The sequence below is a fragment of the Streptomyces venezuelae genome (assembly GCF_008642315.1).
GTDB lineage: Bacteria > Actinomycetota > Actinomycetes > Streptomycetales > Streptomycetaceae > Streptomyces > Streptomyces venezuelae_D.
The window spans coordinates 7,158,907-7,273,544 of sequence record NZ_CP029192.1 but is presented as its reverse complement, the minus strand read 5'-3'; the positions used below and the strand labels follow the sequence as shown (position 1 = coordinate 7,273,544).

Here is a 114,638-nt window from a genome sequence, read left to right as displayed (position 1 = left end):
GACGGTGCGCGCGGTGAAGCGGTCGCAGCCGATCGGGTCGGCGATCTTGACGGGGTAGCCGAAGGAGTTCGGCGCGGGCACGTCCAGGAGCGCCGGGTCGCGCAGCGGCAGGCCGTACGCGATGGCGGTCTCGCGGGCGACGCCGCGCATCGAGAGCGCGTAGCCCCGGTCGGGCGTGACGGCGATGTCCAGGACCTCGTCGACGAGCTCCAGGAGCTCGATGGCGTCGGTGCCCGCCTCGTGCTCGGGCGGCAGGACGATGATGCCGCCGCTGCCGTCGTCACCCATGCCCAGCTCGTCGCCGGAGCAGATCATGCCGTGGGACGTCTTGCCGTACGTCTTGCGGGCGGCGATGGCGAAGTCGCCGGGCAGGACGGCGCCGGGCAGGACCACGACGACCTTGTCGCCGACGGCGAAGTTCCGGGCGCCGCAGACGATCTCCTGCGGCTCGCCGGTGCCGTTGGCGGTGCCGACGTCGACGGTGCAGAAGCGGATGGGCTTCTTGAAGCCCTCCAGCTCCTCGATGGTGAGGACCTTGCCGACGACGAGCGGGCCCTTGAGGCCCGCGCCGAGCTGCTCGACGGTCTCGACCTCGAGGCCGACCTCGATCAGCTTGGCCTGCACGTCACGGCCGGTCTCGGTGGCGGGGAGGTCGACGTACTCCCGCAGCCAGGAAAGCGGGACCCGCATCAGATCTCCATCCCGAACGGCCGGGTGAACCGGATGTCACCCTCGACCATGTCTCGCATGTCTTCGACGTTGTGGCGGAACATCAGCATCCGCTCGATGCCGAACCCGAAGGCGAATCCGCTGTACTTCTTGGGGTCGACACCACAGGCGGTGAGCACCTTGGGGTTGACCATGCCGCAGCCGCCGAGCTCGATCCAGCCCTCGCTGCCGCAGGTGCGGCAGGCGCGGTCCGGGTTGCCGACGGACTCGCCGCGGCACACGTAGCAGACCATGTCCATCTCGGCGGACGGCTCGGTGAACGGGAAGTAGTTCGGCCGCAGCCGGGTCTTCATGTCCGGTCCGAAGAGCGCCTGGACCATGTGGTCGAGGGTGCCCTTGAGGTCGGCCATGGTGAGGCCCTCGTCGACGGCGAGCAGCTCGATCTGGTGGAAGACCGGGGTGTGCGTGGCGTCGAGCTCGTCCGTGCGGTACACACGGCCGGGGCAGACGATGTAGACCGGCGGCTCGCGGCGCTCGAGGAGCGCGCGGGCCTGCACGGGCGAGGTGTGCGTACGCAGCACGACACCGCTCTCGTCGCCCTCGGCGCCCTCGGGCCCCTGGACGAAGAAGGTGTCCTGCATCTGCCGGGCCGGGTGGTCGGGCGTGAAGTTCAGGGCGTCGAAGTTGAACCACTCCGCCTCGACCTCGGGGCCCTCCGCGACCTCGTAGCCCATCGATACGAAGACGTCGGCGACGCGCTCCATCATCGTGGTCAGCGGGTGCCGGGCGCCGGCGGCCGTCCGGTCGTACGGCAGCGTGACGTCCACTGCCTCCTCGACCAGGACGCGGGCGTCGCGCTCGGCCTCGAGCTCGGTCTGGCGGGCGGCCAGGGCCTTGCTCACGGCGCCGCGCGCCATGCCGACGCGCTTGCCCGCCTCGGCCTTGGCCTGCGGGGGCAGCGCGCCGATCTCGCGGTTGGCGAGCGCCAGCGGCGACGTGCCGCCGGTGTGCGCGACCTTGGCCTCCTGGAGCGCTTCGAGGGAGTCCGCGGCGGCGAAGGCGGCGAGCGCCTCGTCCCGCATCCGCTCGATCTCTTCAGGTTTCAGTGCCTCGACCTCAACAGGGTCGTACGACTTGTTCGGTGCCGACATCTCTTCCCGTGCTTCCGGTTGGCTGGCGGATGGGTCCCCGTCAACGACTCGGAGACAAGCTGTCCCAGGTGTGGGGACACAAAGTGCCAACGACCGAGTCTAACGGGGGTGCGGTGAACGAATGAGCCCGCGGGCGACTCAGGGCGTCCTCGACAGGGTCACTGGAGATACGCCGGGGCCCCCACGGGCAACGTAAATCGGAACCGGGCGCCGCCGCCGGGTGCGCGGCCGACGGTGATCGTCCCGCCGTGCACTTCCACGATGCCCTTCACGATGTACAACCCCAGTCCCGTCCCGCCGCGCTTGCTGCCCCGCCAGAAGCGGGTGAAGACGCGGCCCATCGACTCCTCCGGAATGCCGGGACCCTCGTCGCTCACGGTCACGGCCGTCTCGGCGCCGCCCCGCTCGCGCGGAGACGAGGAGGGCGCCACCTCGATGGTGACGGTTCCCTCGCCGTGCCGCACGGCATTTTCCAGCAGGTTGCTGAGCACCTGGTCGACCTTGTCGGGGTCCGCCCAGCAGTCGGGCAGCGGCCGCTGGACGCGGACGAGGAAGCGGTCCGCGTCCTGTCCGGCGGCGACATGCGCCTGGATGTGCCGTCCGACGGCCGCGCCTATGTCGACGGGCTGGCGGCGCAGCTCCAGGCGTCCGGAGTCGATGCGGGAGATGTCGAGGAGCTCGGCGATCAGCCGGGTGACGCGGTTCGCGTCGGCGTCGACGGTCTCCAGCATCAGTTTCTTCTGGTCGTCGGTGAACCGCTCCCACTTGGCGAGCAGCGTCGCGGTGAAGCCCTTGACGGAGGTGAGCGGCGAGCGGAGCTCGTGGGCGACCGTGGCGATCAGCTCGGCGTGGCTGCGCTCGGTGCGGCGGCGGGCCTCGGTGTCGCGCAGCGAGACGACGACGCGGCGGACGGGGCCTGTGCGGGTGGTGCGTACGTAACGGGCGGAGACGAGGACCTCGCGGCCGCCGGGCAGGAGCAGGTTGCACTCGGGCTGGCCTACGCGAATGGCGAGACCGCCGTACGGATCGGTCAGCTGCCACCAGCGGCGGCCTTCGAGGTCTTCTAAGGGGAGCGCGTGCTCCAGGGGCGCGCCGAGTGCGTCGGCGGCCGGTACGGCGGTGATCCGCGCCGCCGCCGCGTTGAAGCAGATGACGTGGCCCGTCTCGTCCGCGACGACGAGCCCGTCGGGCAGCTCGTCGGGGTCGAGTCCCAGGCCGCCGAGGTCACCGGGACCGCCGTGGTCCGCGCGAGCACGGACGAGGTCCTGTACCCCCGGTGCTCTGCTCGTGCCCACACTCATTCCCCGTACCCCACCTCTCGGACCTGTCGGGGCCCCCGAGCCCGTCACACTACTAGCTCGATGTGACGGAGCGGACCCCCTCAGCGAGTACTGGAGGCACGCTGTGCACGGGCGGACGCATAGAGGCACACGGCGGCGGCCGTAGCAAGGTTGAGGCTTTCGGCTCTGCCGTGGATCGGAACACGCACCACCGCGTCGGCGAGTGCGCGGGTCTCCTCCGGCAGCCCCCACGCCTCGTTGCCGAAGATCCAGGCGGTCGGGGTGCCCATGGTGCCCTTGTCGAGTTCCGCGTCGAGGTCGTCCTCGCCGGCCCCGTCGGCGGCGAGGATCCGTACGCCCACACCCTTCAGTCCCCGCACGGCCTGCTCCACGGGTACGCCCACCGCGACCGGCAGATGGAAGTGCGAACCGACCGAGGCACGCACCGACTTGGGGTTGTACAGGTCCACGGACGCGTCCGTGAGGATCACGGCGTCGGCGCCCGCGGCGTCGGCGCAGCGCAGCACGGTCCCGGCGTTCCCGGGGTCACGGACGTTCGACAGGACGGCGACGAGCCGGGGCCGGGCGGCGAGGACGTCCTCGAAGGGCACGTCGAGGAACCGGCAGACGCCGACGAGGCCCTGCGGGGTGACGGTCGTCGAGATGTCGGCGATGACGTCCTCGTCGGCGAGGTGCACACGGGCGCCCGCGGCACGGGCCTCCCCCACGATGTCCGCGTACCGCTCGGCGGCGTCGACGGTGGCGAACAACTCGACGAGCGTCTGCCCGTGCCCGGCGGCCTCCCGCACGGCCTGCGGCCCCTCGGCGAGGAACAGCCGCTCCTTCCCCCGGAAGTTCCGCTTGGCCAGCCGCCGCGCGGCACTGACGCGGGGCGACTTGGGGGAGATCAATTCGGGGGCGGCGGGCATGGACTCACCTTCGACAGGGGAACGGCGGGGGGCGCCCCGCCAGGGGCGCCTTCAGGGGCGCGGGGCTGTATCGATTTGCGGCTCCGCCGCGTGGGCGCGATCAGCCACAGCGGACCCGCGGACGGCAGACAACAGAGCGGGGCAGACGAGAGCCCGAACAGAATCGGACCCGCAAGCCAAGCGGCTCACGGGTCCGAGATCACGCAAAGGCGAGACGCAGGCGTCAGGCTGCCTTGGGCGCGTTGACGTCCGACGGCAGCGCCTTCTGCGCAACCTCGACGAGCGCGGCGAACGCGTTCTCGTCGTTGACGGCCAGCTCCGCGAGGATCTTGCGGTCCACCTCGATGTTGGCGGCCTTCAGACCCTGGATGAAGCGGTTGTAGGTGATGCCGTTGGCGCGGGCAGCGGCGTTGATGCGCTGGATCCACAGCTGACGGAAGTCGCCCTTGCGCTTCTTGCGGTCGTTGTAGTTGTAGACCAGGGAGTGGGTGACCTGCTCCTTGGCCTTGCGGTACAGGCGCGAACGCTGGCCGCGGTAGCCGCTGGCCTGCTCGAGGATCGCCCGACGCTTCTTGTGGGCGTTGACTGCCCGCTTGACGCGTGCCACTTGTTAACTCCTTGTAGCGGGGCCGTGGTTGGACTCACACGACCCGGTATCGATTGGGTCCCGGTCAGAGGTCAGGTGCCGTGTCCGGCACCCGAGCTCACTTGCCGAGAAGCTTCTTGATCTTCTTGGCGTCGCCCGGGGCCATCTCGGCGTTGCCGGTGAGGCGACGCGTCAGACGGGACGACTTGTGCTCGAGCAGGTGGCGCTTGCCGGCGCGCTCACGGAGCACCTTGCCGGAGCCGGTGACCTTGAAGCGCTTGCTGGCACCGCTGTGCGACTTGTTCTTCGGCATAGCGCCGTTCTCTCCTCGTCAGTGGCACTCCGATGCCCGGTCGTGAAACCGGGCATCCGGGAGCCATATGTGTCAGTTGCAATCCCCTGGGCCTGCGCCCCGGGGATCAGGCCTCGGCGGGAGCTTCGGCCGGGGCCTCGGCGGGAGCCTCGGTGAGCTCCTCCCCCTCGGCGGAGTTCTGCGAGCGGCCCGGGTTGGCCTTCGCGTCCGCCTTGCGGGCCGCCTGGGCCTCACGGGCCTCGGCCATCGCCTCGGTCTTCTTCTTGTGCGGACCGAGAACCATGATCATGTTTCGGCCGTCCTGCTTCGGGTTCGACTCGATGAACCCAAGGTCCTCGACGTCCGAAGCGAGACGCTGCAGCAGTCGGAAGCCCAGCTCGGGGCGGGACTGCTCGCGACCACGGAACATGATCGTGATCTTGACCTTGTCGCCCTGCTTGAGGAACCGGACGACGTGACCCTTCTTGGTGTCATAGTCGTGCGGGTCGATCTTCGGCCGGAGCTTCATCTCCTTGATGACCGTGTGCGCCTGGTTCTTGCGCGCTTCACGGGCCTTCATGGCCGACTCGTACTTGAACTTCCCGTAGTCCATGAGCTTGCACACGGGCGGACGGGCGTTCGCCGCGACCTCGACCAGGTCAAGGTCGTACTCCTGCGCAAGCTCCAGGGCCTTGGCAAGCGGAACAATCCCGACCTGCTCGCCGCTGGGACCGACAAGTCGCACCTCGGGAACGCGAATCCGGTCGTTGATGCGGGGCTCGGCGCTGATGGATCCTCCTCGGTAGCACCACGCGACCGTCTGGCGGACAGCCGCGTTACGTCTGTTAACTGGACCAACCGCGCGGAGCCATAAAAAATGCCCCGACCGATCACTGAGGGGCTCCATGTACTACCGGAGCACCTCCGCAGTGATCGCGGGGCGCACATCGGGCGACCCGAAGCCTCGGGGACTTCGGCCGCCTGACCGGTGACCCGCCGCTCCGGGGAGCGGTCAGGTGGGAGATCGGAGCCTCCACTTGTGGGCCGGATTCTTGCGTTGACACGCGGGTATCCAGCCGGTCGTTACACAAGGTTAGCAGCTCCCCGGGGGTGGGGCGAACCACTGTGCGCAACCGCTCCCGCGGCTCGGCCGGTCCGTGGCTCCGCATATCGTGTGGGGCATGAGCGACGCGACCCCCACCCCCGAGTCCGCGGCCCCCGGGCCCGACTCCCCGAACTTCGACACCCTGACCCGTGACATCGCGGACGTCCCCGCGGTCGAGGTGATCACCACGGTGGCGGTCCACCTGATGAGCGCCGCCGCGGTGAACCTCGGTCTCGCCGAGGGCGGCGAGGGCCACAAGGACCTGGACGAGGCCCGCAAGCTGATCCACTCGCTGGCCGGCCTGCTCGACGCGAGCGCGACCGAGGTCAGCTCGTTCCACGCGGCTCCGCTGCGCGACGGCCTGAAGTCGCTGCAGCTGGCGTTCCGCGAGGCGTCGGTGGTGCCGGACGAGCCCGGCCAGGGCCCGGGCGAGAAGTACACGGGCCCGGTCTTCGGCTGAGTCGAGGTTCAGACGGTCCGTACGTAGAGGGGCTCGCCCGGTGGCGTCGCCTCGGCCGGCAGAAGTGCCAGGTCGAGGCCGCGCACCAGGCGGGCCCTCAGTGTTTCGTCGGCGGCGATCCGCCGGGCCACGCGCTGGGCGGCCTCCGCCCGGTCGGCGGCGGGGTCGAGGACGAGGGCGAGGGTGCCGTCCGCGCTGCCGGGGCCGAGGTGGGCGCGGAGCACGGCGGACTCGGCGGCGACGGCGGCACGGACCGCGTCGGTGACGGCGGGGTCGGCGAGCGGGTCGGCGCTGGCCCGGCCCTCGGCGAGGGCGAGCAGCGCGGAGCGTCCCAGCTCGTAGGGGACGGGGCCCGCGAGGTCGAGGACGATGGTGTCGGCCCGCTCGTGGGCCGCGGCCTGCAGCGCCTGGTGGAGCGGTACGGCGACGGGGCGGGCCGCCGGGTCCCACAGCGCCAGGGCCTCGATGGAGGTGAAGGCGGGCAGTGCCTTGCGGTCGCCGGCCTTGAGGGTGGGCACGGCCATGTCGCTGGTCTTCTCGCGGCGCAGCCCGTTCTCGTCCTCCTCGACCTCGCCGAGCACGGCGACGACGGGTACGAGGAGGCGGGCTCCGGCGAGGGCTGCCAGGACGGGCCCGTGGGCCGTACGGTCCTCGGCCCAGCCGGCGAGCGCGGCGGCCAGCCGGGGGTCGGCGGTCCCGTCGTCGTCGGAGAAGCCGGGGTCGGGAATGTTCTTGTTCGCCGTGTTCGCCATGTTCACCACGGTGTCGACCCTACAGAGTGGTCTCAGTCGCGCCGCGACGCCCCGGACCTGGTGCGCCAGAGGTGGACCGCGAGGGCCAGGAGGGCGACGCCGAGGGCGCCGGCCGCGGGCCCCAGCCAGGCCGCCGGGCCGTCGTCGGACGCTGTCGCGTCCGGGCCCCTGCCGAAGTACTTCGTGCCGTACGTCGCCGTGCGCTGCCCCTGCGGCTTGATCCGCCCGGCGCGGTCCAGCGCGGCCGCCGGGTCGATCATGCCGAAGCCCCGGGAGTCGTCGCGGCCGCCGGACGGGGCGTCGCGGGTCGTGTCCTCCAGGATCTCCTTGATCTGTGCGGGCTTCAGGGCGGGGTGCGCGGCGCGGATCAGGGCGACGGCGCCCGACACGAAGGCGGAGGCGGCGCTGGTGCCCCAGCCCTCGTAGTACTTGCGGTCGGGGTCGGCGATGACGATGTCGTCGCCGGGCGCGGCGACGGTGGCGTACCAGCGGCGGGTGGAGAACGAGGCGCGGGCGCCGTTCTCGTCGACGGCCGTCGCGGCGATCACGCCGGGGTAGGCGGCCGGGTACGAGATGTGGTCGCCGCGCTCGCCGCCGTTGCCCGCCGAGGCGACGACGGCGACGCCTTTCTTCAGGGCGTACTGGACGGCGGCGTCCTCCTCGGGCTCGGGGTGGGCGGACTTGGAGTCGTCGCCGAGGGAGAGGTTGATGACGTCCGCGCCGTGGTCCGCGGCCCACCGGATGCCTTCGGCGAGGGCGTTGCCGCGGGTGTTGCGGGCCTTCTTGCGGGCGGGGTCGCCGTCCTCCAGGATCACGCGGACGGGCAGGATCTTCGCCTCGGGCGCGATGCCGAGGACGCCGTCCGCGCGGCCCTCCCCGTGTCCGTGGCCCGCGATGATGCCGGCCATGGCGGTGCCGTGCCTGGCCCAGGGGCGGTCGCCGCGGCCCGCGCCGAAGCCGACCATGTCCTCACCTTCGAGGACGTTGCCCGCGAGGTCGGGGTGCTCGGCGTCTATGCCGGTGTCCAGGACGGCGACGGTGATGCCCCGGCCCTTCGTGGTCTGCCAGGCCTGGCCGGTGTGCATGGCGTCGAGGGCCCACTGCTGGGCGCGGATGCCGTCGTCGGCGTGGGCGGTCGTGGCGGTGAAGGGTACGAGGGCCAGGGCGGCGGCCAGGCCGGTCGCGACCGCGGAGCGGCGCGTGCTCCGGCTGCCTCCCCCGCCTCCCTCGGGGCCCCTCACGACGACTTCTCCGCGGCCGCGATGGTCTTGCGCAGGCCCCGCTCGACGCGGTCCCCGATGCCCTTCGCCTCGTGGCCGAGGCCGGACTGGGCGGGCGCCGACGTGGTGTTGCTGCCCATGGCCTCGGTGGCGGGCTCGGGGTCGGTGACGGCGCGGCCGTCGGCGAATCCTGAGACGGCGTACGCGACGACCGGGGCGTCCGGCAGCACGGACATGGTCCAGGACGCCCGTTGTGCGTCGCCGAAGCCCTCGGCGGCGGTGCCCTTGGCCGCGTACGCGCGGGGCATGAGGTCGGGGCGCCGGTCGAGCCCCTCCTCCGTGAAACGGTTCCGCAGGGTCTGCATGGCGTCGGCGTCCGCCTTGGTGAACAGCAGGCCGACGGTGGTGACGTGGCTGCGGGTCGCGTCCGCGTAGGTGGCGCGGAGCAGGCGCAGGCAGCCGACCGGTGCGAGCACCTTGCTCAGCAGCGGGTCGAAGGCGTCCGCGCAGCCGCTGTCCGGGGCGACGCCGATACGGGTCCAGGAGCGGTCGGCGCCGCCGGGGCCCGCGCCCTCGCCCTCGAGCTCGGGCGGGAAGAGCCGGTCGACGGGGACACTGTGCCAGAGGGCGCCGGTGACGGTGTACGCGCTGCGTGTGGTGCCGCCCGCCACGGACTCGCCGGTCAGCCAACTCCCGGTCGCCGCCCCGCCGATGAGGCCGAGCCCGAGCACGACGCAGGCCACGGCGGCGACGGCACGGGGGCGCGCCCAGGTGGCGATGGGGCGCAGCCGGGTGGTGCTGTCGTCGTACATCGCGGGCCGCGCGAACGACACGAAGGGCCGCCCTGCGCCGGGCCCCGGCGACAGGTCGACGGCCCCGACGGCACGCCGCGCGGCGGTGCCCCGAGCGGTCGCCTCACCCGGAACGGGGCGGAGTCGGGTGGGGGCCTCCGTCTCCCCGATCGGCCCATCGGCCCCGGCACGCGCCCGGACGGCCGGAACGGTGTCGGGCCGCCCGGGAAGAACGGGCCCCGGGCTCGCAGCCGAGGCCAACACGTCGGACGAGCGGCCGTGTTCCCCCTCCGCCCCGGCCGACGCCCCGACCGGCGGAGCATCCCCTCCCCGCGCACGCGACGCCCCCGCCTCCACGTCCGTGGAACGAGCACCGCTCACGCCACCACCCCGCCGGGACACGGGCACACGGGCCGAGGACGGCGCGGGTGAGGTGGACGGCTGCGGTGGCACGCCGTCGATCGAGCGCGTGCCGGGCGGGACCGACGGCGGGGTGTCCGGTAGGCGGGCCGAGGAGGGTGGGGGTGGGAGGGATGGCTTGTCGGGGGTTTTGCGTTCTGCGCGGGCCTTTTCGAAAGGGGCCAGCAGGTCGTGGATGCGTGCCGCCCGGCCGGCTTCCGACTCGGGGCGGGAGGGTGCGAGCACCCAGTCCTCGTCCACGGGTGGCCGGACGTCGGGGAAGCGGGCCGATGCCGCGGGGGGCGGCTCAGCCGGTTCCTCGGAGGGGTCCGTGGGCGGAGTCGCGGGGCGGGGCGGGGCCGACGGGCGGGGCGGCGCGGCGGGACGCGGCGGTACGGGGCTGCCAGGCGCCTCCGTGCTCATGCTCCCCCCGTTTCCTCGCGCTCGGCCGGCCGGAGCGCTCGGTGGGCGAGGCTCCGTGCGCACCGCTCGGCCAGGCTCCGTGCGCGTCACTCTACGGGCAGACACGGGGCGTACGGGAACTCGGTCCGCACCCCCGGGCGATCTGCCCGGATCATCCCCCTACCCTCGGGTAATCGCGTCTGGCAGGCTTCGCCCATGACTGCCCGTGCCGCAGACCGTGCCGCCCACCGCGCCGCAGACCGGGCCCGTTACGACCGGGCCACCGCACACCTCGACGCCCCCGTCGCCGTCGTCGATCTGGACGCCTTCGACGCCAATGCCGATGATCTGGTGCGGCGGGCCGGGGGCAAGCCGATCCGGGTCGCGAGCAAGTCCGTGCGCTGCCGCGCCCTGCTCGAACGGGTCCTGGCCCGCGACGGTTTCGCCGGAATCATGTCGTTCACGCTCGGGGAGTCCCTGTGGCTGGCCCGTTCCGGCTTCGACGACGTGCTGCTCGCCTACCCCTCGGCGGACCGCGCCGGGTTCGCCGAGCTGACCGCCGATCCGAAGCTCGCGGCCTCGGTGACCGTGATGGTCGACGACCCGGCCCAGCTGCAGCTGATCGACGAGGCCAGGGACGGCGGGGCCGAGGAGGTGCGGGTCTGTCTGGAGCTCGACACCTCCTTCCAGGCACTGGGCGGCCGCGTCCGCATCGGCGCGCTCCGCTCACCGTTGCACTCGCCCGTGCAGGTCGCCGCCCTGGCCCGGGCCATCGAACGGCGCCCCGGATTCCGGCTGGTGGGCGTCATGGCGTACGAAGGACATGTCGCGGGCGTGGGCGACGCGGTCGAAGGGCATCCGGCGCGCTCGCGGGCGGTCCGTCTCATGCAGACCGCGGCCCGCAAGGAGCTCGCCGCGCGCCGCGCGGAGACGATCGCCGCGGTGCGGGCGGTCGCGCCGGGGCTGGAGTTCGTGAACGGCGGCGGCACCGGCAGCGTGCAGCACACCGCCGCGGAGCGCGCGGTGACGGAGATCGCGGCGGGTTCGGGGCTGTTCGTGCCACGGCTCTTCGACAACTACACGTCGTTCAGCGGGCGTCCGGCCGCACTGTTCGCGCAGCCCGTGGTGCGGCGGCCCGGCCCGGGAACCGTGACGGTGCTCGGTGGCGGCTATCCGGCGTCGGGTGTCGCGGGCACGGACCGCTCACCGGAGCCGTACCTCCCCCAAGGGCTGCGGTACGACGCGCAGGAGGGCGCAGGAGAGGTGCAGACGCCACTGCACGGGCCCCCGGCGGACGACCTGCGGATCGGCGACAAGGTGTGGTTCCGGCACGCCAAGGCCGGGGAGCTGTGCGAGCGGTTCGAGACCCTGCACCTGGTCGAGGGCGACCGGGTGACGGGGAGCGTCCCGACGTACCGGGGCGAGGGGCACACGTTCCTCTGACCCGCCCCCGGCCGCGTACCCACATACCCGCGTGCCCCTACGGCGTCGGCTCCACGTCGTTGCCCACGCCGCCGCCCGTCGCGCTGTCGTCGACCGAGCGGATCCCGTCGGTGATCTCGTCGAGGACGGAGACCGGCGGCGCGCCGTCGCCCGCGCCGACGTTGAAGCGGACCATGATCATCGACTCGGAGCCGACGCTCGACGCGAAGGACAGCGACTGGACGTAGCCGCCGTCGCCCTTCGCCGTGTGGACGCGCCAGCGCACGAAGTAGCCGGTGCGGCCCGCGACGGCCACCTGGCCTTCCTTGACCTTTTCGTGGCTGGTGATGCCGCCGTAGGGCTGGTTGTCCAGCTTGTCCTTGTCGAAGGCGGCGTCCGCCGCGTCCTTGATGTCACCGAGGGCGAGGGCCTTGGGGTCCGTCTCGTCGGTGCCCGTCACGGTGGTCGACGTGACCGTGCCCTCGCGGCAGAGCCCGGAGCCGCCCGGGCAGTCGACGATGTCCGGGGTCTGGATCGTCGCGCCGCTGCCGAAGGAGTCGTCGTCCTTCTCCCAGCCCTCGGGCACGGGGAGCGTGATGCCGTTGAGGTCGTCGACGAGGGTGTCCGGGTCGGGGTCGGTGCTCGGCGACGCCGACTTCTCCTTCTCCGAGGCGACCGGTTCCGGGCCGTCCTTCGCGGACGCGCTCGGCGCCGGTGTGCCGCCCTGCGGGTCGTCGTCGCCCCCGGTGAGGGTGACGGCGCCCGCGACGATGGCTCCGACGAGGACGACCCCCGCGACGCCCAGCGCGACGACCTTCGCCCGGCCCCCGCCGCCACCCGACGCGACCGGCATGACCGACGTCGTGGCCTGCGGCGGCCCGAACCCCTGCTGTGCGGGGGCGGCTTGGGCGTACTCGGGGGTCCGCCGGTGCTCGGTCCACGCGGAACCGTCCCACCAACGCTCGACGGACGGCTGGTGCGGGTCCGGGTACCAGCCGGGCGGGGTCGACATGCTCATCCCGGAACTCTAAGACGTGCCGCGAAGATCGGTACACCGAGTCCGGTGAGTACAAGGAGTCCGATCAGTGGACCCGGTCCTCCTGGTCCGGCACCACCGACCCGTCCTCCCGCAGCACCGGACCCTTGCTCCCGTCGTGCTCGTTGTACGCGCCGGTCGAGCACGGGTAGGTGCCCTCCTTCTGCGGCAGCGGCTCGATGAACATGGGGTTCACGACCCAGCGGCCGTCCGCGTTGTCGTACGCACGGCACATGAACTCGCTCTTGTTGCGGTTCAGGACGAGGTGCGCGCCCGTGGCGTCGCCGACGAACGTCACGTCCGTGTCGGCGTCGCCGCCGCCGAGGGCGATGCGGTGCCCGAAGTCCTGCTTGTCCCAGGCCTTCTTGCCCTTGATCTTGAAGATCTCCTGGTTGATCCAGCAGCGCTTGCCGTCGATGTACGGGATGGCCTCGCCCTTGTTGACGGGGACGCCGCCGCAGCCCTGGTTCCAGGTGGTGATCCGGCCCTTGCGGTCGAGGACGGAACGGATGGCGACCGTGTGCTTGCGGTCGATGCCCACGCCCCCCTTGCCGGAAGCCCAGACCTCGGTGACCGGCTCCGAGCCCGCCGAGACGATGTAGACGTCGAAGCCGGCCTTCTTGAGGGTGCGGATCAGGTCGCGCTGCTGGTCGTAGTAGCGGACGTAACCGGGGATCTCGTGCGTGCCGACGGTCTGCGTCGCGCCGACGGGTGCGGCGAGCGCCTCCTTGCGGGCCTTCGCGGCGTACGACTCCAGTTCGGGGACGGTGTGCCCGGCGAAGAGCTGCGGCACCCAGGCGTACTGCGGGACGGTGTGCCGGTGGTCCCACTTCCCCGCGAACGCGGCGGCGCCGCTCATCGTCTTCCCGTCCTCGCGGACCTCGAAGATCTCGTCGGCGCAGGCGGTGTTCCTGGAGGTGGGCAGCGGCTTGCCGACGGGCACCTTCGTGCCGCACGCCTCGGTGAGCGCGCGGTGCGCGTCGTCGGTCATCCACTTGCTGGTGGACTTCCAGCTCTTGGGGCGCAGGATCTTGTCGTGCCGCAGCGACCAGGCGATGGTCGCGTCGGTGACGTCGTTCTTCGTGATGGTGTTGTCCCAGTCGAACGCGGCGACCGGGCGCTTGTTCCTGCCGTGGCCCAGGCCCGGGTTCGCGCAGGTGCCGCGCTCGTCGATGGTCCGCTGGAGCTTGGCGCGGTTGTTCCCGTACCACTCCAGCTTCTTGGAGAGCTGCGGGCAGTCGCCGCCCGCAGCACGGGAGGCGGTACGGGAGTTCATGGGCTGCGCGGCCGTGGCGGCGGCCGCGGGGAGTGCTGCGGGCACGGCCGCCAGGGTGGCGGCCGCGGCCAGAGTCAGCGCCAAAATGTTTCTGTTACGCATGCGAGTGGACCGTACATCAGTCCTACGAGCCTGACGACGGTGCCGGCGCCCCGTACACCGTGTCCCTCTGATCGGGGATCACGGAGCCGTCCGTACGGCGCACCGGGCCCTGGCCGCCGCTCCGTTCGGTGTATCCGGTGGAGGCGCAGGGGTAGGGGTCGGCCTTGCGGCCCTTCGGTTCGATGAACATGGGGTTCACCAGCCAGCGCCCGTCGCCGTTCTCGTAGGCGCGGCACATCAGTTCGTTCTTGTTGCGGTTCAGGACGAGCCGGAGACCGGTGGCGTCGCGCAGGAAGGAGACGTCCGTGTCGGAGTCGCCCGCCGCGAACACCTGGCGTCTCGCCGCCGGTTGGACCTTCTCGGCCGCCGCGCCGCGCACGCCGAAGATCTCCTTGTTGATCCAGCAGCGCTTGCCGTCGATGTACGTGATCATCGAGTCGTCGCCGTCCCTGACGGTGCCGCAGCCCTTGAGGTGCGCGGTCAGCTTCCCGTGGGCGGTGACGTTGCGGATGCCGAGGGTGTGGCGGGCGTCGATGCCCAGGGCCCTCCCCCACACCTCGGCGACCGGCTCGGGCGAGGCGGAGACGATGTGGACGGCGAAGCCGGCCTTCTTGAGGGTGCGGATCAGGTCGCGCTGCTGGTCGTAGTAGCGCACCCAGCCGGTGACCCGGTGCGTGCCGACCTTCTGCTCCGTGCCGATGGGCGCCGCGAGGTTCTCCTCGCGGGCGGCGGCCGCGAACTGCTTCACCTGACGCGTGGACCAGCCGCGGGTGAGCTGTGCGAGCCAGGCGTACTGCGGTTCCATGCGGCGGTGGTCGAAGCCGGCGAAGGCGGCCCTGCCCGCGGTCGTGGTGCCCTCGCTGTAGACGGAGAGGATCTCGTCGGCGCAGGCCGTGTCGTGGCGGGTGGGCAGGGTGGTGCGGGTGGTGGGGCAGGCCTTGGCGAGGGCCTTGGCCGCGGTGTCGGTGAGGTAGCGGCTGGTGGTGTGCCAGTCGCCGCGCTGCGGGGTGCGTATCCTGCCGTTGCGCAGCAGCCAGAACATGGTGGCGTCGCCGATGTCGTTCTTGATGACGGTGTTGTCCCAGTCGAAGGTGGCGACGGGCTTGGCGCCGCCCCTGCCGTCACCGCATCTGCCGTACTGGTCCACCATGCGCTGGAGGCGCGCCTTGTTCTTGCCGTACCAGCCTTCGGAGACGGTCAGCGTGGGGCACTTCTCGGCCTTCGGCCGGGCGTGCTGCGTTGCTTCTGCGGTGGCCTGGACGCCGAGGAGGCCGGTCCCGGCGACGGCCAGCACGGCGGCTGCGGCGGTGCAGCGGCGCTTGAGGTTCATGTACACGCTCCCGTGTCTACGCAGGTCAGCCGGGCGTCGTGCGACGCCCGGCTGACGGGTGGGTGGCCCCTTGGTGAACTGCGGGGTGAGGCCTACAGCGGTGTGACGTACGCCCCCGTGAGCCCGCCGTCGACGAGGAAGTCCGTCGCGTTCACGAACGAGGAGTCGTCGCTGGCGAGGAACGCCACCGCGGAGGCCATCTCCTCGGCCTCGGCGAAGCGGCCCACGGGAATGTGCACGAGGCGGCGGGCGGCCCGCTCGGGGTCCTTGGCGAACAGTTCCTGGAGGAGCGGGGTGTTGACCGGGCCCGGGCAGAGCGCGTTGACGCGGATGCCCTCGCGGGCGAACTGCACGCCGAGTTCGCGGGACATGGCGAGGACGCCGCCCTTGGACGCGGTGTAGGAGATCTGCGACGTCGCCGCGCCCATGCGGGCCACGAACGAGGCGGTGTTGATGATGGAGCCCTTGCCCTGGCGCCGCATGTAGGGGATGGCGGCCTTGCAGCACAGGTACACGGAGGTGAGGTTGACGTCCTGGACGCGCTTCCAGGCCTCCAGGCCGGTGTCGAGGATGGAGTCGTCGTCGGGCGGCGAGATGCCCGCGTTGTTGAACGCGATGTCGACGGAGCCGTACGTGTCGAAGGCCGTCTTGAAGAGCGCCTCGACCTGCTCGGCGTCGGTGACGTCGACCTTCACGAAGGTCCCGCCGACCTCCTCGGCGACGGCCTTGCCCGCGGTCTCGTCGATGTCGCCGCAGACGACGTTGGCGCCCTCGGAGGCGAGGCGGCGCGCGGTGGCGAGGCCGATGCCGCTGCCGGCGCCGGTGATGACGGCGGTACGGCCCACGAGGCGGCGGCAGATGTTTTCTGTCATGGGTTCAGGCCTCCGTGCTGATGAAGACGTTCTTGGTCTCGGTGAATGCGGTGAGCGCGTCGGGGCCGAGTTCGCGGCCGAGTCCGGACTGCTTGTAGCCCCCGAACGGCGTCCAATAGCGCACGCTGGAGTGCGAGTTGACGGACAGGTTGCCTGCCCTGACCGCCCCGGACACGCGCAGGGCGCGGCCGACGTCACGCGTCCAGACGGAGCCGGACAGGCCGTGGTCGGTGGCGTTGGCGAGGCGGACGGCGTCGGCCTCGTCGTCGAAGGGGATGACGACGGCGACGGGACCGAAGACCTCTTCCGTGGCCACCGGCGAGTCCGGGTCGACGTCGGTGAGCAGCGTCGGCGGGAACCAGAAGCCGGGGCCCTCGGGCGCCGTCCCGTGGATGCCGTCTCCGGGGGTGACGTAGGAGTGGACGCGGTCCAGCTGGACCTTGGAGATCAGCGGGCCCATCTGCGTCTTCTCGTCGGACGGGTCGCCCACGACGATCGACTCCACCGCGGGCGCGACGACCTCCAGGAACCGGTCGTACACCGAGCGCTGGACGAGGACGCGGGTGCGGGCGCAGCAGTCCTGGCCCGAGTTGTCCAGGTACGACATGGGGGTGGCCAGTGCCGCGGCTTCCACGTCGGCGTCGGCGAAGACGATGTTGGGGCTCTTGCCGCCGAGTTCGAGGGTCAGGCGCTTCACGCGGTCGGCGCACCGGGCCATGATCCGCTTGCCGACGCGGGTGGAGCCGGTGAACACGATCTTGGCGACGCCGGGGTGCTCGACAAGCGCGTTGCCCGCTTCCGTGCCGGTGCCGGGCAGGACCTGGAAGAGGTCTTCGGGCAGGCCTGCTTCGAGGGCGAGTTCGGCGAGGCGGAGCGCGGTGAGCGGGGTGGTCTCGGCGGGTTTGAGGATGACCGCGTTGCCCGCCGCGAGGGCGGGGGCGGTGCCCCACGCGGCGATCGGCATCGGGAAGTTCCAGGGGGCGATGACGCCGACGACGCCGAGGGGTTCGAGGACGGTGACGTTCAGGCCGCCCGCGACGGGGATCTGGCGGCCGTTGAGGCGCTCCGCTCCCCCGGCGGCGTAGTCGAGCAGGTCGCGGACGTTGCCGGCTTCCCAGCGGGCGTTGCCGATGAGGTGGCCCGCTTCGCGGACCTCCAACCGGGCGAGTTCCTCGATGTGTGCGTCGACGGTGGTGGCGAAGCGGCGCAGGAGGCGCGCGCGGTCGGCGGGGGCGGTGGCCGCCCACTTCTCCTGGGCCCTGGTGGCGCGTGCGACGGCGGCGTCGACGTCGGACGCGGTGGCGGCCGGGACGGACGCGACGACCTCTTCGGTCGCCGGGTTGAGTACCTGCAGCAAGTCGTTCCTCACATGCGTTCGAAGGAGCGGCGGAGCTCCCAGTCGGTCACCGCGGAGTCGAAGGCCTGCAGCTCGACCCGCGCCATGTTGCGGTAGTGCGCGACGACCTCGTCGCCGAAGGCGGCCTTGGCGACGGGGCTGTTCTCCCAGAGCTCGGCGGCCTCGCGCAGGGTGGTGGGGACGTGCTCGTACTCGCCGGTGTAGGCGTTGCCCGTGCACTCCTCGGGCAGTTCGAGCTTGTGCTCCATCCCGTACAGGCCCGCGGCGACGAGGGCCGCGACGGCGAGGTGCGGGTTGACGTCTCCGCCGGGCAGCCGGTTCTCGAACCGCATGGAGCGGCCGTGGCCGACGACGCGGAGCGCGCAGGTGCGGTTGTCGTACCCCCAGGCGGCGGCGGTCGGCGCGAACGTGCCGGGCTGGAACCGCTTGTAGGAGTTGATGTTGGGCGCGTAGAGGAGGGAGAAGTCGCGGAGTGCGGCGAGCTGGCCCGCGAGGAAGTGCCGCATGACGGGCGACATGCTGCCGGGGTCGTCCGCGGAGCCCGCCATGACGTTGGTGCCGTCGGCGTCCTGGAGCGAGAGGTGGATGTGGCAGGAGTTGCCCTCGCGCTCGTTGAACTTGGCCATGAAGGTGAGGGAGACACCTTCCTGGGCCGCGATCTCCTTGGCGCCGGTCTTGTAGATGGCGTGCTGGTCGCAGGTGACGAGGGCCTCGTCGTACTTGAACACGATCTCGTGCTGGCCGGGGTTGCACTCGCCCTTGGCCGACTCGACGGTGAGCCCGGCGGCCGCCATGTCGTTGCGGATGCGGCGCAGGAGGGGTTCGATGCGGCCGGTGCCGAGGACGGAGTAGTCGATGTTGTACTGGTTGGCGGGCGTGAGGTCCTTGTAACCGGCGTCCCAGGCCTGTTCGTAGGTGTCCTTGAAGACGATGAATTCGAGCTCCGTGCCGACGTGCGCGGTGTAGCCGAGCTCCGCGAGGCGCTCCAGCTGGCGGCGCAGGATCTGGCGGGGCGCGGCGACCACGGGCGAGGAGTCGTTCCAGGCGAGGTCCGCGATCAGCATCGCGGTGCCCTCGTTCCAGGGGACCCGGCGCAGGGTGGAGAGGTCGGCGTGCATGGCGAAGTCGCCGTAGCCGCGGTCCCAGGAGGACATCGCGTAGCCCCCGACGGTGTTCATGTCGGCGTCGACGGCGAGGAGGTAGTTGCAGCCCTCCGTGCCGTGTTCGAGGACCTCTTCGAGGAAGAAGCGGGCGGCGAACCGCTTGCCCTGGAGCCGCCCCTGCATATCGGGGAAGGCCAGGACGACAGTGTCGATCTCGCCGCTCGCGACGAGGGCCTTGAGCTCCTCGACGGCCAGCGGGGGTGTGCGGTCTGCCACGGGAAAAGCCTCCTTGGGTCAGCCGGGAGCCATAAGGTATTGCCGAGAACCATTGCTTGGGAAGGGGGTACGGAGATGTCGCACCCGGAAGAGGGCACGGCGGCGTCCGCGCCGGACGACGAGCGCCTGACGGCGGTGCTGCGCCCGGTGCGGGCGGGCAACGGCTTCGAGGAGGCCCTGGAGCAGATCCTCCAGGTCGTCCGGCTCGGCCTGGTGCCCGGCGGGGAACGCCTGCCGTCGGAGCGGGAACTCGCCGACCGCCTCGGCATCAGCAGGGTCACGCTGCGCGAGGTCCTGAAGGTGCTGCAGGACCAGGGCCTGGTCGAGTCGCGTCGCGGGCGGTACGGCGGCACGTTCGTGCGGCCGCGTCCCGAGGCGCCCGGCGAGGACGAGCTGCGGCGCCGCATCAAGGACGTCGACGTCGAGGACGCGCTGCGCTTCCGCGAGGTCATGGAGGTCGGCGCGGCCGGGCTGTGCGCGGCACACGGCCTGACCGACGAGCAGGCGGACCGGCTGCGCACGGCGCTGACCCGGACGCACGACGCGCCCCTCGCGGAGTACCGGCGCCAGGACACCCTGCTGCACCTCACGCTCGCCGAGCTGTGCGGGTCGCCGACGCTCACCGCGCAGTACGCGGCGGTCCGCGCGACCGTCAACGACCTCCTGGACTGCATCCCGCTGCTCGTGCGGAACCTGGAGCACTCGCAGCGGCAGCACACGGCGCTCGTGGAGGCGGTGCTGGACGGGGACGCGGACGGCGCGCGGGAAATGATGCGGGAGCACTGCTCGGGGACGGCGGCGCTGCTGCGGGGGTTCTTGACGTGAGACGCGATTAACCACCGCGTAACGCAAGGGTCTTGCATTCCCCCACCCGGCACGGCAAAGGTATGCACCCTGCAAAGGTATGCAGCCGTTCCATTGAGTCGCCCCGCCAGCCGAGGAGCCGCGTCATGACGATGGACCCCACCCCACCGAACCCGGCCCCGGCCGAGCCCGCGGACGACTATCTGGAACGCAGGACGCTGCGCAGGGGCAGCGCGGGCTGGCTGCTGCTCACCGGCCTCGGCGTCGCCTACGTCGTCTCCGGCGACTACTCGGGATGGAACTTCGGCCTCGCGGAGGGCGGCTTCGGCGGACTCGGCATCGCCATGGCGCTCATGGGCGTGATGTACGCGTGCATGGTCTTCTCGCTCGCCGAGCTCTCGTCCGTCCTGCCGACGGCGGGCGGCGGCTACGGCTTCGCGCGGCGGGCGCTCGGCCCGTGGGGCGGCTTCCTGACCGGTACGGCGATCCTCATCGAGTACATCCTGGCGCCGGCCGCGATCTCCATCTTCATCGGCGACTACGTCGAGTCGCTCGGCCTCTTCGGCCTCACGTCCGGCTGGCCCGTCTACCTCGCCTGCTTCGTGATCTTCATCGGCATCCATCTGTGGGGCGTCGGCGAGGCGCTGCGGTTCAGCTTCGTCGTCACCGGCATCGCGGTGGCCGCGCTGCTGATCTTCGCGGTCGGCGCGTTCATGGACTTCGACGCCTCCAAGCTGAACGACATCCCCGTGGAGGCGGACGCCTTCGGCGCCAACTCATGGCTGCCGATGGGCCTGTTGGGCATCTGGGCGGCGTTCCCGTTCGGCATGTGGTTCTTCCTGGGCGTGGAGGGCGTACCGCTGGCCGCCGAGGAGACCAAGGACCCGGCGCACACCCTGCCCCGCGCGATCCGCTGGTCGATGGCCATCCTCGTCGTCCTCGCGCTCCTCACCTTCTTCGCCTCGTCCGGCGCGCGGGGCGCGAACGCGATCCAGGACGCGGGCAATCCCCTGGTGGAGGCGTTGCAGCCGGACGGCGATGCGACCGCGCTCAGCCGCATCGTCAACTACGCGGGCCTCGCAGGTTTGGTCGCCTCCTTCTTCTCCCTCATCTACGCGGGCTCGCGCCAGCTCTTCGCGCTCTCCCGCGCCGGCTACCTGCCCCGCTTCCTCTCGCTCACGAGCAGCCGCAAGGCTCCCTACCTGGGCTTGCTCGTCCCGGGCGCCATCGGCTTCGGCCTGGCCGCGGCGACGGGCGACGGCGCCCGGATGCTGAACGTCGCGGTGTTCGGCGCGACCATCTCGTACGCCCTGATGTCCCTGTCGCACATCGTGCTGCGCCGCCGCGAGCCGACCCTCGAACGCCCCTACCGCACCCCCGGCGGCATCCTCACCTCGTCCGTGGCACTGGTCCTCGCCTGCGCGGCGCTGGTCGCGACGTTCCTGGTGGACGTGACGGCGGCGCTCATCGCGCTCGGGGTGTACGTGGTCGCCCTCGCCTACTTCGGCGTCTACAGCCGCAAGCACCTGGTGGCGCGCGCACCGGAGGAGGAGTTCGCGGCGCTTGCGGCGGCCGAGGCAGAGTTGGAACGCAACTGATCAGCACGCTGTGAGGAGAACGGTGAGCAAGAACGCAGTGACCGGCGGACCGCTGATCGGGGTCAGCACCTACCTGGAGTCCTCGGTGAGCTGGGGTGTCTGGCAGCTGCCCGCGGCCGTGCTGCCGTCCGGGTATCCGCGTCTCGTACGAGCGGCGGGCGGCCTCACCGCGATGCTGCCGCCGGACGACCCCGCGCACGCCGCCGCGATCGTCGCCCGGCTGGACGGCGTGGTCGTCGCGGGCGGCCCCGACGTGGCCCCCGAACGGTACGGCGCGGCCCGCGAGGAACGCACGGGACCGCCCGCACCGGAGCGGGACGCGTGGGAACTCGCCCTGATCGAGGCGGCCTTGTCCTCCGATACCCCCCTGCTCGGCATCTGCCGGGGCATGCAGCTCATGAACGTGGCACTGGGCGGGACGCTGATCCAGCACATGGACGGACACGTCGAGGGCATCGGCGTGTTCGGCACGCACACGGTGAAGCCGGTTCCCGGCACGCTCTACGAGTCGATCGCGCCGGACGCGGCCACGGACGTCCCGACCTACCACCACCAGGCGGTGGACCGCCTGGGCAGGGACCTGGTGGTGTCGGCGTACGCGGAGGACGGCACGGTCGAAGCCGTCGAACTCCCCCACCCGGCCTGGGCGCTCGGCGTGCAGTGGCACCCGGAGATGGGCGAGGACACCCGCGTCATGGCAGCGCTGGTCCGAGCCGCTTCCTGAGCCAGGCGACGGCGGCCGCGCCCTGTGCGGCCTGGAAGGCCCGCAGGGTCGGCAGTCCCGGCGGGTCGGGCTTCAGAGACCCCCGTACGAGATAGCTCGCGAAGGCGGCGAGCGTGGCGGTCACCCCTCCCGGATCCGCGTCGCGCCCCAAGGGGTGGGCGGTGAACACGTCCTCCGGGTCGGGTCCGCCCTGCGCCCGCACGCACGGCAGCATGAAGAGCAGGTCGCCCCAGGGGGCGGCGCGCACGGCGTGCGGCCAGTCGACGAAGACGACGCGCCCCTCGGGGGTGAGCAGCATGTTGTCGGCGCGCAGGTCGGCGTGGGCGAGGGTGTCCCCGGCGGCGGCCTCGGTCCAGGGGGCGGCGAGGTCGGCGAGCGCGCGGAGGTTCCGGCGCACCCACGGATCGAGCCGCTCATCGGCCCCGCCCCCGACTTCGCCTTCTGCCTCTGCCTCGATCAGCCGCTCCCACCCGCGGAAGCTCTCCCGCTCCGTGTCCACGACCGACCGTGCCTCGATGGGTGAGGGCGTCAGCGCGTACGACAGTTCCGTCACCGCGTCGAGCACGAGGCCGAGCTCGTCGGCACGCCAGGGGACGTGGGGCTGGCGGCCCTCGATCTCCTCGAACGCGAGGGCGACCCAGACCCCGTCGTCGTAGGACGCGAGGAGACGGGGCGCGGGCACGTGGTCCGGCAGGACGGCGGAGTGCCGGGCCTCCGCGCGGTGCAGCTTCGGGCTGCCGGGGTTGGCTTCGGCGCTGACCGCCTTCACGAAGGCGCGCCGCCCGTCGCCGAGCCGCACGCGTGCCGCGACGCCGGGCGAGAAACCGCCGCGCTGGGTGACCGCCCCGACCACGGGAGCGCCGAGCGCCGCTTCCAGCTCTCCCCGTACGTGCGCGGGCAGTCGCTCCCACGGGGCGCGGACGCCGGTGGCCGGCGGTGCGGTGGGGAGCACGCCCTACTCTCCCTCCGCCGCCGTGCGCGACACCAGGCGCTCGTACCGCTGGCGGGCCGCCTGGGGGGTGCCGAGGCCGAGGCCGAAGGCGATCTCAGGCCAGGTCATGCCGCGGCCGCGGGCCATCTGCAGGAGGCCGGTCTCCAGTTCGTCCATCTCGCCGCGGGCCATCGGGAGGAGGGTGAGGGCCGCGGTGATGTCGGCGTGGTCCACGTCCGGTTCGCCGTCCACCGGCTTCGCGGCGCCGCTGAGCAGGAACGACACGATCCGGACCGCTTCGTGCGGGCCGAGGACGGCGGGGTGGACCTGCCGCTTGCGCTGGTCGTCGTCGGCCGCGTGGCGCTCGGCGATGCGCATGAGCGAGGCGTACGCACGCCGCGCGCGGGCCTCGTCCGGGTGCGGGGGCGTGAAGGGGTCGGCGGCTTCGGGGCGCGCGGGGTTCGTCATGCGTCCAGCATGCGGCGCGACACGATCCGTGGTCAACATTTTATTGTGAACGGTTTGTTTGCTTCGTGCGGGTCAGGGACAGCAGGTCGCGTCCCGGGCCCGCAGGCCGGTGGCCCGTCGGCCACACCGCCCGGAGTTCCCTGCGCAGCCGCACCTCCGCCACGGGGATCTCCACCAGGCGCCGGGCCGCCAGCTCCTCCCCCACCGCGAGCTCGCTCAGGACCGAGGGCCCCGCGCCGCTCACCGCGGACGCCTTCACCGCGGTCGTCGACGACAGCTCGATCAGCGGGCGGGCGAGCCCGCCGAGCGCAGCGTCCAGGACCTGGCGCGTGCCCGAGCCCTCCTCGCGCAGGATCAGCGGCGTCGCCGCCAGCTCGTCCGCGGCCAACGGCTTCCTGCGCCGGGCCCACGGGTGCCCCGGCGCCGTCACGACGACCAGGCGGTCGTGGGCGATGACCACGTCGTCGAGGCCGCCCGGCACGGTGAGCCCCTCGACGAAGCCGAGGTCCGCCTCGCCGGCGAGCAGCCGGGACGCGACGGCCGCGGAGTTCCCCGCGAGCAGCGACACCGCCGTGTCCGGACGCTGCGTGCGCAGGGCGATCAGCCAGCCCGGCAGCAGATACTCGGCGATCGTCATGCTGGCCGCCACCCGCAGCCGCGAGTCCCGCCGCACGCGCAGCGCCTGCGCCCCCGCGTCGAACGCCTCCGCCGCCTCCACGATCCGCCCCGCCCAGTCCGTGACCAGCGCGCCCGCGTCCGTGAGCCGGGACCCGCGCGGCGACCGGTCGACGAGGGCGACGCCGAGCTGCCGCTCCATGGCACGCACCCGGCTGCTGGCGGCGGGCTGGGTGATGCCGAGCTCCCGCGCCGCACGCCCCAGACTGCCGAGCCTGGCGACGGCCAGCAGCAACTGGAGCGCCCCGAGGTCGGGCACGCGGTGCGCGAGTGATGCCTCTGGGGCGGTGGACGGCTCGGGGGACGCAGGGGACGTACTCATAAAGACAGCTTATGCCCCCATAGAAGGGTGCTCCCTGGTGGCGGCCCCCCGCCCTGCACGACCGTGGACCCATGGTCACCACCGCACATCCCGCCGCATCCTCGGGCGCCTCCCCCACGGCCACCACGGCCACCCGCGCCCTCGCGTTCCGCCACCTCGGACCGAACTGGTACGCCTCCGTCATGGGCACCGCCATCATCGCCAACGCGGGCGCGACGCTGCCGTACCGGTTCCCGGGGCTCCGCACGGGCTGCACGATCGTGTGGGCGCTGTCCTTCCTGATGCTCGCCGTCCTGCTCACCGCCCGCGCCGCGCACTGGATCCACCATCGCGACCAGGCCCGCACCCACCTCCTGGACCCGACCGTCGCCCCGTTCTACGGCTGCCTGTCGATGGCGCTGCTCGCGGTCGGCGGCGGCACCCTGATCGTCGGCAGGGACTGGATCGGCACGACCGCGGCCGTCGCCGTCGACACCGTCCTGTTCACCGTCGGCACGCTCATCGGCCTCGCCGCCGCCGTCGCCATCCCCTACCTGATGGTGGTCCGCCACCGCATAGCCGCCGACCAGGCCTCGCCCGTATGGCTGCTGCCCGTGGTGGCCCCCATGGTGTCGGCGGCCGTCGGCCCGCTGCTCATCCCGCACCTGCCCGCGGGCCAGGCACAGCAGACGATGCTGTACGCCTGTTTCGCGATGTTCGGCCTGAGCCTGCTCGCCACCCTGGTGATGCTGCCGGTGATCTTCGCCCGCCTGGTGACCGCGGGCCCGCTGCCCCTGGCCCTCACCCCCACCCTGTTCCTGGTGCTCGGCCCACTGGGCCAGTCGACGACCGCCGCCAACAAGTTCGCCGACTTCGCCCCGCACGTCGTGACCGCCCCCCTCGACCGCGGTTTCCTCGTCTTCGCCGTGCTCTACGGCGTCCCCGTCATGGGCTTCGCCCTGATGTGGCTGGCGCTGGCCGGGGCGATGGTGGTGCGCGCACGGCGCCGCGGCATGGGTTTCGCGATGACCTGGTGGGCGTTCACGTTCCCCGTCGGCACGTGCGTGACCGGCGCGGAGGGCCTGGGCAAGCACACGGGCCTGGTCGCCTTCGACTGGCTCGCGACCGCCCTGTTCGTGTTCCTCGTGACCGCCGTGGCGGTGGCCCTGACCCACACGCTGAGGGGTGTCATCAGCGGACGACTGCTCGCAGCGCCTCGCTGAGCGCCACCGGGGCCTCCACCAAGGACGGCCCGTACCAGGTGAGATGGCGGCCCCCGACGAGCGCGACCGGTGTGTCCGGGAACGCCTCGGGGCCGTCCTCGCGCGTGAAGCGGTACGGCTCGTCCGGGAGCACCACCAGGTCGAGGTCCGCCGACGTCAGCTCGTCGATCGGCACGCGCGGGTACCGCTCCGCGTGGCCCGCGTACGCGTTGTCGACGCCGAGGCGCGCGAGGACGTCCCCCGCGAAAGTGTCGCGGCCCAGGACCATCCACGGACGGCGCCAGATGGGGACGGCCGCACGCAGCCGGGCGGCCGGGCGCGGGGTCTGTCGCCACGCCGCCTCGGCCTCGTCCAGCCAGCGGGGGCGTGCCGCCCCGCACGCCGCGAGGACCCGCGTCAGCTCCGGGAAGGCCTGGTCCAGCGTGCGGACCTCGGTCACGAGGACCTCGATGCCCGCCGCGCGGAGCGCCGCCAGGTCGGGGGCGCGGTTCTCCTCCTCGTTGGCGACGACGAGGTCGGGCGCGAGGGCGACGATGCGCGGCACGTCCGGGTTCTTCGTGCCGCCCACCCGGGTGACGTCGAGACCGGCCGGGTGGCTGCACCAGTCGGTCGCCCCGACCAGCGCGCCCGGCACGGTGACGGCGACCGCCTCGGTCAGCGAGGGCACCAGCGAGACGACCCGGAGCGGGCCACGCGCGCGTGCCACGTCAGCGCCCCTTGTCGTCCACGGCCTCGATGTGGTCCCCCACGGCGACCACCAGGACCCGGGTGTCCGGCACGGTGGCCCGCCAGCGGTGCCGCACCCCGCCCGTGAGGAACAGCGTGTCGCCACGCCCGAGGCGGTAGGCCCGGCCCTCGGCCTCCATCTCCACGGCGCCCTCGACGACGTACATCAGCTCGTCGTTGCGGTGCTGGTACTCGCGGCCCTCGTCGTGGTCCCCGATGAATTCCAGGGCGTGCAGCTGGTGGTGGCCGCGGGTCAGCTCGCGTACGCGCGCGTCGGGCGTGGAGCCGTCCAGGTCCGTGTCGTCGGCGGCACGCACCACCTCGACGGTGCGGGCCGGGTCGGCGGCGGCGAGCAGTTCCACGTCGGTGGTGCACAGGGCGTCGGCGACGCGCTGGAGCGAGCGCATGCTGGGACGGGCCCGCTCGTTCTCGATCTGGCTGAGGAAGGGCACGGAGAGGCCGCTGCGCTCGGCGACGACCGCGAGGGTGAGCTCCAGCTGCCGGCGGCGCCGCCGCACGGCCGAGCCCACCCGGAGCGTCTCCTTGTGCTCGTCCATCGCCTCGACTCCCTTCAGCGCGTCGGCCCGCTCTCAACCCTGAGGGGTTTTCTGCACCCTACGCATGTTCGCCAAACGGTTTTGCCCCGTTGCCGAGACCGCCTTCTACAGCTCGTGCCAGTAGAGCAGTTGTCCGGACTCGCCGGGGGCGGAACCCTCGGTCGGCACGAACACGCTGAGCAGCAGGGCGGGTTGGCCCTTCGGGTCGGTGAGCAGGGTCGCCGAGGGGTTGGCGAAGGCGCGGCTGCCGCCGTGCGTCCTGATGTCGAGGCGGTCCGCGCGGCCACTTGAGGGGTCGTACGCGTACGTGCCCCAGCTGCCGAAGTCGCCCCGCCGCCCCTGACCCTCGACGAGGACCACGCGCTGCCCGCCGAGCCGCACGGGCGCCCGGTCGCCGATGTTGCCGCCGTTGCCCCAGGCCTGCACCGCGCGGTCGAGGCGATGGTCGGGCTCGGCGTGCCAGTGGCGGAAGCCGGTGAGGGTGGCGCGCAGCTGGCGGTCGGTGTCGCAGCCCGCGCGGTAGTGCCCGGTGAGGTGGATGGTGGCGCCGCGGACGGCGGTGATGCTGGGGGTGCCCTCGGCGCAGCGGGAGAGGGTCAGCGGTGCGTCGTAGGCGCGGCGGGCGCGTCCGTCGAGGAGCGCGGTCAGGTTCGCGTACGCGCGTACGGCGATGTGGTTGCGCGGGTCCTTCTCGTACGCGAGGACGTAACCCCCGCGGCCGTCGGAGGCGAGCGAGGCCTGGTGGGTGCCGGGGCCGAAGTCGTGGCGGCGGTGCCAGTGGCGCAGGTCGGTGGAGGTGGCGACGGCCGCGTGGAAGCGTCCGTCGGGCCGGAGCGTGTGATAGACGGCGAGGTAGGAGCCGTCCTGGGCCTGGGCGATCTGCGCGGCGTCCATGGTGCGGCCGGTGTGGTCGCGTGCGTCGTAGCGGTGGCCGTCGGCGGCGGTGACGTCCCCGGCGAGGGCGGCGAGGCGTGCGGTGCCCGCGGAGGCGGGGGCGGCGTCGGCCCGGGCGAGCTGGGCGACGAGCAGGGCGACGGCCAGGGCCAGTGCGGCGGCCGCGACGAAGAGCGCGGTCCTGGGCGGCCTTGCTGTCACGGGCGGATTCTCACGGTGGAAAGTTCGATCACGTTCAGATGTTCGAGACGGGGACGCAGTCGAGCGTAGGGACTCGACGGCCCCGCAGGAACGCCGGAGGGGGTGGGCTTCGCCACAGGGCGAGGCCCACCCCCCAGGAGTGAGTACGGCGGCGTGCGACTACTGCACGGCCGTCATCTTCTCCTCGAAGCCCGGGTTCTTCTTCAGCCAGGCGTCGACGGCCTTGGGCTCGTTGTTCTTGCCCGCCTTGTTGATCTCGTTCTCCAGGCCGGCCAGTTCCTTCTCGCTCATCTTGAAGTTCTTGAGCCACTTCGTGAGCTGCGGGTACTGGTTCGGGAAGTCCTTGCTGGAGAGCGACCGGATCGTGTTGCCCTTGCCGAAGCCACCCTTGGGGTCCTTCAGCTTGGTCAGGTCGTACTCGCTGTACGCCCAGTGCGGCGACCAGAGCAGAACCGCGATCGGCTCCTTCTTCGAGTACGCGGTCTTCAGCTCGGAGAGCATCGCGGGGGTCGAGCCCGCGGCGATCTCGTACTCGTCCTCGAGGCCGTAGCCCGGCAGGACCTTGTCCTTGAGGGCCTGCATCACGCCGGTGCCCGGCTCGATGCCGATGATCTTGCCCTTGAACTTGTCGCCCTTGCCCTTGAGGTCCTCGAGCGACTTCACGTCCTTGACGTAGGACGGGACGGCGACTTCGAGGGAGGTCGGGCTGTACCAGGAACCGAGGTCCTTCAGGTTGGCCTTGTTCTTGTCCCAGTACGTCTTCTGCGCGGTCGGCAGCCAGGCGTCCAGGTTCAGGTCGAGGTCACCCTGCGCGAGACCGGTGTAGGCCGGGCCCACGTCGGCCGGCGTCAGCTCCATCTTGTAGCCGCGCTTCTCCAGGACGCGCTTCCACAGGTTGGTGACGGCGATGTTCTCGTCCCAGGCGAAGTACGCGGCCTTCAGCGGACGCTTCTTCTCCTCGCCGCCGGAGTTCTTCGGCAGCGGGGCGATCTTGTCGACGACCTTCGGGTTCTTCTTCAGCCAGGCGCGCACGGCGTCCTGCTGCTTGCCCTTGCCCGCCTTGTTGATCTCCGCTTCAAGGCTGGTGAGCTGCTTCTCGTCCATCTTGAAGTTCTTGAGCCACTTGGCGACCTGCGGGTTCTCCTTCGAGAAGCCCTGACGCGCCAGCGAGTGCACGCCGTCGCCCTTGCCCCAGGCGCCCTTCGGGTCCTTGAGCTTCTTCAGGTCGAAGTCGTTGTACGCCCAGTGCGGCGACCAGAGCGGAACGACGATCGGCTCCTTCTTCGCGTACGCCGCCTTCAGCTCGGACAGCATCGCGGTAGTGGAGCCGTCGACGACCTTGTACTCCTTGTCGAGGCCGTACTCCTTGAGGACCTTGCTCTTCAGGAGCTGCATCTCACCGGCGCTCGGCTCGATGCCGGTGATCTTCCCGTCGAACTGGTCGCCCTTGCCCTTGAGGTCGTCGAGCGAGTTCACGTCCTTCATGTACGACGGGACGGTCAGCTCCAGGGACGTCTGGTCGTACCAGGCGCCGAGGTCCTCCAGCTTGTCGCCGTACTTCTTCATGTACGTGGCGTGCGTCGTCGGCAGCCACGAGTCGGTCTGGAAGTCGACGTCGCCCTGCGCGAGCGAGGTGTAGAGCGGGCCCGCGTCGAGGAGGCTGGCGTTGACCTTGAAGCCGCGCTGCTCCAGGACTTCCTTCCAGAGGAAGGTCGAGGCGATGCCCTCGTCCCAGTTGATGTAGCCGATGTTGATTTCCTTGCCCTGACCGACGTTCTCGGAGTCGGCCACGGGCTCGGACTTGGTGCCGCCGAAGATGCTCATGCCGCCCGCGACGAGCGCGAGGACGACGACGCCGACCACCGCGACGACGGGCCGGGGGCGGTAGTTCCAGATGTTCAGGCCCTGCGCGGCCCGCAGCTTGGCGAGCGCACGCCGACCGAGCGGCGAGACCTGGCCGCCCAGACCGCTGGTGACGCGGTCCAGGTAGATGGCGAGGATGACGATGGAGACGCCCGCCTCCGCGCCGAGACCGACGTCGAGCTGGCCGATGGCCGCGTTGACGTCCGCGCCGAGGCCCGGGGTGCCGACCATGCCGGTCAGCGCCGCCATGGAGAGGCCGAGCATGATGACCTGGTTGACACCGGCCATGATCGTCGGGAGCGCCAGCGGCAGCTGGACGCGGAACAGGGTGTTGCGGGGCGTGGTGCCGAACGCGTCGGCGGCCTCGACCAGCTCCTTGTCGACCTGGCGGATGCCGAGCTCGGTCATGCGCACGCCGGGGGCGAGCGCGAAGACGATCGTGGCGACGATGCCCGCGGGGGCGCCCATGCGGAAGAACAGCAGCGCCGGGATGAGGTAGATCATCGCGGGCAGCGTCTGCATGAAGTCCAGGACGGGCCGGACGATGCCGCTGACCGTCTTGGAGCGGGCCGCCCAGATGCCCACGGGCACGGCGACGACCAGCGCCACGAAGGTCGAGACGAGCACCAGGGACAGCGTCATCATCGCGTTGTCCCACAGCTCAAGGGACACGATGAAGGCGAAACCGGCGAAGGCGAGGACGCCGCCGAGCAGGCCGCGCAGCCAGAACGCGATGACGGCGAGGATGCCCGCCATCAGCAGCGGCTCGGGTCCCGAGAGAACGTCGAAGACGCCGTCCCACATGTTCTGGAAGATCGTCTTGATGAACGAGAACAGCCAGTCCATGTGGGTTCTGAGCCACTCGACCGAGTCATTGACCCAGTCGCCGAAAGGAATCCTAGGCACCGCTGCTCACCTTGCCCGCGTTCTTGCCGCCCGTGTCCTGGGCGTCACCCTTCTCCTGGGCAGGTATGGAAGCCGGCACCGCGTCCTCCGGCTCCTTCATCGGCTCACCGAGCACGGCGAGCAGCCTGGCCCGCGGCACGACGCCGACGAGCTCGCCGTCGGCGTCGGTCACGGCGACCGGCACCTCGCTGGTGGAGCACGGCGTGAACAGCTCGATGATCGGAGTGCCCTCGGTGACCGTCGCGGGCGCGTCGGCCCGCACGTAGTCCTTGTCGGGGTCGGCCATGATCGCGCCCGCCGTCAGCACGCGGGAGCGGTCGACGTCCTGGGTGAACGCGGCGACGTAGTCGTTGGCCGGGGTGACGAGGATGTCCTCGGCGTTGCCGATCTGGACGATGCGGCCGTCGCGCATGACGGCGATCTGGTCGCCCAGGCGCATGGCCTCGTTCAGGTCGTGGGTGATGAAGACGATGGTCTTCTTCAGCCGCTTCTGGAGCACGAGGAGCTGGTCCTGCATGTCACGGCGGATCAGCGGGTCGAGCGCGCTGAACGACTCGTCCATGAGGAGCAGGTCGGCGTCGGTGGCGAGCGCGCGGGCGAGGCCCACGCGCTGCTGCATGCCGCCGGACAGCTCGTCGGGCCAGGACTTCTCCCAGCCCTTGAGGCCCGCGAGCTCCAGCGCCTCGGTGGCGCGCTTCTCGCGCTCGGCGCGGGGCACGCCCTGCACCTCGAGGCCGTAGCCGGCGTTCTCCAGGACGCTGCGGTGCGGGAAGAGCGCGAAGTGCTGGAAGACCATGCTGATCTTCTTGGAGCGCACCTCCCGCATCTCGCGGGCGCTCAGCTCGGTCAGATCCTGACCGTCGAAGCGGACATGACCGGCCGTCGGCTCCGACAGCCCGTTGAGCATGCGCAACAACGTGGACTTGCCGGATCCGGAGAGACCCATGACGACGAAGATCTGGCCCGGTTCGACCTCGAAGGACGCGTCGATGACGGCAGCGGTGGTGCCGTTGGCGCGCAGCTCCTCTCGGTCGCCTCCGTGGCGGAGTTGCTCCACCGCGTCATCGGGTCGTCTGCCGAACACTTTGTACAAGTGCTCGGCCTGCAGCCTGGACACATACACCTCTCGGGTTGAACCAAGACGGCCCGCCTCCCCCGCCGGCGGGCCGTGGAGCGTGGTGGCTTCGGGCCACTTACCCGGTCGAATAGTTGAAAGTGCGACCGGCCTCGCTCCGGCTGCGCACCTGCCCCCGCTTGTTCAGGCCAAACACAAGAGTGACCCAGCTCACACGAGTTGCGCTCTCGGCACCCGTGGCCGCGATGCGCAACGCGGCCCCGCCCCGGCCCCGACGGCGTCCGGGCGGCTGTCGGTGGTGTGCGGCATGATGCGCAACGTGACTCAGCGAACCCGACGGCTCATGCTTCTCGACACGGCTTCCCTCTACTTCAGGGCGTACTTCGGAGTCCCGGAGTCCGTGAAGGCCCCGGACGGCACCCCGGTCAACGCCGTGCGCGGGCTGCTCGACTTCATCACGCGCCTCGTGCAGGACCACCGGCCGGACGACCTGGTCGCCTGCATGGACGCCGACTGGCGCCCACACTGGCGGGTCGAGCTCATCCCCTCCTACAAGGCACACCGCGTCGCCGAGGAGGTCGAGACGGGCGCGGACGCCGAGGAGATCCCGGACACGCTCTCCCCACAGGTCCCCGTCATCGAGGAGGTCCTCGACGCGCTCGGCATCGCCCGCGTGGGCGTGGCGGCGTACGAGGCGGACGACGTGATCGGCACGTTCACGGCGCGTGCCACCGGCCCCGTCGACATCGTCACCGGCGACCGCGACCTCTATCAGCTGGTCGACGACGAGCGCGGCGTCCGCGTCCTCTATCCCCTCAAGGGCGTCGGCACCCTCCAGACGACGGACGAGGCGTGGCTCCGCGAGAAGTACGGCGTGGACGGGCCGGGCTACGTCGACCTGGCGCTATTGCGCGGCGACCCGAGCGACGGCCTGCCGGGCGTCCCGGGAATCGGCGAGAAGACGGCCGCGAAACTCCTGGACGCCTACGGCGACCTGGCCGGGATCATGGCCGCGGTCGACGACCCGAAGTCGAAGCTCACCCCGTCGCAGCGCAGGCGTCTGGACGAATCGCGGGCGTACGTGGCGGTCGCGCCGAAGGTCGTACGGGTAGCAGCCGACGTCCCCCTGCCGGAAGTGGACGTCACCCTCCCCCACACCCCCCGCGACCCCGCCGCCCTGGACGAGCTGGCGGCCCGCTGGAACCTGGGAGGCTCGCTGCAACGCCTGCTCTCGGTCCTGCACCCCTGAGGTGTTAGCTTAGGTAAGCCTAAGTATTTGTGGATCAGGGGAGGCCGTCGCCATGGCAGAACGTCCGGCACGCAAAGCACCGAAGACCCATGTCGCGCAGGTCGTCCGCACGGAGCGGCTGACCCCGCACATGCAGCGGGTGGTCCTCGGCGGCGAGGGCCTCGCCGAGTTCACGGCCGGTGAGTGCACCGACCACTACGTGAAGCTCCTCTTCGACGTGGCGGGCGTCACCTACCCCGAGCCCTTCGACATGCAGCGGATCCGCGAGGAGTTCCCGCGCGACCAGTGGCCGGTCACCCGCACCTACACGGTCCGCTCCTGGGACCCCGCGACCCGTGAGCTCGCCCTCGACTTCGTGATCCACGGCGACGAGGGCCTCGCGGGCCCGTGGGCCCGCGACGTCCAGCCGGGCACCACGGTGCGCTTCCTCGGCCCCGGCGGCGCGTACGCACCGGGCACGGACGCCGACTGGCACCTGCTCGCCGGTGACGAGAGCGCACTGCCCGCCATCGCCGCGGCGGCGGAGGCACTGCCCGAAGGCGCGGTCGCCCACATCTTCATCGAGGTCGAGAACCCCGACGAGGAGCAGAAGATCGCCACGACCGCGGAGATCACCTGGCTCCACCGCGGCGCCCGCCCGGTCGGCGAACTCCTCACCGAGGCCGTCCGCGCCCTGGAGTTCCCGCCCGGCACCCTCCAGGCCTTCGTCCACGGCGAAGCAGGCTTCGTGAAGGAACTCCGCCGCTACCTCCGCATGGAACGCGAGATCCCCCGCGACCAGCTCTCCATCTCCGGCTACTGGCGCCTCGGCCACAACGAGGACGGCTGGCAGGCATCGAAGCGGGAGTGGAACGCGCAGGTGGAGGCGGAGCAGGAGAAGGCGGCCTGACGGCCCGACACACGGGAGCGGTGACGCACTCGCCCACGTCACCGCTATCGGGAGAACCTCACGTCGAAGCCGCAGGGGGCGACCGTCCCGGTCGTGGGAGCCGCGTCCCACGGTGTTCACTCGCGCACCTCGCGCACGCTGAGCAGGGCAGCCTCACACCCGCGCCCCGGACCCCTCACCCCTGATCCGCGCATGCAAATGCATGTCATGCCACCCGTCCTCGTGCAGCAGCGCACTCCGCTTCGTGCCCTCCGTCGCGAAACCCGTCTTCACGGCGACGCGGCACGACGCCTCGTTCTCCGTCGAGTGGGTCAGTTCCAGGCGGTGCAGGCCCACCTCGTCGAACGCCCAGGCGCAGAGCGCCTCGACGGCACGGGGAGCCACGCCGCGGCCGCGGGCCGACGGCATCGTCCAGTACGCGATCTCCGCCTGGCCGTCGGCGAGCACGATGCAGCGCAGCGCCACCCGGCCGACAACCGCGTCGGTCCCCGCGTCGGCGATCGCCCAGTACGCGTCGCGCTCGTCCGCCCACGCTCTGCGCCAGCCCTCTATCCAGCCCCGCACCTCGCTCTCGGAATCGGCCACGCGCGCGTGCCAGCGCTGTATCACGGGGTCCTGGAACGCCTCGTACACCGCGGGCACGTCGGCCATCGACCAGGGGCGCACGATCAGGCCGCCGGGGACGGGGAGCGTCGGCTGCGCGCGGCGGGCGAGCGTGCCGGCCGCGACGATGTCGGAGATCTTGAAGGGCATGGGCGCATCGTGTCAGCGGGGACGCACGCGACGGCAGTGGTTTTCCGGGGCGCACATGAGCCTGCGGGGCCCGAACCCGCACGCCCCGCACACCGGTCCGCCCCTGAAGATCGGCGAACACCCCGGATGCCCCCGCTCGCACCCACCGTGACCTGCGGCGCCCCGTACGCTGACCCCCTGATGAGACGCAAGCGCCGCCTTCCGCCCGCCCCGCTCCCCCAGCGCGACGGCATCGACCCCGTCCGGGTCGTCCTGCCGGCCGACGGGGCGTGGCCGACCGTGCTCGCCCACCTGGTGGAGCGGCTACCGGTGGGACCCGACGTCGTCGACGCGATGGTGCGGGAGGGGCGGGTCGTCGGCGCGGACGGCGAACCCGTGGGCCCGGACACGCCCTACCTGCCGGGCGCCTCCGTCTGGTTCCACCGGGACCTCCCCGCCGAGGTCCCCGTCCCCTTCGCCCTCGACGTCGTCCACCGTGACGAACACATCGTCGTCGTGGACAAACCACACTTCATCGCGACGATGCCCCGCGGCAGTCATGTGACGCAGACGGCTCTCGCCCGGCTCCGCACGGAACTCGGCATCCCGACGCTCGGCGCCGCCCACCGCCTGGACCGGCTGACCGCCGGACTGCTCCTGTTCACCGTGCGACCCGAGGAACGCGGCGCGTACCAGACGCTGTTCCGCGACCGCCTCGTGCGCAAGGAGTACGAGGCGGTCGCCGCGTACGACCCGGACGTGCCGCTCCCCCGCACCGTGCGCAGCCACATCGTGAAGGAGCGCGGGATCATCGCCGCGTACGAGGTGCCCGGCGCCGAGCCCAACAGCGAGAGCCACGTCGAACTCGTCGAGCACCGCTCCGGACTCGGCCGCTACCGGCTGACCCCGCACACCGGCCGCACCCACCAACTCCGCGTTCACATGAACGCGTTGGGCCTGCCGATCCTCGGCGACCCCGTCTATCCGGTGGTGGCCGGGCCCGTGCCGCCGGGTGACTTCCGGCGGCCCCTGCAACTCCTCGCGCGCGTCCTGGAGTTCACGGACCCGGTCACGGGCACCGCCCACCGTCTCACCAGCAGGCGGACGCTGGCGGCCTGGGAGGCGTACGACGGGTGGGTGCGGTAGCCGGTATCAGTAGCCGCGCCACCAGGTCAGGAAGCGCTGCCACGCGCCCTTGGGGCGAACGGCCTCGGGAGCCGGGGCCGGGGCCGGAGCGGGCACCGACGCCGGTGGGACGGCCGGGGCGTGCGGTGCCGGGGACGACACCTGCCAGTCCCTGCGCGGGGGCGGCAGCTGCGCCGAGGGCCGGGCCATGACGTCCTGCGGCGGGCGCGGCGCGAACTTCACCGGCAGCTCAACGAGGTGCCGCGACATGATCGACGACGTCCACCGCAGATCACGCTCGTCGATGGCGAGTTCGACGTCCGGCAGGCGCATCAGAAGCGCGTCTACGCCGGTGTCGGCGATGGCGCGGCCGATGTCCTGGCCCGGGCACTCGTGCGGGCCGCCGCTGAACGCGAGGTGCGAGCGGTTGCCCTGCATGTTGGCCGCGAGGTCGGGCCGGACGACCGGGTCGACGTTGCCCGGCGCGATGCCCATGATCAGCCCGTCGCCCGCACGGATCTGCTGCCCGCCGAGCTGAGTGTCCTGCTTCGCGAAGTAGCCGACCATCGCGCTGAACGGTGGCTCGTCCCACAGGGACTGCTCGACCGCCTCGGGAACCGTCATCTGCCCGCCGCTGAGCTGCGCCCTGAAGCGCGGGTCGGTGAGGACCATCCGCACGACGTTCGCGATGAGGTTGGCGGTGGCCTCGTACGCGGCGATGAGCACGAGCCGCAGGTGCGCGCCGACCTCGTCGTCGGTGAGCTGCGCGGGGTGGGCGATGAGGCTGCTGGTGAAGTCCTCCTCGGGGTTGGCGCGGCGCCGCGCCACCAGCCCCATCAGGACCTCCATCACGTACGCGTTGCTCGCGATGGCGGTCTCGGTGCCCTTGATCATGTCGCGGGCGGACTGCACCATCCGCTCGTTGTACTCCTCGGGCATGCCGAGGACGTGGCACATCACCATCATCGGCAGGTGCTCGGCGAACCGGCTGACGAGGTCGGCGTGGCCGTCCTGGCAGAAGTCGTTGAGCAGGTGGTTCGTGTAGCGGTTGATGTAGCGGCGGATGCCCCGGTGGTCGATGCCGGACATGGCGCCGGTGACCGCGCCGCGCAGCCGCTGGTGTTCGTCGCCCTCGACGAAGCTGCACATCGGCTGCCAGGTGAAGACGGGTGCGAGCGGGTGGTCGAGGCCCGCGCTGCCGTCCTGCACGGCCCGCCAGGTGCGCGAGTCGCGGGTGTACTGCGAGGGGGTGCGGACCATGTGGAGGTTCTCGCTGTGGCCGAGCACCACCCACATCGGCACGTCGTTGTGGATCAGCACGGGCGCGACCGGGCCGTGCTCGGCGCGCAGCTTCTCGTACAGGCCCGCGAGGTCGGCGTCCGCCTCGGGGCCATGGATGCGGTGCAGGCCGCCGGGGCCGAGGCCGTGGGCGGGGCAGCCGGGCGGTGCGGCACCGAGGTCGTCGGTGCCGGCCCAGCGGGAAGGGGGAGGGGTCGTCACGGTCGTCGCTCCGGGTTTCGCTGAGGGGGGTGCGGGTGGCTGGGTACGGATGGGGGCACGGTCAGACGCGGGCCACGGTCAGGGAGTGGAGGTAGCGCATCAGCGTCATCAGGACGTCCCTGCTGGACTCCTTGCGGCGGGCGTCGCACGCCATGATCGGCACGATCGCCTCCAGGTCGAGCGCCCTGCGCAGGGTCTCGACCGGATGGTGGGGCGCGTCGGGGAAGTCGTTGACGGCGACGACGAACGGCACGCCGCGCTCCTCCAGGCGGCCGATGACGTCGAAGCTGACCTCCAGGCGGCGCGTGTCGATGAGCACGACCGCGCCGAGCGCCCCCTCGAAGAGGCCGTTCCACAGGAACCAGAAGCGCTCCTGGCCGGGGGTCCCGAAGAGGTAGAGGACGAGCTCCTCGGAGATGCTGATGCGGCCGAAGTCCATCGCCACGGTGGTGGCCGTCTTGGACTCGGACCCGTAGTTGTCGTCGACGCCGATGCCCGCCTGGGTCATCGTCTCCTCGGTGGTCAGCGGGCGGATCTCGCTCACCGAACCGACCATCGTCGTCTTGCCGACCCCGAACCCGCCCACGATCACGACCTTCACGGCGGCCGCGGCCGTGTGCGGCAGGACGTCCTCACTGCGGGGGCCGGTGATCGTGTCCGTGTTCCTAGAGTTTCTGAAGTCCATGCATCACCGCTTCGAGGAGGGATCGGTCGGGGAGCGCGGAGCGGACGACGGGGGCGCGCGCCTGCACGAGGTCGGTCGCGAGTAACTCCGTCAGGACGACGGTCACGACGGAGAACGGCAGCGACATGTAGGCCGACAACTCGGCGACGGACAGCGGCCTCGTGCACAGCCGCAGGACCGCCGAGTGTTCCGGCTGCGCCGTCGGGGACGCCTCGCCCTGCGCGACGATCAGGGTGACGAGGTCGAGCGGCGCACGCTCGGAGTCCTCGCCCGTGAGGATGTACAGCCGCTCCGGGTTGTCGGGGCTGCGGCGCTCCCGCTGGGGAGGCGCGTCGCCCTGCGGCGGGACATCGCCCTGTTGCGGGCCGCGTGGGGAGTCTTGCGGAGGAGTCATACGGCCTGCCCGTCACGCCGGGGCGGGCTGGTCAGGTGCGCCCCGATGCGTACGACGAGGTCGCGCATGCGGGTGCCGATGAGGCCCGCGTCGACGGTCTCGTCGGCGAGTACGGCGAGGTAGGCGCCCGCGCCCGCGGCCATCAGGTAGAAGTAGCCGCCGTTGATCTCGATGATGACCATCTTCATGCCGCCGTCGCTGTGCGGGATCTCGGTGGCGACGGCGGCGGCGAGGCTCTGCAGACCCGCGCAGGCCGCGGCGATGCGGTCGGCCGCGTCCGGGTCGCCGCCGTAGCGCGCGATGCGCAGACCGTCCGCGGAGAGCACCACGATCTGCCGGGTCTGCGGCACTCCGTCGGCGAGCTCCTTCAGCATCCAGTCGAAGTTGGCGCGTTGCTGGATCACTGCCAGTCCCTCTCGTCGGCGCTGCCGTGGTTGTTCCGGTTGGTTCCTCGCGGAGGGTGGGAGCCGTCCGCGGCGGTTCCCTCCGGGGTGGCTGCGTGCGGCGGCAGCGGGTCGGTGTCGGCGGGGTCGCCCTTGACGCCCTTCATGAACGCCTCGATCCACAGGCCCGGTTCGGGTTCCTCCCGCTTGGGCGGCGCGGGCGGCGGTGCGGTGGCCGCGGCGTGGGCCTCGGCGATCCGCTGGGCCTCGGCCTCCTGCGCGTACCGCTCGGCGAGGGAGATCTTGACGCGGCTGCGGCGCTGCGGCAGGCCGCCGGACGTCCATTCGGTGACCTCGGGGACGTCGTCCTCCACGGTCGCGGTCGCGGTGAGCGGGGAGCGCAGCGGCGGGCCCGCGGTGACGACGCGGGGCTTCTTGCGGCGGATGTTGCGGGCCGGCTCCTCGATGGTGCGGCCGCTGTTGTCGACGCGGGGCACGGCGGAGGCGCCGATGCCGTGGGCGAGGCCGGGCGCGGGCCCGGTGGTCATCATCTCGCGCGGCACGATGAGCACCGCGCGGACCCCGCCGTACGCGGACTGGCGCAGGGAGACCTGGAGGTTGTACATCTGCGAGAGGCGGCCCACGACGGCCATGCCGAGGCGGGGCGTCTCACCGAGGTCGTTGAGGTCGATGCCGGCCTGTGCCTGCGCCAGCATGCGTTCGGCGCGGGCCCGTGCCTCCTCGCTGAGGCTGACGCCGCCGTCCTCGATCTCGACGGCGATGCCGGTCTGCACCTCGACGGCGGTGACGTGCACCTTGGTCTGCGGGGGCGAGTACCGGGTGGCGTTGTCGAGGAGTTCGGCGCAGGCGTGGATGAGCGGTTCGACGGACGTCCCGAGGATCGCGACGTCGGCGATCGAGTGCAGCTCCACGCGCGGGTAGTCGAGGATGCGGGACATCGCGCCGCGCAGCACGCTGAACAGCGGTACGGGCTTGGGCCACTGGCGGCCCGGGCGTGCGCCGCCGAGCACCGCGATGGAGTCGGCGAGCCGGCCGATCAGCGCGGTGCCGTGGTCGATGCGCAGCAGGTCGTCGAAGACCTCGGGGTTGCGTCCGTGGAACTCCTCCATCTCGCGGAGTTCCGCGGCCTGCTGGTGGACGATCGACTGGACGCGCCGGGCGATGTTCACGAAGGCGCGCTGCGCGGATTCGCGCATCGCTTCCTCGCGGTCCAGGGTCTCGAGGACGGAACGGAGCAAGTCGCGCTGCGAGTCGGGGAGTTCGCTGTATGCCTCGTTGCGGTCGACGACGTTGCGGACGACTTCCGCGGGCGACTCGCCCTGCCGGAGCCGCCACAGCGCGTCGGGCAGGAGCTCCCTGCCCAGGCGCACGGTCTCCTCGTCGTGGGATGCGATGCGCCGTTCGAGGAAGGCGAGCCGCTGTGCGTACTGCGTGCGCTGCCCCCGGATGGTCCGGCCGCGGCGCACCGCTTCGGCGCCGACCGCGATGACCATGAGGGTCGCGACGGCGCCGCACCAGGTGACGGCGGGCCGGGACGGCGGCGCCACCGAGGCGACGGCGGCTCCGGTCGCCGCGGCCATCAATATGGCGGGCAGCAACAACACGCGCGCGTAAGGGACTTCTCGGCCACCGGGAGGCGATTGAACACTCACCATGTATGCCCTCTGAACACTCGTCTTGGGGGATGTGACGTCTCGTGTGACGTCTTGGGGAAACGACAGAACATTGGGGGGATGACGAAACGTACGATCGAAAGTTTTGGGAACAAGCGCGCGAATCAGTCGCAACTCGTTCAACTCGGCGCGCTCCGGGCGAGCTTAGTCCGCCGGAATCATCGTCGAGTCATATTCGGCAACCCTCTGCACCGGGCACACCGGGAGGCATACACTCTGCTCTTTTGCACAGCTGGCGATCGTTCGAACACATGGAGTGACACCTCGAAAACGTCGTGAAACGCCGAACGGGCGCGCCCCACGACCGAGTTGGTCGAGGAACGCGCCCGTGGCGCGACAGGGTCCGGCTCAGCCCACCGAGCTGTACGCCACCACACCCCGCAGGAGCTGGTCGACGGCCTTGCGGGCGTTCTTCGCCACCGTGCTGCCCTCACGGGGAGCCGCGGCGGAAATCTGCCCGAGGACATCGATGACCTGCTTGCACCAGCGCACGAAGTCACCGGCCGGCATCTCCGCCTCGCGCAGCACCTCGTCCAGACCCTTGTCGTTGGCCCACATGAACGCCGCCCAGGCGAAGCCGAGGTCCGGCTCCCGCTGGCCGACACCCTCCGTCTGACTGATCTTGAACTCTTCCTCCAGACCGTCAAGACGGCCCCAGATGCGCACCATCTCGCCGAGCGCCGCCTTCGCCGCGCCCGACGGCAGCTTGGGCGCGAGCGCGTCGTCGCCGACCCGCGCCTCGTACACCAACGCGGAGACACACGCGGCCAGTTCGGCCGGGCTCAGCCCCTCCCACACGCCGGCCCGCAGACACTCGCTGGCCAGCAGATCCAGCTCCCCGTACAACCGGGCGAGCCGCTTGCCGTGCTCGGTGACCTCGTCGCCCCGCAGATAGTCGAGCTCGGTCAGGAGCGCGACGATCCGGTCGAAGGTGCGGGCGATCGTGTTCGTACGCCCCTCGATGCGGCGCTCCAGCTGCGCGGTGTCACGCTTGAGGCGGTGATACCGCTCGGCCCAGCGCGCGTGGTCCTCGCGCTCGTCGCAGCCGTGGCAGGGGTGCGCGCGCAGCTCCGCGCGCAGACGTGCGATCTCTTGGTCGTCGGCGGCCGTCGCGCGCCCCTTGCGGTGCCGGTCCGGGACGATGTGCCCGGCCTTGGTGCGCAACGCGGACGCCAGGTCCCTGCGGGACTGCGGGGAGCGCGCGTTGAACGACTTCGGGATGCGCATCCGCTCCAGCGCCTCGACCGGCACCGGGAAGTCCATGGCCGCGAGGCGCTTGACCTGCCGCTCGGCCGTGAGCACCAGCGGCCGCGGCCCGTCGACGTGGTCGAAACCGCGGTGACCGTTGGCCCGCCCCGCGGGCAGTCCCGGGTCGAGGACGAGCGCCAGGCCCGCGTACTTCCCCGTCGGCACGTGGATGACATCGCCCGGCTTCAGCTTCTCCAGGGCGGTGGCAGCCGCGGCCCTGCGCTGGGCCGCGCCCTGCTTGGCGAGCTCGTTCTCCCTGTCCTTCAACTCGCGGCGCAGCCGCGCGTACTCGTCGAAGTCACCCAGGTGGCAGGTCATGGAGGCCTTGTAGCCCTCCAGGCCCGTCTCGTTCTTCTGCACCTGGCGGGAGATGCCGACGACCGACTTGTCGGCCTGGAACTGCGCGAACGACGTCTCCAGGAGCTCGCGCGAGCGGTGCCGCCCGAACTGCTCGACCAGGTTCACCGCCATGTTGTACGACGGCTTGAAGCTGGACCGCAGCGGGTACGTGCGCGTGCCGGCGAGGCCCGCCAGGTGCTCGGGGCTCATGGCACGCTGCCACAGCACCACCGCGTGCCCCTCCACGTCGATCCCGCGACGCCCGGCACGGCCCGTCAACTGCGTGTACTCACCCGGGGTGATGTCGGCGTGCTGCTCGCCGTTCCACTTGACGAGCTTCTCCAACACCACACTGCGGGCGGGCATGTTGATGCCCAGCGCGAGGGTCTCGGTGGCGAAGACGGCCTTGACCAGGCCGCGCACGAACAGCTCCTCGACGACCTCCTTGAAGGTCGGCAGCATGCCCGCGTGGTGCGCCGCGATGCCGCGCTCCAGGCCCTCCAGCCATTCGTAGTACCCAAGGACATGGAGGTCCTCGTTCGGGATCGAGGACGTGCGCTCCTCGACGATCCCACGGACCGTCATGCGCGCCTCGTCGTCGTTCAGCCTGAGCCCCGCGTACAGACACTGCTGGACCGCGGCCTCGCAGGCCGCCCGGCTGAAGATGAACGTGATGGCGGGCAGCAGGCCCTCGGCGTCGAGCCGCTCGATGACCTCGGGGCGGCCGGGCGTCCAGATCCGTGACCGCTGGCGGCGCTCCCGCTCGCGGTCGGCCTCGCGGATCATCTTGCCCTTGCGGCGGTCGCGCGGGTTGTACGAGCGGCTGGCCTCCATCCGCGCCATGCGCGTGAGGTCGGGGTTGACCGTCTTCTTCCGGCCCTCGCCCTCCTCGAAGAGGTCGTACATCCGGCGCCCGGCGAGCACGTGCTGGAACAGCGGCACGGGCCGGTGCTCGGAGACGATCACCTGGGTGTCGCCGCGCACCGTGTCGAGCCAGTCGCCGAACTCCTCCGCGTTCGACACCGTGGCCGACAGGGAGACCAGCGTGACCGACTCCTGGAGGTGGATGATCACTTCCTCCCAGACGGCGCCGCGGAAGCGGTCGGAGAGGTAGTGCACCTCGTCCATGACCACATAGCCGAGGTTCAGCAGCGCCTGCGAGCCCGAATACAGCATGTTCCGCAGGACTTCGGTGGTCATGACGACCACCGGGGCGTCGCTGTTGACGCTGTTGTCGCCGGTGAGCAGGCCCACCTTGTCCGCGCCGTACCGCTTGGCGAGGTCGGAGTACTTCTGGTTGGAGAGCGCCTTGATCGGCGTGGTGTAGAAACACTTCTTGCCCTGGAGCAGGGCCAGGTGCACGGCGAACTCGCCGACGATCGTCTTGCCCGAGCCCGTGGGGGCGGCCACGAGCACGCCCTTGCCCGCCTCCAACGCCTGGCACGCCTCGATCTGGAAGGGGTCGAGGCCGAATTCGTACATCTCGCGGAAGGACGCGAGTGCGGTGGCCTGCTCGGCAGCGCGCTTGCGCGCCGCCGCGTACCGCTCGGCCGGTGAGAGGTCCTCTGTCATCGTGCTTTCGAGACTACCGGCCACCACCGACAACGGACGATCATTATCCGAACGGTGCTGGAACGTGCCAGCTCACACGGCGTGCGCCGCGGCGCTCACGGCCCGAGGACGCGCACGGCTCCCGGCACGCACTCCGCGGTCAGCGGCAGCGCGCCGAGCGGCTCCCCGTCCGCGTAGCCGGTGATGCCGGGTGCCGCGAGCTCGACCCGCGCCGCGCGGTGCACGGTCACCTTCGGATGGTCCAGGTGCGTTCCCTTGTAGACCCGCGGGAAGACCTTGAGGAGCGTCGTGCGGCTGCAGTCGCCGACCACGGTGACATCGAACAGGCCGTCGCTCATGTCGGCCCCGGCACAGATCCGCATGCCGCCGCCGTACGAGGTGCCGTTGCCGACCGCGACGAGCGTGGCCTCGACCTCGTGGACGTCGCCGCCGTCCAGCGTGATGCGGTACGGGATCGGCTTGAACGCCGCCAGCTCCGCGACCATCGCCAGGTCGTACTTGAAGCGCCCGGTGGGCCACCGCATCCGGTTGCCGCGGTCGTTGACCCGCGAATCGAAGCCGGAGGCGAGGACCGTCCCGAACCACGTCCCGTCCACCCTCCCCAGGTCGACGTCGCGCGTGCGCGCCCCCTTGAGTGCCTCGGCCACGATCTCCCCGGCAGCGGCGGGCTCCCGCACGGGCAGGCCGAGGGCCCGCGCGAAGTCGTTGCCGGTCCCCACGGCGATCACCCCCAGCGGGGTGCGCGTCCCGGCGACGGCCTGCAGCGCGAGGCTCGCCATGCCGTCGCCGCCGACGGCTATGAGGGCCCCCGTGCCGCCCTCGACGGCCGCACGGGCCCGTCGTAGCGCGTCGGGGGCGTCCTCGCCGATGACCGTTCGCACGGAGAAGCCGCGGGCCCGCAAAGCGGAAGCGGCCGGTTGCGCTGCGTGAGCGCCCCGGCCGCGGCCCGCGGTGGGATTGACGAAGAGGGTGATCTCGCTGGTCACGGCCGGACCCTACAAGGTCAGGTCACGTCGTCGAAACCGTTCACGCGCTGATCGCTGCGTCCGGTGCCCGCCTGCTCGGGCAGCGCACGGGGCGGCCGCACCGATTCGACCTCGTCGACGTCCTGCGGCGTCAGGTCGAGGTCGGACGCCTCGTCGTCGTCGAGCTCGGCGTCGGGGTCGTTGCGGCGGCGGCGCCTGTCGTTGAGGAGGGAGATGCCGACCGCGATGAAGTACAGGACGACGATCGGTCCCGCGAGCGCGATCATGCCGACCGGGTCGGTCGTCGGGGTCGCCACCGCGCCGAAGATGAAGACGCCCATCACGACGCCGCGCCACCACGTGGCCATGCGGCGACCGGTCACCATGCCCGTCATGTTGAGCATCACCAGCAGCAGCGGCAGCTCGAACGAGGCTCCGAAGACGAGGACCATCCTGACGGTGAAGTCGAGGATCTTGTCCATCGGCAGCAGGTTCGCCGCGCCGTCGGGCGTGATGCCGAGCAGGACGCGCATGCTGACGGGGAGGATCGTGTAGGCCAGCCAGGCGCCCGCGAAGAAGAGCGGCACCGCGGCGGACACGAACCAGTACGTGTACTTGCGCTCGTTCTTGTGCAGACCCGGCGCGACGAACGCCCACAGCTGATACAGCCAGATCGGGCTGGAGACGATTATGCCGACCATGAGACTGACCTTCACCGTGGTGGTGAAGGGCGAGAGCAGGTCGTTGAAGGTCACGGTCGCGCAGTGGCCACCCGTCTCCTTCATGCCCGGCTCGCAGCGCGGCACGGGATCAGCCAGGAACTCCATCAGCTCCTGGCTGTAGAACGCCGCCACGATCGACACGACCGTGATGGCGAGGAGCCCCTTGGCGAGCCGGTTGCGGAGCTCGCGAAGGTGCTCCGCGAGGGACATCCGCCCCTCGGGGTCCTTCTCCTTCTTGCGGGCAGACTTGAGCAACCCACGTCCTCATCTCGTGCGGCAGGCCGGCCGTCGGCGCCGGCCTTGGATCAGCGCTGCGTCGTACGGTCGGTCGGCTCGGTGACCGGGCGGGAGCTGGTCACGTCGCCGGGGGCAGCCTGGATCGTGCGCTTCTGGACGGCCGGGTCGCTCGGCGGGTCGGCCGGAGCGGCGGTGTCGTCCTTGCTCTCGGACTTCATGGCCTTGGCCTCGCTCTTGAGGATGCGGGCCGACTTGCCGAGGGAGCGCGCCATGTCCGGCAGCTTCTTGGCACCGAAGAGCAGGACGATGACGACGAGGATGAGAATGATCTCGGTGGGGCCGAGCCTACCCATAGCTGTTTACCTTCTTCACCGAGGCGACAGGAGTCTGGTTGCTCGGCAGACCGGACATATATCCGATCTCCCGCGCTGGCAGCGATCGTAACCCCCCGGGGTAAACGCTCGGCAATCCCCGCGCATACTCCGAGTACGGCCCCCGCCTCGATCCCGGGCCGTATTCGCAGCGTACCCGCCCACCTCCGGGAGTTGACAGGCCGCGGACGCTAAAGAGCCCCGCGGCCCGCACGGGCCACACCGGCCGCTGCCCTCTCCAGGTCCTCCGCCGCCCGGTTGATCTGCCGTGTGGTCTCGGTCACTTGACGAGCGAGACGCTGCGCCTCCACAAACACCTTGATCGCCAATACGCCGAGGACGGCGAGACCCAAGAAGCCCGCCGCGATCGCGAGCATCGCCCAGAACATGCGCCGAGCCTAGACGGTCGAGTGCAGGCGCAGCGTCCGCACCCCGCCACCGGTGAGGAGTTCGACGATCCGCTCCCCCGCGGGCTTGCGCACCGCCGCCTCGCACTCCGGGCACGTGAACGAGTAGAAGGTGGTGCGGGCGCTCGCGCCGATCGCGAGGCGCAGCGCCCCCGCGGACAGCTCGAAGCGGGCACGGCAGTCGGGGCAGGCCGCCGTGAAGAGGACGGGCGCGGCGGCGGACCGCTGCGAGGGCACCCCCGGAAGTCCGGACATCGTCGGTGTGCTCAACGCCCCGCCTCCTGACCGTCGTGTTCCTCGTACGCCGCCGGTTCCCGCTCGTACGCGTCGAGGGCCTCGCGGGCCGCCTCGCGCGCGCTGTCGGCGAGCTGGGCCGGGGACACGATCCGCCCGTCCCTGCCGAGCCGCAGCGCGAGGCGCCGCAGCGAGGCGGGGTCCGGGGTGCGCAGCGTGATCCGCAGGCCGCCGTCGGGCAGCTCATCGGCGCTGTCGTGCGGGTAGTACTCGGCGACCCAGCGGCCACCGGGGCCCACCTCGACGACCACCTCGGGGTCCTCGGCGGCGGGCTGCACGAGCCCTTCGGAGAGGTCGCGCAGCTCCACCTCGGGCGGCGCGGACGGCTCGTCCAGGATCTTGATCTCGGCGACCCGGTCCAGGCGGAAGGTGCGCCGCGCCTCGGAGCGACGGCACCACGCCTCCACGTAGGTGTGGCCGACGCTCACCAGGCGGATGGGGTCGATCTCCCGCTCGGTGAGCTCGTCGCGCGCCGGCGAGTAGTAGCGGATCCAGAGCCTGCGCCGCTCGGAGATGGCCCGGTCGACGTCGGCGAAGACGCCGCCCTCGGACTCGAACGTCACGGAGAGCCGGGAGCTGGCACCCGCCGCCTCACCGGCCGCGGTCTCCAGCTTCGCGGTGGCGCGCAGCAGCGCGAGGCGGTCGCTCTCGCGCAGGCCGGGCAGGGTGGACACGGCACGGGCGGCGACCAGCAGGGCGGTCGCCTCGTCGGCGGCCAGGCGCAGCGGCGCCGCCACGTCGTCGGGGTTGTGCCACCAGATGCGGTCGCCGTCGGTGTCGATGTCCAGGAGGTCGCCGCCGCGGAAACTGGTCCCGCACAGCGGCAGCACGTCGAGATCGGAGATCAGCTCGTCGGTGCTGATCCCGAAGGCGCGGGCGACGTCGCCGACGTGCGCCCCGGGACGCTCCCGCAGATAGGTCACCAGCGACAGCATCCGCCGCGTCTGGTCGATGGCGTTCGAGGCCATTGCTCTGTCCGCTCCCCCTCAGCCCTTGGCCACGGCACGCAGCCGGTCCACGACGTCGGCCCGCAGCTCGGCGGGCTCGAGGACCACCACATCGGGCCCGAACTCCACCAGCCACGCGTCGAGGCCGTGGCCGTACGGAATCTCCAACTCGTCCCACCCGTCGTCGCCCGCCTGCACCGCGACGGCCTTGGCGCGCAGCGGATAGCCGGCGTCCGTGCGCAGCCGGATCAGGGCGGTGCGGTCGGCGGTCTCCCCCGCCCAGCCCGCGACGGTCTCGCGGACCGTGACGACATCCGGGACGTCGGCGGTGTACTTGCCCGCGCGGGCCCGCACCTTCCCGGTGATGCGCGAGAGGCGGAACACGCGCTCGGCGCCCCGGTCCCTGTCCCAGCCCGCCAGGTACCAGTGGCCGCGCCAGCACTCCAGCGCCCACGGCTCGACGTGGCGCTGCTCGGGGCGGGCGGCGGTGGCCTTGCGGTAGTCGAAGACGACGGGGCGGCGGTCCCGGCAGGCGAGCATCAACGGCTCGAAGGACGCCTCGTGCGCGGGGATCCGCGGCTCCAGGGCGCTGTGCGACCCGTACGGGTCGACGTCCTCGGGCAGCCCCGCGGCGCGCAGCTTCTGCAGGGCGCCGCTGGCGGCACCGGCGAGGCGGGCCTGCTGCCAGACCTTCGCGGCCAGACCGAGCGCCGCGGCCTCCTCGGCGTCCAGGGTGATGGCGGGCAGTCGGTTACTGTCGCGGCGGGCGAGGTAGCCGACCTCCCCTTCCAGGTTCTCCACGGTCTCGATGACCAGGCCCAGCTCGCGCAGATCGTCCTTGTCGCGCTCGAACATCCGGTTGAAGCTGTCGTCCGACCCCGCCTCCAGATAGGCCTCGATCGACTCGCGCAGCTCCCGCTTGCTGAGCGGCCGCCGGGTCCCGAGCAGGCACAGCGCAAGATTCATCAGCCGCTCGGCCTTGGCAATGGCCATCGACGCCCTTTCTCGGCTGTTCAGATTGTGCTTCCGACCGATGACCGTACCGCCCCGGGGTGTCCGGGCAAAAGCCGAGGGCCCATGCCGGACAGGCATGGACCCTCGGCGAAAGGATCAGGTCACAGACGTCCTCAGACGGAGACCAGATCGCAGACGAAGATCAGCGTCTCGCCGGGGGCGATACGGCCGCCGCCGGCACCGCGGTCGCCGTACGCGAGGTGGGCCGGGATGGTCAGCTCGCGCCGGCCACCCACCTTCATGCCCTGCACGCCCTGGTCCCAGCCGGAGATGACCTGACCGGCACCGAGCTGGAACTCCAGCGGGTTGCCGCGGTTCCAGCTCGCGTCGAACTCCTCGCCCGTGCTGAAGGCGACGCCCACGTAGTGGACCTTGACGAAGTCGCCCGCCTTGGCGACCGCGCCGTCACCCTCCCAGATGTCCTTGATCTGAAGGTCGGCCGGCGGCTCGCCGACGGGGAAGTCGACCTCGGGCTTGTCAATGCTCACGAAAATGCTCCTGCTTTGATACGAAAGGTCAGCGCGGACAGTCTTGCATCCCTGAGGACGTCACATCTTCGCGAGGATGTCCACGGTGAAGATCAGGGTGGAGTCCTTCTTGATGGAGCTGCCCTGCGGGGGCTGGTCCCCGTACCCCAGCTCCGGGGGGATGACGATGAGGACGCGGCTGCCGACCTTCTTGCCGGTCAGACCCTGCGCCCAGCCCTTGACGACCTGAGCGAGCTGGAACGACGCGAGCTGCTTGCGCTTGTACGAGGAGTCGAACTCCTTGCCGTCGGCCCACAGCACGCCCTTGTACTGGCACAGGAGGCTGTCGGTCTCCTTGACCTCGTCACCGTCGCCCTCCAGCACGTACGAAGCGACGAGCTTCTTCGGCGGCTTGGTCTTCGGGACGTCGACGGAGGGGGCCTTGCCGTCCGTGTTCGTGCCGACCTTGGGCAGGTCCTTGTTGGACTGCGCCACCTCCTTGCCCTTCGCGGAGCTGGTGGCGGAGAAGGTGCCCACGAGGTCGACGACGAACACGAGGGTGTCCGTGCCCTTGATGCCCGCCTGCTTGTTGCCCTCCTCGCCGTAACCCATCTTCGGCGGGATGGCGAGCTCCACACGGCTGTCGAGCTTCTTGCCGACCAGCGCCTGGTCCCAGCCGGGGATGACCTGGCCGGTGCCGATCGGGAAGACCGTGGGGTTGCCCCGGTCGTACGAGTTGTCGAAGACCTTGGCCGTCGCCCAGATCTGGCCGAGGTAGTTGGCCTGCAGATAGTCGCCCTTCACGACCTCCTTGCCCTTGCCCTCGATGAGGGTCTTCACGGCGAGGTCGGAGGACGGCTTGCCCGAGCCCTTGGCGACGGTCGGCTTCTGACCGAACTTCGTGCCCTTCGTGATCTCGGGCAGCGGTCCGTCCACGATCTTCGCGGTCGGCGGCTTCGAGGAGTCGTTGGTCGGGCTGTCACTGGGCTTGGTCTTGTCGGCCTTGTCGGTCTTGTCGTCACCACAGCCTGCCAGCGTGAGCAGGCCGGCCGGGACGGCAAGGAGAAGTGAGCGTCGGCGCACGGTGGGGGCCTCGTATCGGTCGATCTTGTGGGTTGGCGTGCGCGCAACTCTACGGCGTGAGAAGGGCGCCGTACGAGGAACGTACGGCGCCCGTGTTGCGTTCCCACAACGCCACACGGGACGTTGGGGCCACATGGGTCACATACCGGCGATCAGCTTCTCCACCCGGTCGTCCACCGACCGGAAGGGGTCCTTGCACAACACCGTGCGCTGTGCCTGGTCGTTGAGCTTGAGGTGGACCCAGTCGACCGTGAAGTCACGGCGCTGCTCCTGCGCCCGCCGGATGAAGTCGCCGCGCAGCCGCGCGCGGGTCGTCTGCGGCGGCACCGACTTGCCCTCGAAGATCTTCAAGTCGTTGCAGATCCGGGCGGCTTGCCCCTTCTTCTCCAGGAGGTAGTACAGCCCCCGCCGACGGTGGATGTCGTGGTACGCGAGGTCTATCTGCGCGACCCGCGGATGCGACATGGTCATGTTGTTCTTCGCCCGGTACCGCTCGATGAGCTTGTACTTCATGACCCAGTCGATCTCGGTGCCGATGCGGTCGAGGTCCTCCGACTCGATCGCGTCCAGCGTGCGGCCCCACAGCTCCAGGACCTGCTCGACCGTCCCGGTGCGGATGCCGCGGCGGTCGACGAAGTCCACCGCCTTCTCGTAGTACTCGCGCTGCACTTCGAGGGCCGAGGCCTCGCGGCCGCTGGCCAGGCGCACCTTGCGGCGGCCCGTGATGTCGTGGGAGACCTCGCGGATGGCCCTGATCGGGTTCTCCAGAGTGAGGTCCCGCATGACGGTGCCCGCCTCGATCATGCGCAGCACCAGATCGGTGGCGCCGACCTTGAGGAGCATGGTCGTCTCGGACATGTTCGAGTCACCCACGATGACGTGGAGCCTGCGGTACCGCTCGGCGTCCGCGTGCGGTTCGTCGCGGGTGTTGATGATCGGCCGGGAACGGGTGGTCGCGGAGGACACCCCTTCCCAGATGTGCTCGGCACGCTGGCTCACGCAGTACACGGCGCCGCGCGGAGTCTGCAGCACCTTGCCCGCGCCGCACAGCAGCTGCCGGGTGACGAGGAACGGGATGAGGATGTCCGCGAGCCGGGAGAACTCCCCGTGACGGGCCACCAGGTAGTTCTCGTGGCACCCGTAGGAGTTTCCCGCCGAATCGGTGTTGTTCTTGAAAAGATAGACGTCGCCCGCGATTCCCTCCTCGTGCAGGCGGCGTTCGGCGTCGACGAGCAGGCCTTCCAGAATGCGCTCGCCCGCTTTGTCGTGGGTGACCAGCTCGGTCACGTTGTCACATTCCGGTGTCGCGTATTCCGGATGTGATCCCACGTCAAGATAGAGGCGGGCGCCGTTCCGCAGAAAGACGTTGCTGCTGCGGCCCCATGACACAACACGGCGGAAGAGGTAGCGCGCCACCTCGTCAGGCGACAGACGGCGCTGTCCCCTGAACGTGCATGTGACGCCGTACTCGTTCTCCAGCCCGAAAATGCGGCGGTCCATGACTGAACATTACGCCTGATGCGGGGCACTGAAACCGGGTTCGGCAGCACCGTTTCGATCATTTTCCGATGAACCCGCAACAACCCCGGATTCTCCGGCCACCACGAGTACCCGCGCCGTCGCCAGCAGAACCACCGACGCGGCCGCTCCGGCAAGGCCCGGCACCGCGAACCCCCACGCCGTCCCGCCCCACTCCACCACCGGCCCCGCGGCCGCCGTCCCCAAGGACGCGCCCACCGTGAACGTCGTCACCAGCCACGAGAACGCCTCCGTCACCGTGCCGCGCGGAGCATGCCGGTCCACGATGATGAACGCACACGCGAGCGCCGGCGCGAGAAACACACCGGCGAGCGCCGCCAGCGCCGTCATGGCCACCGCCCCCGGAGTCAACGTCAACGGCCAGTAGCAGACGGCCAGCAACGCCACCAGGACGCTCAGCCGCTTCTCCGGCACACCACTCCACTGCCGCGCCCCGTAGACGGCCCCGCCGACCAGCGCACCGAGCCCGAGCGCCGCCATCATCCATCCGTAGACCGCGTCACCACCGTTCCCGTCCGCGTACGACACGCCCGCGACCGTGATGGAACCCAGCGCCATCCCGATGAACAGGAACGCACCGAGGAGCGCGAGCAGCCCGCGCGAGCGCAGCGCCCCGAGCCAGTGCGCCTCCCTCGGCTCCGAACGCCACGCGCGCGAGGGCCGGGACACCACCACGGAGAGGGCACCCAGCACACCCACCGCGTTGACGACGAGCAGCGCCGCCCGCTCCGACCACAGCGCCACACATCCGGTCACCAGCAACGGTCCGACGGTGAACATCACTTCCTGGGCTATGGCGTCCATCGCGTACGCGGTGTGGACGTGCTCCTCCTTGCCGAGGACACTCGGCCACAGCGCCCGCAGACCGCCCTCCAGAGGCGGCGTGAACAGCCCCGCGGCCGCCACCGCCACATAGGCGAGCGCCAACTGGTCCGGTCCCGTGAAGGCGAACAGCGCCATGCCGAGCGCGGAGAGCAGCGCGGCGGGCAGCTGGACGCGCGGCTGGCCGTGCAGGTCCACCAGACGCCCGAGCAGCGGCTGGCCGACCGCGTTGGCCACGCCGTACACCGCGGCCAGCGCGCCGGCCAGGCTGTACGTGCCGCCCTCCGCCCGGATGAACAGCACGATCGCGATCGCCGCCGTCGCGTTCGGCAGCCGGCCCACCAGCGTCCCCGCCAGCAGCCGCGTCGCATGACGCGTCCGGAGGATCTCCACATATCCCGCAGCCATGCTCTCCCGCTCTCTCCCCGCGCCGCCGAGCCGAGGTGTTACGTATAACGTCCGGCGTCATACGTACCATGAGCCCAGCCCGCCGGTCCACATCCGCGGGTCCGCACCAGAACGGGAGGTGACAGTGGCCGGGCCACTACAGGAAGCCGGAGCCCCACGCCCCACCAGCCGCGACGTCGCACGCGCCGCCGGCGTCTCCCAGGCCACCGTCTCCCTCGTCCTCGGCGACAAATGGCGCGGCCGCGTCGCCGAACCCACCGCCGAACGCGTCCGCACCGCCGCACGCGAACTCGGCTACCGCCCCAACCTCGCCGCCCGCAACCTCCGCCTCGGCCGCACCCGCACAGCACTCCTCGTCGTCCCCGAACTCACCAACGAGTTCTTCGCCCACGTCTACACCGGAGTCGCCCGCATCGCCGCCCGCCACGGCTTCGGCGTCGTCCTCTACCCCTCCCCCGACGGCATCGGCCCCGCCCGCGACCCCTTCGCCTCCGCCCGCGCCTCCCTCGACGGCGTCCTCGCCTCCTCCATGGCCTCCGAGGCCCTCGCCACCATCCGCGGCGACGACCTCCCCCTCGTCATGCTCGACAGCGACCCCGCGGACAGCCTCGGCGCCGCCACCGTCAACCTCGACCTCTCCGACGGCATGCGCCAGGTGACGGAGCATCTGCTGGGCCTCGGCCACCGCGACTTCCTCCACCTCGCCGCCGACGTCGACTCCTGGACCTTCGACGTACGCGCCGAAGCCCTCGCCCGCACCCTCCGCGGCACCGACACCGCCGTACGCCGCGTCGCCGCCCCACTGAACGTCGAAGGCGCCCGCGCCGTCGCCGAAGCCGCCCTGTCCGGGCCCGGCCCCCGCCCCACCGCCATCGTCTGCGACGACGACTTCCTCTCCGCCGGCGCCTGCAAGGCGGCACGACGGCTCGGCCTGCGCGTCCCCGAGGACGTCTCGGTGACCGGCTTCGACGACCTCACCCTCGCGACCGCCGTCGAACCCGAACTCACCACGGTCCGACTCCCCGCCGAACGCTTCGGCGAGCGCGCCATGGAGTCCCTCGTCGCCGTCCTGGAAGGCCGCGAGCCCGACGCCACACCGCTCCCCGTCGAACTCGTCGTACGCGGCTCCACGGGCCCCACACACTGACCGCACACGGAAAAGCGCCCCGCGCCCCGGCCCTGAGGCCGGAACACGGGGCGCACACCCGCGCGGACTACTCGACGTCGCCACCCGACTGCTGCGTCGGCCCGGCGTCCGCGTCCGCGTCGGTCGGCGCGTCCGTCGCGCCGCCCTCGTCCAGGAGCCGCGACAACTGACGGCCCACGATCCGCTTGAACTTGCGCTGCTGAGGCCGCGTCCGGTCGAGCACCGCCACCTCGAGCCGCTCCGCGGGGATCTCCCGCTCACTGCCGTTGGTGTCCCGGGACAGCGCCTGCACGGCGAGCTTCAGCGCCTCCGCCAGCGTCATCCCGTCCCGGTGACGCTGATCGAGATAGCTGCTGATCTGCTCGGCATTGCCACCGACCGCGACCGAACCGTGCTCATCCACGATCGAACCGTCATGCGGCAGGCGATAGATCTGATCGCCGTCAGCCGTGGTGCCGACCTCGGCCACCACCAGCTCCACCTCGTACGGCTTCTCCGCGTTGCTGGAGAAAATCGTGCCGAGCGTCTGCGCGTACACGTTCGCCAGACCACGGGCCGTCACATCATCACGGTCGTACGTGTAACCACGGAGGTCGGCATACCGCACACCGCCGATCCGCAGATTCTCGTACTCGTTGTACTTGCCGGCGGCCGCGAAGCCGATCCGGTCGTAGATCTCGCTGAACTTGTGCAGCGCACGGGACGGGTTCTCGCCGACGAACACGATGCCGTCGGCAAACTGCATCACGACAAGGCTGCGGCCACGGGCGATGCCCTTCCGGGCGTATTCCGCCCGGTCGGCCATGGCCTGCTGGGGTGAGACATAGAACGGCGTCGACACCGGATCCGTCCCTTTCTGTCAAAAACTTCAGTCAGTGGCGAATACGGAACGCTCAGAGCAGCGCGGCCCGCGGGCCGTCCGGCTGCTCCAGACGCTTCTCCAGGATCGAACGCGCAATGGCGGACGACTCGTCATTCGTCAGCCTGCGGAACCCCTCGTCGGAAATCACGGTGACGATGGGGAAGATCCGCCGCGCCATGTCCGGGCCGCCCGTCGCCGAGTCGTCGTCCGCGGCGTCGTACAACGCCTGGACGACCAGCGTCGTCGCCTGCTCCTCGGTCAGACCGTCGTGGTAGAGCTTCTTCATCGCACCGCGCGCGAAGACCGAACCCGAACCGGTCGCCGCGAAACCGTGCTCCTCCGAACGCCCGCCCGTGACGTCGTACGAGAAGATGCGGCCCTTCTCGCGATCCACGTCGAACCCCGCGAAGAGCGGGACCACGGCGAGGCCCTGCATGGCCATGCCGAGGTTGCTGCGGATCATCGTGGAGAGCCGGTTCGCCTTGCCCTCCAGTGAGAGCGTGGCCCCCTCCACCTTCTCGAAGTGCTCCAGCTCCAGCTGGAAGAGCTTCACCATCTCCACGGCCAGACCCGCCGTACCGGCGATGCCCACCGCCGAGTACTCATCGGCCGGGAACACCTTCTCGATGTCGCGCTGCGCGATGACGTTGCCCATCGTCGCCCGCCGGTCGCCGGCGAGGACGACACCGCCGGGGAACGTCACGGCCACGATGGTCGTGCCGTGCGGCGCCTCGATGACGCCCTGCGTGGGCGGCAGTTGGCGGTTGCCCGGGAGGATCTCGGGCTGATGCTCGGACAGGAAGTCCATGAAGGACGACGAACCAGGCGTCAGGAAGGCAGCTGGTAGACGCCCGGTGCTACGAGTGTTGGCTTCCACGCGTTTCCTTCCACGTATGCGGCCGCTCGCCTTATGGAGTCCGGCCGATCCTTGAATTGCCCCAGCGCCGCGTTGCAGCTGAAGCACAGTACGCCTCGGACCCTACCCGTGTCGTGGCAGTGATCCACATGTACCGCCGGGGCGGCCAAGCAGATACAGCAGACGCCGACTTGTGCAGCGACCAACTCATCGAGATCCGCCTCGGTCATGCCGTACTGGCGCTTCAGATGGCCCGCCCGCCCCTTCACCGCTTTGCAGGGCTTGCAGAGTGTGGCAAGACCGTCCGAGGCGCTTCGGTTGCGGTCCCACTCGCTGTGCGGCTTGATCTCCCCGCACGTGCGGCAGAACTTGCGCCCGGCAGGCGCCGCAACTTTCGGCCGCACGTTCTTGCCACGAGCCAGCTGCCGTTCCTGGTGATAGGCCGCCGCACACCCTCGGCAGTAGGCCTGGAGACCATCCCGCATAGAACGGTTGCTGGCGAACTCCGCACCCGGCTTACTCTCCTGGCACCGCGAGCACCGCTTCGTCACGGTCAACTCGCGAATTCCAGCCGAACTGAAGAGCGCCTTCGATTCAAAGGTGAAATCACTCTCCACCCTTCTGAACGAAGGATCGAACGAAATCCTCTGCGTTCTCCTCTAGGACATCGTCAATTTCGTCAAGAACGGAGTCGACGTCGTCGCTCAGCTTCTCCTGGCGTTCCTTGAGGTCCTCCGAAGCCTGCGCGTCCTGCGTCTGCTCCTCGGTCTCCTCGGTGGGACGCGTCGCCTTCTGCTGTCCGCCGCCGGTGTCCTTGGTCGCCATCTACCTCACCCCGCTCGCTCGGTTAGACGTTCTTGATCAGACCCTACGCTTCGGGTCCGACATCGGCCCCGCAGTTGCCTCAACGTGCGGGACCCACCTTGGTGATTCCCCCGCCGATGACCTTTCAGCCGCCGGAGAGGACCCGAACCAGGTCCTCTGCCGTGCGGCAGCGGTCCAGGAGTTCCTTGACGTGGTTCCTCGTGCCGCGCAGGGGCTCCAGCGTGGGGACCCGTTGCAGAGAGTCACGGCCCGGGAGGTCGAAGATGACCGAGTCCCAGGACGCCGCGGCCACGTCGTCCGCGTACTGCTCGAGGCAGCGGCCGCGGAAGTACGCGCGCGTGTCCTCGGGCGGCTTCGTGGTGGCCCTCTCGACGTCCGCCTCGTCGAGGAGCCGCTTCATCTTGCCCCGGGCCACCAGGCGGTTGTACAGGCCCTTCTCGGCCCGTACGTCGGCGTACTGGAGGTCGACGAGGTGGAGGCGCGCGGCGTCCCAGTCGAGGTCGTCGCGTCGGCGGTAGCCCTCCATGAGTTCTCGTTTGGCGACCCAGTCGAGCTCTCCGGAGAGGCTCATCGGGTCGCTCTCCAGACGGCCGAGGACGTCTTCCCAGCGGGACAGGACATCCTTCGTCTGATCGTCGGCGTCGGAGCCGTACCGCTCCTCGACGAATTTGCGGGCCAGCTCGAAGTACTCCATCTGGAGCTGCACCGCGGTGAGTGACCGTCCGCTGCGCAGCGTGACGGGGTGCTTGAGGGACGGGTCGTGGGAGATCTGGTGGAGGGTGCGCACGGGCTGGTCGACCGCCAGGTCCACCGCGATGAAGCCCTCCTCGATCATCGCGAGGACGAGGGAGGTGGTGCCGAGCTTCAGGTACGTCGAGATCTCGGAGAGGTTGGCGTCGCCGATGATGACGTGGAGCCTGCGGTACTTCTCGGCGTCCGAGTGGGGTTCGTCACGGGTGTTGATGATGGGGCGCTTGAGGGTGGTCTCGAGGCCGACCTCGACTTCGAAGTAGTCGGCGCGCTGGCTGAGCTGGAAGCCATGTTCGTGGCCGTCCTGGCCGATGCCGACGCGTCCCGCTCCGGTGACGACCTGGCGGGAGACGAAGAAGGGGGTCAGGTGCCGCACGATGTCGGAGAAGGGGGTGTCCCGCTTCATCAGGTAGTTCTCGTGCGTGCCGTAGGAGGCGCCCTTGTTGTCGGTGTTGTTCTTGTAGAGGTGGATCGGCTGGGCGCCGGGCAGTGCCGCGGCGCGTTCCGCGGCTTCGGCCATGATGCGTTCGCCGGCCTTGTCCCAGAGGACGGCGTCCCAGGGGTTGGTGATCTCCGGGGAGCTGTATTCGGGGTGTGCGTGGTCGACGTAGAGGCGTGCGCCGTTGGTGAGGATGACGTTGGCGAGGCCGATGTCCTCGTCGGTCAGCTGGCTGGAGTCGGCGGCCTCGCGGGCGAGGTCGAAGCCCCGCGCGTCCCGCAGCGGGTTCTCTTCCTCGAAGTCCCAGCGGGCGCGTCGCGCCCGGTGCATCGCCGCGGCGTAGGCGTTGACGATCTGGGATGAGGTGAGCATGGCATTGGCGTTGGGGTGGCCGGGGACGGAGATGCCGTACTCCGTCTCGATGCCCATTACTCGCCGTACGGTCATGCGGCCCTCCTTGCCCGGCGGCGCTCCCGTTCGGGAACGGCGCTCAAGTACCGCTGGTGCTCCGGTGCGTGTGCGGTGCCCGTCCCCGCACTGCGCGACTCGGCGGTACCGAAGAGCCTAGAACGCCTTTGCGCTGGTGGGGAGATCATTGCTGTCATTGAAAAACAGACGGCTGCGGGTACCCGTGAAGGACACCCGCAGCCGCCCTGTGTTCTACAGGTATTGACCGGTGTTGGCCACCGTGTCGATGGAGCGTCCCGTGTCCGCGCCCTGCTTTCCGGTGACGAGGGTGCGGATGTACACGATCCGTTCGCCCTTCTTTCCGGAGATCCTGGCCCAGTCGTCGGGGTTGGTGGTGTTGGGCAGGTCCTCGTTCTCCTTGAACTCGTCGATGCAAGCCTGGAGGAGGTGAGCGACCCGGAGGCCCTTCTGGTTCGCTTCGAGGAAGGCCTTGATGGCCATCTTCTTGGCGCGGCCCACGATGTTCTCGATCATGGCGCCGGAATTGAAGTCCTTGAAGTAGAGGACTTCCTTGTCGCCGTTCGCGTACGTCACCTCGAGGAAGCGGTTCTCCTCGGACTCGGCGTACATCTGCTCGACGACGGACTGGATCATGCCGTCCACGGTGGAGCGCCGGTCGGCGCTGTGTTCGGCGAGGTCGTCGGCGTGCAGCGGCAGCCGTTCGGTGAGGTACTTGGCGAAGATGTCCTTCGCGGCCTGGGCGTCCGGGCGCTCGATCTTGATCTTCACGTCGAGTCGTCCGGGGCGCAGGATCGCGGGGTCGATCATGTCCTCGCGGTTGGAGGCGCCGATGACGATGACGTTCTCCAGGCCTTCCACGCCGTCGATCTCGGCGAGCAGCTGGGGGACGATGGTGTTCTCCACGTCCGAGCTGACGCCGGATCCGCGGGTGCGGAAGAGGGATTCCATCTCGTCGAAGAAGACGATGACGGGGGTGCCCTCGCTCGCCTTCTCACGGGCACGCTGGAAGACCAGGCGGATGTGGCGCTCGGTCTCGCCGACGTACTTGTTGAGGAGTTCGGGGCCCTTGATGTTGAGGAAGTAGCTCTTCCCCGCGGGCTGGCCGGTCACCTCGGCGACCTTCTTGGCGAGTGAATTGGCGACGGCTTTCGCGATCAGCGTTTTGCCGCAGCCGGGGGGCCCGTACAGCAGCACACCCTTGGGGGGCCGCAGTTCGTGCTCCTTGAAGAGGTCGGGGTAGAGGTACGGAAGTTCGACGGCGTCCCGGATCATTTCGATCTGGCCGCCGAGGCCGCCGATCTTTTCGTAGCTGATGTCGGGGACTTCTTCGAGGACGAGCTCTTCGACCTCGCTCTTGGGCACGACCTCGTAGACGTAGCCGGAGCGGGGTTCGAGAAGGAGGGCGTCGCCCGGGCGGATGGTGACGTCGAGGAGGGGTTCGGCGAGCCGGACCACTCGTTCTTCGTCGGTGTGTCCCACCACCAGGGCTCGGTCGCCGTCCTCGAGGATCTCCTTGAGGGTGACGATGTCGCCGACGCTCTCGTACTCCATGGCCTCGACCACGTTGAGCGCTTCGTTGAGCATGACTTCCTGGCCGCGCCTGAGCTCTTCGAGCTCCACGCTCGGGCTGACGTTCACCCGGAGCTTGCGGCCCCCGGTGAAGATGTCCGCCGTGCCGTCCTCGTTCGCCACGAGGAAGACTCCGAAGCCGGCCGGTGGCTGTGCGAGCCGGTCGACTTCCTCCTTGAGGGCCACGATCTGGTCGCGGGCCTCACGGAGCGTGTTGGCGAGCCGCTCGTTCTGTGCGGACACGCCGGCCAGGTTGGTCTGCAGCTCGACGATCCGCTCTTCGAGAATCCTCGTATGACGCGGAGAGTCGGCGAGCTTGCGTCGCAGGACGGCGATTTCCTGCTCGAGATAGGCAACCTGACCGGCAGGGTCTTCAGACCCTCGCCCCGGCCGGATGCCGCGGTTGATGTCGTCGTCGTGGGCTGCCACGGTCCTCACCTCCTCCAAGGGGAGCTGGACGCTTCCTGACCCTACCTGGGTGGGTGTCGATTGAAACCCCTAGATCACAAAGACGGTGGGGGTGTGTCCGATCTTCACCCTTGCGCTCTCCCTCACACCAGGGGAATACCCACCCAACAACATCGGAAAGCGGGCGGTTGTATCGTCGAAGCGTTCAACACCCGTCAGGGCTGGCCCGACTTGCTGCATTGTCGGGCCGCTCGGCGCAGAGACCGGCAGGAGAGATGACCGTGCGGCACGAGGCCGAGACCGGCAGTGAGGGCCACGATCTGGAGGTCTGGATCGACCAGGACCTCTGTACCGGGGACGGCATCTGTGCGCAGTACGCGCCTGAGGTCTTCGAGCTGGACATCGATGGTCTGGCGTATGTGAAGAGCGCCGACGACGAGCTGTTGCAGGCTCCTGGGGCGACAACGCCCGTGCCGCTGACGCTCCTCAACGATGTGGTGGATTCGGCCAAGGAGTGTCCGGGCGACTGCATTCATGTGCGCCGCGTTTCGGACAGCGTCGAGGTGTACGGCCCCGACGCGGCCTGATTTCACCCCTGCGGCGGTGTCACACGCTGCGTGCTCCTGCGGGGGTGGTGCGCTCGAACGTGCCGTCCTTCCACTGCCACTTGGCCTTGTCCTTCCGGTCGGGGCAGCAGCGGGGCACGTCGGGTGAGGAGTAGCCGAGCAGGGTCGCGGTGACGGCGCCGTCGCGCAGGGCGAGGCCGGTCACGTTCTGTCGGTCCTCGGGGTCGAGGAGGGTGGCGACCACGCGGGGTTTGCCGGTCTTGGGCCGGGTGATCACGTAGACGCCGTCGGGCGGGGTGCCGGAGCCGGCTTCGCAGTGGACGACGGCGACGGTTTCGGGCCTGCCGTCGCCGTCGAGGTCGCCGGAGGCCTTCTTCTTCACCACGGGGTCGACGGGGCCGCAGGCGATCGGGAAGTCGACGGCGGCGGGGTCGGGCGCGGGGACCGGGACGGGTGCGCCCGCGGCGGCCCTGGAGTGGGTCTTGGGGCCGGTCTGGGCCGCGGTGGCGGCGTCGGGCTGCAGGACGGCGGAGCCCGCGACGACGGCGGCGAGTGCGGCCGCGGTGGCCAGCCAGTGGATGGGGCGGGTGGTGGTGTGTGCCAGTTCCGGGACCGCGGGGTGCTGCACGGGGAAGGGTCTCCTGTGAGGGCTGTGCCGGTGGGGAGGTGGCCAGCATCGTGCCATACGTCACAGTGAGGTGGAACACCGGGTCCGGTGGTTCTCGCGGTTCTTCGGGTACGGGGCTGGTGCCCTGTCAACGAAACGGCGCCGCCGCCGAGTTCCCTGGTCGGTCAGGGAACTCGGCGGCGGCGCCTGCTTTTTGGACGGGGCGTGCCGCGCGGGTCAGCGCGGGGAGCCGCCGTCGGCGTTCGGTCCTGAGTAGTCCTCGCCGTAGGCGCCCTTGGCGGGGCGGCGGCGGCGCATGGGCGGCTCGACGCCGTCCGCGAGGCGGCGGGCGGTGAGGAGGAAGCCGGTGTGTCCGATCATGCGGTGGTCCGGGCGGACGGCGAGGCCTTCGATGTGCCAGTTGCGGATCATCGATTCCCAGGCGGTCGGCTCGTTGAAGCCGCCGATCTCGCGGATGGACTCGACGGTCCGGGCGAGCTGGGTGGTGGTCGCGACGTAGCAGCAGAGGATGCCGCCGGGGACGAGTGCCTTGGAGACGGCTTCGAGGCATTCCCAGGGGGCGAGCATGTCGAGGATGACCCGGTCGACCTCGGTGTCGCTGAGGTTGTCCTGGAGGTCGCCGACGGTGAGCTGCCAGGCGGGGTGCGGTCCGCCGAAGTAGCGCTCGACGTTCTGCTGGGCGATCTCGGCGAAGTCCTCGCGGCGCTCGTAGGAGTGCAGCATGCCCTGGTCGCCGATGGCGCGGAGCAGGAAGCTGCTCAGCGAGCCGGAGCCCACGCCCGCCTCGACGACGCGTGCGCCGGGGAAGATGTCGGCGAAGGCCAGGATCTGCCCCGCGTCCTTGGGGTAGACCACGGCGGCGCCGCGGGGCATGGACAGGACGTAGTCGGGGAGCAGGGGTCGCAGCGCCAGGTAGGCGACGTTTCCCGTGGTTCGGACAACACTGCCCTCGGGAGCGCCGATCAGCTCGTCGTGGGGGAAGGAACCCTTGTGGGTGTGGAAATTCTTCCCGGCCTCGAGCGTGAACGTGTAGTGGCGTCCCTTGGGGTCGGTGAGCTGGACCTGGTCCCCGACCTTGAAGGGCCCGCGACGGCGGGCGGCACCGGTCGGTTCGGACATGTGACCAGCCTACCGGCCTCCGCGCGGGCCGCCGACCACCTGGGCGGGCCCTGGGGGCTGCCTCAGGTGGGGCGGGCCATGGCCTTCACGAAGGCGCGCTCGACGTCCGCGGCGGAGAGGACTCCGTAGATCTCGCCGGACTCCTCGACGACGAGGTATTCGGTGGCGGGCGTGGCGCGGAGGGTGTCGAGCAGTTCCTCGCCGGCGAGCTCGACGGAGATGCGCATGCCCTCGGTGAGGTCCTGGGCGAGGCCGCCGACGCCGACCCAGGGGCGGCGGTGCTGGGGCACGGAGACGATGGCCGCTTCGCGGACGAGGGCCATGGGGTCGCCGTCGGTGTCGACGACGACGAGGGCGCGGGCTCCTGCTTCGTTGGCGCGGCGCAGTGCTTCGGAGAGGGGTGTTTCGCTTTCGACGGGGACGGCGCGGCGGGTGAGGGTGCGGGCGCGGAGCTCGGGGAGGTGTTCGCGCAGGCGGGCCATGCGGAGGCTGTTTCCCGCGCCGGTCCAGATGATGGCGGCGAGGATCGCGGCGAGCAGGGCGTCGGTGACGGTGTCCATGCCGCCGATGTCCTGGGCTTCGCCGCCGAGGGCGCCGGACTGGTTGAGCAGGGGCAGTCCGATGAGGACGGAGATGGCGAGGGCGCGGCCGACCCAGGCGGCGGCGACGGTGCCGCTCATGGGCTTGCCGGTGATCTTCCAGACGACGGCGCGCAGCATGCGGCCGCCGTCGAGGGGCAGGCCGGGCAGCAGGTTGAAGGCGGCGACGATGAGGTTGGAGATCATCAGGCCGGCGAGGAGGACGCCGGGGACGGTGCCCGCGTCGACGGCCTGCATGCCCGCGTAGAAGACGCCGGCGAGGACGAGGGAGAGGAGGGGGCCGACGAAGGCGAGGACGAATTCGCGGCCGGGGGTCTCGGACTCCTTCTCGATCTCGGAGACGCCGCCGAAGAACTGGAGCTGGATGCGGCGCACGGGGAGTTTGAAGCGGAGGGCCGCGACGGTGTGGGCGAGTTCGTGGACGAGTACGGAGGCGTAGAAGGCGACGGCGAAGAAGAGGGAGACGAGGTAGCGGGCGCCGCCGAGCTCGGGCAGGACGCGGTCGAGCTGGTTGCCGAAGACCCAGGTGATGAGGGCGGCGACGAGGAACCAGCTGGGGGCGACGTAGACGGGTACGCCGAAGGGTTTGCCCATGAGGAGGCCGCCGCCGGGGCCTTTTTGGGCCTTGGGCGGTACGGGGGTTCCCTTGCCGGGGCGGCCGGAGTACGCGGCGCGGGGCCGCGGGGGTTCGGCGGGGCGTTCTTCCCTCGGCGTTTCGGCGTGCGGGGTTTCGGTGGGCGGCGTCTCGGCGCGCGGGCTCTCGGTGCGCGGCGTCTCGGCGCTCGGAGTTTCAGCGCGCCGCGTTTCGGTGCGCGGAGTTTCAGCGCTCGGCGTGTCGGTGCCCGGTGTCTTGGTGAGGGAGGTCGTGTGCTCGTCTCTCGGCGGCTCGGCCGGTCGCCGGGGCTCGTCGGCCGGGCGCGTCGGCCCGTCCGCCGGGCGCTCCGGTCCCTCGGCCGTGCCGATCGGGCGCGTCGGCTCCTGGGAGCCGGGCGTGTGGTGCGGGCCGTGTGGTTCCGCCGGCCGCGGGCCGTCCGCGCCGTCGGACTGCGGCCTGCCGCTCCCGCCGCTTTCGTCCACGATGTCCCCTCGTTCGAAGCGTCCCTCGCCCCGGTATGGCGTGGTTACCCGCACGATCATGCAGGGCGAGAGGGTCTGTCGTCGATGGTATGCGGCTGTTGTCAGTGTCGGGTCGTAGGGTCTGTCCCTATGGAAACCAGCTCCGACGACGCCGTGGCGGCTGTGCGCCCGGCGTCCCTGTCGCCTTCGCGTGCGGGCGATTTCATGCAGTGCCCGTTGCTGTACCGGTTCCGGGTGATCGACAAGCTGCCCGAGAAGCCGAGTGAGGCGGCGACGCGGGGCACGTTGGTGCATGCGGTGCTGGAGCGGCTCTTCGACGCGCCGGCGGGTGAGCGGACCGCGCCGCGGGCCAAGTCGCTCATTCCGGGGCAGTGGGACCGGCTGCGGGAGGCCAAGCCGGAGCTGTCGGAGCTGTTCGCGGACGATCCCGAGGGCGAGCGGATGGCGCGCTGGCTGTCGGACGCGGAGAAGTTGGTGGAGCGCTGGTTCACGCTGGAGGATCCGACGCGGTTGGAGCCTGCCGAGCGGGAGCTGTTCGTGCAGGCCGAGCTGGACTCGGGGCTGAAGCTGCGGGGGATCATCGACCGGGTGGACGTGGCGCCCTCGGGTGAGGTCCGCATCGTGGACTACAAGACGGGCAAGGCTCCGCGTCCTGAGTACGCGGAGGGTGCGCTGTTCCAGATGAAGTTCTACGCGCTGGTGGTGTGGCGGCTGAAGGGTGTGGTGCCGCGCCGTCTGCAGCTGGTCTATCTGGGCAGCGGTGATGTGATCACGTACGACCCGGTGGTGGCGGACCTGGAGCGGGTGGAGCGGAAGCTGCTCGCGCTGTGGGAGGCGATCGAGTTGGCGACGGAGACCGGGAACTGGCGGCCGAGGCCGACGAAATTGTGCGGTTGGTGCGATCACCGGGCGGTCTGTCCTGAATTCGGGGGGACTCCCCCGCCGTATCCGCTTCCTGTGAGGGCGCCCGAGTCGGCGGAGGGTGAGCAGGGCAGAATGGGCGCGGGCTAGCTGAAGGAGAGACACGTGGCCATCCGCGTCCTACTGGTCGATGACCAGCCGCTGCTGCGCACCGGGTTCCGGATGATTCTGGAGGCCGAGCAGGACATCGCGGTCGTCGGCGAGGCCGGAGACGGCCTGCAGGCTCAGGATCAGGTGCGGGCGCTGCAGCCCGACGTGGTCCTCATGGACATCCGTATGCCGCGGATGGACGGGGTCGAGGCGACGCGGCAGATCACCGGTCCCGGCCGGGACGGTCCGGCGAAGGTGCTGGTGCTGACCACGTTCGATCTGGACGAGTACGTGGTGGAGGCGCTGCGGGCGGGTGCCAGCGGCTTCCTCCTGAAGGACGCTCCGGCGAACGAGCTGGTGCAGGCGATCCGGGTGGTCGCGGCGGGTGAGGCGATGCTCGCGCCGAGCATCACGCGTCGTCTCCTGGACAAGTACTCGGCGCATCTGCCGTCGGGTGACGAGCCGGTGCCCGACACCTTGCACACGTTGACGGACCGTGAGGTCGAGGTGCTGAAGCTGGTCGCCCGCGGTCTGTCGAACGCGGAGATCGCGGCGGACCTGTTCGTGAGCGAGACGACGGTGAAGACGCATGTGGGTCATGTGCTGACGAAGCTGGGGCTGCGCGACCGGGTGCAGGCTGCGGTGTACGCGTACGAGAGCGGTCTGGTGCGTCCCGGCGCGCAGTGACGCCGGCCGGAGTGTGAACGTCGAAGGGCGGCCGTCCCCCGAGGGGGGCGGCCGCCCTTCGTCGTCGGTCGGGTCAGCCCTTGCTGATCTCCCAGAAGCGGAAGACGGTGGAGGCGTCGAGGCAGGACTCGAGTCCGTAGACGCTGTCGCGGACGACGGCGTACTGCTTGGCCTGCCAGACCGGCAGGATCGGCACCTGCTCGGCGACGATGTCCTGGAGGCGGCCGTACTGCTTGGTGGTCTTGGTGCGGTCGCTCTCGGTGGCGGTGCCCGGGATGATCTTCGAGGTGATGGTGCTGTTCTCGAAGTGGTTGCCGAGGACGTTGCCCTTGCCGAAGAACGGCTGGGTGAAGTTGTCGGCGTCCGGGTAGTCGGGGACCCAGCCCTTGACGTAGACGCCGTACTTGCCGGCTTCGATGTCCTTCTCGTACTGCTCGAAGGGGACGGACTTCACGTCGGCGTCGAAGAGGCCGGAGGCGTTGAGCTGCTTGGCGATGGCCCGCAGTTCCTGGTCGGTGGCCGGGCCGTAGCGGGTGGGCGTCGACCAGAGGGTGAGCTTGGTCTTGCCCTCGATGCCGTCGGCGCGGAGCGCGGCGGCGGCCTTGGCGCGCTGCGGGCGGGCGCCGTAGGTGTCGAAGAAGGCGGTGTTGTGGCCGCTGATGCCGGCGGGGACGATCGAGTACAGCGGCGTGGCCGTGTCCTGGTAGACCTCCTTGACCAGGGCGTCCCGGTCCAGGAGGTAGGCCATGGCCTTGCGGACGCCGAGCTTGCCCGCCACCGGGTCCTTCATGTTGAAGACCAGGTGCTGGACCTCGGCGCTGGTGCCCTCGACGATGTCGACGTCCTGGCCGTCCTTGGAGGTGTCCTGCTCGATGTCGGCGATGTCGGCGGCGGCGAGGCCTCGGTAGGCGACGTCGATCTTGCCGTCGAGGAGCGCCTGCTTGAGGCCCTTCTGGTCGCCGCGGAAGAACTTGAGGGCGATGCCGTCGTTCTTCGGCTTCGCGGTGCCCTTGTAGTCGGAGTTGACGGAGAAGACCGCCTGCTCCTTGCTGAAGGAGTCCAGCTCGTACGGTCCGGAGCCGACGGCCTTGCCGTCCTCGCGGAGCCGGTTCATGTCGTACTCGGTGTGGTCCACGATGGAGCCCGCACCCGAGGCGATCTTGCTGGGGAAGGTCGCGTCGGAGTACTTGAGCTTGAACACGACGGTCTTGGCGTCCGGCGTCTGCACCTGGTCGAGCATGGGGAACATCAGCGCCGGGCCGTCGTCGGCGTTGATCTTCCGCATGCGGTCGAAGGAGAACTTGACGTCCTTGGAGGTGAGCTCGTTGCCGTTGCTGAACTTCAGCCCGTCACGCAGCTCGCACTTGAAGACCTTCGCCTCCGTGTCGGTGAAGCCGCACTCCTCGGCGGCCTCCGGCTCGGGCTCGGTGGCGCCCTTGGGGAAGCTCAGGAGCGACTGGAAGACGTTGTTGAACAGGAGCCAGGAGCCGGGGTCGTAGCCGGATGCCGGGTCGGTGGCGAGGACGTCGTCGGACATCCCCATCACTACCGCGTCGCCCGTGTCCCCCGCACCGCCCGATTCCGTGCCGCAGCCGGTCAGCAGGGCGGCGGCCAGCCCTCCCGTGAGGGGAAGGGCCAGCCACTGGTTACGACATTTCACGTACGTGCCTTTGTTGGTGTGGTCGTTCGGTGGAACTCGGATGCCCTCGGGACGCCGTGGGTCAGCCGCTGACGCCGCGGCCGAGCTCCCACAGCTGGAGGTTCGAGGAGGAGTCGAGGGCCCACTGGATGCCGGTGATGTCGTCGCGCGCCGCGATGTACTGCTTGCCCTGCCACAGCGGGAGCACCGGGACGTCGTCGGCGACGATGTCCTGGATCTTGCGGATGCTCTTGGAGGCGGCGAGCCGGTCGGCCTCGCGCCGGGACGTCGGGATCAGCTGGTCGTTGATCGTGTCGTTGACGTACGGCGAGCCGAGGAAGTTGTCCTTGTCGAGGAACGGCGCGAGGAAGTTGTCGGCGTCGGGGAAGTCGGGGAACCAGCCCATGCCGTACGCCGCGTACTTGCCGTCGCGTTCGGCGGCGCGGAAGGTGCTCCACGGCACGCCCTTGATCGACACGTCGAACAGGCCGGAGTCGTTCAGCTGCTTCTTCAGCAGCTCGAACTCCTTCTTGGTGCCGGGGCCGTAGTGGTCGGTGGTGTAGTGCAGGGTCATCTTCACCGGGGTGGTGATGTTGGCCTTGTTGAGCAGGTTTCGGGCCTTGGCCGTGCTCGGGTTGCCGTACTTGTTGAAGAACGAGTTGGCGTGCCCGGTGATGGAGGCTGGCACCAGCGAGTACAGCGGGTCGGCCGTCGAGCCGTACACCGAGGAGGCCAGCGCGCCGCGGTCGACGAGCTGCGAGATCGCCTGGCGCACGGCCTTGTTCTTGGCCACGGGGGCGTCGGTGTTGAAGGCGAGGTAGCGGATCTCCAAGCCCTGCAATTCGACCAGGTCGATCTTCTTGCTCGTGGAGGCGTTGAGCTCCTTGACCTGCTCGGGCGACATGGTGCGCGTCATCAGGTCGATGTCGCCGTCCTCGAGCGCCTTGCCCATGGCGTCGGTGTCGGTGAAGTTGCGGAGCTCCACCTTGTCGCTCTGCGTCTTGAACCCGCCCTTGTAGTGGGGGTTCTTGGTGAACACCGTCTTGACCAGGCGGTTGTCCTTGACCTCCTGCTCGGCGACGTACGGGCCCGAGCCGTCGACCGCGAAGCCGTCGCGCAGCTTGTTCTTGTCGTAGTGCTCCTTGCTGATGATGCCCGCGGTGGGGGTCGCCAGCTTGAAGGGGAACGTCGCGTCGGGGGTCTTGAGGTGGAAGACGATGTCGCGGTCGCCCTGGACCTCGATCGTGTCGACGTTGGAGACCAGGCCGTCGGAACCGCTGGGGTCCTTGAGCTTGATGTCCCGGACGCGCTCGATGGAGAACTTCACATCGGCGGCCGTCAGCGGCTTGCCGTCGGAGAACTTCAGCCCCTTGCGCAGGGTGCAGGCGTACCGCTCGTTGCCCGTGTCGGTGAAGCCGCACTGCTCGGCGGCCTCGGGCTGGGGGTCGCCGCCACCGCGCGGCATGGCCATCAGCGTCTGGATGGTCTGGCGCAGGACGTTCCAGGAGCCCGCGTCATAGGCGTACGCCGGGTCGAAGGGGGCCGGGACTTCCTTCGAGATGGCGAACGAGTCCGTGGTGCCGGCGGCGATCGGCTTGTCGCCGTCGCCGCCGTCCGAGCCGCCGCACGCGGCGAGCGCGGGGGCGAGCAGACCTATGACTGCCGGCAGCACCAAAGTCTTGCGGTTCATGCTCGACGTTCTCCAGAGCTCTTGAATCCCGTGAATCCCGCAACGCGGGGTGTGGGTTGGTGGGGCACGGGGGGTGGGGCGATGTTCTCGCGACGAGATTAGTCCGCACCAGATGAGCTTCGGAGGGCGCCTGAGCCCGCAATCGCTCACGCTGCGAAACCGGGCGCGGACACACTGATAACCCGACACCGGAAGGTTTCGTGCACGCTCCCACCAATCGGGACACAACGTCACGTCACCCCGGGCCCCGCGGCACCGCACAGCACACACGGGTCCCACTGTCGACCCTCGCCCGGGTGGGAAACGTCACACACCGAAACAGGGTTGGCGCCGGAGCCCGCGGAGCTGTCAGAGGGTCATCAGGCCTTGCAGGAAAGGCAGGTTGACGTGTTCGAGGGACGGGACGACGGTGCGGCCCGCGACGGCGGGGATGGGGGCGACCGACGGCACGGCCACCACGCGGCAGCCCGCGGCCTCCGCGGCGGCGACGCCGGTCGCGGTGTCCTCGATGACGGCGCATCTGGCGGGGTCCGCGCCGAGGCCGCGGGCCGCGAGGAGGTAGGGGTCGGGGTGGGGCTTGGTGCGGGCCACCTCGTCGCCCGCCACGGTCAGTTCGAAGTGGTGGGCGCCGATCGAGTCGAGGACGCGGTCGATGATGCGGCGGTGCGAGGCGGACACCAGGGCCATCGGCACGCCGTGCCCGGCGAGTTCGGCGAGCAGGCGCGCGGCGCCCGGCATCAGCGGCAGGGTGCGGCTGATGCGGTTCTCGAAGCCGTCGTTGAGCAGCACGGTGAGCTCGGCGACGGTGATGTCGGCGCCGGTCGCCTCGATGAGGAAGCCTGCGCTGCGCGTCATGGGGCCGCCCACGACGACGTCGCGCCAGGCCTCGTCGAGGGCGTGCCCCAGGGAGGCGAAGACCTCGACCTCGGCGTCCCACCAGAAGCCCTCGGTGTCCACGAGGGTGCCGTCCATGTCGAGGAGGACGCCCTGCAATGCGGAGCTTTCGGCCATTGGGGTGCCGAGCGCGGGAACCGTACTGGTCATGCGACCACACCTTCCGTAAGGGACGAGAAGGCCGGTTGCCTCCTTCTTGCGGAAGGCAACCGGCCTGCACTGGACCGACCAGTGTACGACTGCGCCGGATCAGCGCGCGTTGAAATACTTCGCCTCGGGGTGGTGGATGACGATCGCGTCGGTGGACTGCTCGGGGTGGAGCTGGAACTCCTCGGAGAGCTGGACGCCGATCCGCTCGGGCTGCAGGAGCTCGGCGATCTTGGCGCGGTCCTCCAGGTCGGGGCAGGCGCCGTACCCGAGGGAGAAGCGCGCGCCGCGGTACTTCAGCGCGAACATGTCCTCGACGTCGGCGGGGTCCTCTCCTGCGAATCCGAGCTCGGCGCGCACCCGGGCGTGCCAGTACTCGGCGAGGGCCTCGGCGAGCTGGACGGACAGGCCGTGCAGTTCGAGGTAGTCGCGGTAGGAGTCGGCGGCGAAGAGTTCCGCGGTGGCCTCGCCGATCTTGGAGCCGACGGTGACGACCTGGAGCCCGACCACGTCGGTCTCGCCGGATTCCTCGGGGCGGAAGAAGTCGGCCAGGCACAGGCGGCGACCGCGGCGCTGACGCGGGAAGGAGAAGCGGGTGCGCTCCGAACCGTCGTCGTTGAGGATGATCAGGTCGTCGCCCTTGGAGACGCACGGGAAGTAGCCGTAGACGACGGCGGCTTCCAGCAGGTTCTTGGTCTGGAGTTCGTCCAGGAGGCCGCGCAGGCGGGGGCGGCCCTCGCTCTCGACGAGCTCCTCGTACGTGGGGCCGTCGCCGGTGCGGGCCTGCTTGAGGCCCCACTGGCCCTTGAAGAGGGCGCCCTCGTCGAGCCAGGAGGCGTACTCCTTGAGCTGGATGCCCTTGATGACGCGGGTGCCCCAGAACGGGGGCGTGGGCAGCGGGTTGTCGACGGCCACGTCGGAGCGGGACGGGCCCTCGGGCTCTTCGACGGCGACGGGGGTGTCGCGCTTGGGCACGCGGCGCTGCTTGAGCTCGGGCAGGCTGGCGCCGGGCACGCCGCGCTTGACGGCGATGAGGGCGTCCATGAGGCGCAGGCCCTCGAACGCGTCGCGGGCGTAGCGGACTTCGCCCTCGTAGATCTCGTGCAGGTCCTGCTCCACGTAGGCGCGGGTGAGGGCCGCGCCGCCCAGGATGACCGGGTAGTCGGCGGCCATCTGGCGCTGGTTGAGCTCCTCCAGGTTCTCCTTCATGATCACCGTGGACTTGACCAGGAGCCCGGACATGCCGATGACGTCGGCCTTGTGCTCGGCGGCGGCGTCGAGGATCGCCGCGACGGGCTGCTTGATGCCCAGGTTGACGACGTTGTAGCCGTTGTTGGACAGGATGATGTCGACGAGGTTCTTGCCGATGTCGTGGACGTCGCCGCGGACGGTGGCCAGCACGATGGTGCCCTTGCCGTCCGCGTCCGTCTTCTCCATGTGCGGCTCGAGGTGCGCCACGGCCGTCTTCATGACCTCGGCGGACTGGAGGACGAAGGGCAGCTGCATCTGGCCGGAGCCGAACAGCTCTCCGACGACCTTCATGCCTTCCAGGAGGGTGTTGTTGACGATGTCCAGCGCCGGGGTGTCCTGGAGGGCTTCGTCGAGGTCGGCTTCGAGGCCGTTCTTCTCGCCGTCGATGATGCGCCGCTGGAGCCGCTCGTCCAGCGGCAGCGCGAGGAGTTCCTCGGCCTTGCCGGCCTTCATCGACTTGGTGGAGACGCCCTCGAAGAGCTCCATGAGCTTCTGGAGGGGGTCGTAGCCCTCGGCGCGGCGGTCGTAGATCAGGTCGAGTGCGACCTTGACCTGCTCCTCCTCCAGGCGCGCGATCGGCAGGATCTTCGAGGCGTGCACGATGGCGGAGTCGAGGCCCGCCTTGACGCACTCGTCCAGGAAGACGGAGTTGAGGACGACGCGCGCGGCCGGGTTGAGGCCGAAGGAGATGTTGGACAGGCCCAACGTGGTCTGCACGTCCGGGTGGCGCTTCTTCAGCTCGCGGATCGCCTCGATGGTGGCGATGCCGTCGCCCCGGGACTCCTCCTGGCCGGTGCAGATGGTGAAGGTCAGGGTGTCGATGAGGATGTCCGACTCCTGGATGCCCCAGTTGCCGGTGAGGTCCTCGATCAGCCGCTCGGCGATGGCGACCTTGTGCTCGGGGGTGCGGGCCTGGCCCCCCTCGTCGATGGTCAGCGCGATCAGCGCGGCGCCGTGCTCCTGGGCCAGCGCGGTGACCTTCGCGAAGCGGGACTCGGGGCCGTCGCCGTCCTCGTAGTTGACCGAGTTGATGACCGCGCGGCCGCCGAGCTTCTCCAGGCCGGCCTGGATGACCGGGACCTCGGTGGAGTCCAGGACGATGGGCAGGGTGGAGGCGGTGGCGAAGCGGCCCGCGAGTTCCTCCATGTCGGCGACGCCGTCGCGGCCCACGTAGTCCACGCACAGGTCGAGCATGTGCGCGCCCTCACGGATCTGGTCGCGCGCCATCTCCACGCAGTCGTCCCAGCGGGCCTCCAGCATCGCCTCGCGGAACTTCTTCGAGCCGTTGGCGTTGGTGCGCTCGCCGATCGCCATGTACGAGGTGTCCTGGCGGAACGGGACCGTCTGGTACAGGGACGCGGCGCCCGGCTCGGGGCGCGGGTCGCGCGGGGCCGTCTCGACGCCGCGGACGCGCTCCACGACCTGGCGCAGGTGCTCCGGTGTCGTACCGCAGCAGCCGCCGACCAGGGAGAGGCCGTAGTCGCGGACGAAGTTCTCCTGCGCGTCGGCCAGCTCGGCGGCCGAGAGGGGGTAGTGGGCGCCGTCCTTGCCGAGGACCGGCAGGCCCGCGTTCGGCATGCAGGAGAGCGGGATGCGGGAGTGGCGGGCGAGGTAGCGCAGGTGCTCGCTCATCTCGGCCGGTCCTGTGGCGCAGTTCAGGCCGATCATGTCGATGCCCAGCGGCTCCAGGGCGGTCAGCGCGGCCCCGATCTCCGAGCCGAGGAGCATGGTGCCGGTCGTCTCGACGGTGACCGAGCAGATCAGCGGGAGGTTCGCGCCGGTGGCGTCCAGGGCGCGGCGGGCGCCGAGGATGGCGGCCTTGGTCTGCAGGAGGTCCTGGGTGGTCTCCACCAGGAGGGCGTCCGCGCCGCCGGCGATCATGCCTTCGGCGTTGGTCTGGTAGGCGTCGCGCAGGACGGTGTACGGGGCGTGGCCGAGCGTCGGCAGCTTGGTGCCGGGGCCCATGGAGCCGAGGACCCAGCGCTGCTGTCCGGTGGAGGCGGTGAACTCGTCGGCGACCTCGCGGGCGATGCGGACGCCCGCCTCGGAGAGCTCGAAGTTGCGGTCCGCGATGTCGTACTCGGTGAGTGCCGCGAAGTTCGCGCCGAAGGTGTTGGTCTCCACGCAGTCGACGCCGACCGCGAAGTACTCCTCGTGGACGGAGCGCACGATGTCGGGGCGGGTGACGTTGAGGATCTCGTTGCAGCCTTCGAGCTGCTGGAAGTCGTCGAGGGTGGGGTCCTGCGCCTGGAGCATGGTGCCCATCGCGCCGTCGGCCACCACCACGCGGGTGGCGAGGGCCTCGCGGAGGGCGTCGGCTCGGGTCCTGCTCTCGGACGAGACAGGCGTGGGCTGCGACGACGGGGTTGGCGACGAGGCCATGAAAGAGCTCCCTGGAGTGCGACGGCTGTCGGCTTTGCGTCCTCTGGGTGGAGGGCGCACTCGGTCAGGGTAGCCGGGACCATGGTCCCGTTGTGAAGCAGTCCACGGGGCGGACGGGCCGAGCGGGCCCGGCTCGAACGGATCTCTAGTGGGTCCGCCGGGCAGAACAGGCCGTCCGCGTATTAGCGGGAGGTCGACAACGACCGATAGTGTTCAGCATTGTCGAACGTCGATTTGGTGCTAGGGGACGGAGGTCGGGGCTGCGATGGCACGCAACATCCAGTCGCTCGAAAGGGCCGCGGCGATGCTGCGGCTGCTCGCGGGCGGCGAGCGACGGCTCGGCCTCTCGGAGATCGCCTCCGCCCTCGATCTCGCCAAGGGCACGGCGCACGGCATTCTGCGCACTCTGCAGGCGGAGGGCTTCGTGGAGCAGGACTCCGCGTCGGGCCGCTATCAGCTGGGCGCGGAGCTGCTGCGCCTGGGCAACAGCTATCTGGACGTGCACGAGCTGCGGGCGCGCGCCCTGGTGTGGACGGACGACCTGGCCCGTTCCAGCGGCGAGAGCGTGCACCTCGGGGTCCTGCACCAGCAGGGCGTGCTGATCGTCCACCACGTCTTCCGGCCCGACGACAGCCGTCAGGTCCTGGAGGTGGGGGCCATGCAGCCGCTGCACTCCACGGCGCTGGGCAAGGTCCTTTCGGCGTACGACCCGGTGGCGCACAACGAGGCCGTCGAGGTCGAGCGGAAGACGTTCACGGTGCACACGGTGGCCGATGCCGAGGGTTTTGAGGGTGTTCTCGACCTGACCCGCGCGCGCGGGTACGCGTCCGACGTCGAGGAGACCTGGGAGGGCATCGCCTCCGTCGCCGCGCCCATTCACGACCGGCGGCGGATGCCGGTCGGCGCGGTCGGCGTCACGGGTGCCGTGGAGCGCGTGTGCAAGGACGGGGAGCTGCGTCCCGAGTTGATCGCGGCGGTGCGGGACTGCGCGCGTGCGGTGTCGCGGGATCTGGGCGCCGGGCGGTTCTGAGCGGGCACCCGCTCCCCTCCCCCGCGCAGCCTCGACGTGCAGGTGGCACGCGTTCGGGCGACGATCTATGGACGAGTTCCGAGCCGCGGCCACGTAGCGCCTGACCGATAGGTCGAAACGATCAATAACGATCGTGTTTTCAATAACAGAACTCTTGACGAGTGAGTAACCCCGGGGCGAGACTCGCGTCCATCGGTCGGCATTGTCGAACACCTACCGGCATTACGCGCTAGAGTGGGACAAGGCCAAGGGCCGGCAACGACCTCACCTGAGGTCGCGGACCACCGGAGGGACCCGGGGTTCGCCTTCCCCTGGACGAAGGACAAAGGAGTCGCGGGTGTCCAGCTCCGACATCTTCATCGGCGAGACCATCGGTACCGCCGTGCTCATCCTGCTCGGCGGTGGCGTGTGCGCCGCCGTCACGCTCAAGCGCTCAAAGGCCAAGGACGCCGGCTGGCTCGCGATCACCTTCGGGTGGGGCTTCGCCGTACTGACCGGTGCCTACCTCGCGGGCGGCGTCTCCGGCGCCCACCTGAACCCGGCGGTCACGCTCGGGCTCGCCGTCGAGGGCGGCACCAAGTGGAGCGACGTTCCGCTCTACCTGGCCTCGCAGCTGCTGGGCGCGATGATCGGCGCCGTACTGGTGTGGGTCACGTACATGGGCCAGTTCAAGGCCCACCTGACCGACCCCGAGATCCTCGCGGCGCAGCCCGTCGAGGAGGGCATGGTCGACCAGAAGGCCGCCCCCGCGGCAGGACCGGTGCTCGGGATCTTCTCGACCGGCCCCGAGATCCGCAACTACGTCCAGAACGTGCTCACGGAGATCATCGCCACGGTCGTCCTGGTCCTCGCCATCCTCACGCAGGGCCTCAACGACGGCGGCAACGGCCTCGGCGTCCTCGGCGCGCTCATCACCGCGCTCGTCGTGGTCGGCATCGGCCTCTCGCTCGGTGGCCCCACGGGCTACGCGATCAACCCCGTCCGTGACCTCGGTCCGCGCATCATCCACTCCGTGCTCCCGCTGCCGAACAAGGGCAGCTCGGACTGGTCGTACGCCTGGGTCCCGATCGTCGGCCCGCTGATCGGCGGCGCCATCGCCGGCGGTCTCTACAACGTCGCGTTCAAGTAGACCCGCGACAGCGACCGATGACCGCCACAGACGCCTGAGACCGACAGCAAAGAACTTCTGGAGCACACCGTGACCGACGCACACACCGCAGGCCCCTTCATCGCGGCCATCGACCAGGGCACGACCTCGAGCCGCTGCATCGTCTTCGACAAGGACGGACGGATCGTCTCCGTCGACCAGAAGGAGCACGAGCAGATCTTCCCGAAGCCGGGATGGGTCGAGCACGACGCCGCCGAGATCTGGACGAACGTCCAGGAGGTCGTCACCGGGGCCGTCTCCAAGGCCGGCATCACCCGCGACGACATCAAGGCGATCGGCATCACCAACCAGCGTGAGACCACGCTGCTCTGGGACAAGAACACCGGCGAGCCGGTGCACAACGCCATCGTCTGGCAGGACACCCGCACCGACGCGCTCTGCAAGGAGCTCGGGCGCAACGTCGGCCAGGACCGCTTCCGCCGCGAGACCGGCCTGCCGCTGGCCTCCTACTTCGCGGGCCCGAAGGCCCGCTGGCTGCTCGACCACGTCGACGGCCTGCGCGAGCGCGCCGAGGCAGGCGACATCCTCTTCGGCACCATGGACTCCTGGGTCATCTGGAACCTGACCGGCGGAGTCGACGGCGGCAGGCACGTCACCGACGTCACCAACGCCTCCCGCACCATGCTGATGAACCTGCACACCATGCAGTGGGACCCGAAGATCTGTGAGTCCATCGGCGTGCCCACGGCGATGCTCCCCGAGATCCGCTCCTCCGCCGAGGTCTACGGCGAGGTCACCGGCGGACAGCTCGGCGACCTGCTCGGCGGCATCCCCGTCGCCTCCGCGCTCGGCGACCAGCAGGCGGCCCTCTTCGGCCAGACCTGCTTCGACGAGGGCGAGGCCAAGTCCACCTACGGCACCGGCACGTTCATGCTCCTGAACACCGGTGACAAGGCCATCAACTCCTACTCGGGCCTGCTGACCACGGTCGGCTACCAGATCGGCGACCAGAAGCCGGTCTACGCCCTGGAGGGCTCCATCGCGGTCACCGGTTCGCTGGTGCAGTGGATGCGCGACCAGATGGGCCTGATCAACTCCGCCGCCGAGATCGAGACGCTCGCGTCGTCGGTCGAGGACAACGGCGGCGCCTACTTCGTACCGGCCTTCTCCGGCCTGTTCGCCCCGTACTGGCGCTCCGACGCCCGCGGTGTGATCGCCGGTCTGACCCGGTACGTCACCAAGGCGCACATCGCGCGCGCCGTCCTGGAGGCCACGGCCTGGCAGACCCGTGAGATCACCGACGCCATGACGAAGGACTCCGGCGTCGAGCTCGCGGCCCTCAAGGTCGACGGCGGCATGACCTCCAACAACCTGCTGATGCAGACCATCTCGGACTTCCTCGACGCACCCGTGGTGCGCCCGATGGTGGCCGAGACGACCTGCCTCGGCGCCGCCTACGCCGCCGGTCTCGCCGTCGGCTTCTGGTCCTCGACCGACGAGCTGCGCGCCAACTGGCGACGGGCCGCGGAGTGGACCCCCCACATGGACGCGGGCACCCGCGACCGTGAGTACAAGAGCTGGCTCAAGGCCGTCGAGCGGTCCATGGGTTGGCTCGACGAGAGTGGCGAGGAGTAAGACACATGACCACCCTGCAGAGCGTCCCTGCCCTCGGGACGCATACGGCCGCCGGTTCCCACCAGAGCCGCGCCGAGACCCGGGAGCAGCTTTCCAAGGCGACGTACGACCTCCTGGTGATCGGCGGCGGGATCCTGGGCATCTCCACCGCCTGGCATGCCGCGCAGTCCGGACTGCGGGTGGCCCTGGTGGACGCCGGTGACTTCGCCGGCGCCACCTCCTCCGCCTCCTCCAAGCTGCTCCACGGCGGTCTGCGCTACCTGCAGACCGGTGCGGTGAAGCTGGTCGCGGAGAACCACTTCGAGCGTCGCGCGGTGTCCCGTCAGGTGGCCCCCCACCTGGCGAACCCGCTCACGTTCTACCTGCCGGTGTACAAGGGCGGCCCGCACGGGGCCGCCAAGCTCGGCGCGGGCGTGTTCGCGTACAGCGCGCTCTCCGCGTTCGGCGACGGCGTCGGCCACCTCCTGTCGCCGTCGAAGGCCGCGCAGGACGTGCCGGAGCTGCGCACCGACAACCTGAAGGCCGTCGCGGTCTACGGCGACGACCAGATGAACGACGCCCGCATGGCCCTGATGACGGTCCGCGCGGCCGTCGAGGCCGGTGCCGCCGTCCTCAACCACGCCGAGGTCACGGGACTGCGCTTCACCCAGGGCCGGGTCACGGGCGCCGAGCTCAAGGACCGCACGACCGGCGACGAGTTCGGTGTCAACGCCCGTCTGGTCCTGAACGCGACGGGACCCTGGGTCGACCACCTGCGCAAGATGGAGAACCCGGCCGCGGCGCCCTCCATCCGCCTGTCCAAGGGCGCGCACCTGGTCCTCAAGCGCACCGCCCCCTGGAAGGCCGCGCTGGCGACCCCGATCGACAAGTACCGCATCACGTTCGCCCTGCCCTGGGAGGACATGCTGCTGCTCGGCACCACGGACGAGGAGTTCGAGGGCGACCCGGCGGACGTGCGCGTCACCGAGGCCGACACCGCGCAGATCCTGGACGAGGCCGCGTTCTCCATCCGCGACCAGCAGCTGTCGCGGGACCTGATCACGTACTCCTTCGCCGGTCTGCGGGTGCTGCCCGGCGGCCCCGGCGACACCTCGAAGGCCAAGCGCGAGACGGTCGTCACCGAGGGCGCGGGCGGCATGCTGTCCGTGGCGGGCGGCAAGTGGACCACGTTCCGCCACATCGGCCGGACGATCATGAAGAAGCTGGAGTCGCTGCCGGGCCACCCGCTGGGCGACGACTACGAGCCGGTCTCCTCGCTGCCGAAGAAGCTGCCGCTGCCCGGCATCGCGAACCCGCGCGCCGTCGCCCACCGCCTCCTGGTGGACGGCCCGGCACCCGGCCCGCGCATGGCCGCCGACACGGCCAAGCACCTGGCGACGCACTACGGCTCGCTCTCCTTCGACATCGCCCGCCTGGCGAACGAGAACCCGGAGCTCGCCGAGCGCGTCCACCCGGACGCCCCGGAGATCTGGGCCCAGGTCGTCTACGCCCGCGACAACGAGTGGGCCGAGACCGCGGACGACGTGCTGCGCCGCCGTACGACGCTGACGATCCGTGGCCTGGCCACGGACGACGTCCGCAGCAAGGTCGAGGACCTGCTGGGCAAGAAGGCCTGACAGACGTCTTCGTAGAGGGTTGGTAAGGGGCGGTCGCCATGGCGACCGCCCCTTACTCATGCCACGCCGCCGCCACAGAGCCGCAATGTTCGGCGCGCAGGGTTGAATCATGAAGTTTCAGGTGCTCTCCCTCATCTCCCGCTCCCCGCACCCCCTGACCGGTGAACTCCCCTCCGCCGCCGCACGGTTCGAGGACGTCATCGAGGTCGGCGTGACGGCGGAGCGGCTCGGTTACGACGCGTACGCCGTGGGCGAGCGGCACGCGGGGGCCTTCCTGTCGTCGAGCCCGACCGTCGTGCTCGGCGCCCTCGCGGCACGCACCTCCCGGATCAGGCTCCTCACCGGTGTCACCGTCGTCGCGATCCTCGACCCCGTGCGGGTCGCCGAGGACTACGCGACGCTCGACCAGATCTCGCGCGGCCGTGTGGAACTCGTCGTCGGCAAGGGCGCCGAAGCCGGGCACTTCGACCTGTTCGGGCTCGACGAGGCCCGGCAGTGGGACCTCCAGCGCGAGAAGTACGAACTGCTGCGCCGCCTGTGGGAGGAGGAGAACGTCGACTGGGAGGGCGAGTTCAGACCGCCGCTGAAGGGCGTGACGACCGTGCCGCGCCCCTACGCGGGCACCCCGCGCGTCTGGCACGGATCGGCGACGTCGCTCAACTCCCCCGAGCTGGCGGCCAGACACGGCGACCCGCTCTTCACCGCCAACGCGGTCCAGCCCCGCTCCGCGTACGCCTCGCTCATCGGCCACTACCGCGAGCGGTTCGAGGCGTACGGCCACGATCCGGCCCGCGCCCGCGTGGCGGCCGGCTCCGGCGGGCTGCTCATCGCGGACACCGCCGAACAGGCCGTCTCGCGCTACAAGGAGCTGTACGAGGCGAAGGTCGCCCAGACGTTCCGGCCCGATCTGGAGGGCAGGGCGGGCTACAACACGCCGTTCCGGACCATCGAGGACGCCATCGCGGACGGGCCGCAGCTCATCGGCTCCCCGCAGCAGATCATCGACAAGATCCTCGGCTACCACGCGGTGTACGGGCACGACCTGCAATCGATCACGGTGGACGGCTTCGGGCTCGCGCGCGGGGAGCAGATCGAGACGCTGCAGCGGTTCGCCGAGGAGATCGCGCCGGTGGTGCGGCGGGCCGCGCCGTCCACGCTGTGGGACACCCTGTAGCGGCCCGGTCGCCGTGGTCGCGGCGATGCCGGGCCGGGCGCCGCCCCTCGGGGTGCTGCTCGCCCGGCTACTCTTCGGGGTCGCGGGGGCGGTCGGGTTCCGGCTCCGGGCAACAGCCTCACGCCGCGGAAACCGAGTCCCTCCTAGGAGCATCCTCATGACGTCGTCCACCGACGCGCTGCCCATCACCCGCGTCCCCCGCACCGGCCTGCCCGCGCACGCGGTCGTCGTCGGCGACCCGGGCCGTGCGGCCGCCGTCGCCGATCTCCTGGCCGACGCGAAGGAGGTGTCGTACCACCGTGAGTACCGCACCTTCGTCGGCACCTGGCAGGGCACGCCCGTCGTCGTCGCCTCGCACGGGGTGGGCGCGCCCGGCGCGATCCTCCTGTTCCAGGAGCTCGCCGAGGCGGGCGTCACGACGATCCTGCGGCTCGGCACGGCGGGCGCGATCCGGCCCGGCATCCGCGACGGCGACCTGGTCGTCGCGGACGCGGCGGTGCGCGACGACGGCGTGACGCAGCAGCTGATCCCCGCCGAGTACCCGGCGTTCTCGGCGCCGGAGGCGGTGCTCGCCCTGCAACGCGCGGCGCGGGCCGCGGGTGCCCCGTACCACCGGGGTGTGGTGTGGACGCGGGCCGCGTTCCAGCCGGGGTTCCTGCCGCTGCCCGGCGAGGCGTACGCGGCCGCCGGGATCGCCGCCATCGAGATGGAGCTCTCGGCGCTGTACGTCTTCGCGTCGACGCACGGCCTGACGGCGGGCGGCGCCCTGGTCGTGGACGGCGCGAACGCCGACGAGCTCGTCGACAAGGACGCCACAGGCGGGTACGACCCGCACCGCGACGTGGTCGCCGACGGGGTCGCCCGGGGTGCCCGGATAACCTTGGACGCGCTGCGCCTGCTGGCCTCCACCGAGCGCTGAACGACCGTAGCGGCCAGCCAGAACCGAGGCGACCAGGGAGAACGGAACGATGCAGCCCACTGAAGTGCCGGCCCAGGACCGCGGCGGCTCCATAGACCTGCTGGTGCACGGCGGCGACGTGCTGACCGTCGACGCCGCGGGCACCGTCGTGGCGGACGGGGCGGTCGCCGTCCGCGGCGGCCGCGTCGTCGAGGTGGGGCCCGCCGAGCGGCTGCGCGCCGCGTACGAGGCGGCGGAGGAGATCGACGCGCGCGGCTGTCTCGTCCTGCCGGGTCTGATCAACACGCACACGCACCTCGCGATGAACCTGATGCGCGGCATCGCCGACGACGTCACGCTGCAGGGCTTCCTGGCCCGGGTCATTCCGCGCGAGGCCGAGGTCCTCTCGCCGGACACGGTGGCCACCGCGATGCGGGCCGCCGTCGCGGAGTCCGTGCGCGGCGGGGTCACGACCGCGCTCGACATGTACTGGTTCCACGAGGCGGCCGAGGGCGCGGCCCGCGACGCCGGGTGGCGGCTGCTGACCGGGCCGACGTTCATGGACGTGCCGGGACCGCCGGACGGCAGGCTCTACGAGGAGCGGCTCGGCTGGGCGACCGCGCACCTGAAGGCGTACGTCGCGGCGCCGGGCGCCCGTCCCGTCGTCTGCGCGCACTCCGCGTACACGCTGAACCCCGCGCAGCTCACCGAGATCACGGCGCTCGCCCGGGAGCACGGCGCGCTGCTGCACATCCACGCCTCCGAGAACGCGGCGGAGGTGGCGAACGTCGTCGAGCAGCACGGCATGCGCCCCGTGGAGCTGCTCGACTCGCTCGGCGTGCTGGGCCCCGACACGCTGCTCGCGCACGCCGTGGACCTGACGGACGCCGAGATCGCGGCGCTGGCCCGCACCGGCACGGGGGTGGCGCACTGCCCGGTGTCCAACCTCAAGCTGGGCTGCGGCATCGCGCGCGTGCCCGACCTGCTGGACGCGGGCGTCACGGTGGGCCTCGGCACCGACGGCGCGGTGTCGTCCAACGCGCTCGACCTGCTGGGCGCGGTGAGGGTCGCCGCGCTGGTGCACAAGGCGGGCGGCGATCCCACCGCGGTCGGCGCCGAGCAGGCCGTCCGGATGGCGACGATCGAGTCGGCGCGTGCGCTCGGGCTCGGCGACCGCCTCGGTTCGCTGGAGGCCGGCAAGCAGGCGGACCTGATCGTTCTCGACCTGGACCGGCCGCACCTCGCGCCCCGGCACGACCCGTGGTCCACGCTGGTGTACGCGGCATCGGCCGCCGACGTCCGGGACACTGTGGTGGACGGCCGCGTCCTGATGCGCGACCGGACCCTGCTCACCCTGGACGAGCGGGCCGTCCTGCGGGCCCTCCAGGACGCGGCGACCGCCTCCGAGGCGGCGCCGGTCTCCTGACCCGTACAGAACCGGTCTCCTGACCCGTACAGAACCGGTCTCCTGACCCGTACAGAACCGACATCGACCCCCGAAGTGGCACCCACCGCATGACGTTCGAACCCACCCGCGGCTTCACCGGCCGCGCCCGAGCCGCCGACCGCGACCCGCGGCTGCCCCCGGGGCAGTACGACGCGGGCGACGGCTGGCCCGTCCTGTCCGCCGAGGTCACCCCGCGGCTCGCCGCCGCCGACTGGACGTTCCGCGTCGACGGTCTCGTCGTGGCCCCGCACACCTGGTCCTGGGACGAGGCGCACGCGCTGCCCGCCTCCGAGTACCGGGGCGACATCCACTGCGTGACGAGCTGGTCCAAGTTCGGGGTGCGGTTCGGCGGGGTGAGCCTGGACACGTTCCTGGCGGCGGCCCGCCCGCTCCCCACCGCGACGCACGTCGTCGCCTACTCGCACACCGGCTACACCACGAACCTCCCGCTGTCCGACGTGACGGACGGCAAGGCGTGGATCGTCTGGGAGTACGGCGACGGGCCGCTGCCCGCCGAGCACGGCGGCCCCGCCCGGCTGATCGTCCCCCACCTGTACTTCTGGAAGAGCGCCAAGTGGGTGGCGGGGCTGCGGCTCTCCGACCGCGACGAGCCCGGCTTCTGGGAGCAGAACGGCTACCACCACCGGGGCGACCCGTGGGCCGAGGAGCGTTACGCCGGTGACTGATCCACAGAGCCTCCAGGAGCGTTTCGTGCCGCCGACGGCGTTCGCCGTGCCCGGCCGCATCGAGGTGAGCAACCGTTCCGCGGCCGTGTGGCAGCGGGCGACCGTCGTGGAGATCCGCCGTGAGACGCCGCTCGTCTCGACGTTCCGTCTGAAGGTGCCCGACTGGCAGGGGCATCTGCCGGGCCAGCACCTGATGCTGCGGCTCACCGCCGAGGACGGCTACGTCGCCCAGCGGCACTACTCGATCGCCTCCGCGCCCGACGGCAGCGGCGAGATCGAGCTGACCCTCGACCACGTGCCGGACGGCGAGGTGTCGGGGCATCTGCACACCGTGGCGCACGTCGGCGACACGGTCGAGGTGCGCGGGCCGCTGTCCGGCTTCTTCGCCTGGCCCGGCGACCGTCCCGCGCTGCTGCTCGGGGCCGGCTCGGGCGTGGTGCCGCTGATGTCGATGGTCCGGCACCAGCGGCTCGCGGGGCTCGACGTGCCGGTGCGGCTCGTCGTTTCGGCGCGCACGCCCGCCGACCTGATCTACGCGGACGAGTACGGGGACGAGGCCACCGTCGTCCTGACCCGCTCCGAGGGCCGTCTGAACGCCGCCCATCTGGCGCCGTTCCTCGGCGCGGAGGGGCAGCCCGAGGGCGGCTGGGAGGCGTACATCTGCGGCTCCAACGGGTTCGCCGAGCATGCCTCGCAGCTGCTGGTGGCGGGCGGCCAGCCGGTGGACCGGATCAGGATCGAACGCTTCGGCTGACCACTTGCGCCCCATGCGGTGGTGCGGGGGGGCGGCGTCAGGGGGAGACCTCCTCCAGGCGCCGCCCCGCCGTCTCCTCCGCGCCGAGCGCCGCGACGACGGCGCCCACCACGGCCACCGCGCCGAGGGTCACGAAGACGGACGTGACGTTCCCGCCCGCGTAGACCGCGCCGACCACGATCGGGCCGAGGATCACGCCGAGCCGGTTCATGGCGCCGCCCACGCTGCTGCCGAGGGCCCGCATCCGGGTCGGGAACAGCTCCGGCGTGTACAGGTACAGGCAGATGTTGGAGCCGAAGAAGAAGACCGCGGCCAGCGACGTCCAGGCGAGGACCTCCAGCGGGGTGCGGGCGCCGAGGAACGCGAGTACGAGCAGCATGGCCGCCGCGCCGCCCAGACACCCGGTGATCACGCGCCTGCGCCCGGCCCGGTCGACGGTGAGCGCGGCGACGAGGCAGCCGAGCAGGCCCGCGCAGGACGTGACGGTGGAGTAGAGGAGCGCGTCCGAGAGGGACAGGTCGTAGCGGTTCTGGTAGATCGTCGGCAGCCAGGACGTGATGCCGTAGTTGACGAAGTAGCCGGTGAACCAGAGAACGCCGATGACGAGGGTGCGGCGGCGGTAGCGGCCGGTGAAGAGGCCGCGCAGTCCGGTGGCGGCGGCCTCGTCCGACTCTGCGTGCCGCTCCCCGGGCACCGCCTCGGCGGGCTCCGGGTCCGGCACCGTGCCGACGGGTGGCAGGCGCCTGCCCGTGACCCGTTCGACCTCCGCCTCGATGCCGTCCATCACCGCCCCGGCCTCCTCCGACCTGCCGTGGTCCGCGAGCCAGCGCGGCGACTCGGGCACCTTGCGCTGGACGACGACACACAGGACGCCGGGCAGTGCGGCGAGGACGTACATCCAGCGCCAGCCGAGGACCGGCACCACCCATGCCGCGACCAGCGCGCCGACGGTGAGCCCGGCGGGGAAGACCAGCTCGTAGAGGAGCACGAAGCGGCCGCGCCGGTGGCTGCGGGTGATCTCGGCGATGAACGTGGCGGCGACCGGGACCTCGCCGCCGATCGCGAGGCCCTGTACGAAGCGCAGCGCCATGAAGACGTCGGGCGTGGGGGACGCGGCGAGGGCGAGGTTGGCGGCGCTGGAGACGGCGACGCACAGCGCGATGACCTTCACCCGGCCGATGCGGTCGGCGAGGCGGCCGGAGAGCAGGGCGCCGACGAGCATGCCGATCGAGCCGACGGTGAGCAGCAGCGTCGCCCGTGAGGTGGAGAGGTGCCACTCGTCGCGGAGCTCGGGCAGGGCGTAGGCGATCAGGAGCTGGTCGAAGGCCTCGAAGAAGGTGACGGCGCCCACGATGAGCCGGACGGTGACGTGCCAGCGGCACAGGGGGAGGCGTTCGAAGCGGGCGGCGATGTGGGCGCGGGCGGCGCCGGCGGGGCTGTCCGGTGTGCGGTCCGGGGAGGCGTCGATCGTCATGCGGGTACTCCGCTGCTGAGGGGGCGGGGGCCGGAAGGGCGCGTGGGGGGCGGAGAGGCGCGTGAGCGCAAAGTCTCTTAGCGCTTAAGTTGTATCGCTCGCCCTCAGGACCGCGTCAAGGGCCTGTACAGGGAAATCGTCGACAGTCGCTCATCGACGGGGTCTTGCGCCCGAGATATTTAAGCCCTTAGATTTCTAGCGCTTGCCCAAGTCGGCCAAGCGCACCCCCTCAACTCCCCCGCCCCGCAAGCGATGCAAGGAGGGCACCCGCATGCCCCGAACACCCGCAGCAGGCGAAGCGGCCGTCGTTGACGCAGGATCCGTCGCGGACGAAGCGCTCATCGCGGGCGAGTGGCGGCGCGGTGCGGGCGCCCCCGTCCGCACCCTCGACCCGGCCACGGGCCGCGAGCTCGCCACCGTGCACGCCGTCACCGTCGAGGAGGTCGCCGAGGCGGCCGGTGCCGCGGCCCGCGCCGCCGCCGACCCCCGCTGGCGCGACCTGCTGCCGCACCACCGCGCCCGGCTCCTGCACCGCGTGGCCACCCTGATCGACGACAACGCCGAGCACCTCGCCGCGCTGCAGACCGCCGACACCGGCAAGACCCTCACCGAGACCCGCGCACTGGTCGCGAGCGCCGCCGGGACGTTCCGCTACACGGCGGCCGCCCTGGAGACCGCCGAGGACGCGCTCACGCCCTCGCGCGGTGACTACGTCACGATGAGCGTGTACGAGCCGATCGGCGTCGTCGGCGCCATCAACCCCTGGAACTCGCCCGTCGCGAGCGACGCGCAGAAACTCGCCCCCGCGCTCGCGGGCGGCAACGCCGTCCTCCTCAAGCCCGCCGAGTGGACCCCGCTGGTCTCGCTGGCTCTCGGCCGCCTGGTCAGCACGGCGCTCGACGAACTCGGCCTGCCCGCGGCCCTGTTGTCCGTCCTGCCGGGGCGCGGCAGCATCGTCGGCGACGCGATCGTGCGGGACCCGCACGTCGGCAAGGTCACCTTCACCGGTGGCACCGCGACGGGCCGGACCCTCGCGCACGCCGCCGCCGACAAGCTCATGCCCGTATCGCTGGAGCTCGGCGGCAAGTCCCCGACGGTCGTCCTCGCCGACGCGGACGTCGAACAGGCCCTGGCCGGGGTGATGTTCGGGGTCTTCTCCTCCAGCGGGCAGTCCTGCGTCGCCGGGTCACGGCTCTTCGTGGCACGCGAGCTGTACGCGGAGTTCGTCGGCGAACTCGTCGAGCGTGTGTGCAAGTTGCGCGTCGGGCCCGGCACGGACCCCGACACCCAGGTCGGCCCGCTCGTCCACCACGCGCACCGGGACTCCGTCGCCCGATACGTGGACCTCGCCCGCGAGGAAGGCGCACGCGTGCTGTGCGGCGGCGCCGCGCCGGAAGGGGCCGCTTACGCCGACGGCGCGTACTACCTGCCCACCGTCCTCGACGGCCTGCCGAACTCCTCGCGGACCTGCCAGGAGGAGATCTTCGGCCCGGTCCTCGTCGCCCTGCCCTTCGACGACGAGGACGACCTCGTACGGCAGGCCAACTCCTCCGTGTACGGACTGGCCTGCGGCATCTGGACCCGCGACCACCGGGCGGCGTGGCGGATCGCGCGCCGCGTCGACGCGGGCACCGTCTGGATCAACACGTACAAGCAGTTCAGCATCTCGACCCCCTTCGGCGGCATGAAGGACAGCGGCCTCGGCCGGGAGAAGGGCCGCGACGGCATCCGCTCCTACCAGCGCCAGAAGTCCCTGTACTGGGGCACCGCCGACACCCCGCTGCCCTGGGCCGCATGACCTTCTGGAGCACCCGATGCCCCCTCCCCCGACAGCCTCTGCCCACCCCCCGATAGCCCGGCTGCGCGCCCTGCGCTCCGTCGAACTGCTCACCCCCTCCTTCGCGGAGGCCGCCGACTTCTACGAGGACGCCTGGGGCCTCGAGGTCGTCGAGGCCGAGCACAGCGCGAGCTGGCTGCGCGGCACCGGCGACGAGCACCACGCCCTCCAGCTCACCCGCTCCGACCGGACCGGACTCGGCCGCCTCTCCTTCGCCGTCGGCACCCCCGCCGAGGTCGACGAGGCCGCACGGCGCCTGGAGGCGCGCGGCATCGTCCCGCTGTGCGGTCCCGGGCCGCTCGACCAGGTGGGCGGCGGCTACGGCCTGCGGTTCGCCGACCACGAGGGCCGCGTCGTCGAGCTCTCCGCCGACACCTGGGCGGTACCGCCGCGCGGCAGGGACGGCGCGGTGCCCGTGGGCGTCACGCACGCCGTCCTGAACACCACCGACATCGACGCGTCGGTCTCCTTCTACACGGACGTGCTCGGTCTGCGCGTCTCCGACTGGTCCGAGCACCAGATGGCGTTCCTGCGCTGCAACGCCGACCACCACTGCGTCGCCTTCAACCAGGCGGAGTGGGTCTCCCTCAACCACGTGGCGTACGAGATGAGTTCGGTCGACCACTTCATGCGGGGCCTCGGACGCCTCCGCCACCACGGGGTCGTCCCGCAGTGGGGCCCCGGCCGGCACGGTCCCGGCAACAACACCTTCTCGTACTTCACCGATCCGACCGGGCTCGTCTGCGAGTACACCTCCGAGGTCGCGCAGGTCGTCGAGGACCGCTGGATCGCCAAGGTGTGGCGGCGGGTGCCGGAGCTGTCGGACCTGTGGGGCACGGCGGGGCCACCGTCGAAGGAGATCCGCTGCCACATGGCCGGCTCGCCGGAAGGAGTACGCGCATGACCACCGTACGGAAAGTGGGGCTCGTCGGCTGGGGTGCCATCGGCCGCGTCGTCGGCACCGCCCTCGTCGAAGGCCGCCTCCCCGGCGCCGAGTTGGTGTGCGTCGTCGACAACCGTCCGCTCGGCGAGGCGGCGCCCGCGCCGCAGGTCTCCTTCGACGAGGCCCTGGAGCGCTGCGACCTGATCGTGGAGGCGGCGGGGCAGGGTGTCGTACGGGAGTGGGGCGAGCGCGTCCTGGCCTCCGGGACCGACCTGCTGATCGCCTCGACCGGCGCGCTCACCGACGAGGAGCTGTCGAAGCGGCTGCTCGCGGCGGGCCCGGGCCGGGTGTACTTCACCGGGGGCGCGGTCGGCGGTCTCGACCTGCTCCAAGCCGTACGCTCCCTCGGCCCGCTCGACGAGGTGCGGCTGACCACCACGAAACTGCCGGGCACCCTCGAACAGCCCTGGATGGACGAGGCGTTGCTGGCGCGGCTGCGCTCGGCGACCGGACCCGTCGAGGTCATGTCGGGCACCGCGCGCGACGTCCCCGTGAAGTTCCCGAAGTCGACGAACGTCGCGGCGTCCGTCGCCCTCGCCGTCGGCGACCTGGACGCCGTGCGGGTCAGGGTCGTCGCCGATCCCGGCGCGCACCGCACGCGGCACGTCGTCGAGGCGTCCGGGGCGCACGGCGCGTACCGCTTCGAGGTCGCCCACCTCCCGGACCCCGGCAACCCGGCGACCAGCCAGGTCGTGCCGTACGCGGTGCTGCGCTCGGTGGCGGCGCTCGCCGGGCGGACGGGGCAGATCCTGTGACCGCCGCCCCCGCCGTCCATGTGGAGGAAGCCGGATCGTCGGGCCCGCTGCTGCTGTGCCTGCACGGCATCGGCTCCTCGTCGGCCGCCTTCGCCCCGCAGCTCGCCGAGCTCTCCCGGCACCTCAGGGTCCTCGCCTGGGACGCACCGGGGTACGCCAGGTCCCCGGACCCGGACGGGCCGTTGGACCTGGACGGGTTCGCGGACGCGACGGCCGAGGTGATCCGCTCCCGGGGCGCGTCGGCGCACGTGCTCGGCGTCTCGTGGGGCGGTGTGATCGCGCTGCGGCTCGCCGCCCGCCACCCCGGCCTCGTCGACTCACTGATCGTCGCGGACTCCGGCCCCGGCTCCGGCACCGACCCGGCGAAGGCCGACGCCATGCGGCGGCGCGCCGCCGAGCTCGCCGAGGCCGGACCCCGCGCCTTCGCCGAGCGGCGCGGCCCCCGCCTCGTCTCACCGGACGCGCCGCCCGAGCTCGTCGCCCGGGTCGTCGACACCATGGCCGCCTCGGTGCGCCTGCCCGGCTACGCGTACGCCGCCGAGTCGATGGCCGCCGCCGACCTGCGCGAGGAGATCCCCGCGATCACCGCGCCCGCCCTCGTCCTCTGCGGCGACCAGGACCGGGTCACCGGCGTCGAGGCCTCGCAAGTCCTCGCCGGCGCCCTGCACAAGACCGCCTACGTGATCGTCAAGGACGCCGGTCACCTGGCGAACCAGGAACAGCCCGGGCGGTTCAACGCCTGGGTGCTCTCCCACCTCCGCATCACCGACCGCCTACCCGAGCAGGAGTTCTGAGCCATGCCTCTGACCACGACCGCGTACGACAACGGCGGCGACCTCGCCCGCTACACCGACTCCCTCATCGCGTCGAAGGACTCGCGCGTCGCGGACTTCGACACCCTCTCCTTCCAGGAGAAGGCGGGCCCGCAGTACCGCCGCGGCCAGATCCGCTACGTGGGTTCCGGCGCCACCGGCGACCACGAGGGCGACAGCCGCATCCTGCCCTCCGGCGGCTTCACCTTCTCCAACATGCTGCTGCCGCCCGGCGCCGAAGGGCCCGCCCACACCCACCACGACGTGGAGGAGGCCTTCTTCGTCCTGGAGGGCGAGGTCAGGGTCGGCGTGCACCGGGGCCCCGACGAGGTCGAGTACCGCACGCTCGGCTACCGCGACATGATCGTCGTCCCGGCCGGGGTGACCCGGTCGCTGAAGAACGAGGGCGACACCGACGCCCTGTTCTGCGTCGTCATCGGCACGCGGAAGCCGCAGGTGCCGTCGTACCCGGAGTACTCGCCGATGCACGGCGTGACCCGTGACTGACCCGCGCACCGTCGTGCTCACCGGGGCGGGCCGCGGGCTCGGGCTCGCCATGGCCCGCCGGGCGGGCACCGACGGCTTCCGGGTCGTCGTCGCCGAGCTCGACGCCGGACGCGGTGCGGGGGCGGCGCGGGAGCTGCGCGCCGAGGGGCTCGACGCCCACTTCGTGCGCTGCGACGTCGCCGACCCCGCGTCGGCCGGGGAACTCGCCGACGCGGTGGGCGACATGGGGCCGCTGTACGGACTCATCAACAACGCGGCCCTCGCCAACGGCGTGGGCGGCAGGGAGTTCCAGGACATCGACATCGCGGCGTGGGACCGGCTGATGACGGTCAACGCACGCGGGCCCTGGCTCGTCGCGAAGATCCTGCTCCCGCTGTTCGGGCCCACCGGGCGCATCGTGAACATCGCGTCGGACGCGGCCCTGTACGGCTCCCCGCGACTCGCCCACTACATCGCGTCGAAGGGTGCCGTCATCGCCCTCACCCGGGCCATGGCGCGGGAGCTCGGCGAGCGCGGCATCACCGTCAACGCGCTGGCGCCGGGCCTCACCGAGTGCGAGGCGACCGAGACGGTGCCGGCCGAACGGCACGGCCTGTACCGGGCGCGCCGGGCCATCGCACGCCCGCAGCGGCCCGACGACCTGGTCGGGCTCGCCGCCTTCCTCCTCTCCGAGGAGTCCCGCTACCTGACCGGACAGGTGGTCGCCGTCAACGGCGGCTTCACCATGAACTGACCCACGGGAGAACACCGTCATGGATCTGGGCCTCGCCGACCGGACCTATCTGGTCACCGGCGGCAGCTCGGGCGTCGGCCTGGCCACGGTCCGCGCCCTGCTCGACGAGGGCGCGAACGTCGCCACCTGCGGCCGCGACGCCGACCGGCTGAAGAGCATCGGCACGCACGAGCGCCTCTTCACCGCGCCCTGCGACGTACGGGACGCCGCCGCCGTACGGGAGTTCACGGGCGCCGCAGCCCATGCGTTCGGCGGCGTGGACGGGCTCGTCAACAACGCCGGGCAGTCCCGGATGAAGCGCTTCGACGAGACGACCGAGGACGACTGGCGCGACGAGCTGGAGCTGAAGTTCGCGGGGGTCCTCAACCCGCTGCACGCCGCCCGCCCCCACCTGCGCGCCTCGACCGCCGCGTCCGTCGTCAACGTCAACGCCGTCCTGGCCAAGCAGCCCGAGCCGCGCCTCATCACCACCAGCGCCGCCCGCGCCGGCATCCTCAACCTCTCCGCGTCCCTGGCCAGGGAGCTCGCGCCGGACGCCATCCGCGTCAACTCCGTCTGCCTGGGTCTCGTCGACACCGGGCAGTGGACGCGCCGGCACGCCGCCGCCGGGTCCGGTCTGCCGTACGAGGAGTGGCAGGCGGAGCTCGCCGCCGACCGGGGTGTGGCGCTCGGGCGGCTCGGGCGGGCCGAGGAGGTGGCGTACGCGATCCTCGCGCTGCTCTCGCCGCGCGCCTCCTACATCACTGGAACCAGCATCGACGTCTGCGGCGGAGTCGGCCGCGGCATCCTCTGAGGAGCCCTCATGCGTTACGACAACGGAGGCGATCTCCTCGTCGCCGTCCTGCGGGAACTCGGCATCGACACGGTCTTCGGGATCGTCAGCGTCCACAATCTGCCGCTCGTCGAGGCCGTCGACCGGGAGCTGCGTTTCGTGCCGGTGCGGCACGAGGCGACGGCCGTGAACGCGGCCGACGCCCACGGCCGGGCCCGTGGTTCGCTCGGCTGCGCGCTCACCTCGACCGGTACCGGCGCGGGCAACGCGGCCGGGTCGCTCGTCGAGGCGCTCAGCGCGGGGACGTCCGTGCTGCACGTCACCGGGCAGGTGGAGAGCCGCTACCTGGGCAGCGGGCGCGGATTCATCCACGAGACGAAGGACCAGCTGGGCATGTTGACGGCGGTGTCGGCGTACGCGGCGACCGTGCCGTCCGCCGTGGACGCGGGCCGCGTGCTGCGCGAGGCGGCCCGTGCCGCGCTGGCCGCGCCCGGCGGCCCCGCGAGCGTGGAGTGGCCGGTGGACCTCCAGTACGCGGCGCAGACCGACACCGCGCTCGACGTGCCCGCGCCGCTCTTCTCCGAGCCGCTGGGCGCCGAACTGGCGGCGGCGGGCGAGCTGTTGGCGTCGGCGCGGCGCCCCCTGGTCTGGGCGGGCGGCGGTGCCACGCGTGCCGGGACCGAGCTCGCGGAGCTGCTCACCGCCACCGGGGCCGGCCTGCTCACCTCCAACTCGGGGCGCGGCACGGTGCCCGAGGACGACCCGCGGGTCGTCGGAAACTTCGCGACCACCCCCGAGGGCCGCGCGCTGCTCGCGGACGCCGACGTCGTACTGAGCGTGGGCACGCACTTCAGGTCGAACGAGACCGCTGACTACAGCCTCGAACTGCCCGCCGCCCACATCCAGGTCGACATCGATCCGGCCGCCCTCGGCCGCGTCTACCCCGCCGCGCACACGCTGTGCGGCGACGCGGCGGGCGTGCTGCGGGCCCTGCTGCCGTATGCCCGCCGCGTCGGGACCGAGCCGGGCTGGAGCGGACGCGTCACCGGTGTGCGGGACGAGGTCCGCGCGAACCTGCGCGACGCCATCGGCCCGCAGGCCGCGCTCTGCGACGCGATCCGCGCCGCGCTCCCCCGGGAGGCGGTGGTGGCCCGTGACGTGACGATCGCGTCGAGCAGCTGGGGCAACCGGCTCCTGGACATGTACGACCCGCGGGACAACGTCTTCCCGCGCGGCGGCGGCATCGGGCAGGGCCTCGGCATGGGCATCGGGGCGGCGCTCGCGCGGCCGGGCGCGCCCACGGTGGTCCTCGCGGGCGACGGCGGGCTCGCCGTGCACCTCGGCGAGCTCCTCACGCTCGCGCAGGAGGCGCCGGACCTGACACTGATCGTCTTCAACGACGGCGGTTACGGCGTGCTGCGCAACATGCAGGACCGCTACGCCGAGCGCCGCTCCGGCGTCGACCTCACCACGCCCGACTTCGCGCTCCTCGCGCGGGCCTGCGGACTGCCGTACCGGCGGATCGCCGCGGCCGAGCAGGCGGGGCCCGTCGTCGGCGAGGCCGTCGCGTCGGGCGGCCCGGTGCTCGTCGAGGTGGACCTCGCGGCGCTCGGCCCGATGAAGAGCCCGTTCACCCCGCCCGTGAAGATCCCCGCCGCGTAGGGAGGCCGCAGCCATGACCACATCGGAGAACCGTCTCGACCTGCGGGTGCGCCGGATGACGTGGGAGGCGCAGGGCGTCCTCTCCGTCGAGCTCGCCCACCCGGACGGCAAGCCCCTGCCCGCCTGGGAGCCCGGCGCGCACGTCGACGTGCTGGTGGGCGGGCAGGTGCGGCAGTACAGCCTGTGCGGAGACCCCCGGGACACCGCGTCGTACCGCATCGGTGTCCTCAACGAACCGTCCTCGCGCGGCGGTTCGCGGTACGTGCACACGCAGCTGCGCCCCGGCCAGACCGTCACCGTCACCGAGCCGCGCAACCACTTCGCGCTGGAGGAGGCGCCCGCCTATGTGTTCGTCGCGGGCGGCATCGGCATCACGCCGATCCTCGCGATGGCCCGCGAGGCGGCGCGGCGCGAGGCGCCCTGGCGGCTCGTGTACGGCGGGCGCACCCGCGACTCGATGGCGTTCACCGACGAACTGGACGCGCTGGGCGGCGCGTTGACCCTCGTACCGCAGGACGAGCGGGGGCACATCGACCTCGCCGAAGCACTTGAGGGACAGACCCTGCCGGAGGGCACGCTCGTGTACTGCTGCGGGCCCGAGCCGCTGCTCGCCGCCGTGGAGGCGGCCTGCCCGGCCGAGCGGCTGCGCGTGGAGCGCTTCGCGGCGCCGGTCGTCGAGCGCTCGGGCGGCGACGCGGCCTTCGAGGTGGAGTGCCGGCGTTCGGGGGTGACGCTCTCGGTGGGCCCGGACACCTCGGTCCTGGCGGCCGCCGAGGCCGCGGGGCTGCCCGTGCGCAGCTCCTGCCGGGACGGCATCTGCGGCTCCTGCGAGACCCGTGTCCTCGACGGCACCCCCGACCACCGTGACTTCCTGCTCAGCGAGGCCGAGCACGCCACGAACGCCTCGATGATGATCTGCGTCTCGCGCTGCGCCTCCGGCCGCCGTCTCGTCCTCGACCTGTGAGACCTGTGAGACCTGTGAACCACTCCCCCGGCCCCTGGAGGCATCAGTGACCACGACCTGGCCGTACCTGGACGTCCACCAGTCCCGTACGCACGAACCGACCCCCTACGAGTACAAGCTCGCCGCCACCCTCGAAGAGGTCTTCACCAAAGAGGGCCACGAACTGGCCGACGTCGTCCGCGGGCTCAACGCCCGCCAGGTCCACGCGCCCGACGGCGCGCCCTGGACCGAGGAGTCCTTCCGCGCCGAGATGAACCGACTGGGAGCCTGAGATGACCCTGCCCGTGCACGACACCGCCGACCACATCTACGCCACGGGCCTGCGCAACCAGTGGCACCCGGTCGTCCCGTCCTCCTTCGTGACACCCGGCGCCATGCGCAAGGTCACCGCCCTCGGCGAACAGTGGCTGCTCTTCCGCCGCTCCGACGGCACCCTGTCGATGCTCGCCGACCGCTGCCCGCACCGCGGGGCGCCCCTCTCGCTCGGCAAGCACCTGGGCGACCGGGTGGCGTGCTGGTACCACGGGGTGGAGGTCGAGACCGACGGCACCGTGTCGTCCGTGCCCGGCCTGCCGGGCTGCAACCTGGAGGGCAAGAAGCTCGTCACGTCGCTGCCCGTGCGCGAGGTCGGCGGCGCCGTCCTCGCGTACTTCGGCGACGAGCGGCACCCCGAACCGGCCGAACTGACGCTGCCCGAGCCGCTCACCGACCCCGAGGTCGACGCGATCCTCTGCTACGCGGAGTGGAACGGGCCGTGGCGGTTCGCGGTGGAGAACCTCCTCGACCCGATGCACGGCGCGTTCCTGCACCACGAGTCGCACACCATGTACAACGGCGACACCACCGCCAAGTTCCGCATCCGGGAGACGGACCGCGGCTACTTCTTCGAGAAGACGGACCAGCGGGGCGTCAACTTCGACTGGGTGGAGCTGTGCCGCACGGGCGTGGACTGGGTGGACCTGACCATCCCGTATCCGCCGTCGGCGGGCCCCGGCGGCCCGTTCGGGATCGTCGGCATGGTCTGCCCGGTCGACGAGGACCGCACCGGCGTCTTCTTCTGGCGCTACCGGCGCGTGCGGGGGTGGCAGCGCGACACGTGGCGCTTCCTCTACAAGACCCTCATCGAGGAGCGCCACTGGCAGGTCCTCGAACAGGACCGCGTGATGCTGGAGGCCATGCCGGCCGATGCCGACCAGCGGGAGAACCTCTACCAGCACGATCTGGGCGTGGTCCGGCTGCGTCGGATGTACCGCGCGGAGGCGGTGGCTCAGGCCTCGCCGGCCTGATCCTCCTGCGCTTCCCGCGGACCGGCTTCGGTGATGGACCGCTCCAGTTTGGACATGAGGCGGGCCAGCTGACGCCGTTCGGCCGGGGAGAGCCCGTCGAGCATCCGGCGTTCGTTCTCGAGGTGCTCCGCGAACACCTCGTCGATCTTGGCGAGACCGGCGTCGGTGAGCCGTGAGTAGACGACGCGGCGGTCGTCGGCGTCGCGCTCGCGCACGATCAGGCCGTCCTTCTCCAGCCGGTCGATGCGGAGCGTCACCCCGGCCGACGAGACGAGGCCGGAGTCGGCCAGCTGGCCCGCGGTGAGGCGGTAGGGAGCGCCGGCCCTGCGCAGCGCGGTCAGCACGTCGAACCCGGCGACCGCGAGTCCGTGCTGCTCGATCGCCGAGGTCAGCCGTGTGTTGTAGCGGATGAAGGTGCGGTGCAGCCGGGCGAGGACCTCCAGCGGCGAGGTGTCGAGGTCGGGCCGCTCCCGTGCCCAGTCCGCGATGATCGACGCCACCGCGTCCGGCTGGTGCGCCGCCTTCTTCCCGGCCATCTGCCGCCCGCCCTCCTGGGACCGCCCGGCGGTGCGCCGGGACCCGTGGGGAAATCTTAGCCCTCAAGGAAATGTCTCCGTAGGCCTACGAGCACCGGGGGGAATCCTCCTACTCCCGTGCGGTGCGGCCGCGACCCGGTCCATAATCGCCTGATACATCGGATGTCTATTAGGCGAGGTCCCATGGCTGTCACCGACGAGGCCATCGAGAAGATCAAGGGAATGATCGTCTCGGGCGCGCTGCGCCCCGGCGACCGGCTGCCCAAGGAGAGCGAACTCGCCGCCGAGCTGGGCCTTTCGCGCAACTCGCTGCGCGAGGCGGTGCGCGCCCTCGCCCTGATCCGCATCCTCGACGTACGCCAGGGCGACGGCACGTACGTCACCAGCCTGGACCCCCAACTCCTCCTGGAGGCCCTGAGTTTCGTCGTCGACTTCCACCGCGACGACACGGTCCTGGAGTTCCTCGCGGTCCGCCGGATCCTGGAACCGGCGGCCACGGCGATGGCCTGCGCCCACATCTCCGACGCCGAACTGGACGCCTTGAGCGAGCAGTTGGACGCGCTGGGGGCCGCGCCGTCGGTGGAGGAGCTGGTCGCCGCCGACCTGGAGTTCCACCGCGGCATCGTCCAGACGTCCGGCAACTCCGTCCTGTGCTCCCTCCTCGACGGCCTCTCGGGCCCCACCACCCGGGCCCGCGTCTGGCGCGGCCTGACGCAGGAGGACGCCGTCAGCCGCACCCTCCACGAGCACCGGGCGATCCTCACCGCGCTCCGCGACCGCGACGCGGAGGCGGCCCGCTCGTGGGCGACGGTGCACATCGCGAGCGTCGAACAGTGGCTGCGCACGACGCTGTGAGACCGCCTCGTTCCTGTGCGTGAAAGCGCTGTTTCCCGGGCCGGAGCGTGGGCAGTGATCACGCACTCCCCCACGCAAGGGGGCTGCGGACGGACCCCGCCGACGCCGTAAGGTTGGGGCGTACGCAAGGGAACGTCGGAAGGAGGCCTGGGTGATCGAGCTCGAGGGGGTACCCGAGCTGGTCGACCCGGTCATGGTGGCCGCGTTCGAGGGCTGGAACGACGCCGGCGACGCCGCCTCCGCCGCGGTCGCGCATCTCGACAAGGAGTGGAAGGGCGAGGTGTTCGCGGCACTGGACGCCGAGGACTACTACGACTTCCAGGTCAACCGCCCCACCGTCTGGCTCGACGGCGGAGTGCGGAAGATCACGTGGCCGACGACCAGGCTCTCGGTGGTCCGCGTCGGCGGCGACAAGCCCCGCGACCTCGTCCTGGTCCGTGGCATCGAGCCGTCCATGCGCTGGCGGTCGTTCTGCAACGAGATCCTGGGCTTCGCGCACGAACTGGGCGTCGAGCTGGTCGTGATCATGGGCGCACTGCTCGGTGACACCCCGCACACCCGCCCCGTCCCGGTCAGCGGAGTGACGTCCGACCCGGACCTGGCGCGCACCATGGACCTCGAAGAGACCAAGTACGAGGGGCCGACGGGCATCGTCGGCATCCTCCAGGAGGCGTGCACGCACGCGGGTGTCCCGGCCGTCAGCCTGTGGGCCGCCGTGCCGCACTACGTGTCGCAGCCACCCAACCCCAAGGCCACACTGGCGCTCCTCAACCGCCTGGAGGACCTGATCGACCTGCGGATCCCGCTGGGCGAGCTGGCCGAGGACGCGCGCGCCTGGCAGGTGGGCGTGGACCAGCTGGCCGCCGAGGACAGCGAGGTCGCGGAGTACGTCCAGTCGCTGGAGGAGGCGCGGGACACCGCGGAGCTCCCCGAGGCGTCCGGCGAGGCCATCGCCCGCGAGTTCGAGCGGTACCTGCGGCGGCGCGACGGCGGGGAGGGCGGAGCCGGCGGAGCGGCGTACCTCCGGGACTCGCCGAGCGACCGCACGCGGCCGCCGAAGCCGAAGCCGACGCAGCGGCCGGGACAGGGCACGGAGGACGGCGAGGGCGAGAGCGGCGACTCGGGCCCTCCGGATTCCTCGGACGACTGACCTTCACAGCGCGATGGGGCGGCACCTGTAGAGGTGCCGCCCCATTGTGCTGCTCATGGCCGAAGTGCGACTGATGTGCGGCTCGTGGCCGAATTGCACGGGGTTCCCTTTTCAACTTCTCTTCAAACGCTGTTGCTCGAAAGAGGGGTGGACGGCGCGGCCCGGCCGTAGCAGGGTGTGCCCCGGAAACCTGGCGCAGCGCACAGCACGGCACCCGAAGGACGGAAGGGAGCGGTGAAGCGATGACCGAGCAGGCAGACCCGGCGCGGGACCCCGGAGCCGGCGGGCCGGGCCCCGACGGCATGGGATTCACCTACCGAGAAGCCCAACAAGAGCTGATCGTCGTCGCCAGGCCCGAGGCCCGGCTGCGCGCCGGCGAGCGGGACGTCCGCTCGGCCTCCGGCTCCGACGTATCGGCCCTGAACATGTTCCTCACGGACGAACAGCTCACTCTGGAGCCGCTGTTCGGCAACGAGGACCGACTGCGGGCCGCCGCCCCCTCGGCGACGGGCGGGGACGACGTGCCCGACCTGGCCCTCTTCTACCGCGTCCGCGGCGGCGACGACCGGCCCGACGAACTGCGCGCACGGATGGCGGCGCTGCCGGGCATCGACACGGCGTACGTGAAGCCCGGCGCCGTACCGGCGTCGATCGACCCCTCGCCGACCCAGCCGCACGACCTGGACGAGGCGACGCGGCGACGCAAGGAGGGCATGCCCGCCACACCCGACTTCACCAGCCGACAGGGCTACTTGAAGCCGGCGCCGGAGGGAATCGACGCACGCTGGGCGTGGCAGCGCATCGGCGGCTCCGGCGAGGGCGTCACCGTCGTCGACATCGAGGGCGCCTGGCAGCTGCGCCACGAGGACCTCGCCGCGAAGCTCGCCGGTGTCGTCGTCGGGACACCCCTCCAGGACCTGGCCTGGCGCAACCACGGCACCGCGGTGATCGGCGTCATCGGCGGCGATCGCAACTCCCTCGGCATCACCGGCATCGTGCCGGAGGCCGTGACGGCGACCGCCTCCTTCCAGCCCCTCGGCACGGCCGCGACGATCCACGCGGCGGCGGAGCGGCTGAACCCCGGCGACATCATCCTGCTCGAACTGCACCGCCCTGGGCCGAAGTTCGACTTCGGGCCGCGCGACGACCAGAAGGGCTACATCGCCATCGAGTGGTGGCCGGACGACTACGCGGCGGTGCGGTACGCCACCGCGAAGGGCGTCCTCGTCGTCGGCGCGGCGGGCAACGGCGCCGAGTCCCTGGACGACGCGGTGTACGAGCGCAGGCCGGACGGCTTCCCATCCTGGTGGCGCAACCCGTTCAACCCCAGCAACCGTTCCTCCGGAGCGGTCCTGGTCGGCGCGGGCGCTCCCCCGCCCGGCACCCATGGCCGCGATCACGGCCCCGACCGCTCACGCCTCGCGTTCTCCAACTACGGGGCGCGCGTGGACGCGCAGGGCTGGGGCCGTGAGACCACCACGACCGGCGGCTTCTGGGACCGGCCCGGCGATCTGCAGGGCGGCGCCGACGAAATCGCCTGGTACACCGACACGTTCTCCGGCACGTCCTCCGCGTCACCGATCGTCGTGGGCGCCCTCGCCTCGCTGCAGGGCATGCTGAAGGCCGCGGGCCAGCAGCCGATGACGCCGGACCGGGCCCGTGCGACGCTGCGCGCGACGGGCTCCCCGCAGCAGGACGCGCCGGGCAGGCCCGCGTCGCAGCGGATAGGCAACCGCCCCGACCTCAAGGCGGCGGTGACGAACCTGCTGCCGTCCGCGGTGGGTTCGGGTCAGGCCGAGCGGTACTGGGACGAGCTGCTCCCGTATCCGCCGGAGCTCCCGCCGCGGCTCCGGCTGTTCGTGGCCGGGCAGTGGCGCAACCTCGACAACCCGTCCCCCGAGACGCGGCAGGCGGTCCACGCCGCCTTCGCGGGGGGACGGCCGGACGTACGCGTCTGGTTCTCGGACGACGAGGTCGTCGGCCTCGTCGTCACCGGCTGAATCAACCAATCAGTGAGGGAAGGTGGCACACGCATGAGCACCACCCCGCAGATGAGTCAACTGGGTCAGCAGCAAGGACGGCAGTACGAATCACAGCAGCAGCACGGCCCCCAGCAGTACGGACCGCAACAGTACGGGCCGCAGCAGTACGGCCAGCAGCAGAGCCCCAGCACGGCCCCGCCGCAGCAGAGCCAGCAGCAGTACGGCCAGCAGGGCATCCAGGGGCAACCGGGCATGCAGGGCCAGCACAGCATGCAGGGCCAGCAGGGCATGCAGCAGGTCCCGCCGCAGCTGCGCCAGCAGCTCCAGCAGCTCGGCCAGCAGCAGCCGTTCCAGAACCTGCTCCAGCAGTTCGGCCAGCAGCAGGAACAGCAGATCCCGCAGGCGCAGGCGCCGGAGATCTCCACCCAGGCACTCGCGTCCAACGTCGCGACGGCGTTCTGGGACGTCGTCGAGCCGCTGCCCGGCCAGGCGTACATCCTCTATCTGCACGTCGACAACGCCTGGCGCGCCTTCGTCGACCCCAACCCGCACACCCATGACGAGGTCCAGGAGGCCTTCGCCTACGGGCATCAGGTGATCGGCTACTACGACACCAACAACCCGGGCTACCTGCTGGCCATCGTCATCACCAAGTAGGACACCGAGTCGCAACGGCGGCGCCGGGCGGAGATCTCTTCCCGCCCGGCGCCGCTCACGCGCGCCCTAGGGCCTGGGGCGGAAGTCCCGCCTGCCCCGCGACGCCCGGCACAGGCCCTAGGCGCAGCTGAACCGGGCCGCCGCCCAGTCCGCGTGGTCCCCGCTCTTGGAGCCGTTGGTGTCGGACACCTTCAGCTCCACGTGCCGGGCGCCCCGCACGTCGACGTCGACCGGGACCGTCGCCGACGCGCCCGTCACCTTCGGCGAGGTCCACAGCACCTTGCCGTCGGCCTCGACGGAGAAGGCGACCTCTCCGTAGCCGTTGATCTCGTCGTCGATGCCGACGTCCGCGCTGAACTTCGTGCAGCGGCCGCCCGGATAGACCTCGATGACGGAGTCGGCGTGCGTACCGATCCCCTTCTCGTACGTCCTTCCGGCCAGGGTCAGCGTGTGACCGTCCTCGGCGCCGGACTCGCCGTTGCTGCGGTCGCGTTCGGCGGGCCCGTACCCGTTGGTGGACTTGAGCCACTTCATGTCGCTCGCCCAGGTGTCCTCGACGGGCGCCTTGGGCATCACACCGAGCGCGAACCGCTGGACGGCGGTGCGGTCCTGGCCCGCCGACCGGTGGCGGACGGTCGCGGTGAGCGGCTGCTCGCCGATGTCCGCGTCCTTGGCCGGGGTGAGGGCCACCTCGACGCGGCGCGTGGTGCCCGCGGGGACGCGGTCGGCCTTCGCGGTGCCCGCGGTCCAGCCGGCCGGCACGTCGAGGGTGGCCTCGACGCCGGTGGCGTCCCTCGTGCCCGCCGTGATGTCGACGGCGACCTTCCCGGGCGTGCCCGCGCCGAGCTCCTGACCGGCGGGCACACTGACGGTGGCCGGCGCGCCCGGCACGGCGCCGCCGACGGCGCTCGTGTCGTCGAGCCGCAGCTCGAAGCCGCGATCGGTGCGCAGAGCGGCCGTCTTGACCTTCACCACACCGCCGCGGTCGTCACGGTCGTAGAACCATCCGGCCCGCGCACGGTCGTACGCGCTCTCCGAGGAGAGCCGCGGCAGCCGGTGCCCGCCCAGCTCCACACGACTGGGCGCGTCACCGGTGTGCAGGGTGAAGGAATGGGCCCGGCTGCCGGGCTTCCCCTTGTACGTGCCCTTGCTCGCGCCGATCCGTACCCGCACGTCACCCGCTCCGGAGTGCGGCGCCCTGACCTCGGCGCGCTGAGTGGCGTACTTGCCGTCGCGGTGCTGCCGGGTCACGCCGTCGTCCTCGTACAGCTCGAAGGAGGAGTCGCCCTGCGGGTAGATGTCCCAGGCGAGCGGCGAATGTGACGTGCGGTCCCGGTAGGAGCGGATGCCGCCCGGCCACATGGGCACGGTCGCACCGCCTCGCACGAAGAGGGGCAGCGTGTCGAGGGGCGCGCTGTAGCCGTCGATCGTGGTCGGCCCCTGGTAGGTGCGCCCGCTCCAGTAGTCGGTCCAGGTGCCCTTGGGGAGGTAGATGCCGTCGCGGGTGGTGGTGTCCTTGTAGACGGGCGCGACAAGGAAGTCCTCGCCGGTCAGGAACTCGTACTTGGCGGCGTCGGTCGCGGCCTTGGGGTCATGGGGGTACTCCAGGGCGAGCGGCCGCACGGCTCCGACCCCGGTCTGGGTCGCCTCGTGGCCGTACGAGTACAGATAGGGCAGCAGCGACTCGTGCAGCTTCAGATACTTGCGGTTGATGGAGGTGTAGGGCTCGCCCTGGCGGAACGGCTGCTTGTCGCTGGCGGCCCAGCCGTCCATCGTCATCGTGACGGGCAGGAACATCTTCCACTGGAGGTCGCGCACGTACGTCTTGGGGCTGCCGCCGAAGATGCCGTCGACGTCACCCGTCGTATAGGCGAGCCCGGACATGGTGGACCCCGCGTAGGTCGGGATCTGCCAGCGGATGTACTCCCAGCTGCCGCTCTGGTCGCCGGACCACTGCACGCCGCAGCGCTGCGCGCCGGACCAGCTCTCCGGGGCCCAGGTGAAGCCGCGGGCGTCGCTGTTGTCCTCGATCCCCTTGTAGGCGTCCTTGCATCCGTCGAGCGCCTTCTTGTAGCCGTCGCCGACCCAGGCGACGTCGAGCTTGGCGACCCGCTGGCCCGCCTTGACCTGCTCGGCGATCTTGTCGAGCCCGTCCTCGGTCCACAGGCCGAGCTGCATGTCGCGTTCCTGGAGCCCCTTGGCGGTCTCGGCAAGATCCTCGTAACCGCAGCCGTAACCGTCGTTGACGAGCATCCACCCGTTGGGCATGTCGTTCTCGACGTACCCGTCGGCGACCTTCAGCGAGTCGAGGGTGTGCCGCTCGCCGCGGTTGGCGTTGTGGAGGTAGCAGTCCGCGTCGCCGATCTCCATGCCGTAGACCGGCGGCAGGAAGGGCTTTCCGGTGAGCTTGGTGTACTGCCCGATGACGTCCTTTGCGGCGTCGCTGCCGCGCCCGGCGAAGTAGTAGGCGTCGAACCGCTGTTCCTTGGCGGTGGCGGTCACGGGCGCGCCGAAGTCATAGGTGTTGGGTGCGTACGTGTTCCGAAAGACGCCGTACCCCTCGGAGGACAGATAGAAGGGCACGGAGTTGGGATGCCCTCCGTCGTCCCAGTTGTAGTCGACGCTGACCTCGACCTTCTTCCCGCGATGGGAGGTGTTGCCACGCCCGTTCTGCATCCCGCCGCCGTAGAACTGCTCGTCACCGCCCCGGGCGAGGCTCTGCGTGGTCCCCTCCTTGGTCCAGGACAGCCCCTTGGACTCGGCCCAGACCCGACTGCCGTCACTCCTGTAGAGGGCGAACCGCAGCGGCGACTTGTAGGCGCGCAGAGTCACCTCGGAGGTGCGCATCTCATAACGGTCACCTTTGTCGGCCCATTTGGTGCGGGGGGCCTTGCCTTGCGGCAGAACGATGTCGCCGCCCGCAGGATCGGTGAACTTCCCGTCGGGGGCGAGTTCGATCCGGAAGGTCTCGGCCGACACGAAGCTGACGCGTGCCTCGACCTGACCCGCGGTCAACTGATAGACGGAGCCGTCGGCGTCGAACCCGGTGACGTCACCGACGGTGGTGCCGGAAGGCTCCTCGGCGGCTTGCGCGGAGCCACCGCCGGGCCCGGCGAACACCGCGAGGAGCCCCAGAAGAACGACCGCGACCACCGGTCTGAAGCGCGTGGGAGATCTCATGGCGGAGGTCTAGCGCGGTAACCGGCCCCAGGGCCATGGACTTTGCACCCCAGCTCGTGGATTTCCGGGGACGTATCCGGCCCGGCTGGGGCCGCACGCGAGAACCGGTCGGCCGGAGAACTACCAGCCTGTCCGGCGCTTGAGGACGAGCCCGCAGGGCGATCGCCTGCACCCGCACGCGAAAACCGGACGGGCGGAAGAGAATCCAGCCCGTCCGGCGCTTGAGGACGAGCCCGCAGGGCGATCGGCCTCAGCAGAGGGAAACCCCTACAAGGCCACGCCAAGCAACGCGTCGACGGCGCGCGACACGACCCCGGGCGCCCCTTCGTCCGCCCCACCGGCGGAAGCCTGCCCCGCTGCCCAGCGATCCACCGCGGCCAACGCGGCCGGCGCGTCCAGGTCGTTCGCGAGCGCCTCGCGGATCTCCTCGACGAGCGCCTCGGCGGACGGCCCGTCGGGACGGGACACGGCCGCGCGCCAGCGGCCCAGCCGCTCCACCGCCTCCGCCAGCACCGCGTCCGTCCACTCCCAGTCCGCGCGGTAGTGGTGCGCGAGGAGGGCGAGCCGGATCGCCGCGGGGTCGACCCCGTCGCGCCGCAGTTGCGAGACGAAGACGAGGTTGCCCTTGGACTTGGACATCTTCGCGCCGTCCAGGCCGACCATCCCCGCGTGGACGTACGCCTTCGCGAAGGGGTACTCGCCGGTCAGGGCCTGCGCGTGCGACGCGCCCATCTCGTGGTGCGGGAAGGCGAGGTCGGACCCGCCGCCCTGCACGTCGAAGCCCATGCCGAGGTGGTCGAGAGCGATGGCGACGCACTCGATGTGCCAGCCGGGGCGCCCGCGGCCGAGGCTGCCGCCGTCCCAGCTCGGCTCGCCCTCGCGGGCCGCCATCCAGAGCATCGGGTCGAGGGGGTTCTTCTTGCCGACGCGCTCGGGGTCGCCGCCGCGCTCCGCGGAGAGGAGCTTCATCGCGGCGGTGTCGAGCCCGGACACCTCCCCGAAGTGGGTGTCGGACTCGACGGAGAAGTAGACGTCGCCCTCGAGTTCGTAGGCGGCACCCATGTCACGCAGGCGTTCGACGAGCGGCACGATGCCGGGTATGGCCTCGACGGCGCCGATGTAGTGCTTCGGCGGCAGCAGGCGCAGCGCGGTCATGTCCTCGCGGAACAGCGCGGTCTCGCCCTCGGCGAGCTCGACCCAGTCCTTGCCGTCGCGGGTGGCGCGTTCGAGGAGCGGGTCGTCCACGTCGGTCACGTTCTGGACGTAGTGAACCTGCCGCTTGGTGTCGAGCCACACGCGTTGCACGAGGTCGAACGCGTTGTAGGTCGCCGCGTGACCCATGTGGGTCGCGTCGTACGGGGTGATTCCGCAGACGTAGATACGGGCGACGGGACCGGGGTCGAGGGTGACGAGGCCACCGGTCGCGGTGTCGTGGATCCGGAGGTCGCGGCCCTTGCCAGGAAGGGCGGGGACCTCAGAAGCGGGCCAGGCATGCATGCCCTGAGCCTAACCGGACGGAGCGTCCGTATACGAGTGGGGGATCACGGCGGATAAGAGTGGGGGATCACACGGGCGGCCAGGGAATAGCGGGCCACTCGCCGCTCGGCTCGGGGTGGCGCCCCGACTTCAGGAGTGCCGCCACCCGTGCACGCAGCGCCTCGGTCTCCCCGGCGGTGATCAGCGCGGCCAGCCGCCCCGCGAGACCCGCTCCCTCCGCGAGGCCGTCCTGGAGGCCCTGAAGGGCCTCCAGGGCCTCGTCGGTCAGGGGTTCACCCGCCCAGCCCCACAGGAGCGTCCGCAGCTTGTTCTCGGCGTGGAAGGTGACGCCGTGGTCGATGCCGTAGAGCCGGCCGTCGGCGGGCAGCAGGTGGCCGCCCTTGCGGTCGCTGTTGTTGATCACCGCGTCGAGGACGGCGAGCCGCCGCAGCCGTACGTCGTCGGCGTGCACGAGGAGCGCCGTCCGCTCCTCGTCGACCTGCGCGAGGCCGACCGCCTTCCAGCCCTCGCCGGGTTCGTCGCCGTCGACCAGGGCGAGGAGCTCCGCGTCGCCGGACGCCTCGATCCACAGCTGGCACATGCCCTCGCCGTGCGGTCCGTCCCGCAGCACGGTCGGCGGCACGAGGTCCCAGCCGGTGGCGAGCGACACCTCGTACGCGGCGACCTCGCGCTGGGCGAGCGTGCCGTCGGGGAAGTCCCACAGCGGGCGCTCGCCGGCGACCGGCTTGTAGACGCAGGCGGCCTCCTGCCCTTCGTACGCGACCGTGCAGTAGAGCACCGCGTTGGAGGCCTCGCGGATGCGGCCGCGCACGGTCAGCTCCCCGTGGGTGAGGAGCGTGACGGGATCGACGGCGGTCACGCTCCCCGCCGGTATCCGTTCTGGCGCGGGCATACGTGTCCTTCCGGGTCGAGCGGGAGGCTGCACAGCGGGCACGGCGGGCGGCCGGCGTTGACGACGTCGAGTGCGCGCTTGGCGAAGGCGCGGGCCTGCGCGCCGGTGAGCCGGACGCGGAGCATCGGCGGGCCGTTCTCCTCGTCCTGCAGGAGCCTTTCTTCGGCGGCGGCGAGGTCGTCCTCGGTATCGGCGTCCAGCTCGACGAGGGCCTGCGCCTCGACGACCATCCGCTCCTCCTCGCCGTCCCAGGCGAGCGCCATGGTGCCGACGCGGAACTCCTCCTCCACGGGGGAGTCGAGCGGCGCGCTGTCGGAGACCTCGGACGGTGCGACGGCCGGCACCGGGGCGTTGCCCCCACTACGGCGTACGACCTCGTCGAGGAGCTCTTCCATGCGCTCGGCGAGCGCGGCCACCTGGGTCTTCTCCAGGGCGACGCTGGTCACCCTGACACCGGCGGAGGCCTGCAGGAAGAAGGTACGCCGTCCGGGCAGCCCTACCGTTCCCGCGACGAATCGCTCCGGGGGGTCGTAGAGGAACACCTGACGGGACACGTCCTGTCTCCATTGATCGACTGCAAAGTTCGGAGGGCTGTTTCAGCCCGGTTCACCCTACTGCGGGGGACGATCACGGCGCGCCGGCACCGCCCCCGACGGTGGCGTCGTCACCCGACGGCTCCTCGCGCGGCGCGAGCGAGGCGAAGTCGCCGGTGTCGCCGAGGCGTACGAGGAAGGGCCGCAGCCGTGTGTAGCGGATGGCGGTGACGGAGCAGGGCTCCACGGAGATGCGCTGGAACAGGTCGAGGTGGAGCCCGAGGGCCTCGGCGACGAGGGACTTGATGATGTCGCCGTGGGAGCACATCAGGTAGACGGCGTCCTCGCCGTGGTCACGCTCCACGCGCGCGTTCCATTCGCGGACCGCCTCTGCTGCGCGGGTCTGCATGGCGCGCATGGACTCGCCGCCGGGGAACGCGGCGGCGGACGGGTGCCGCTGCACGACCTCCATCAGCGGCTCGTCGGCGAGCTCGGCGAGCTTGCGGCCCGACCAGTCTCCGTAGTCGCACTCCCCGATGCGGTCGTCCGTGTGCGCCTGCAGCCCGGGGCGGGCGGCGAGCAGCGGCGCAACGGTCTCGCGGCAGCGCTGCAGGGGGCTGGTGACCACCTCGGACAGGGGCAGCGCGGAGAGCCGTCCGGGCAGGGCGGCGGCCTGTGCGGAGCCGCGCTCGTCGAGGGCCACGCCGGGGGTCCACCCGGCGAGCAGGCCGGCGGTATTGGCCGTGGAGCGTCCGTGCCGGACGAGGATCAGCGTGGGCATGCGGTTCAGCCTATGCGCCCCAGGGGGTGCAACCGGTGGGAAGCCTGGGAAGAATGCGCTGTGTGATCGTCGACTGCGCCATCTACCGGGACGGGCGTCGGACCGAGGGCCCCGGTGACCTCTCCGACGCCCTCGACCAGGCGCGGGCGGAGGGCGACGCGTTCGTGTGGATCGGCCTGCACGAGCCGACGGAGAAGGAGTTCGACCGGGTCACCCAGGAGTTCGGGCTGCATCCGCTGGCCGTCGAGGACGCCCTCAAGGCCCACCAGCGGCCCAAGCTGGAGGTGTACGACGACTCGGTGTTCATGGTCCTCAAGCCGGTGGTCTACGAGCAGGACAGCGACACCGTCTCCTCGGGCGAGGTCATGATCTTCATGGGTGACTCGTTCGTGGTCACCGTCCGCCATGGCGAGGGCGCGCCGCTCGGTGTCGTACGCCACCGCCTGGAGGCCGAACCCGATGTCCTGAAGCACGGTCCGACGGCTGTCCTGTACTCGATCGCCGACGCGTCCGTGGACCACTATTTGGAGGTCGCCGACGAGCTGCAGGCCGACCTGGAGGTCCTGGAGGCGGAGGTCTTCTCGCCGGACGGCGGGAGCTCGTCGCGGAACACGGCGTCGCGGATCTACCGGTTCAAGCGGCAGATCCTGGAGTTCCGCCGGGCGACGGGTCCGTTGGCGCTGCCGGTGGCACGCCTCTCCGGAGTGGGCCCTTTCAGCCCCTCGGTGCCGTTCGTGGACGAGACGGCCCAGCCGTTCTTCCGGGACGTCAACGACCACCTGACGCGCGTCAACGAGTCCGTGGAGGGCCTGGACCGGCTGGTGTCGGACATCCTGTCCGCGCATCTGGCGCAGATGAGCGTGCGGCAGAACGACGACATGCGGAAGATCTCGGCGTGGGCGGCGATGGCCGCGGTGCCCACGATGATCGCGGGTGTCTACGGCATGAACTTCGACCACATGCCCGAGCTGCACTGGTGGTGGACGTACCCGGCGGTGATCCTCCTGATGGCGCTCCTGGAGGTCGTCCTCTACCGCATGTTCAAGCGCCGCGGCTGGCTGTAGGCCCGCGGGTCCGGCCCGGGTGCCGGCTCAGGCGAACTCGGTGGCGGTCGTGGCGGGTCCGCCGAGGGCGTCGCGGCGGCCCGGCATCTCCAGGGAGACCATCCGCCGCCAGCCGACGGCTCTCTCGTAGCCGTACACGGCGTGGATGCCCGCGGTGAGCAGCTGCCGTTTGGCGTGCGGCCAGTGGAGGATGCGTCCCATGCGCTCCATCACCGCGAGGCTGACGTCGCGGTACACGCGGATCTCGGCGTGGGCGCACTCGCGCAGGGTGCGCTGGATGGCGCGGCCGTGTCCGGCGCGCGCGAACCGGAGCAGTTCCTCGTGGCAGTACGCGAGGTGGTTGTCCTCGTCGTTGGAGATCATCCGCACGGCGCGGCCGATGTCGGGGTGGTCGGCGAAGTACTTGAGCAGCAACCGCATCTGTTCGGAGGCGCGCTGCTCGGTGACTCTGCTGTGCGAGAGGTAGGTGACGACGTCCCGGACGGACAGCGGCTCGTCGGCCTTCAGCTTGTCGTGCGCGAGGCCGATGCCGTGCTTCTCCAGGAGCATCGTGTAGTCGGTGTCGTGCGGGACGTCGACGGGCTGGAGGCCGCGCTTCTTCAGGAGGGCGTGGAAGATCCTGCCGTGCTTGTCCTCGTCGGCGCCGTGCCGGGCGATCTTGGGGGCGAGGGCGCGCTCCGACTGCGGTACGAGCGCGGCGATACGGCCGTTCTCCCAGCCGCCCTGCGCCTCGCCGCTGGCCGCGATGGAGCAGAAGAGCCGGTACGACTCGTCGTTGTCGAGGATCTCTTCGAAGACACTCCTGGCCGACAGCATCACGGGCACCTCCATGGCCTGCGCGCGAACCTCGCAAAGAACGAGTCAAGTGCGAGGTTCCGCCAGGGGCAACAGCTGTACCGGTCGACTGCGCCGAACGAAGGACACCGACACCGCCACGAGGCCGTAACCGAGGGCTTCTTGACGCGTTGTTCCCCGTGACGGCCGTGGCGGGGAAGACCCCCCGAGCCCCCACCACGGCCGCGGACTTCCTCTTCCCTCTACGCCAGTCCGGCGCGCTCCAGGGCCTCCGTGCCCGCGCGCAGCGAGGCGAGCCGCTCCTCCAGCGTGAAGCCCGCGGGCGCCAGCGTGAGCGTGGTGACCCCGGCCGCGGCGTAGGCCTGCATGCGGTCGGCGATCCGGTCCACGGAACCGAGCAGCGTGGTGGAGTCGATGAGCTGCCGGGGCACCGCGGCGGCCGCGCCGTCCTTGTCGCCCGCCAGGTACTTGTCCTGGATCTCGGCGGCCTCCTTCTCGTACCCCATGCGCTGCGCCAGTTGGTTGTAGAAGTTCTGCTTCCGGCTGCCCATGCCGCCGACGTACAGGGCGGTGTACGGCCGGAACATGTCCGCGAGGGCGTCGACCTGCGCGTCCTCGCCGACGGCGAGCGGCACCGTCGGGACGACGTCGAAGCCGTCCATGGTCTTGCCTGCCTTCTCCCGCCCGGCGCGCAGGTGCCGGATCGCGGTGTCCTCCAGGTGCTCGGCGGCCGGGAAGATCAGCAGGGCGCCGTCGGCGATCTCGCCGGTCTGCTCCAGGTTCTTCGGGCCGATCGCGGCGACGTACAGCGGGATGTGCTCGCGCTGGGGGTGGACGGTCAGCTTGATGGGCTTGCCGGGGCCGCCGGGCAGCGGCAGCGTCCAGTGCTCGCCCTCGTAGGAGAGGCGTTCGCGGGTCATGGCCTTGCGGACGATCTCGACGTACTCGCGCGTGCGGGCCAGGGGCTTGTCGAACTTGACGCCGTACCAGCCCTCGGAGACCTGCGGGCCCGAGACGCCGAGGCCGAGGCGGAACCGGCCGCCGGAGAGCGAGTCGAGGGTCGCCGCCGTCATCGCGGTCATCGCCGGCTGCCGCGCCGGGATCTGGAAGATGGCGGACCCGATGTCGATGCGTTCCGTCTGCGCGGCCACCCAGGAGAGGACCGTCGCGGCATCCGATCCGTACGCCTCCGCGGCCCAGCAGACCGCATAGCCGAGCTTGTCGGCCTCCTTCGCGACGGCGAGATTGTCCGCGTCCATCCCCGCGCCCCAGTAGCCGAGGTTGATCCCGAGCTGCATGACCGGTCCCCTTACCGCTGTACTCATGAGTAACGTGTCTGTGTCCGGGACTGTAGCGTGCGGCGCCCGATCCGTCAGGGACGGCGGGGTGGCCCGGTTCTCCACAATCGCTGGTTTGTCCACAGGCTCGCCCGTCGCGGGGGCACGGCCAGTAATCTCAGCGCCCATGGAGCAGAGGCATCTCGGCCGGACCGGCCTGCGCGTGTCCCGCATCGGACTCGGAACCCTCACCTGGGGCCACACCGAGGAGAACGACGCCGCCGACCTGTTGAAGGTGTTCTGGGAAGCCGGCGGCACCCTCGTCGACACCGCGGATGTGTACGGAGACGGGGAGGCCGAGTACCTCATCGGCCGCCTGATCGAGCGGCTCGTACCCCGCCGCGATCTGGTCATCGCGACGAAGGCGGGCAGCGTCCCGGACCCGGAGCGGCGCTTCGACGGCTCACGCGGGCACCTCCTGGCCGCGCTGGACGCCTCCCTCAGCCGCCTCGGCACGGATTACGTGGACCTGTGGCAGGTCCACGCCTTTGATCCGGGGACGCCCCTGGAGGAGACCCTCCAGGCTCTGGACATCGCGGTGAGCAGCGGGCGGGCCCGCTATGCGGGCGTCGCGGACTTCTGCGGCTGGCAGCTCGCCAAGGCCGCGACGTGGCAGCTCGCGGCGTCCGGCACCCGCACCCGCCTGGCCAGTACGCAGATGGAGTACTCACTGCTGCAGCGCGGCGTGGAGCGGGAGGTGCTGCCCGCCGCCCTCGACCTGGGCGTCGGGCTGCTGCCGTCCTCGCCGCTGGGCAGAGGCGTGCTCACCGGGAAGTACCGGCACGCGACGCCCGCCGACTCGCGCGGCGGCTCCGACCACATGGCGCCCTTCGTCGCGCCGTATCTGGACGAGACGGCGAGTCACATCGTCGACGCGGTCGCGACGGCCGCCGACGGGCTCGCGGCGACCCCGCTCCAGGTCGCCCTCGCCTGGGTGCGGGACCGCCCCGGAGTGACGGCGCCGATCATCGGCGCGCGCAACGCGCAGCAGCTCACGGCCGCATTGTCAGTGGAGACCCTTAGTCTTCCTGACGAGATCTGCCGGGCGCTCGACGATGTGTCGGCGCCGGTGCACCGCTATCCCGATCACGACTGGAGCACGCTGTGAGTACGGAACCCGCTGCCGCGGAGGACCCCGGGGCCGCTGCCGCGGAGGAGGCGGAGTCGCCCGGCACGGAGGAAGCCGCGCCGGACGCCGAGGCCGCTTCGGACACCGGCGAGAGCAAGGTCGAGGGCGAGAACGCCGAGAACGCCGAGAACGCCGAGAACACAGAAGAGGCCAAGGGCGAGGGCGAGAGCGCCGAGCTGTCCGAGACCGAGGCCGAGATCGCCGCGCAGCGCGAACTGCGGGAGCGCATCGAGCAGCGGAAGGCGTCGAAGCAGGGCCCGATCGACGCAGGGACGAAGCTGAGCGGCACCGCCGCCGATCTGCTGGCCGCCGTGCGCGCCGTGGAGAGCGGCGAGAAGCCCGTCGCGAGCGCGTTCCGGGAGCCGGAGCCCGCGCGCAGGCCCGCCCCGTCCCGCGCGCCCGAGCCCGTGCGCCCGCAGCAGCCCGCGGCCGACCGGGCGCCCGCGCGGGAGACCGTCGAGGCCGTCCGTGCCGTGCTCGCCGAAGGAGGCGCGCCGCCCGCGCTCGCCGAGCCGACGGCGGCCGCGCTCGGTGACGGCGCCGACGGGCAACTGCGCGCGGACCCGTGGCAGTTGCTGCGGGTCACCGGCGTGCGGCCCGAGCAGGCCGATGGGTTCGCCAGGGCGCTGCTCGGCGCGGAGTGCGGGCCCGACGACGAGCGCAGGGGCCGCGCGATCACCGTATGGCTCCTGGAGCAGGCCGCCGTCGCGGGGCACACGGCGCTCGACGCCGCGGCACTGAGCGCCGCGCTCGGGCAGCGCGCGGTGCCGGATCCGGAGGCGGCGGTGCAGGGCGCGCTCGCCGAGGGTGATGCCCTCGTCTTCCAGGACGCGCTCGAAGGGACCGAGGTGCCGGTCCAGCGCACGGACGACGAGGCCGCGCGGAACGAGGAGAGCGGCGAGGACGGTGCGGACGCGGAGCCGGAGCGCCCGGTCCGCGTCCTGATCGGCCTGGAGCGGTACGCACTCGCGGAGGAGAGCCTCGCCGACGGCCTGGCCCGGGTGATCAACTCGCTGCCGAAGGAGACCGACGACACCGCGGAACCGGAGGGCCCCGACTGGAAGGGCGCCGCCGCGCGGGCCTCCGGGTCCGCCGCCGAGCTGATCCGCGCCGTCGCCGGGCACGGCCTCGTGCTGCACTCCGGCGGCGAGGAGGCGCGTGCCGAACCCGCGGCGCTGGTGGCCGCCGCGGCGGCGCTGGGCCTGCGGGTGTGCGCCGCCGCCCACAGCGCCGACGGACGCCGCAGGCTCGCGCGGGCGGCGGGCGTCGAAGGCACCGCGGTGACCGTGGCCGGGCTGCTCGCGGGCGACGAGGGCCCCGGGCGCGACGCGGAGGGCGCGCTCGCGCTCGACCTCCTGGTCGTCCTGGACGCGCCGCAGCTGGACGTGGAGACGGCGGCGATGCTCGTCGAGTCCCTGCCGGACGGCGCGCGCCTGGTCCTCAGCGGCGACCCGGGCGTGCTGTGGTCGGCGGGTCCGGGACGGGTCTTCGCCGATCTCCTCTCCGCGCGGTGCTGCCCACAGGTCGTCTCGCGCACCCCGGACCCCGGGCCCGTCGGCGAGCTGACGTCCGGCATCGGCATCGGCGAGCTGAACCAGGTCGAGGCGCCCGGCAAGGAAGTCGTCCTCGTCCCGGTGCGCGACCCCGCCGAGGCGATCCACCGCACCGTCCAGCTCGTCGCGGACTCCGTGCCCCGGGCGATCGGCGTGCCCGCCGAGCACACCCAGGTCATCACGCCGGGACACGGCGGCGCCGCGGGCACGCGCGCGCTCAACGCCGCCCTGAAAGAACGGTTGAATCCGGGCCCCGGCCGGTTCGGCGGCTTCGACCCCGACGACCGGGTCGCGCACGTCCCCGCGCCGGGCCGCACGACGCTCGGCCGTGTGGTGCGGGCCGACGCGGAGGGGCTGCACCTGGAGTGCGACGGCGCCCCCGTCGTCGTACCCCAGGAGCGGGTGGAGCGGGAGGTGCGGCACGGCTGGGCGCTCACCGCGCACCAGGCGACGGGGCAGCGCTGGCCCGCGGTCGTCGTGGTGCTGCCCGGCGACGCGGCCCCGGCACTGTCCCGCCCGTGGGTGTACACCGCGTTCAGCCGCGCGGAGCGGCATCTGTCGGTCGTGCAAGGCGTGGAGCAGGCGCTGCCGCGTGCGGTGGCGGAGCGCCTCTGGAAGGACCGTACGACGCGTCTGCAGACGCTGCTGCGCCCGCAGGTGCCGGCCACGACGGCCTGAGAGCCGCCGCCCGCCCCACGCAGTGCGCTCGCCGCCCCCGAGGGAGCGGCGAGCGCAGGAGCGATTCGCCGCGGTCGGCGGCGCGGGAGGCAGCGTCAGCGGCCGGCCC

At 71.1% G+C, this 114,638-nt stretch carries 105 protein-coding genes (2 of these 105 only partly in view); 40 read left to right on the top strand and 65 right to left on the bottom strand.

The window, feature by feature from the left end:
* The 7 genes from pheT to infC all read right to left on the bottom strand — a co-directional run.
* On the bottom strand, positions 1-690 hold the start of the coding sequence (gene pheT, locus DEJ48_RS32125; protein WP_150219666.1) for a phenylalanine--tRNA ligase subunit beta. 1,839 nt of this gene lie to the left of the window's left edge; the window shows 690 of its 2,529 coding nt (coding positions 1-690); it begins with the start codon at positions 688-690; its stop codon lies beyond the left edge, outside the window.
* A complete protein-coding gene (gene pheS, locus DEJ48_RS32120; protein ID WP_150219665.1) occupies positions 690-1,820 on the bottom strand; it encodes a phenylalanine--tRNA ligase subunit alpha in 1,131 nt (376 codons plus the stop codon). The genes pheT and pheS overlap by 1 nt, the downstream gene beginning before the upstream one ends.
* 158 nt (positions 1,821-1,978) lie before the next feature.
* Positions 1,979-3,121, bottom strand: coding sequence for an ATP-binding protein (locus DEJ48_RS32115; protein ID WP_150219664.1), 1,143 nt, complete (start codon positions 3,119-3,121; stop codon positions 1,979-1,981).
* Positions 3,122-3,201: 80 nt separating this feature from the next.
* The gene (locus DEJ48_RS32110; protein ID WP_150219663.1) at positions 3,202-4,029 is read right to left on the bottom strand and encodes a TrmH family RNA methyltransferase; all 828 of its coding nucleotides are present in this window, start codon (positions 4,027-4,029) and stop codon (positions 3,202-3,204) included.
* 223 nt (positions 4,030-4,252) lie between these two features.
* Positions 4,253-4,636: a 50S ribosomal protein L20 gene (gene rplT / locus DEJ48_RS32105; RefSeq protein WP_150165812.1), complete on the bottom strand. Its 384-nt coding sequence runs from the start codon at positions 4,634-4,636 to the stop codon at positions 4,253-4,255.
* Positions 4,637-4,733: 97 nt separating this feature from the next.
* Positions 4,734-4,928, bottom strand: coding sequence for a 50S ribosomal protein L35 (gene rpmI, locus DEJ48_RS32100; protein ID WP_007829094.1), 195 nt, complete (start codon positions 4,926-4,928; stop codon positions 4,734-4,736).
* Positions 4,929-5,034: 106 nt separating this feature from the next.
* A complete protein-coding gene (gene infC, locus DEJ48_RS32095) occupies positions 5,035-5,697 on the bottom strand; it encodes a translation initiation factor IF-3 (RefSeq protein WP_150221524.1) in 663 nt (220 codons plus the stop codon).
* Between the two features lie 391 nt (positions 5,698-6,088).
* On the opposite strand from infC, the gene DEJ48_RS32090 reads away from it, so the two are divergent.
* A complete protein-coding gene (locus tag DEJ48_RS32090) occupies positions 6,089-6,472 on the top strand; it encodes a DUF1844 domain-containing protein (RefSeq protein WP_150219662.1) in 384 nt (127 codons plus the stop codon).
* A gap of 8 nt (positions 6,473-6,480) precedes the next feature.
* Here the strand turns inward: DEJ48_RS32090 and DEJ48_RS32085 are convergent, their stop codons facing one another.
* From DEJ48_RS32085 to DEJ48_RS32075, 3 genes are all read right to left on the bottom strand, one after another.
* Complete coding sequence (locus tag DEJ48_RS32085; protein WP_150219661.1) at positions 6,481-7,224, bottom strand: SseB family protein; 744 nt, start codon at positions 7,222-7,224, stop codon at positions 6,481-6,483.
* Positions 7,225-7,256: 32 nt separating this feature from the next.
* Positions 7,257-8,399 carry a type VII secretion-associated serine protease mycosin gene (mycP, locus tag DEJ48_RS32080; RefSeq protein ID WP_223832535.1) on the bottom strand — a complete coding sequence of 381 codons (1,143 nt, stop codon included), beginning with the start codon at positions 8,397-8,399 and terminating at the stop codon, positions 7,257-7,259.
* Positions 8,400-8,461: 62 nt separating this feature from the next.
* Positions 8,462-9,277 (bottom strand): hypothetical protein, encoded by an 816-nt coding sequence (locus DEJ48_RS32075; RefSeq protein ID WP_223832271.1) that lies wholly within the window; start codon positions 9,275-9,277, stop codon positions 8,462-8,464.
* A gap of 975 nt (positions 9,278-10,252) precedes the next feature.
* Between DEJ48_RS32075 and DEJ48_RS32070 the strand changes: the two genes are divergently transcribed.
* Positions 10,253-11,479, top strand: a complete 1,227-nt coding sequence (locus DEJ48_RS32070) for an amino acid deaminase/aldolase (RefSeq protein WP_150219660.1) — start codon at positions 10,253-10,255, stop codon at positions 11,477-11,479.
* Positions 11,480-11,516: 37 nt separating this feature from the next.
* Here DEJ48_RS32070 and DEJ48_RS32065 read toward each other — a convergent pair whose 3' ends face one another.
* The 6 genes from DEJ48_RS32065 to DEJ48_RS32040 all read right to left on the bottom strand — a co-directional run bounded on the left by DEJ48_RS32065 (position 11,517) and on the right by DEJ48_RS32040 (position 18,810).
* Complete coding sequence (locus tag DEJ48_RS32065) at positions 11,517-12,476, bottom strand: DUF2510 domain-containing protein (protein WP_150219659.1); 960 nt, start codon at positions 12,474-12,476, stop codon at positions 11,517-11,519.
* A gap of 64 nt (positions 12,477-12,540) precedes the next feature.
* Positions 12,541-13,872, bottom strand: a complete 1,332-nt coding sequence (locus DEJ48_RS32060; protein WP_150219658.1) for a haloacid dehalogenase-like hydrolase — start codon at positions 13,870-13,872, stop codon at positions 12,541-12,543.
* A 22-nt stretch (positions 13,873-13,894) separates the two neighbouring features.
* Positions 13,895-15,202: a haloacid dehalogenase-like hydrolase gene (locus DEJ48_RS32055; protein ID WP_150219657.1), complete on the bottom strand. Its 1,308-nt coding sequence runs from the start codon at positions 15,200-15,202 to the stop codon at positions 13,895-13,897.
* Between the two features lie 92 nt (positions 15,203-15,294).
* Positions 15,295-16,074, bottom strand: a complete 780-nt coding sequence (locus DEJ48_RS32050) for a 3-oxoacyl-ACP reductase (protein WP_150219656.1) — start codon at positions 16,072-16,074, stop codon at positions 15,295-15,297.
* 4 nt (positions 16,075-16,078) lie between these two features.
* On the bottom strand, positions 16,079-17,431 hold the full coding sequence (locus DEJ48_RS32045; RefSeq protein ID WP_190537723.1) for an aldehyde dehydrogenase family protein: 1,353 nt from the start codon (positions 17,429-17,431) through the stop codon (positions 16,079-16,081).
* An 8-nt stretch (positions 17,432-17,439) separates the two neighbouring features.
* Positions 17,440-18,810, bottom strand: a complete 1,371-nt coding sequence (locus tag DEJ48_RS32040; RefSeq protein ID WP_150219654.1) for a glutamine synthetase family protein — start codon at positions 18,808-18,810, stop codon at positions 17,440-17,442.
* 75 nt (positions 18,811-18,885) lie between these two features.
* Here DEJ48_RS32040 and DEJ48_RS32035 point away from each other — a divergent pair, with 75 nt between their 5' ends.
* The 3 genes from DEJ48_RS32035 (at position 18,886) to DEJ48_RS32025 (ending at position 21,936) form a co-directional block, all read left to right on the top strand.
* Positions 18,886-19,635, top strand: a complete 750-nt coding sequence (locus tag DEJ48_RS32035; protein ID WP_150219653.1) for a FadR/GntR family transcriptional regulator — start codon at positions 18,886-18,888, stop codon at positions 19,633-19,635.
* Between the two features lie 125 nt (positions 19,636-19,760).
* The gene (gene eat, locus DEJ48_RS32030) at positions 19,761-21,212 is read left to right on the top strand and encodes an ethanolamine permease (RefSeq protein ID WP_190537721.1); all 1,452 of its coding nucleotides are present in this window, start codon (positions 19,761-19,763) and stop codon (positions 21,210-21,212) included.
* A 37-nt stretch (positions 21,213-21,249) separates the two neighbouring features.
* The gene (locus DEJ48_RS32025) at positions 21,250-21,936 is read left to right on the top strand and encodes a gamma-glutamyl-gamma-aminobutyrate hydrolase family protein (RefSeq protein ID WP_150221520.1); all 687 of its coding nucleotides are present in this window, start codon (positions 21,250-21,252) and stop codon (positions 21,934-21,936) included.
* Here the strand turns inward: DEJ48_RS32025 and DEJ48_RS32020 are convergent.
* From DEJ48_RS32020 to DEJ48_RS32010, 3 genes are read right to left on the bottom strand one after another with little or no spacing between them, the layout of a single operon-like run.
* Positions 21,905-22,888, bottom strand: coding sequence for a phosphotransferase (locus DEJ48_RS32020; RefSeq protein WP_150219652.1), 984 nt, complete (start codon positions 22,886-22,888; stop codon positions 21,905-21,907). The genes DEJ48_RS32025 and DEJ48_RS32020 overlap by 32 nt on opposite strands.
* 3 nt (positions 22,889-22,891) lie before the next feature.
* Positions 22,892-23,335, bottom strand: a complete 444-nt coding sequence (locus tag DEJ48_RS32015) for a DNA-binding protein (protein WP_150219651.1) — start codon at positions 23,333-23,335, stop codon at positions 22,892-22,894.
* Positions 23,336-23,375: 40 nt separating this feature from the next.
* A complete protein-coding gene (locus DEJ48_RS32010) occupies positions 23,376-24,332 on the bottom strand; it encodes a LysR family transcriptional regulator (RefSeq protein WP_150219650.1) in 957 nt (318 codons plus the stop codon).
* Between the two features lie 71 nt (positions 24,333-24,403).
* Between DEJ48_RS32010 and DEJ48_RS32005 the strand changes: the two genes are divergently transcribed.
* The gene (locus DEJ48_RS32005) at positions 24,404-25,534 is read left to right on the top strand and encodes a TDT family transporter (RefSeq protein WP_150219649.1); all 1,131 of its coding nucleotides are present in this window, start codon (positions 24,404-24,406) and stop codon (positions 25,532-25,534) included.
* Here the strand turns inward: DEJ48_RS32005 and DEJ48_RS32000 are convergent.
* The 5 genes from DEJ48_RS32000 to DEJ48_RS31980 form a co-directional block, all read right to left on the bottom strand.
* Entirely contained in the window at positions 25,503-26,240 is a 738-nt protein-coding gene (locus DEJ48_RS32000) for a helical backbone metal receptor (RefSeq protein ID WP_150219648.1), read from the bottom strand. The two genes, DEJ48_RS32005 and DEJ48_RS32000, sit on opposite strands and share 32 nt — an antisense overlap.
* 1 nt (position 26,241) lies before the next feature.
* Positions 26,242-26,817 carry a helix-turn-helix domain-containing protein gene (locus DEJ48_RS31995; RefSeq protein WP_150219647.1) on the bottom strand — a complete coding sequence of 192 codons (576 nt, stop codon included), beginning with the start codon at positions 26,815-26,817 and terminating at the stop codon, positions 26,242-26,244.
* 105 nt (positions 26,818-26,922) lie between these two features.
* The gene (locus DEJ48_RS31990; protein ID WP_150219646.1) at positions 26,923-27,912 is read right to left on the bottom strand and encodes a hypothetical protein; all 990 of its coding nucleotides are present in this window, start codon (positions 27,910-27,912) and stop codon (positions 26,923-26,925) included.
* A 159-nt stretch (positions 27,913-28,071) separates the two neighbouring features.
* On the bottom strand, positions 28,072-30,681 hold the full coding sequence (locus DEJ48_RS31985; RefSeq protein WP_150219645.1) for an ABC transporter permease/substrate binding protein: 2,610 nt from the start codon (positions 30,679-30,681) through the stop codon (positions 28,072-28,074).
* Complete coding sequence (locus DEJ48_RS31980) at positions 30,674-31,798, bottom strand: glycine betaine/L-proline ABC transporter ATP-binding protein (protein ID WP_150219644.1); 1,125 nt, start codon at positions 31,796-31,798, stop codon at positions 30,674-30,676. The genes DEJ48_RS31985 and DEJ48_RS31980 overlap by 8 nt, the downstream gene beginning before the upstream one ends.
* 268 nt (positions 31,799-32,066) lie before the next feature.
* Between DEJ48_RS31980 and DEJ48_RS31975 the strand changes: the two genes are divergently transcribed.
* Positions 32,067-33,005: a 5'-3' exonuclease gene (locus DEJ48_RS31975; RefSeq protein WP_223832534.1), complete on the top strand. Its 939-nt coding sequence runs from the start codon at positions 32,067-32,069 to the stop codon at positions 33,003-33,005.
* A 52-nt stretch (positions 33,006-33,057) separates the two neighbouring features.
* Entirely contained in the window at positions 33,058-33,894 is an 837-nt protein-coding gene (locus DEJ48_RS31970; protein ID WP_150219642.1) for a siderophore-interacting protein, read from the top strand.
* 153 nt (positions 33,895-34,047) lie between these two features.
* On the opposite strand, the gene DEJ48_RS31965 is transcribed toward DEJ48_RS31970, so the two are convergent.
* On the bottom strand, positions 34,048-34,647 hold the full coding sequence (locus tag DEJ48_RS31965) for a GNAT family N-acetyltransferase (protein ID WP_150219641.1): 600 nt from the start codon (positions 34,645-34,647) through the stop codon (positions 34,048-34,050).
* Positions 34,648-34,827: 180 nt separating this feature from the next.
* Between DEJ48_RS31965 and DEJ48_RS31960 the strand changes: the two genes are divergently transcribed.
* Positions 34,828-35,772: an RluA family pseudouridine synthase gene (locus tag DEJ48_RS31960; protein WP_150219640.1), complete on the top strand. Its 945-nt coding sequence runs from the start codon at positions 34,828-34,830 to the stop codon at positions 35,770-35,772.
* Positions 35,773-35,778: 6 nt separating this feature from the next.
* Here the strand turns inward: DEJ48_RS31960 and DEJ48_RS31955 are convergent, their stop codons facing one another.
* From DEJ48_RS31955 to DEJ48_RS31875, 17 genes are all read right to left on the bottom strand, one after another.
* Complete coding sequence (locus DEJ48_RS31955) at positions 35,779-37,251, bottom strand: cytochrome P450 (protein WP_150219639.1); 1,473 nt, start codon at positions 37,249-37,251, stop codon at positions 35,779-35,781.
* Between the two features lie 61 nt (positions 37,252-37,312).
* Positions 37,313-37,936, bottom strand: coding sequence for a GTP-binding protein (locus DEJ48_RS31950; RefSeq protein WP_150219638.1), 624 nt, complete (start codon positions 37,934-37,936; stop codon positions 37,313-37,315).
* Positions 37,917-38,330 (bottom strand): DUF742 domain-containing protein, encoded by a 414-nt coding sequence (locus DEJ48_RS31945; protein ID WP_150219637.1) that lies wholly within the window; start codon positions 38,328-38,330, stop codon positions 37,917-37,919. The genes DEJ48_RS31950 and DEJ48_RS31945 overlap by 20 nt, the downstream gene beginning before the upstream one ends.
* Positions 38,327-38,734 carry a roadblock/LC7 domain-containing protein gene (locus tag DEJ48_RS31940; protein WP_055556816.1) on the bottom strand — a complete coding sequence of 136 codons (408 nt, stop codon included), beginning with the start codon at positions 38,732-38,734 and terminating at the stop codon, positions 38,327-38,329. Before DEJ48_RS31940 ends, DEJ48_RS31945 begins: the two co-directional genes overlap by 4 nt.
* On the bottom strand, positions 38,731-40,389 hold the full coding sequence (locus DEJ48_RS31935; protein WP_223832270.1) for a sensor histidine kinase: 1,659 nt from the start codon (positions 40,387-40,389) through the stop codon (positions 38,731-38,733). Before DEJ48_RS31935 ends, DEJ48_RS31940 begins: the two co-directional genes overlap by 4 nt.
* A gap of 366 nt (positions 40,390-40,755) precedes the next feature.
* Entirely contained in the window at positions 40,756-43,566 is a 2,811-nt protein-coding gene (locus tag DEJ48_RS31930) for a DEAD/DEAH box helicase (RefSeq protein ID WP_150219635.1), read from the bottom strand.
* 95 nt (positions 43,567-43,661) lie between these two features.
* Positions 43,662-44,552, bottom strand: a complete 891-nt coding sequence (locus tag DEJ48_RS31925; RefSeq protein WP_150219634.1) for a diacylglycerol kinase — start codon at positions 44,550-44,552, stop codon at positions 43,662-43,664.
* 17 nt (positions 44,553-44,569) lie between these two features.
* A complete protein-coding gene (tatC, locus tag DEJ48_RS31920) occupies positions 44,570-45,463 on the bottom strand; it encodes a twin-arginine translocase subunit TatC (RefSeq protein WP_150221519.1) in 894 nt (297 codons plus the stop codon).
* A gap of 95 nt (positions 45,464-45,558) precedes the next feature.
* On the bottom strand, positions 45,559-45,843 hold the full coding sequence (tatA, locus tag DEJ48_RS31915; protein WP_150165866.1) for a Sec-independent protein translocase subunit TatA: 285 nt from the start codon (positions 45,841-45,843) through the stop codon (positions 45,559-45,561).
* 209 nt (positions 45,844-46,052) lie between these two features.
* Positions 46,053-46,250 (bottom strand): hypothetical protein, encoded by a 198-nt coding sequence (locus DEJ48_RS31910; RefSeq protein WP_150219633.1) that lies wholly within the window; start codon positions 46,248-46,250, stop codon positions 46,053-46,055.
* A gap of 9 nt (positions 46,251-46,259) precedes the next feature.
* The gene (locus DEJ48_RS31905; RefSeq protein WP_150221518.1) at positions 46,260-46,523 is read right to left on the bottom strand and encodes a hypothetical protein; all 264 of its coding nucleotides are present in this window, start codon (positions 46,521-46,523) and stop codon (positions 46,260-46,262) included.
* A gap of 11 nt (positions 46,524-46,534) precedes the next feature.
* Positions 46,535-47,530 (bottom strand): helix-turn-helix transcriptional regulator, encoded by a 996-nt coding sequence (locus DEJ48_RS31900; RefSeq protein ID WP_150219632.1) that lies wholly within the window; start codon positions 47,528-47,530, stop codon positions 46,535-46,537.
* A gap of 18 nt (positions 47,531-47,548) precedes the next feature.
* Positions 47,549-48,502, bottom strand: a complete 954-nt coding sequence (locus DEJ48_RS31895) for a helix-turn-helix transcriptional regulator (RefSeq protein WP_150219631.1) — start codon at positions 48,500-48,502, stop codon at positions 47,549-47,551.
* Positions 48,503-48,636: 134 nt separating this feature from the next.
* Positions 48,637-49,011, bottom strand: a complete 375-nt coding sequence (locus DEJ48_RS31890; protein WP_055567247.1) for an FKBP-type peptidyl-prolyl cis-trans isomerase — start codon at positions 49,009-49,011, stop codon at positions 48,637-48,639.
* A 60-nt stretch (positions 49,012-49,071) separates the two neighbouring features.
* Positions 49,072-50,073: an FKBP-type peptidyl-prolyl cis-trans isomerase gene (locus DEJ48_RS31885; protein WP_150219630.1), complete on the bottom strand. Its 1,002-nt coding sequence runs from the start codon at positions 50,071-50,073 to the stop codon at positions 49,072-49,074.
* Between the two features lie 138 nt (positions 50,074-50,211).
* Positions 50,212-51,573, bottom strand: coding sequence for a Pup--protein ligase (gene pafA / locus DEJ48_RS31880; protein ID WP_055567245.1), 1,362 nt, complete (start codon positions 51,571-51,573; stop codon positions 50,212-50,214).
* Between the two features lie 9 nt (positions 51,574-51,582).
* A complete protein-coding gene (locus DEJ48_RS31875; protein WP_150219629.1) occupies positions 51,583-52,842 on the bottom strand; it encodes an MFS transporter in 1,260 nt (419 codons plus the stop codon).
* 124 nt (positions 52,843-52,966) lie between these two features.
* On the opposite strand from DEJ48_RS31875, the gene DEJ48_RS31870 reads away from it, so the two are divergent.
* Positions 52,967-53,989 carry a LacI family DNA-binding transcriptional regulator gene (locus DEJ48_RS31870; protein WP_223832269.1) on the top strand — a complete coding sequence of 341 codons (1,023 nt, stop codon included), beginning with the start codon at positions 52,967-52,969 and terminating at the stop codon, positions 53,987-53,989.
* 67 nt (positions 53,990-54,056) lie between these two features.
* Here DEJ48_RS31870 and prcA read toward each other — a convergent pair whose 3' ends face one another.
* From prcA to arc, 6 genes are all read right to left on the bottom strand, one after another.
* Positions 54,057-54,830, bottom strand: coding sequence for a proteasome subunit alpha (gene prcA / locus DEJ48_RS31865; protein WP_150219627.1), 774 nt, complete (start codon positions 54,828-54,830; stop codon positions 54,057-54,059).
* A 52-nt stretch (positions 54,831-54,882) separates the two neighbouring features.
* Complete coding sequence (prcB, locus tag DEJ48_RS31860; protein WP_150219626.1) at positions 54,883-55,728, bottom strand: proteasome subunit beta; 846 nt, start codon at positions 55,726-55,728, stop codon at positions 54,883-54,885.
* Positions 55,680-56,192, bottom strand: coding sequence for an endonuclease VII domain-containing protein (locus DEJ48_RS31855; RefSeq protein WP_150221517.1), 513 nt, complete (start codon positions 56,190-56,192; stop codon positions 55,680-55,682). Before DEJ48_RS31855 ends, prcB begins: the two co-directional genes overlap by 49 nt.
* A 121-nt stretch (positions 56,193-56,313) precedes the next feature.
* The gene (locus DEJ48_RS31850) at positions 56,314-56,532 is read right to left on the bottom strand and encodes a ubiquitin-like protein Pup (RefSeq protein ID WP_150219625.1); all 219 of its coding nucleotides are present in this window, start codon (positions 56,530-56,532) and stop codon (positions 56,314-56,316) included.
* 124 nt (positions 56,533-56,656) lie between these two features.
* Complete coding sequence (gene dop, locus DEJ48_RS31845; protein WP_150219624.1) at positions 56,657-58,168, bottom strand: depupylase/deamidase Dop; 1,512 nt, start codon at positions 58,166-58,168, stop codon at positions 56,657-56,659.
* A gap of 213 nt (positions 58,169-58,381) precedes the next feature.
* Entirely contained in the window at positions 58,382-60,148 is a 1,767-nt protein-coding gene (arc, locus tag DEJ48_RS31840; protein WP_150219623.1) for a proteasome ATPase, read from the bottom strand.
* A 254-nt stretch (positions 60,149-60,402) separates the two neighbouring features.
* Here arc and DEJ48_RS31830 point away from each other — a divergent pair, with 254 nt between their 5' ends.
* Positions 60,403-60,714, top strand: a complete 312-nt coding sequence (locus DEJ48_RS31830; protein WP_150165892.1) for a ferredoxin — start codon at positions 60,403-60,405, stop codon at positions 60,712-60,714.
* A gap of 19 nt (positions 60,715-60,733) precedes the next feature.
* Here the strand turns inward: DEJ48_RS31830 and DEJ48_RS31825 are convergent, their stop codons facing one another.
* From DEJ48_RS31825 to DEJ48_RS31815, 3 genes are all read right to left on the bottom strand, one after another.
* Complete coding sequence (locus DEJ48_RS31825) at positions 60,734-61,321, bottom strand: hypothetical protein (protein WP_150219622.1); 588 nt, start codon at positions 61,319-61,321, stop codon at positions 60,734-60,736.
* A gap of 216 nt (positions 61,322-61,537) precedes the next feature.
* The gene (locus DEJ48_RS31820) at positions 61,538-62,440 is read right to left on the bottom strand and encodes a tRNA (adenine-N1)-methyltransferase (RefSeq protein ID WP_055567236.1); all 903 of its coding nucleotides are present in this window, start codon (positions 62,438-62,440) and stop codon (positions 61,538-61,540) included.
* 62 nt (positions 62,441-62,502) lie between these two features.
* Positions 62,503-64,116, bottom strand: coding sequence for a site-2 protease family protein (locus DEJ48_RS31815; protein ID WP_150219621.1), 1,614 nt, complete (start codon positions 64,114-64,116; stop codon positions 62,503-62,505).
* 129 nt (positions 64,117-64,245) lie between these two features.
* Between DEJ48_RS31815 and DEJ48_RS31810 the strand changes: the two genes are divergently transcribed.
* Positions 64,246-65,127 carry a RecB family exonuclease gene (locus tag DEJ48_RS31810; protein ID WP_150219620.1) on the top strand — a complete coding sequence of 294 codons (882 nt, stop codon included), beginning with the start codon at positions 64,246-64,248 and terminating at the stop codon, positions 65,125-65,127.
* A 15-nt stretch (positions 65,128-65,142) separates the two neighbouring features.
* Complete coding sequence (locus tag DEJ48_RS31805) at positions 65,143-65,814, top strand: response regulator (protein WP_150165899.1); 672 nt, start codon at positions 65,143-65,145, stop codon at positions 65,812-65,814.
* Positions 65,815-65,887: 73 nt separating this feature from the next.
* On the opposite strand, the gene DEJ48_RS31800 is transcribed toward DEJ48_RS31805, so the two are convergent.
* The 4 genes from DEJ48_RS31800 to metH form a co-directional block, all read right to left on the bottom strand.
* Positions 65,888-67,474 (bottom strand): ABC transporter substrate-binding protein, encoded by a 1,587-nt coding sequence (locus DEJ48_RS31800; protein ID WP_150219619.1) that lies wholly within the window; start codon positions 67,472-67,474, stop codon positions 65,888-65,890.
* A gap of 61 nt (positions 67,475-67,535) precedes the next feature.
* Positions 67,536-69,143: an ABC transporter substrate-binding protein gene (locus tag DEJ48_RS31795; protein WP_150219618.1), complete on the bottom strand. Its 1,608-nt coding sequence runs from the start codon at positions 69,141-69,143 to the stop codon at positions 67,536-67,538.
* Positions 69,144-69,491: 348 nt separating this feature from the next.
* The gene (locus DEJ48_RS31790) at positions 69,492-70,187 is read right to left on the bottom strand and encodes an HAD family hydrolase (protein ID WP_150219617.1); all 696 of its coding nucleotides are present in this window, start codon (positions 70,185-70,187) and stop codon (positions 69,492-69,494) included.
* A 99-nt stretch (positions 70,188-70,286) separates the two neighbouring features.
* Positions 70,287-73,817, bottom strand: coding sequence for a methionine synthase (gene metH / locus DEJ48_RS31785; protein WP_150219616.1), 3,531 nt, complete (start codon positions 73,815-73,817; stop codon positions 70,287-70,289).
* Positions 73,818-74,082: 265 nt separating this feature from the next.
* Between metH and DEJ48_RS31780 the strand changes: the two genes are divergently transcribed.
* The 9 genes from DEJ48_RS31780 to DEJ48_RS31740 all read left to right on the top strand — a co-directional run bounded on the left by DEJ48_RS31780 (position 74,083) and on the right by DEJ48_RS31740 (position 84,165).
* Positions 74,083-74,847, top strand: coding sequence for an IclR family transcriptional regulator (locus DEJ48_RS31780; RefSeq protein ID WP_150219615.1), 765 nt, complete (start codon positions 74,083-74,085; stop codon positions 74,845-74,847).
* Positions 74,848-75,184: 337 nt separating this feature from the next.
* Complete coding sequence (locus DEJ48_RS31775) at positions 75,185-75,976, top strand: MIP/aquaporin family protein (RefSeq protein ID WP_150219614.1); 792 nt, start codon at positions 75,185-75,187, stop codon at positions 75,974-75,976.
* 69 nt (positions 75,977-76,045) lie between these two features.
* Complete coding sequence (gene glpK, locus DEJ48_RS31770; protein WP_150219613.1) at positions 76,046-77,590, top strand: glycerol kinase GlpK; 1,545 nt, start codon at positions 76,046-76,048, stop codon at positions 77,588-77,590.
* Between the two features lie 5 nt (positions 77,591-77,595).
* Complete coding sequence (locus tag DEJ48_RS31765) at positions 77,596-79,206, top strand: glycerol-3-phosphate dehydrogenase/oxidase (protein ID WP_150219612.1); 1,611 nt, start codon at positions 77,596-77,598, stop codon at positions 79,204-79,206.
* A 109-nt stretch (positions 79,207-79,315) separates the two neighbouring features.
* Positions 79,316-80,380 (top strand): LLM class flavin-dependent oxidoreductase, encoded by a 1,065-nt coding sequence (locus DEJ48_RS31760; protein WP_150219611.1) that lies wholly within the window; start codon positions 79,316-79,318, stop codon positions 80,378-80,380.
* Positions 80,381-80,537: 157 nt separating this feature from the next.
* Positions 80,538-81,299, top strand: a complete 762-nt coding sequence (locus DEJ48_RS31755) for a nucleoside phosphorylase (RefSeq protein ID WP_150219610.1) — start codon at positions 80,538-80,540, stop codon at positions 81,297-81,299.
* Positions 81,300-81,348: 49 nt separating this feature from the next.
* Positions 81,349-82,704: an amidohydrolase gene (locus tag DEJ48_RS31750; protein WP_150219609.1), complete on the top strand. Its 1,356-nt coding sequence runs from the start codon at positions 81,349-81,351 to the stop codon at positions 82,702-82,704.
* An 89-nt stretch (positions 82,705-82,793) separates the two neighbouring features.
* Positions 82,794-83,411, top strand: coding sequence for a sulfite oxidase-like oxidoreductase (locus tag DEJ48_RS31745; RefSeq protein ID WP_150219608.1), 618 nt, complete (start codon positions 82,794-82,796; stop codon positions 83,409-83,411).
* Positions 83,404-84,165 (top strand): ferredoxin reductase, encoded by a 762-nt coding sequence (locus DEJ48_RS31740; RefSeq protein WP_150219607.1) that lies wholly within the window; start codon positions 83,404-83,406, stop codon positions 84,163-84,165. Before DEJ48_RS31745 ends, DEJ48_RS31740 begins: the two co-directional genes overlap by 8 nt.
* Positions 84,166-84,202: 37 nt before the next feature.
* On the opposite strand, the gene DEJ48_RS31735 is transcribed toward DEJ48_RS31740, so the two are convergent.
* Positions 84,203-85,639 carry an MFS transporter gene (locus tag DEJ48_RS31735; RefSeq protein ID WP_150219606.1) on the bottom strand — a complete coding sequence of 479 codons (1,437 nt, stop codon included), beginning with the start codon at positions 85,637-85,639 and terminating at the stop codon, positions 84,203-84,205.
* A 271-nt stretch (positions 85,640-85,910) separates the two neighbouring features.
* Here DEJ48_RS31735 and DEJ48_RS31730 point away from each other — a divergent pair, with 271 nt between their 5' ends.
* Genes DEJ48_RS31730 through DEJ48_RS31680 form a run of 11 tightly spaced genes read left to right on the top strand, consistent with a single transcriptional unit; the run spans position 85,911 to position 95,910 of the window.
* Complete coding sequence (locus DEJ48_RS31730; protein WP_150219605.1) at positions 85,911-87,437, top strand: aldehyde dehydrogenase; 1,527 nt, start codon at positions 85,911-85,913, stop codon at positions 87,435-87,437.
* 16 nt (positions 87,438-87,453) lie between these two features.
* Positions 87,454-88,380, top strand: a complete 927-nt coding sequence (locus DEJ48_RS31725) for a VOC family protein (RefSeq protein WP_150219604.1) — start codon at positions 87,454-87,456, stop codon at positions 88,378-88,380.
* The gene (locus tag DEJ48_RS31720) at positions 88,377-89,174 is read left to right on the top strand and encodes an aspartate dehydrogenase domain-containing protein (RefSeq protein WP_150219603.1); all 798 of its coding nucleotides are present in this window, start codon (positions 88,377-88,379) and stop codon (positions 89,172-89,174) included. The genes DEJ48_RS31725 and DEJ48_RS31720 overlap by 4 nt, the downstream gene beginning before the upstream one ends.
* Positions 89,171-89,968 (top strand): alpha/beta fold hydrolase, encoded by a 798-nt coding sequence (locus tag DEJ48_RS31715; RefSeq protein ID WP_150219602.1) that lies wholly within the window; start codon positions 89,171-89,173, stop codon positions 89,966-89,968. Before DEJ48_RS31720 ends, DEJ48_RS31715 begins: the two co-directional genes overlap by 4 nt.
* A 3-nt stretch (positions 89,969-89,971) precedes the next feature.
* Positions 89,972-90,493 carry a cupin domain-containing protein gene (locus DEJ48_RS31710; protein ID WP_150219601.1) on the top strand — a complete coding sequence of 174 codons (522 nt, stop codon included), beginning with the start codon at positions 89,972-89,974 and terminating at the stop codon, positions 90,491-90,493.
* On the top strand, positions 90,486-91,226 hold the full coding sequence (locus tag DEJ48_RS31705; protein WP_150219600.1) for an SDR family oxidoreductase: 741 nt from the start codon (positions 90,486-90,488) through the stop codon (positions 91,224-91,226). Before DEJ48_RS31710 ends, DEJ48_RS31705 begins: the two co-directional genes overlap by 8 nt.
* A gap of 19 nt (positions 91,227-91,245) precedes the next feature.
* A complete protein-coding gene (locus tag DEJ48_RS31700; RefSeq protein WP_150219599.1) occupies positions 91,246-92,019 on the top strand; it encodes an SDR family oxidoreductase in 774 nt (257 codons plus the stop codon).
* 9 nt (positions 92,020-92,028) lie between these two features.
* The gene (locus DEJ48_RS31695) at positions 92,029-93,660 is read left to right on the top strand and encodes a thiamine pyrophosphate-binding protein (RefSeq protein ID WP_150219598.1); all 1,632 of its coding nucleotides are present in this window, start codon (positions 92,029-92,031) and stop codon (positions 93,658-93,660) included.
* A gap of 13 nt (positions 93,661-93,673) precedes the next feature.
* Positions 93,674-94,624, top strand: coding sequence for a PDR/VanB family oxidoreductase (locus DEJ48_RS31690; RefSeq protein WP_150219597.1), 951 nt, complete (start codon positions 93,674-93,676; stop codon positions 94,622-94,624).
* A 46-nt stretch (positions 94,625-94,670) separates the two neighbouring features.
* Complete coding sequence (locus DEJ48_RS31685) at positions 94,671-94,895, top strand: recombinase-like helix-turn-helix domain-containing protein (protein WP_150219596.1); 225 nt, start codon at positions 94,671-94,673, stop codon at positions 94,893-94,895.
* Between the two features lies 1 nt (position 94,896).
* On the top strand, positions 94,897-95,910 hold the full coding sequence (locus DEJ48_RS31680) for an aromatic ring-hydroxylating oxygenase subunit alpha (protein WP_150219595.1): 1,014 nt from the start codon (positions 94,897-94,899) through the stop codon (positions 95,908-95,910).
* Here DEJ48_RS31680 and DEJ48_RS31675 read toward each other — a convergent pair.
* Positions 95,892-96,446, bottom strand: a complete 555-nt coding sequence (locus tag DEJ48_RS31675; protein ID WP_150219594.1) for a MarR family winged helix-turn-helix transcriptional regulator — start codon at positions 96,444-96,446, stop codon at positions 95,892-95,894. The two genes, DEJ48_RS31680 and DEJ48_RS31675, sit on opposite strands and share 19 nt — an antisense overlap.
* Positions 96,447-96,629: 183 nt before the next feature.
* Here DEJ48_RS31675 and DEJ48_RS31670 point away from each other — a divergent pair, with 183 nt between their 5' ends.
* The 4 genes from DEJ48_RS31670 (at position 96,630) to DEJ48_RS39895 (ending at position 101,090) form a co-directional block, all read left to right on the top strand.
* On the top strand, positions 96,630-97,301 hold the full coding sequence (locus DEJ48_RS31670; RefSeq protein ID WP_150219593.1) for a FadR/GntR family transcriptional regulator: 672 nt from the start codon (positions 96,630-96,632) through the stop codon (positions 97,299-97,301).
* A gap of 151 nt (positions 97,302-97,452) precedes the next feature.
* Positions 97,453-98,451 (top strand): PAC2 family protein, encoded by a 999-nt coding sequence (locus DEJ48_RS31665; RefSeq protein WP_150219592.1) that lies wholly within the window; start codon positions 97,453-97,455, stop codon positions 98,449-98,451.
* A 242-nt stretch (positions 98,452-98,693) separates the two neighbouring features.
* The gene (locus DEJ48_RS31660; protein ID WP_150219591.1) at positions 98,694-100,451 is read left to right on the top strand and encodes a S8 family peptidase; all 1,758 of its coding nucleotides are present in this window, start codon (positions 98,694-98,696) and stop codon (positions 100,449-100,451) included.
* A 33-nt stretch (positions 100,452-100,484) separates the two neighbouring features.
* Entirely contained in the window at positions 100,485-101,090 is a 606-nt protein-coding gene (locus DEJ48_RS39895) for a hypothetical protein (RefSeq protein ID WP_190537719.1), read from the top strand.
* Between the two features lie 117 nt (positions 101,091-101,207).
* Here the strand turns inward: DEJ48_RS39895 and DEJ48_RS31650 are convergent, their stop codons facing one another.
* From DEJ48_RS31650 to DEJ48_RS31630, 5 genes are all read right to left on the bottom strand, one after another.
* Positions 101,208-104,270: an NPCBM/NEW2 domain-containing protein gene (locus tag DEJ48_RS31650; RefSeq protein WP_150219590.1), complete on the bottom strand. Its 3,063-nt coding sequence runs from the start codon at positions 104,268-104,270 to the stop codon at positions 101,208-101,210.
* Positions 104,271-104,537: 267 nt separating this feature from the next.
* A complete protein-coding gene (mshC, locus tag DEJ48_RS31645) occupies positions 104,538-105,767 on the bottom strand; it encodes a cysteine--1-D-myo-inosityl 2-amino-2-deoxy-alpha-D-glucopyranoside ligase (RefSeq protein WP_150219589.1) in 1,230 nt (409 codons plus the stop codon).
* A gap of 67 nt (positions 105,768-105,834) precedes the next feature.
* A complete protein-coding gene (locus tag DEJ48_RS31640; RefSeq protein WP_150219588.1) occupies positions 105,835-106,659 on the bottom strand; it encodes an SCO1664 family protein in 825 nt (274 codons plus the stop codon).
* Positions 106,623-107,213 (bottom strand): DUF3090 domain-containing protein, encoded by a 591-nt coding sequence (locus DEJ48_RS31635; protein WP_150219587.1) that lies wholly within the window; start codon positions 107,211-107,213, stop codon positions 106,623-106,625. Before DEJ48_RS31635 ends, DEJ48_RS31640 begins: the two co-directional genes overlap by 37 nt.
* A gap of 73 nt (positions 107,214-107,286) precedes the next feature.
* A complete protein-coding gene (locus DEJ48_RS31630) occupies positions 107,287-107,973 on the bottom strand; it encodes a histidine phosphatase family protein (RefSeq protein ID WP_150219586.1) in 687 nt (228 codons plus the stop codon).
* Positions 107,974-108,035: 62 nt separating this feature from the next.
* Here DEJ48_RS31630 and corA point away from each other — a divergent pair, with 62 nt between their 5' ends.
* Entirely contained in the window at positions 108,036-109,037 is a 1,002-nt protein-coding gene (gene corA, locus DEJ48_RS31625; RefSeq protein WP_150221516.1) for a magnesium/cobalt transporter CorA, read from the top strand.
* A 27-nt stretch (positions 109,038-109,064) separates the two neighbouring features.
* On the opposite strand, the gene DEJ48_RS31620 is transcribed toward corA, so the two are convergent.
* Together DEJ48_RS31620 and DEJ48_RS31615 are read right to left on the bottom strand one after the other, a co-directional pair.
* Complete coding sequence (locus tag DEJ48_RS31620; RefSeq protein WP_150219585.1) at positions 109,065-109,853, bottom strand: ferritin-like domain-containing protein; 789 nt, start codon at positions 109,851-109,853, stop codon at positions 109,065-109,067.
* A 221-nt stretch (positions 109,854-110,074) separates the two neighbouring features.
* Positions 110,075-111,130 carry an LLM class F420-dependent oxidoreductase gene (locus DEJ48_RS31615; RefSeq protein WP_150165941.1) on the bottom strand — a complete coding sequence of 352 codons (1,056 nt, stop codon included), beginning with the start codon at positions 111,128-111,130 and terminating at the stop codon, positions 110,075-110,077.
* Between the two features lie 166 nt (positions 111,131-111,296).
* On the opposite strand from DEJ48_RS31615, the gene DEJ48_RS31610 reads away from it, so the two are divergent.
* Both DEJ48_RS31610 and DEJ48_RS31605 read left to right on the top strand, forming a co-directional pair.
* On the top strand, positions 111,297-112,277 hold the full coding sequence (locus DEJ48_RS31610; protein WP_150219584.1) for an aldo/keto reductase: 981 nt from the start codon (positions 111,297-111,299) through the stop codon (positions 112,275-112,277).
* Positions 112,274-114,529, top strand: a complete 2,256-nt coding sequence (locus DEJ48_RS31605; RefSeq protein ID WP_150219583.1) for an ATP-binding domain-containing protein — start codon at positions 112,274-112,276, stop codon at positions 114,527-114,529. The genes DEJ48_RS31610 and DEJ48_RS31605 overlap by 4 nt, the downstream gene beginning before the upstream one ends.
* A gap of 95 nt (positions 114,530-114,624) precedes the next feature.
* Here DEJ48_RS31605 and DEJ48_RS31600 read toward each other — a convergent pair whose 3' ends face one another.
* Positions 114,625-114,638, bottom strand: the end of a protein-coding gene (locus DEJ48_RS31600) for a hypothetical protein (protein WP_150219582.1). The gene runs 754 nt beyond the window's last position; 14 of the gene's 768 nt are visible here — the last part of the coding sequence; its start codon lies beyond the right edge, outside the window; its stop codon occupies positions 114,625-114,627.

Coding starts and splice junctions, on each gene's coding strand:
- pheS (WP_150219665.1), bottom strand. CDS start 1,820: ATGTCGGCACCGAACAAGTCGTACGACCCTGTTGAGGTCGAGGCACTG.
- DEJ48_RS32115 (WP_150219664.1), bottom strand. CDS start 3,121: ATGAGTGTGGGCACGAGCAGAGCACCGGGGGTACAGGACCTCGTCCGT.
- DEJ48_RS32110 (WP_150219663.1), bottom strand. CDS start 4,029: ATGCCCGCCGCCCCCGAATTGATCTCCCCCAAGTCGCCCCGCGTCAGT.
- rpmI (WP_007829094.1), bottom strand. CDS start 4,928: ATGCCGAAGAACAAGTCGCACAGCGGTGCCAGCAAGCGCTTCAAGGTC.
- DEJ48_RS32090 (WP_150219662.1), top strand. CDS start 6,089: ATGAGCGACGCGACCCCCACCCCCGAGTCCGCGGCCCCCGGGCCCGAC.
- DEJ48_RS32085 (WP_150219661.1), bottom strand. CDS start 7,224: ATGGCGAACACGGCGAACAAGAACATTCCCGACCCCGGCTTCTCCGAC.
- DEJ48_RS32070 (WP_150219660.1), top strand. CDS start 10,253: ATGACTGCCCGTGCCGCAGACCGTGCCGCCCACCGCGCCGCAGACCGG.
- DEJ48_RS32065 (WP_150219659.1), bottom strand. CDS start 12,476: ATGAGCATGTCGACCCCGCCCGGCTGGTACCCGGACCCGCACCAGCCG.
- DEJ48_RS32060 (WP_150219658.1), bottom strand. CDS start 13,872: ATGCGTAACAGAAACATTTTGGCGCTGACTCTGGCCGCGGCCGCCACC.
- DEJ48_RS32055 (WP_150219657.1), bottom strand. CDS start 15,202: ATGAACCTCAAGCGCCGCTGCACCGCCGCAGCCGCCGTGCTGGCCGTC.
- DEJ48_RS32050 (WP_150219656.1), bottom strand. CDS start 16,074: ATGACAGAAAACATCTGCCGCCGCCTCGTGGGCCGTACCGCCGTCATC.
- DEJ48_RS32035 (WP_150219653.1), top strand. CDS start 18,886: ATGTCGCACCCGGAAGAGGGCACGGCGGCGTCCGCGCCGGACGACGAG.
- eat (WP_190537721.1), top strand. CDS start 19,761: ATGACGATGGACCCCACCCCACCGAACCCGGCCCCGGCCGAGCCCGCG.
- DEJ48_RS32015 (WP_150219651.1), bottom strand. CDS start 23,335: ATGACGAACCCCGCGCGCCCCGAAGCCGCCGACCCCTTCACGCCCCCG.
- DEJ48_RS32010 (WP_150219650.1), bottom strand. CDS start 24,332: ATGAGTACGTCCCCTGCGTCCCCCGAGCCGTCCACCGCCCCAGAGGCA.
- DEJ48_RS32005 (WP_150219649.1), top strand. CDS start 24,404: ATGGTCACCACCGCACATCCCGCCGCATCCTCGGGCGCCTCCCCCACG.
- DEJ48_RS31995 (WP_150219647.1), bottom strand. CDS start 26,817: ATGGACGAGCACAAGGAGACGCTCCGGGTGGGCTCGGCCGTGCGGCGG.
- DEJ48_RS31975 (WP_223832534.1), top strand. CDS start 32,067: ATGCGCAACGTGACTCAGCGAACCCGACGGCTCATGCTTCTCGACACG.
- DEJ48_RS31970 (WP_150219642.1), top strand. CDS start 33,058: ATGGCAGAACGTCCGGCACGCAAAGCACCGAAGACCCATGTCGCGCAG.
- DEJ48_RS31965 (WP_150219641.1), bottom strand. CDS start 34,647: ATGCCCTTCAAGATCTCCGACATCGTCGCGGCCGGCACGCTCGCCCGC.
- DEJ48_RS31960 (WP_150219640.1), top strand. CDS start 34,828: ATGAGACGCAAGCGCCGCCTTCCGCCCGCCCCGCTCCCCCAGCGCGAC.
- DEJ48_RS31950 (WP_150219638.1), bottom strand. CDS start 37,936: ATGGACTTCAGAAACTCTAGGAACACGGACACGATCACCGGCCCCCGC.
- DEJ48_RS31945 (WP_150219637.1), bottom strand. CDS start 38,330: ATGACTCCTCCGCAAGACTCCCCACGCGGCCCGCAACAGGGCGATGTC.
- DEJ48_RS31935 (WP_223832270.1), bottom strand. CDS start 40,389: ATGGTGAGTGTTCAATCGCCTCCCGGTGGCCGAGAAGTCCCTTACGCG.
- DEJ48_RS31930 (WP_150219635.1), bottom strand. CDS start 43,566: ATGACAGAGGACCTCTCACCGGCCGAGCGGTACGCGGCGGCGCGCAAG.
- tatC (WP_150221519.1), bottom strand. CDS start 45,463: ATGTCCCTCGCGGAGCACCTTCGCGAGCTCCGCAACCGGCTCGCCAAG.
- tatA (WP_150165866.1), bottom strand. CDS start 45,843: ATGGGTAGGCTCGGCCCCACCGAGATCATTCTCATCCTCGTCGTCATC.
- DEJ48_RS31910 (WP_150219633.1), bottom strand. CDS start 46,250: ATGTTCTGGGCGATGCTCGCGATCGCGGCGGGCTTCTTGGGTCTCGCC.
- DEJ48_RS31905 (WP_150221518.1), bottom strand. CDS start 46,523: ATGTCCGGACTTCCGGGGGTGCCCTCGCAGCGGTCCGCCGCCGCGCCC.
- DEJ48_RS31900 (WP_150219632.1), bottom strand. CDS start 47,530: ATGGCCTCGAACGCCATCGACCAGACGCGGCGGATGCTGTCGCTGGTG.
- DEJ48_RS31895 (WP_150219631.1), bottom strand. CDS start 48,502: ATGGCCATTGCCAAGGCCGAGCGGCTGATGAATCTTGCGCTGTGCCTG.
- pafA (WP_055567245.1), bottom strand. CDS start 51,573: ATGGACCGCCGCATTTTCGGGCTGGAGAACGAGTACGGCGTCACATGC.
- DEJ48_RS31875 (WP_150219629.1), bottom strand. CDS start 52,842: ATGGCTGCGGGATATGTGGAGATCCTCCGGACGCGTCATGCGACGCGG.
- DEJ48_RS31855 (WP_150221517.1), bottom strand. CDS start 56,192: ATGCGGGATGGTCTCCAGGCCTACTGCCGAGGGTGTGCGGCGGCCTAT.
- DEJ48_RS31850 (WP_150219625.1), bottom strand. CDS start 56,532: ATGGCGACCAAGGACACCGGCGGCGGACAGCAGAAGGCGACGCGTCCC.
- dop (WP_150219624.1), bottom strand. CDS start 58,168: ATGACCGTACGGCGAGTAATGGGCATCGAGACGGAGTACGGCATCTCC.
- DEJ48_RS31830 (WP_150165892.1), top strand. CDS start 60,403: ATGACCGTGCGGCACGAGGCCGAGACCGGCAGTGAGGGCCACGATCTG.
- DEJ48_RS31820 (WP_055567236.1), bottom strand. CDS start 62,440: ATGTCCGAACCGACCGGTGCCGCCCGCCGTCGCGGGCCCTTCAAGGTC.
- DEJ48_RS31810 (WP_150219620.1), top strand. CDS start 64,246: ATGGAAACCAGCTCCGACGACGCCGTGGCGGCTGTGCGCCCGGCGTCC.
- DEJ48_RS31795 (WP_150219618.1), bottom strand. CDS start 69,143: ATGAACCGCAAGACTTTGGTGCTGCCGGCAGTCATAGGTCTGCTCGCC.
- DEJ48_RS31790 (WP_150219617.1), bottom strand. CDS start 70,187: ATGACCAGTACGGTTCCCGCGCTCGGCACCCCAATGGCCGAAAGCTCC.
- metH (WP_150219616.1), bottom strand. CDS start 73,817: ATGGCCTCGTCGCCAACCCCGTCGTCGCAGCCCACGCCTGTCTCGTCC.
- DEJ48_RS31780 (WP_150219615.1), top strand. CDS start 74,083: ATGGCACGCAACATCCAGTCGCTCGAAAGGGCCGCGGCGATGCTGCGG.
- DEJ48_RS31765 (WP_150219612.1), top strand. CDS start 77,596: ATGACCACCCTGCAGAGCGTCCCTGCCCTCGGGACGCATACGGCCGCC.
- DEJ48_RS31760 (WP_150219611.1), top strand. CDS start 79,316: ATGAAGTTTCAGGTGCTCTCCCTCATCTCCCGCTCCCCGCACCCCCTG.
- DEJ48_RS31755 (WP_150219610.1), top strand. CDS start 80,538: ATGACGTCGTCCACCGACGCGCTGCCCATCACCCGCGTCCCCCGCACC.
- DEJ48_RS31750 (WP_150219609.1), top strand. CDS start 81,349: ATGCAGCCCACTGAAGTGCCGGCCCAGGACCGCGGCGGCTCCATAGAC.
- DEJ48_RS31745 (WP_150219608.1), top strand. CDS start 82,794: ATGACGTTCGAACCCACCCGCGGCTTCACCGGCCGCGCCCGAGCCGCC.
- DEJ48_RS31735 (WP_150219606.1), bottom strand. CDS start 85,639: ATGACGATCGACGCCTCCCCGGACCGCACACCGGACAGCCCCGCCGGC.
- DEJ48_RS31730 (WP_150219605.1), top strand. CDS start 85,911: ATGCCCCGAACACCCGCAGCAGGCGAAGCGGCCGTCGTTGACGCAGGA.
- DEJ48_RS31725 (WP_150219604.1), top strand. CDS start 87,454: ATGCCCCCTCCCCCGACAGCCTCTGCCCACCCCCCGATAGCCCGGCTG.
- DEJ48_RS31720 (WP_150219603.1), top strand. CDS start 88,377: ATGACCACCGTACGGAAAGTGGGGCTCGTCGGCTGGGGTGCCATCGGC.
- DEJ48_RS31710 (WP_150219601.1), top strand. CDS start 89,972: ATGCCTCTGACCACGACCGCGTACGACAACGGCGGCGACCTCGCCCGC.
- DEJ48_RS31700 (WP_150219599.1), top strand. CDS start 91,246: ATGGATCTGGGCCTCGCCGACCGGACCTATCTGGTCACCGGCGGCAGC.
- DEJ48_RS31695 (WP_150219598.1), top strand. CDS start 92,029: ATGCGTTACGACAACGGAGGCGATCTCCTCGTCGCCGTCCTGCGGGAA.
- DEJ48_RS31690 (WP_150219597.1), top strand. CDS start 93,674: ATGACCACATCGGAGAACCGTCTCGACCTGCGGGTGCGCCGGATGACG.
- DEJ48_RS31680 (WP_150219595.1), top strand. CDS start 94,897: ATGACCCTGCCCGTGCACGACACCGCCGACCACATCTACGCCACGGGC.
- DEJ48_RS31675 (WP_150219594.1), bottom strand. CDS start 96,446: ATGGCCGGGAAGAAGGCGGCGCACCAGCCGGACGCGGTGGCGTCGATC.
- DEJ48_RS31670 (WP_150219593.1), top strand. CDS start 96,630: ATGGCTGTCACCGACGAGGCCATCGAGAAGATCAAGGGAATGATCGTC.
- DEJ48_RS31660 (WP_150219591.1), top strand. CDS start 98,694: ATGACCGAGCAGGCAGACCCGGCGCGGGACCCCGGAGCCGGCGGGCCG.
- DEJ48_RS39895 (WP_190537719.1), top strand. CDS start 100,485: ATGAGCACCACCCCGCAGATGAGTCAACTGGGTCAGCAGCAAGGACGG.
- DEJ48_RS31650 (WP_150219590.1), bottom strand. CDS start 104,270: ATGAGATCTCCCACGCGCTTCAGACCGGTGGTCGCGGTCGTTCTTCTG.
- mshC (WP_150219589.1), bottom strand. CDS start 105,767: ATGCATGCCTGGCCCGCTTCTGAGGTCCCCGCCCTTCCTGGCAAGGGC.
- DEJ48_RS31640 (WP_150219588.1), bottom strand. CDS start 106,659: ATGCCCGCGCCAGAACGGATACCGGCGGGGAGCGTGACCGCCGTCGAT.
- DEJ48_RS31630 (WP_150219586.1), bottom strand. CDS start 107,973: ATGCCCACGCTGATCCTCGTCCGGCACGGACGCTCCACGGCCAATACC.
- DEJ48_RS31620 (WP_150219585.1), bottom strand. CDS start 109,853: ATGCTGTCGGCCAGGAGTGTCTTCGAAGAGATCCTCGACAACGACGAG.
- DEJ48_RS31615 (WP_150165941.1), bottom strand. CDS start 111,130: ATGCAGCTCGGGATCAACCTCGGCTACTGGGGCGCGGGGATGGACGCG.
- DEJ48_RS31610 (WP_150219584.1), top strand. CDS start 111,297: ATGGAGCAGAGGCATCTCGGCCGGACCGGCCTGCGCGTGTCCCGCATC.